Source organism: Hymenobacter sp. 102, from assembly GCF_049949205.1.
In the GTDB taxonomy this organism is placed as follows: domain Bacteria; phylum Bacteroidota; class Bacteroidia; order Cytophagales; family Hymenobacteraceae; genus Hymenobacter.
The window spans coordinates 2,494,272-2,607,090 of sequence record NZ_CP188172.1; the positions used below are offsets into that span (position 1 = coordinate 2,494,272).

Here is a 112,819-nt window from a genome sequence, read left to right on the forward strand (position 1 = left end):
GGCGCACAATGGCCACGTCGGTGCGGCCCGACTGCTGCTGCTCGTCCAGGAGGTCGAAATACACTTTGCCCGAGCACAGCAGCACGCGCTTCACCTTCTTGGCGTCGGCGTACACGTCGCCGAGTACCTCGCGGAAGTGGCCGGAGGTGAACTCCTCCACCGGCGACACGCATAGCGGGTGGCGCAGCATCGACTTGGGCGACATCACCACCAGCGGCTTGCGGAACTCCCAGGTCAGCTGCCGGCGCAGCGCGTGGAAGAAGTTGGCCGGCGTGGTCATGTTGGCCACAATGATGTTGTTTTCGGCGGCCAGCTGCAGGAACCGCTCGGGGCGGGCGTTGGAGTGCTCGGGGCCCTGTCCTTCGTAGCCGTGGGGCAGCTGCAGCACCACGCCGTTCATGCGCTGCCACTTGCTTTCACTGCTCACAATGAACTGGTCAATCATGGTCTGGGCACCGTTGGCAAAGTCGCCGAACTGCGCTTCCCAAATCACCAGGGCCGTGGGGTTAGCCATGGCATAGCCGAATTCAAAGCCCAGCACCGCGTACTCGCTCAGCAGCGAGTTGTAGATGCTCAGCTTCTCCTGGCCTTCACCGATGTAGTTGAGCGAGTTGTACGGGGCCGAGGTTTCAGCGTCGTGCAGCACGGCGTGGCGGTGCGAGAACGTGCCGCGCTGCACATCCTGGCCGCTCACGCGCACAATGTGCTTCTCGTCGAGCAGGGAGCCGTAGGCCAGCAGCTCACCGGCGGCCCAGTTCAGCATACGCGTCTCGAAGAACATCTTTTTGCGCTCCTCCATCAGCTTTTCAATCTGCTTCAGGGGGCGGAAGCCTTCGGGCAGCGTGGTCAGGGCCTTGCCTACTTTGGCTACTACTTCCTCGCTGATACCGGTTTCCGGCGACTTCTCGAAGTCCTCGGGCTTGCTGCGGCGCAGGGTGCGCCACTCGTTTTCGAGGGGCTGGTAGTTGTAGGGCAGCGGCTTCTGCTTCACCATGTCCAGGCGGGCCTGCAGGGTGTCGCGGAACTCCTTGTCCATCTGCTGGGCCAGCTGCGCGTCCACGTCGCCGCGCTGCACCAGCATAGCGTTGTACACCTCGCGGGGGTTCTGGTGCTTGCTGATGAGGTTGTAAAGCGTGGGCTGGGTGAACTTGGGCTCGTCCGACTCGTTGTGGCCGTGGCGGCGGTAGCACACCATATCAATGAAGATATCGGCATGGAACTGCTGGCGGTACTCGGTGGCGAGGCGCACGGCAAACACCACAGCCTCGGGGTCGTCGCCGTTCACGTGCAGCACCGGCGCGTCGATAATCTTCGCCAGGTCAGTGCTGTAAATCGAAGAACGGGCGTCCTCGAAATCGGTGGTGAAGCCCACCTGGTTGTTAATCACGAAGTGGATGGTGCCGCCCGTCTTATAGCCTTCCAGCTGCGACATCTGCGTTACTTCGTAGCCGATGCCCTGGCCGGCCAGCGCCGCGTCGCCGTGGATGAGGATGGGCAGAATCTGGTGGTAGTCGCCGCCGTACTGGTGCTCAATTTTGGCGCGCACGAAGCCTTCTACCACCGGGTTCACCGCCTCCAGGTGGGAGGGGTTGGGGGCCAGCTTCAGGTTCACCTTCTGGCCGCTTTCCGTTTCCACTTCCGACGAGTAGCCCATGTGGTACTTCACGTCGCCGTCGCCCATGGTCAGGTCCGGTACGGCCGTTCCCTCGAATTCCGAGAAGATCTGCTCGTAGGTCTTGCCCATGATGTTGGCCAGCACGTTCAGACGGCCGCGGTGGGCCATACCAATCATCACTTCCTTCACCCCCAGCTCGGCCGACTTATTAATAATGGCGTCGAGGGCCGGGATGGTGGTTTCGCCGCCTTCCAATGAGAAGCGCTTCTGGCCCAGGAACTTCGTGTGCAGGAAGTTCTCGAATACTACGGCCTCGTTCAGCTTGCTGAGGATGCGCTTTTTGTAGTCGATGCTGGGGTTGAAGCTCAGCGAGTCCTTCTCCACTTTCTCGCGGAACCAGTCGAGCACCTGCGGGTCGCGGATGTACATGTACTCGAAGCCGATAGTGCGGGTGTACACCTTCTGCAAAGCGGCCACAATCTCGCGCAACGTGGCATCCGAGCCCAGGCCCAGCACTTCGCCGTTCTTGAATTTGGTATCAAGGTCGGCGTCGCTCAGGCCGAAATCGGCAATGTTGAGGCGGGCCTTCCGGTCCTTCCGCTCGCGCACCGGGTTGGTTTTGGCTACCAGGTGGCCGCGGCTGCGGTAGGCGTGAATGAGGTTGCGCACCTGCGTTTCCTTGTCGGCCGCTACCGTGTCCACGGCCCGAACGGCGCCGGCCTGGTTGGTGCTGGCCGAGGTGGTCAGCACACCTTCGCCATCAGCCTGCGGAATACCACCTTCGGGATACTGCTGGGCGAAATCGAAGCCTTCAAAGAATTTCTGCCAGCTCGCATCCACCGACTGCGGGTCGGCCTTGTAAGACTGGTACAGGTTGTCAAGGTAGTCGCCGTGGGCGTTGGCGATATAAGAGTTGGCGTCCATGCGGTGGGAGCTGGTAGTGTCAGGGGGTAAAGGTAAATAGCCTGATCAGGAAGTAAAAACTGATATGCGCATGTACAAATAAACCTGTTATTCAGGCATATAATTCCGTCCGTGTTTCCTTTACGGGTACCGACGGTCAATCTATTAAATAAATACAAAAGCCGCTCCCATTATACAGGAACGGCTTTTGGAAAAACAGTAACGCACCCTGTGTTACTGCAATGCCATCTTAAAGATATAGTAGGGCTGATCCTGCTTGCCGATGCCCTTGTTCCAGGTCGGCGTTTTGTGGATGGCTGAGGTGGTTACGTACAGCGTTTTGCCGTCGCCGGAAAAGGCAAACGTATCGGGCCACTCCAGGCGCGGGTCCTGCACCACCGTTTCGATGTTGCCGGCCGGCGTGCGGCGCTTGATGGAGTGGTCCTCGAAGGCCGTCAGGTACAGGTTGTTCTGGGCGTCGATTTCCATCCCGTCGCAGGCGGGCACTTTGCCCAAATCCTCAATCTGGGAAGCGAGCTGGGCATCGGTGAGGGCAGGATTGCGCAGGGCCTCGGTTTTGATGCGGTACAGGTTGTAGCTGGTTAGGGGCTTCCAGTAGAGATACTGCCGGTCCTGGCTCAGGGCAATGCCATCGGCGTTGATGCGGGCTTTGTTGCCGCTGGGGTCAATCAGCTCCTTGCCGTCGGCCTTGATGTTAAGAGTGGTATCGGCCAGCATGGAGGCGTGGCCGCTGAGCACCCGCCGGCCGCGGCCCGTGCGCAGGTCCACCACCACTAGGCTACCCAGGCCCGAGTCGGTGAGGTAGGCGTACTGGTTCTGGGTATCCACGCGCACATCGTTAAGGTAGGATTTGCGCGGGGCCACGCTCTCGGGGAAGCTGATGGTCTGCGTCACCTTATCGGTTTTGGGGTCAATCTTCACCAGCTTGGGGCCGCCGGACACCGTGGCCCGCAGGCCGGGCGAGGCCGGGTCCACTACCCACAGCATACCGGTGTTATCGGCGTATACACTCTGGGGGCAGATCCAGTGCTTCTGGGGCTCGTTGCGCAGGGTTTCGTTCCAGGTGCACCAGTTGGCATCGGGATAGGGCTTGATGGAGCCATCGGGCGCTACTTCCGCAATGGGCATCACGGGGTTGTTGTCCCAGCGCGGGAAGTCGGCAAACACGCGGCCATCGGGCAGCACGGCCACGCCCACCATCTGCGGCTCCCGAAACTGCGCTACTATTTGTAACGGCGAGTTGGCGGGTGCTACCGGACCAGCCGTTTGAGTAGAATCAGGTGCAGCGGTAGTGCCGTTGGCATCGGTAGCGGGCGTAGAGGGCGAGGAGCAGGCCTGCGTGAGTAGCATGGCGGCCAGCAGGCCGGTAGTGCGCCACGGGCGGGGCTGGAACGGCCAGAAAACAATAGCCATAGGAATGTTGGTTGGAGAAAGAATGGGCAGCAATTGCCCGGCCATCCCAGCCGGACCACCGTGCTTACGGCAGCCGGGAGGCCGGGTTTCCGGGGTGGCGGATCGTGTCCCCAACCTTCGGCTGCCTGCCTGCGTAAGCGGCCAGACTATAGCCCAAACAGGCCGTTTGCCTGCTAATTAATTTAGCAAACAGGCAAACAGCCGATTTAAAAAAAAGCTGTACCTTTGACCCCACTAAAATGACATCATTTTATTAATGCAATTAATTATATAATTTATCTATATTTACCTATCATTTCCTGCTTCACGCGTCTGTTTACGGTCTTTTGAGCCGTTAACTATACCTTAAAGGAGCCTCAACATTCTGCTAACGCAGATGGCGCTCCGACCCACTAGCCGAGTCGGGCCGGCTGTCCATTCTCTCCGGACAATCAGTGAGAGTCCACGAACCCAAACGTCATGTCCATTGCGTTATTCCTACTGACCTTCCTCTTTCCCCCCCGCACTATCTCTGTTCCGGCACTGGCTCTGCCCTCCACCGTAGCCAGCCTGAGCCCCCGCCCGGTATCCGTGGCCATACCGGTAATTCCTTTAAAAAAGGAACCCCAGACACTATCGTATCGCGTGACGGCGACTACGTATTGGCCCGAAGTGGGCCAGACTGATGATAACCCGATGGAAACGGCCGACGGCTCCATCATCCCAACCCGGCACTCCAGCAAAACCCGCTGGCTAGCCGTATCCCGCGACATGCTGGCCAAATGGGGCGGTCCGTTCCGCTTCGGTGACAAAGTCCGGGTAAGCGGTATTTCTGACGCATTGGATGGCGTGTATATCATCCACGATACCATGAACCGCCGCCACCGCCACTGCGTGGATGTGCTGGTAAATAAACGGGAATGTCAGAATGGCCTTGAGGGCCGTTGGACCGGCATCCGGCTCAGCAAGCTGGCTCCCGAACCCGTCTGGGAGGCCAGCTAATCAGCTGACTCACTGCCCTATACCACTCTGTTGCTTTTTGGCTTTTCACGCCTGCGGATACTGTTGCAAGTGCCGGGGCTGCCCGTCCGCGTCATACAGGAAAGTGAGCGGCTCAGCCGGATTACGCATGATTTCCGTGAGCGGAATCTGCCACCGTTTCCACATTTCCAATAGGGACTGAGCGTAGGCACTATTCTCCCAAGGGTTGAATATGTCGCCGGTTACATCGTCAATCAGCGTATCCATCACCACTTCCTTGTCGCCGGGCTTTACCGGGCGGGGGTAGTAGTCGGGCACCACATTGAGCAGGTAAGCCGCATAGTACACCCGGGCCTTGAACTCCGCAATCTGTACCGGGTGCAAAGGCCGGTAGGCATCCTGGTACACCCGTCCCATTGCCTGGCGAATAATGCCGTTGTCCACCAGACAGGCTACCAATACGGTTTCATCGAGCTTGATACTGAATGCTATGGTGCTCAGATCATCATCGTACTCGAAGGGCATATCATCCTGGGCTGGGTCGGCTTCCAGAATAAACAGGGAGCCGGGCACAAAATCTTCGTACTCCATGGGTACCCGCAAGGCCTGCAGCGGCTGATAAAATGCCTGAAACCGGCGCAGCAGCTGGGCATTTTCGGCTAGCGGGTATTGGGGCTTGGCCAGCGGGTCCATTTCCGTGAGCAGCTCGGTCACCAGTACCCCGTAGAACATCTTGCCCAGCCACAGAAACAGCGTCTGCTCATCTAGCTGCCGGAAGCCCCGGATACCCTGCCGGGCCGCCGTTTCTACCCGGGCCTCTAGTGGCTCTACATGTTGGGTACGGCAGGTAGGGCAGCAGGCAATACGCAACCCATCGTACTGCACAATGCTCATATCCAATAGTTTAATCTGTCGCTCCCGCAGGTTATAGCGCGTCATCAGCCAATCGGCAAAAACGGGCACGGTATCCTGGGAAGGTGCAGTAGGATTGCCGCACAGGAAGCACCGATGCATACTGAACTGCATGCCCTCGAAAGGGTCGTAGAGTGTGAGGGCGGACAGGGGCTGTATTTCGGACATATGTTGCGGAAGCTAGACGGCAAAGGTACAAGACCGACGGCGCGGCTCCACACCGGCCTCAATGGCGCGGCTGGCAGGGAGCTACTGAATACCCTGTCTCCGGACAATTGTTTGGGAAGCACGGCGGCCCCCGGCTCAACCACAAATAGTGATTGGGCCGGGGGCCGCTGTGTGAAAGAAGCACTACTCCGTGCCCTAGCGCGACAATGTAGAGCCAAGCTTGATAAGCAGCTTGCCCAGCTGAGCCAGCGGGGCCCCGTAGTCGCCGATGGTTTCTTCGGCTACTTTTGAGGTTTCATTGCCCAGAGAGGCCAGGGTTTCAGCCAAGTCGTGAGCCTGCGTATCGGAAGCTGTCAGCTGGCTCTGCAGAGTTTTCAGCTCTTGAATAATTTTGGCCAGGCCCGGGCGCTCAGACGCCCGCAGCACTTCAATCCAGCGGTCAATTTCGGCCAGACCGTGCTGCCCGGCTTTATCGGGGGCGCCGGTATTGAGCAGGTTGAGAGTATCTTCGAGCAGGGCCGAATTTTGCTGGTCGGTGACATCAAGCGGCACAGTGGGCGTGGGCATCGACTGGGGGGTGGAGGCGATAGAATCCATGGGAAAGAAAGACAAAACGAGTTACGGATACGCGTAAACGGCTATACTTGTCCAGTCTCGGAAAAGTTGGCATATCCTGTGCAGGCGCCACCCGTACAACCTCCGACAATTCAGTACCGAAGGCCACCGGCCGGGCCTTTCGCCGCTTACCTATGCTGCATACCGCTCTACTAGCCCCTTTCTCCTCTCCCGTCCGCGGGCAGCAATTTCAGGCCATTGCCGCCGCCCTGCGGGCCGAAACCGATGCCCCCGCCACGCTGCTGCTGGGCAATGTATCCGTATCCCAGACCGAGGCCCTGGATGCCGTGGTGGTGCGCCCACACAGCATAACAGTGCTGCAGCTACTGCCCACCGGGGGGTTGCTGGCCATGCCCGACCTGCGCTGCGGGCCGTGGTACCTGGATGGCGCGCCCCTGGAGTTGCCCGGCGAGCACAGCACGCCTTTTACCCGGTTTGAGGAGCAGCGCGCCTACCTAGCCGACTGGCTGGCTGCTTATCTGCCTCCCGAGGCGGCCAACCTACAGTTTATCAGTGGGCTGGTGGTGTTTGGGGCGGCGGTACAGTTTGGGGCGGAAGTTGAGGCGCACATGGCCGCCTTACCAGCTGCTTCCCAGTTTCACCTGCTGCCGGAGCCCGCCCAGTTTACCCGCCGGCTGGCCCGGATGGCTACCCCGGAAATTGACCTCACTGCGCAGGATCTGGAGGAGCTGGCCCACACCCTGACTCCGCCCCCGGCCGACGATGAAGCCACCGGGCCTTTGAGCCCAAGCGGCATACTGCGCCAGAAAGCCGGGCAGCTGTGGCGGTGGCTGGGCGCAGAAGATCTGGACCAGTTGGATAGTGCTTCTTCGGGCTATGATATCGACCTGAACACCCGCAGCCAGGAAAAGCAGGCGCTGGAGCAGTTGCGGACTCAACTGCAGCAGGAGTTGCAGCAGCAGCTTCAGGGCTTGGCAACCCGGGAAGCGGCGCGCGAGCAGCGTATTGCGCAGCTGCAGCAGCAACTATCGGCTGCTCCCGTTGCTCCCGAGGCCCCTGATCTGCAGGCGCAACTGGCGGCGGAGAAGCGTGAAAAAGCAGCGCTGGAAGCTTCTATGCTTACTTATCGTCAGGAATTATCTACCCGCAACGATGAGCTAGGCCGGAAGATCCAGCAACTGGAAAGCTTGATTAACCGCTTGGCTACTAGCCCGCCTGCCCCGGCTCCAGTGGTACCTACCCCAGCCCAGCCCAGCGCTCCTCCCGCGGTTCCTACGCCCCAACCGCCGGCCCCGGCCCCAACCTCAGCCCCAACCTCAGTTCCAGCACCAAAGCCAGCGGCTTCAACCTCAGTTCCGAACCCGGCCCCAACCTCAGCCCCACACACAGCGGCCCAGCAACGGGGCCGCCCCGGTAGCGCAGTAAACAGCGTAGGTAGTTGGCATCGGTGGGGTCCGGTTGTTGCCCGGCGTCTGCGCCGCTACGCGCAGCGGCTACCCGCGCTGCCAGCCAAACTGGCGCGGCCGGGGCTGCTGGCGGGCGTTGGGGCTACGTTACTGCTGGGAGTGATAGTACTGCGCTGCACCCGCGAAGAAGCTCCCACTCCGTTCACGCAAGGCCAGCAGATGGGGCTGCTCACCGCCTCCGGCGATACGCTGGTTCCGGCCCGCTATGCCAGCATCGGGGAATTTCAGGCAGGACGGGCAGTGGTGGAGCGGGACGGGGCGGCGGGGTTTCTGCGGTCCGATGGTACTGAGTTGGTGCCGCCCGCCTACGATGCCCTATACCCCTATACCGATGGGTTTGCCCGGGTCCGGGTGGGCGGGCTCTATACTTTCCTGACGGAGGACGGCCAGGAATTCAGCGCTTACTATTACGCGGCCCGGGACTTTGCCGAGGGCTACGCCGCCGTACTCGACCATCGGGGCTGGCACTACATCAGCGGCCCCGAGGAGCCAGCCAACCCCGTTATTTTCCAGGAGGCATATTCTTTCAACCAGAAGCTGGCCCGAATCAAAACCGGCGGGCAATTCACCTTCATCCGTCCTGATTACCTAACGGATACCACCGAGGGCACAGCTCCCTTCGGCCGCTACTCCAGTGCTACCGATTTCAATGCCCAGGGCCGGGCGCGGGTAGTGCAGCAGGGGCGCACTTTCTGGCTGAACCGCCAAGGCGAAGAAGTGCAGGAGTAAGGATCAGCGGGTGGTGCAGCAGACCAGGGGAAAGACATGCTCATCCCCTCTCTCAGGCCCGCTCTTAGTGCTTCCGGCCTTTGTGCTTTTTGTGCCCTTTGCCCCGGCCCCTTAGCCAGCCCGACCAGTAGCGGGCCGGGCTAATGGTTACTCTGTTGCTGCCGGGGACTACCGCCGCTGGGTTAGCCAGCTGCAGCCGCCCGTTGGCGGCACGGCTCACGGTAGCAGCCTCGCCCAGCAGCGTGCAGCCCTGCCCATCCATCAGTTCCGTCCGTTGCCCGTTTCGCTGCACTATAAACCCGTCGCGGGTGATGAGGCGGCCGTTGGGTAGGTGTATATCCTGGGGCATGGGCCGGATTTCCCCGTTGCGAATCAGGAACATCGCCCCATCCCGACGCTGAAAGCCATCATTGGCCTGCGCCCAGCCAGCCAGCGGCAGGGTCATCGTCAACAGAAAAAATAGGCAGCGAAGTAGCGAAAACATAGTGGGGCTGAAGGTCGTGTGGTCGGCGGCCTGCATACGCGAAGTTGCCGGATGGGTTGGGGTGGGCCTAAAGGACAAAATTCTATAAATCGGCGCGGGTTACCTTCCGGCCAGCCCGTCCATTAAGCTCCGAACCACTTGCTAGCGTGGAGTTTTCCTTCCTGTTTACCTTACGTTGTGTTCCTCTCATGAAAACCATCTTCCAATCCCTGTTTGTTGCTTCTGCCCTTGTGTTTGCAGCCTCCTGCACGGAACAAGGCAAAGAAAATGCCGATGCGGCCGCCGCCCAAACTGAGGCCGCCGCTGAAAACGCCGGTGATGCGGCCGCTGCTGAAGCCCGCAACGCTGCTGCCGCTACCGATGACGCCCTGGAAGGTGCCGGGCAGAAAATGGAGGCAGCGGGCAATGAAGCCGCCGCCAAAACCGAAGCGGCTGCCGACAAAGCCGCCGCTGAAACCAAGCAGGCGGCTGCTAAAACTGAAGCCGCCGCTGAGGAAGCCACTGGCGACGCAAAGGCCGAAATTAACGCCGCCCGTCAGTAGTCGGTTTATCTATTACCTCATCTGACTCTGCTACAAAAAAGCCCCGCCTCTCAACCGGCGGGGCTTTTTTGCAGCAGCAATGCGCCCGAAAATTCTAGCACGGTATGCTTCTGCAGGCTCGGCATACTGTGCTGCTGCGGACCAACGCTCCTCAACTCTGAGGACGCCGCCTGCCTATACGGATGCGGCTGGCTCCGTAGCTCCGGCCAGCTCCAGTAGCACCTGGTAGTAGGGCCGCCCCTCGATACGGGCCCGCAACCAGCTATAAAAGCTTAGCGCCTGCAAATCTTCCTGTTGCAGCGGTACGAAAGCGGGTAGTTGAGTGGCCCGGGTAGCCAGCTCCGGCGTACGGGCTGCATCAGGGTCTTCAATGATGTCGCGCACCAGCTGCAGATACCCCAGCACTGCGGCGTATCCGCCCCCATCGGGGCCGAAACGCTCCTTGATAAGTCGCTCAATAGCCCGCAAACGGTTGAGGGACAGGTCATGGTTACCCAATTCCAACTGAATCAGCATCTCGCCCATGTTGCGGTTCAGCACCCACTCTACCCCCATTTCCTGCTCGCACCAATGGTCGGTGCGGCCAATGGCCAGCAGCGCCTGGTTGGCCCGCTGAAACTGGCCTTCGGCGAAATAATGAAAGCCCAGTCCCAGCCGCGCGGTGAGCTGCTCACGAGGCGGCAGAGCCGTTTTCAGCACGTCTTCCAGCAGCCGGATACTCTCGGCGTTACGGCGCATGAAAGCGTAGTTAGCCGCCAGCAGAAAGGTGTAGCGGGGCCAGAAAGCGGCTCCGCGCAGGCGAGGACTTTCCTCCAGCAGCTGCCGTAGCCGCCCCAGGTACTCCACCGACTCCGGGAAGCGGCGCGTGCGGTACAGGGCGTGCGCAATCATGTAGAGCAGGCCCAGCTGCGCCTCCCGGTGAGCTGGCTGAAACCCGTGCCGCTTCTCCATGAGGTGGTAGCAGCGCATCACAAAAGGGGCGAACGTGAGATAGTCGCGGCGCACGAGCATGGCCGCCCGGGCAATAGACATGAGCCGATACAGCAGGGCCGGCCGCCGGGCAAAGGCCTCCTGCAAATCGTATTCCCGCAGCACCTCCTGCAAAATGGCATCGAATGACTCGGCAGCCCGGCCCTTCACGCGGGCCTCGCGCAGCCGTTGCCGGATCAGGCTGTCGGCAATGCCGGCCCGCTCCTCCTCATCGGCGGCTTTCTTGTTAAGGTTGCGGCGGCGAATGATGTCCGGCAGTTCATCGGCGTACTTGCTGCCAGCCTGGGCTATTTGCAGGTTGTACACGGTGTTCAGCAACTCATACTGCTCGTTCTGCAGGGCCAGCTTTTCGGCTTTGCGTAGTGTGTTCCAGGCCAGGCGGCCCACGCCTACCTCAAACAGGTATTGAGCCAGGGTGAGCAGCCCGCGCACGGAAGAAGCCGCCGTGGGGTCCTGCTGGCGCTGGCGCAGCAGCAGAAAATCGGTGAGGTGGCGCATGAGTCGCTTGCGCAGGGCGTAGTAGGCCACCGCATTGGGCTCCTCGGGATACAGGCGGCTCAGCAGCTCCTCAGTGGAGTATTCCTTCTGGTGCAGCAGCAGGTCGCAAAGGCGCACGTCCATTCTACCTTTCTGCTTACGGCGTTGCCGCTGAATAAACTGCCGAAAGTCCTTGCGGTCATCAACCGAAAACGTGCTGAGCGTAGTGCGCAAATCATCCATAGCGGGAATATAAAGGGTCGGCCGACTGAACCCGGCACCGCGTGCTGATAAGTCTGATTATTTAATTTCAATTACCTTTTAATCAGTAGTTTACATATAAATTATATCTTCTATATAGTCAGCAGACGAGAGAAGTTGGTTGGGGTTGCGCCGCGCAAATATGTCACTTTCGGGTCATCCTTATCACCTCACTCTTAATGTGTATGACCCGGCTACTTTTTTCCCTGTCTCTGCTGCTGCTCAGCGTTGGGGCACGGGCCCAGGATTTGCTTACCAAGACCACTGGCGAGGAGGTGCAAGTGAAGGTGCTTGAAATTACCCCGGCGGAGGTACGGTACAAGCGCACCGACAACCCCGAGGGTCCGCTTTTTATTCTGCGCCGTACTGATGTGTTCATGATTCGGTACGCCAACGGCACCAAGGAACTGCTGAACGGAAGTACCGCTCCTGCCCAGCCAGTTCCCCCGGCTCCGGCTGCCGCTGTCGCCCCGGCTACCGGCTTGGTAGTGCCGGGTGATGAGCCACCTGCATACGAGGAAATTCACCTGAATGGTCCCCGCCTGGGCGTTACGGTACTGACGGGCGGCGTAGTAGACCGGGCCGACCGGGAGCTGGGCCTCAACCCTTTTCTGACGCAGTTTGGCTGGCAGTTTGAAACCCGCATCTTCCGCATGCCCAATGGAACTTCAGGACTGCTGGAAATTGTGCCGCTTATCGGGGGGCTGGAGCAAGGTCAGTTCTTGCCCAGCCTGAACGCCCTCATCGGCATCCGGGGCCCCAAGGGGTTTGAGTTCGGCCTGGGCCCGAACGTGTCGCCGGACGGAGCCCACATTGCGTTGGCGGTAGGCACCTCCTTCCGCAGCAATGGCATCAACTTCCCGGTAAACTTCGCGGTGGTTCCCGGTAATGGGGGGGCCCGGTTCAGTCTGCTGTTTGGCTTCAACTCCCGCACCCGCTAACCGTTATGCCACACGCTACCTTTACCCTGCGCCCCCTATTGCTGCTTTGCGGACTGCTGCTGACGCTGCGTGCTACCGCCCAGGACGTTATTTTGCTGACTAACGGGGAAGAACGCGTCGGCAAAGTACTCACCATCAGCCCCGAATTGGTCACCTACGTGGCTCCGCCCACCGATACGCTGCGTATAGCCGCCATTCAGGTTTTCCTGATCCGGTACGCCAACGGGACCAAGGACGTATTCCGGCCTCAGCCGGCGCAGGCTCCCCCCGCTCCGGGGCTTACCCGGGAGGCCGCGTATGCGCAGGGCCGCCAGGATGCCCGAGCCAATTTTAAGGCTCCGGGAGTGTTCTGGGGCACTTACGCCGCTACCGTCACAACGGGCTACGGTGGCGTGGTAGCCGGAGCAGTCACCAGTCTGGTTCCCCCCGCGGAGCGCAACTTTCGGGTGCCCGACGCCAGCCTGCTGCGTAACCCCGATTATGCGGCCGGTTATCGGCGGCAGGCATACAACAAAAAAATTGGCAGCGCGGCGGGCGGCCTTGGTGCAGGCTTAGGTACAATAGTGGTGTTGGCGGCAATACTTATCAGCACGGTTGGCATTCACCACATCTAGCGCTCATCAACCGCTGGTAACCTGCCTATAAGCTCCACCGTATAGCCTGTACATTCCAACCAACACCTACCCATCATGGACGCTAATAACAACGGCATCAACGACACCACTGAGCTGCGCGCTCGGGGCAACTGGAACGAGATTAAAGGCCAGGCTAAACAGAAGTGGGGCAACCTCACCGACGACGACATGGATTACGAAGAAGGCAAGCAGGATGAGTGGTTCGGCCGCCTCCAGCAGAAAACCGGCGAAACCATCGACGATATTAAAAACTGGTTCCACCGCACCTTCTAAGGCATAGCAAGCAACCATTGCTTACGTAAACGGTCTGGTACTGTGCAGTGCCAGACCGTTTTACGTACTAATATTTCTGTAATAAACTCACAGTAAGCTAGTTGCATAGCTTGCTTGTACCGCTTCAGCAGGCGAATACCCGACCAGGCGTAGCACGCCAAGTATATTCGCCAAATCTTTAGTAAACGTCCGTCATTGCAATTTATATTACTATTAAAATATTTATTATAAACACTTTCTCATGATCACCACGCTGGAGGACGTACGCACGTTGGGCAACACGGCCCTGCTCCGGCTTCCGAAGACAGCCTTTTTCTGCTCCCGGGAGTATCCGCTCAAAATTGAAAAGCTGGCGTATTTATGGGCCATGGAACAGCGCCAGTTGGGATACTGCGTACTGTCGGGGTTTCATTCCCGGTTGGAACAGAGCATTTTTCGGTTTCTGCGCCGGGCCGAGCAGCAGCCCATCGTGTATGTGCTGGGGCGGGGCATTCAGCCATTCATGGCAATTGATTATGAGCGGGAAATTCAGCTGGGCCGGCTTTTGTTCGTTACACCTTTCGAGCAGGAGGTGGTTACGGTTACCCAGGAAACGGCCAACATCCGGAACCAGCTGATTGCCGATTTAGCCGACCGTTTATTTGTGCCCTACGTGCGGCCAGGCGGCAACCTGGAGAAGCTGCTGCAAAGCGAAGGAGTGCGCAATAAGCCCTTACTAACGCTGAATCTGCCCGAAAATCAGCCGCTGCTGCGGCGGGGGGCACGTTTGTACCATCCGCCGGGGCTGCTGGGTGGCACCAGACTCAGCCTTTAGTGCCCGAACCTCGTAAGGGAAACTTCTCTCTGTTTTTAACCTTCCCGCTCATGTCTGTTTCTTCCTCTGTTCAGGCGGCTCTGCCCACTTCTCCTTCCTCCGGCATCCGGGCGCTGGCGCGCTTTGGCTTTGCCGCCAAAGGCACGGTGTATCTGCTGATGGGCCTGCTGGCCCTGTTGGCCGCCACCGGCCAGCAAGGTGGTCAAACCGCCGACAAAAAGCAGGCGGTGCAGACGCTACAAGGCTTACCAGGTGGTCCTGTACTGCTCGGGCTGGTAGCGTTTGGCTTGCTGGGTTATATTGTATGGCGGTTTACTCAAGCCCTGCGTGACACGGAAAACAATGGATCCGGAGCCAAAGGCATTGGTCGGCGCCTCGGTTACGCGGGCAGCGGCCTGCTCTACGCCAGCGTGGCATGGTACGCCGCTAACCTGGCCCTGAAAGGCTCTGCCAGCCAGGGCGGCAACACCCAGCAGAGCCTAGTAGCCCGGGTACTGGACTGGCCGGCCGGTGAGTGGATTGTTATGTTGGTGGGGGTAATTACCATCGGCGTGGGCATCTACCAAATCGTCAAGGCCTACTCGGGTTCCTTCCATAAGCACGTCAACAGCGCCGATATTCCGGCCGGGCAACAACATACGGTGTACCGCATTGGGCAGCTTGGCTATACAGCCCGAGGTATTGTGATGAGTATTCTGGGCTACTTTCTCGTGCAGGCCGGGCGTCAGCACCGCGCTGCCGCCGTGGGCACTACCGATGAAGCATTCGACTTATTGGCCACCATGGGCCCAGCGGTGCTGGGAGTAGTAGCGGTTGGCCTGATGTGCTACGGACTTTATATGCTGGTACAGGCAAAATATCCCGTCCTGCCTCGGGTGTAAAGTGGTTGCTCGTTGTTGGTTGGCTGTTTTTTGGCGACAGGCAGCAGGGTAGCATATCTAACGGCACTGCCCCGTACGCAAACAACCAACCAACTACGAGAATTAACTACTACGCCACGTAATCCTGCAGGTACCGGTACCGCTCGGTGAGCTGGCCGTTGCGGGCAATGGTGGCCCGTTCAACTACGGCGTCGCCGCCCTCGTGCAAGAGGTGAGGCAGCACATTGTCGATGAGCTGACGGCCGAAGTCCCGACTGGCGTTGCGAGGCAGCTCGCAGGGCAGGTTGTCCACGGCCATGATGGTGATGTTGTCGGGACGGGAGTAGGCAGGCTCCAGCTCGCTGGTAGTGGGGTTATAGTCGAAGGCCGGTTCCTGAATGGTACTGCTGCGCTTGGTAGTCGGGATGGAGCCGTCCACGTCGCAGGTCACGTCGGCAATGGTATCGAGGCGAAAGTGGGAGCGGCGGGTATCGTGCTCCGAAAACAGCCGGGGGCCCTGCGGATGCCAGTAGGCGCAGGCAATGAGCAGGTTGGTGACGGGCAGAAAGTTCTGGAACGTGCTTTCGTACTCGTGGGGGTTGCGGTGGAAATCAGGCGTATCCCACACCCGGCCGTCGCGGCGGCGGTTGTAGTCGGCGCTGCGCAGCTGGCAGTACACAGGCTCGGTGAAGTCGTGGTAGAGGTAGTCGTACACGCTCACCCGCCGGATGCCCATCATGTCCAGCACTTCCACCGCGCCCTGCCCTACGCGGCCGGTACCGGTTACGGCTATTTTGATAGGGGGCAGACGCTTCACTTTGAAAAACTCCTCCTGCATGTCCTCCATATCCACGCACTCGTAGGCGGGCTTCAGCTCGTAGAGGCCGTGCTTGCGGCCGTAGGTGAGCAGGCCATTGTAGGCCCCCACAATACCGGCCCAGCGCCCGAAGGCCACAATTCGCTCCCCGTTTTCATTGGTGAGCAGTTCATAGTCGATGAGGGTAATGTTCTTAGCCAGCACCTGGCGCAGCAGCTCCCGGTTGGCGGGCTGCTTTTTCACGGTGTGCGAGAAGAACAGGTAGGTTTTGTTGGGAATGAGCTGCGCCACGGGCACCTCTTTCACCCCCATCAGAATGTCGCAATCCGACACATCGGGGCGCACTTCCAGACCCAGGTTGCGGTATTCCTGGTCAGAGAAGCAGCGGATGGGGCTTTCCTGAACTACTATTTTCAGGCCGGGGAAACGGGCTTCGGCCTCGGTGCATTTTTTGGGGGTGAGCGGAACGCGTTTATCGGGCGGGGTTTTGCCTTCTCGGATCAGGCCAATGGTAACAGGACGCATGCGGTGGGAACGGGTGGGTTTCGGGGGCTAAATCTGCGGAAAATTGTTGAGTCCCACTTTGCAGCCGCCGGGCTAAACATTTGCCCACTTATCGGTTTAAGGGTGAAGCCTTTTCGCGCTACCTTTGTAGGGGCTCCGTTGGGGCCGCTTGCATTGCCACCCTCACCCTTCTCTTTATGTTGCTGAAGACCAAGCCCGCCGATGTGTTTGTGGACCGTCACAACGGCCCCGACGAAGCTGCCGTAGCGGAAATGCTGCGCGTTATCGGCGTGGAGTCGATTGACCAGCTCATCGACGAAACCGTGCCGGCCGCCATCCGCCTGAAAAAGCCGCTGAACCTGCCCGCTGCCCTCACGGAGCGGGCTTTTTTGGCGAAGTTCAAAGGCATTGCCGGCCAGAATAAGCTGTTCAAGAACTACATCGGCCTGGGCTACCACGATACCCAGCTGCCGGCCGTCATTCAGCGCAACATCCTGGAAAATCCGGGCTGGTATACGGCCTACACGCCCTACCAGGCTGAAATTGCCCAGGGCCGCCTCGAAGCCCTGATCAACTACCAGACGATGGTAATTGACCTCACGGGCCTGGAAATTGCCAACGCCTCCCTGCTCGACGAAGGAACCGCCGCCGCCGAGACGCTGCACATGTTCCACTCGCTCAGCAAAAAGAAAAACGCCAACCGCTACTTCATTTCCGAGCAGGTACTGCCCCAGACTATCGACGTGGTACGCACCCGCGCCGAGCCCTTGGGCATTGAGGTAGTTATCGGGGACCACCGCACCTTCGACCTCACCGACGAGACGCTGTTTGGGGCCCTGCTGCAGTACCCCGCCGCCGACGGCGCCGTGTACGACTACACCGACTTTATCAGCAAGGCTCACGACAACAACCTGTTTGTGACCGTAGCCGCCGATTTGCTGTCCCTCACCCTGCTCACGCCTCCCGGCGAAATGGGGGCCGACGCCGTGGTGGGCAACTCCCAGCGCTTCGGCGTGCCCATGGGCTACGGTGGCCCCCACGCCGGCTTCCTGGCTACCAAGGACGCCTTTAAGCGCGTGATTCCCGGCCGTATCATCGGGCAGAGCATCGACGCGGCCGGCAACAAGGCCTACCGCATGGCCCTGCAAACCCGGGAGCAGCACATCCGCCGCGAAAAAGCTACCAGCAACATCTGCACCGCGCAGGTACTGCTGAGCGTGCTGGCCGGCATGTATGCCGTGTACCACGGCCCCCAGCGCCTCCGGCAGATTGCCAGCAACATTCACGCCCTGGCCCGCACCCTGGAAATGGAGCTGCACGCCCTGGGCCTCGACCAGCGCAACGAGTTCTACTTCGATACGCTGGACATTAAGCTGGAAAGCCAGGAGCTGCAGCAGGCCATCCGCAAGGAGGCCGAAGCGGCCGGCATCAACTTCCGCTACTTCGAGGAGCATGGCTCGGCCCGGGTGGGCATCAGCCTGCACCAGAATACCGAGGCCGAAGATGTGCAGGACATTGTGGCCGTGTTCAGCAAAGTGCTGGGCCGCGACGTGCGCCAGGTAGCCCAGCCCACTGAGGTAGAGGTAACCTGGCCCGAAGCCCTCATCCGCAAGAGCGAGTACCTCACGCACCCCATCTTCAACTCCCACCACTCGGAGCACGAGATGCTGCGCTACATGAAGCAGCTCGAAAACAAGGACCTGAGCCTGGCGCACTCCATGATTTCCTTGGGTTCGTGCACCATGAAGCTCAACGCTACCGCCGAGATGATTCCGGTGACCTGGCCGGAAATTGGCGGTCTGCACCCCTTTGCCCCGCGGGAGCAGGCCCAGGGCTATGCCGAAATCTTCAAGAACCTGGAAGCCTGGCTGTGCGAGGTAACCGGCTTCGATGCCGTATCCCTGCAACCCAACTCGGGTGCTCAGGGCGAATACGCCGGCCTGCTGGCCATCAAAGGCTACCACGATGCCCGCGGCGACCAACACCGCAACGTGGCCCTGATTCCGGCCTCGGCCCACGGCACCAACCCCGCCTCGGCCGTAATGGCTGGCATGCAGGTAGTGGTGGTGAAAAGCACCGAGGAAGGCAACATCGACGTGGAGGACCTGAAGGCCAAAGCCGCCCAGTATGCCGATAAGCTGAGCTGCCTGATGGTGACCTACCCCAGCACCCACGGTGTGTACGAGGAAACCATTATTGACATCTGCGCCACCATTCACCAGCACGGAGGCCGCGTGTACATGGACGGGGCCAACATGAACGCCCAGGTGGGCCTCACCTCCCCCGCCACCATCGGGGCCGACGTGTGCCACCTGAACCTGCACAAAACCTTCTGCATCCCCCACGGCGGCGGCGGACCCGGCGTGGGCCCCATCGGCGTGGTGAAAGACCTGGCTCCTTACCTGCCCGGCCACGTGGTGGTAGATGCCGACGGCCGCACCAGCGGCGCGGTTTCGGCGGCTCCCTGGGGCTCAGCCAGCATTCTGCCCATCAGCTACGCTTACATCAGCATGATGGGTGGCGAGGGCCTGACCCAGGCTACGCGCATTGCCATCCTGAACGCCAACTACCTCAAGGCCAAGCTGGAGGAGCACTACCCCGTGCTGTACACCGGCTCCAACGGCCGCTGCGCCCACGAGATGATTCTGGAATGCCGCCATTTCAAAAAGGCCGGCATTGAGGTAGAGGACATTGCCAAGCGCCTGATGGACTACGGCTTCCACGCGCCCACTGTCTCGTTCCCGGTAGCCGGCACGCTCATGATTGAGCCCACCGAGTCGGAGAGCAAGGAGGAGCTGGACCGCTTCATTGAGGCCATGGTGAGCATCCGCAAGGAAATTGCCGAGGTAGAAGCCGGCCGCGCCGATGCCAAGGACAACGTGCTCAAGCACGCTCCCCACACCGCCGCCACGGTGCTTACCCACGAGTGGACCCGCCCCTACTCCCGCGAGCAGGCCGTGTACCCCACCGAGTACGCCCGCGCCTACAAGTTCTGGCCTACCGTGTCGCGCATTGACTCGGCCTACGGCGACCGGAACCTCATCTGCGCCTGCACGCCCATTGAGCAGTACGTGGACGCCGAGGAGCAGCTGGTTCCCACCGATAAAGGTCCGTCGTATTAGTGCTTAGTGCTTAGCACATGTAAAAAAGCCTCACCGTGGTTACGGTGAGGCTTTTCTTTTTGACTTGTTTTCGCGCTACCAAGCACTATCACCTAAGCACTACTAACTAATCCGCTACTTGCCAAAGCAGGTGCGGTACATATATCCGTTCTGGGTTTTGCCGTTGGCCGTTACGCGTACTTTCAGGAAATGGGCATCTACCGTATCCATCACCTGAACCTCAGAGCCGGAACTGATGGTAGAGAGTTGCTGAGACGTTTTGGTCATACCATCATACAGGATGCATTCCACTACCGAGTTATGCGGCACGGGCGCGGTGGAGGTACGGTTGGAGCGGGATTCATCTTTGGTAGCACTGCAGGAAGCCAGCGCCGCTAAGCAGGACAGATAGAGTACAGTTCTTTTCATGAACAGGAATGCAAGAGGTTTATTCTCCAAAAGATAGAGATATTTTAAGACGACCCGGATTTTTTTAAGCTGGGTAGCTTTAATAAATCTTCGGTTGGGCATGTTCTTTCGGGGAACGGGCAGGCGACCAGATACGTTAAAACAGCACAGGTTCTTCCGCTGCTTTTGCAGGCTGACGCAGGCCCTGTTTTTCACTCCCGAATTCTACCTATATGAACCGCATTTCCCGTTTTTTGACCCGCCCGCTGGCTTTTTCGATGCTGGGGTTGGGTCTGCTGCTGGGCCTCAGCGGCTGCGCTACCACGGCTCGCGTGGGCGTTACCTCCGATTTTGATCATTCCGTGAATTTCCGGGCTTACAAAACCTGGTCTTGGTATCCCACTCAGCCCGTTGATACGGAGGGCGGCCCGGCCAAGGGCTACGAGTCGTTTCTGGATAAGCGCATCCGCACGGCTGTGGAGCAGCAGCTGACTCAGAAAGGGATGGTATACGCTGAGCGGAACCCCGATGTGTACGTAGCCTACAGCGCCCGCGTGGAGGATAAGCAGCGGGCCACTGGCTCGCCTTATGGTCCTTTCGGCTACCCCTATGGGTATGGTTACTACGGCTACGGCGGCCTCTACAACCGGGGCGGCTACGTAACTGACTACAAAGCCGGCACCGTTATTCTGGACTTTGTGGACGTGAAGCGTAAAGAACTGGCCTGGCGCGGTCAGGGCCAGGCCCAGGTAGATCAGCAGACGATTTCCGAAGCGGAGGTTCAGCGCATTGTAACCAGCATTCTGGGCAACTACCCGCCCGGCGCGGAGCAGGCCAGCCGGTAAGCCTCTGGCTTGCTTTCTGTTTCAGTTTCTTCAGCCCTTGCCTGCTTGCAGGTGAGGGCTTTTTGTTTTCCCTCATCTCAACCAAATCCGTCCGCTATATTCAGGTTTTTATTCGTTCCAGCCTGATGGTATATCGTTTACTCCTGTGTGTAGCCTGGCTGCTCACGCTACCGGCTTATGCGCAAACCAGCGTATTTGAAGAAACCTTTGAAAGCGGCACCTTCGGCAGCTTTACGGCGGTAAACGGAACCCAAACCTCGGGGTGGCACGTGGGCACAGCCCCCGGCAATGGTCCGCGGCTGGTTGGGCAGCAGGCCGTATTTGTTTCGGTCAATAGCAACTCGTACGCCCCGGTAGTAGGTACCGCCAGTGTGGTGCACTTATATCGCGATGTGACGTTTCCAGCTAGCGAAACGCTGTTCCACTTACGCTTCGACGGCCGCAGTGGGGGCTTGTTGCAGCTTTACCTAGTACCGGTTTCGTATCAGCCCGTGCCGGGCAGCGTACCACCTTCTTCGGTAGCCCTGCCGCTTGCCAATATTCAATACTGGCCCCTCGACTATGCCACCCACACGTACCAGCTGCCGGCCAGTGCCGCCGGTACCACTCAGCGCCTGCTTTTCACTTGGAGCAATCCGGCCAGCGGTACTGTTCAGCCCCCGGCACTTGATAATATCCGGCTGGTAGCGGGACTGCCGGTTGCGCTGGGTGGCACCTACACCATTAACCGGCAACAACCCAAAGGAGGCCGCAACTACCAGAGCCTAGTAGATGCCAACTGGGACCTGCACATGGCCGGCACCGTGGCCCCGGTTACCCTGGAAGTGGCCGCCGGGCAGCTGTTTGTCGGCCCGTTGATTTTCCAAGGCACCAATTCGCACCCGCTCACCATTCGGCGCAGTGGTGCCGGACCCAACCCGCAGGTCAGGGGTTTCAATGTGGCCATTGCGCTGTATGGGGCCAGCCATGTAACCTTCGATGGCATTGATGTAGTACCGAGTCCCGCCGGTACCTACACCGGCTATGGCATTTATAACCGGAACCAAAGAACCGGTTGCCGGTACGTTACTGTTCGCAACGCGACCATCACGCTCCACCAGCTAGCCAATTTTACTACCAAAGGCGTCCATCAGGAAAGTACCTTATCACTATACACCGTAGAGCAGGACACGCTGGCGGCAAATGGTCATATCCGCTACGAGAACCTGTTTATCCGGAAAGCCAACGCGGGCGTGTGGGTAGAATCGGGGCGGCAGGGGTGCCCGGACTACGACGTGGAAGTGGCGCACGTAACCGTGGGCGACACGGTGGCCGGCGACATTGGCTACCCCACGGGCGGCTACGAAGCCTACGGTATGTACTTCAACCGTCTGAATGGGGTGCGGGTACACGACAATCTGATTCGTAACGTAATTACCCGCAACTCCTGGGTAGATGGACTATGCGCGTTGAACGTAACCGGTCCTCGGCCAGCAGTATTTGCGAACAACCGGATTCAAAAACTGGAATTTCTGACCGGGCAGCCTAGCGTATATGGAGCCACGGTGCGCGGTATCCGGGTAGAATCCATTACGGCTTTCAACGCGGCGGCTTTGTTATCAGTCCCGGGCCGGATCAGCATCTATAACAATGAAGTGCAGCAATTGCGGGTGCGGGAGTCATCTGCCACCACTGCCCGCCCGGCACCCGCCATTATTGGCCTGTCATTGCGGTCAGGGGCTTTTCCTGACTGCGTGCTGCAAACGGCCCACAACACGATAGTGCTGGAAGGCACCGGCTGGGCTGCTTCCACCACCATTCCGTTGCAGGTAAGCTTGTATACCTCCACGCACGGCTTGGTGGATGTGCGCAATAACCTGCTGGTAAACACTACCCGCAACGCTGACCCCAGCAGTAAGCAAACGGTTATGCAGGTGGCCCTGGTGGAAACAGAAGCGGAAACGCCTTCCTCAATGGTGCGCTTTCAATCCAACTACAACAACCTGGTACCGAGCCCCGATGCACACGCCTCCATCAGCCGCATCGTAAAACCGTCCGCTGCGTGGGAGTATCCTACCCTGTCCGCCTGGCGCAGCACCACCCAGCTGGATGGCCAGTCTCAAACCCTGCAACCCGGTTTCGCACCAGGAGCCGCCTTGGTGCCAACCAATATGCTGTTGAACAACCTGGGCCAGCCACTGGACTATGTGACAACTGACCTAGCCGGCGCCCCACGTAGCTCTACCCCGGATGTGGGCGCCTACGAGTTTGGCGGCCCAACCACCGGAACAAAAACTCCAACGGCTGTACTGGGTTTGCATGCCTGGCCGGTGCCCTTTGGTCAGGAGCTCCGGATAACCACCAGCCTGAACCGGGGAGCGGGCCAGCTAACCCTGCACAATGCCCTCGGGCGTTGCGTGCGCACGCTGGACCTGCCAGCGTCGGCCAGCCAACCTATACACATCACAAATCTGCACACGCTGCCCTCAGGCCCTTACTGGCTGCGGTTGGTGCGGGAGGATGGCTACCAGCAAACCATCCGCCTGATGCATTAACTTCGGGCGAATAACAGCGGAGCCTGCCCCGGTACATGGTACTGAGGCAGGCTCCGCTGTTAGTGGCTTGGCTATACGACCAAATAGGTCATTTATAGATTAGATAGGCACGTTCACGTGCCGCTCGGCGTGGTAGCTGGAACGCACCAGTGGGCCGCTTTCCACGTATTTCAGGCCCCGGCGCAAACCTTCTTCCTTGTAGTGGGCGAAGAGGTCGGGGTGAATGAACTCGGCCACCTCAATGTGGCGCTTGGTAGGTTGCAGGTACTGGCCCAGCGTCAGGATATCGAGGCCGTTGGCCACGAGGTCATCCATGGCCTGGTACATTTCATCCTTTTTCTCACCCAGACCCAACATAATACCCGATTTGGTGCGCTTGCCCGCCTCCTTGGTACGGCGAATCTGCTCCAGGCTCCGGTCATACTTGGCCTGGGGCCGCACCAAACGGTACAAGCTGCCTACGGTTTCCATGTTGTGCGACACCACTTCCTGGCCGCCGGCAATCATGGTATCTAGGGCGGCCCAGTTGGCTTTCACGTCCGGAATCAGCGTTTCGATGGTGGTGCTGGGGCTGAGTTGCTTGGTTTGCACCACGGTTTCGTACCAGATGCTGGCCCCACGGTCCTTCAACTCGTCGCGGTTTACACTGGTAATCACGGCGTGCTTCACCCCCATCAGCTGAATGGCTTCGGCCACGCGACGGGGCTCATCTACGTCGTACTCATTGGGACGGCCGGTAGCCACCGCGCAGAACGAGCAGGAGCGGGTGCACACGTTGCCCAGAATCATGAAGGTAGCCGTGCCGGCTCCCCAGCACTCCCCCATGTTGGGACAGTTGCCGGATTCGCAAATGGTATGCAGCTTGTGTTCGTCCACCAAACGGCGGACGTTGGCGTAGGCCGGGCCCACGGGCAGCTTCACGCGTAGCCAGTCGGGCTTGCGCGGTTTGGCGGGGGCCGCCGGGGCCACCGCTTCGGGCTGAATGATGGGCAGAGTCAGCAACAGGTCATCCATGCTGCAAAGGTAAGGGGAATGTGTGGCGGAATAGTCCACGGCTAAGACAATTCCGGCCGCCAAGAGGTTTCCGCCACCGGCCCGCGCACAAAAAAGCCGCCAGCCCGGGGGGTAGCCCAGACTGGCAGCCAGCCCCAAACCCGGAAGCTAGTTGCGGGTACCCAGGTACACGGTCAGGTACACAGATGGCATAAACCGGTCATTGATGGTTTCATCGGACAGGGTGAGGGTACGGATAATGGGCGGGGCCTTCGTGTAAGCTTCCACCATTGCCCCTACCTCTACCCCAGCCACTGCATCCCGGTAGCGGCCATACTCAAAGCTAAGGGCCCCGCGGATGTGCGCACCCATCTGCACTTTGGTATTCCCGATGCCTGAGAACAGCGGGGCTCTGTCGATGATGCGCAGCTCATCATTGTGAATCAGTGGGTCGTACTGCTCGTTGCGGTAATCCGTAGGGTTTACCCGTGGGTCGCTGGTGTAGTTGTAAGTGATGTAGTAGGGCAACAGCAGGCCAATGGTGGGGCCGCCGCTCAGCAGGCCGTTCACCTGCACGCCCGAATCGGGCGCTTTCCGGAAGATAACCCGCTGTACGCCCGCGGAGGGGCGAACGGCAAACAGATAATTACTCTTACCCGGTACAATAACCCCCCCGAACTGGGTGCCGCCCTTCTGCTCCTTAGGATGCTTGATTTCTACCGCTTCCAGACTCCAGAACCGCGCCCAATCCTGGCTGAGCAGCCGCGTGGAGCGCACCATCACGCCCCCAATCAACCCACCCCGGGTGTTGAAATTGACGCCGTAGATCAATTCTTTACGGTACGAGGGCTCATCACTGCGGGACGCCAGGGGGGCAGGCGTTTGCTGCGCCTGGGCCTGCCGCCCCATACCCAAACTGGCGGCTAACAGGCCGGCCCCGAAAACAAGGTGGATACGCACAAGGTTGGACGGAATAGAAAGGCGAGAAAGAAAATGCCGGCTCAGCAGCTCCCGGCCACCAACCCTGTCGAAAGTACGTAAATTTACACGCATACCCTGCTTTACTTATTTCCCGTTCCTATGAGCACAGCCACTGCCCGCTACGCCGGTAATTTACGCACGGAGGCTACCCACGTAGCTTCCGGCACTACCATTCTCACCGACGCTCCCGTCGACAACCACGGCCGGGGCGAAGCTTTTTCGCCCACTGACCTGGTAGCCGCTTCTCTGGGCTCGTGCATGATGACCATTATGGGCATTGTGGCCGCGCGGCACAGCATAGACCTGACGGGCGTTAGCTGGGACGTAACCAAGCACATGCTGGCCGAGCCCCGCCGCATCGGGCAAATTGACGTGACGTTCCGGCTACCGGCCTCCCTCACGGAAAAGGACCAGACCATCCTGGAAAACGCCGCCCGCACTTGCCCGGTGGCCCTCAGCCTGAACCCGGAAATCCGCCAGGAAGTTCGGTTCCTGTATAGTGCTTAATAAGCAGGGCCTAGTTGCCAGTATTCAGTTGAGCACTGGCAACTAGGCCCTGCTTATTAAGCGCCAATAACCTCTTTCACCTCGCTGAGCTTGATAGCCATGTGGGAGGAATCGAGGGTGCACTCTCCGTTCTGGATGAGCAGTAGCTGCGGCGACTCGTGGTGGACGTTGAACTTCTGGGCAATTTCCTGGGAGATGGGCCGGAAGCGCAGCAGGTCCAGGTAGTAGATTTTGGCGTTTTCGAGGCCGGCATCGGCCCACTGCCGCTCTACCTTGCCCTTCGCCATGGCGCTGATGGAACAGGTAGTGCTGTGCTTGAAGATGAGGACCGGCTGCTCAAACGATTCGCGCACGATATCATTGAGCTGCTCAGCCTGAGTAAGGGGTTGCCAGGGGGTCATATACTAAAACAAAGAAGAGAAATCAGTGAAACCTACTGCGCGGCGGCAGCGTCGCGCTTCTTCCGCAGACGCAAATTGAGGCGGGATGGTTCGCTTACCCGGGGCGTACCGGCCCGGTCGAAGCGGTAGCTGGCCTGCCCGGGCGGGGGTGCCAGCACTTCCTGCTTGCCCGCGCCCTGGTGCTTCAGCTCGGCTTTGGTCACGGTCAGGTGCGAGTCTTTGTACTTGGCATCGAATTTCTCCGCATCCCGCAGTGCCTTGCGGTTGGCCGTCCGCTGCTGGGCCGGACTGGTAGACTCCAGCTGCGCCCAGGCCGGGGCAGCAGCGCATGATAAGAACAGACTCAGAAGCAAGTAGCGCATACGAAATACGGCGGTAACGGTGGAACGGCAGAGGACTGACAGATAACGGACTGCATAACGGGCAAACAGCTTAAAAAGGCAGTACGAACCCCAGAAATTTGCGCTGCCCGACTTTGTGCTTCACCCGGCGGCGCGCCATTTTAGGCTTTTTCAGCAGGCCGTTCTTGTCGTAGCTGTTTTTCTCGGTTTTCACGGCCTCCTTTTCCACGTCCAGCACCCGACCATCAGCCGAGGCGTTGTCGGCATTCTGGGCCTTTTTCACCTTGGGCTGCGGCGGCCCCTTGGGGTTCGGAATCCGGTAGCTGTGGCAGGCCGGTGCGCTCAGCAGCAGCGCGGCCGCTACCAGCAGCAGCGGCAGACGACGAAAAAGACCGGATAGTTTCATGCAGTCAGGAGTTGACGAGGCAGCGGGTTGGATTGGCAAATTACGCAACAGATGCCAGTAGCGCGCAGCTCTGCTGCGCGCACGAGCGGAGCAAGTATCGGGCGTGGAATGCGGTACCGGAATACTCGTCGGCGGCTTGTGCGCGCAGCAGAGCTGCACGCTGCGCTAGTAGCTGCGGAGCTTCTCAATGGCTTCGCGCAGGCGCTGCTGGGGCAGGAACTGCTTTTCCAGCGGGGGCGCAAAGGGCACGGCCGTATCCAGGGAGGCTACGCGCAGAATGGGCGCATCGAGGCTGCGGAAGCAGTGCTCGGCAATCCAGGCCCCGATTTCGCCGGCCAGGCCACCGGTGAGGGTGTCTTCGTGCAGCAAAATTACGCGGCCGTTTTTCTCCACGGTTTGGCGCACGGCGTCCTCATCCCAGGGGAGCAGGGTGCGCAGGTCCAGAATATCGGCATCTACGCCCAGCTCCTGCACGGCGGCCAACGCCCAGTGTACGCCCGCGCCGTAGGTGATGATGCTCATTTCCTGCCCTTCCCGCACCAGCGCGGCCTTGCCAATGGGCGTGGTGTAGTAGGCATCAGGCACGGGGGCGGAGATGCTGCGGTAAAGCAGCTTGTGCTCAAAGTACATCACCGGGTTGGGGTCCTCGAAGGCGGCGCAGAGCAGGCCCTTGGCATCGACGGGGTTGCTGGGAAATACTACTTTCAGGCCGGGCGTGTGCGTGAACCAGGCCTCGTTGCTTTGGGAGTGGAACGGGCCGGCGGCGGTGCCGGCTCCGGTGGGCATGCGCACCACCACGTCGGCGTTCTGGCCCCAGCGGTAGTGGCTTTTGGCCAGGTTGTTCACAATCTGGTTGAAGCCGCAGGTTACGAAATCGGCGAACTGCATTTCCACCATGGCCTTTTTGCCCTTGATGCTCAGGCCCAGGCCCGCGCCTACAATAGCCGACTCGCAGAGCGGCGTGTTGCGCACCCGGCCCTTGCCAAACTGCGCCACGAAGCCGTCGGTAATCTTGAATACGCCGCCGTATTCGGCAATATCCTGGCCCATGAGCACCAGCTCGGGGTAACGCTCCATGCTCTGGCGCAGCCCGTCGGAAATGGCATCCACGTAGCGTTTGTCGGTAGTGCTTAGTGCTTGGTGCTTAGTGCTTAGTTCGTTTGGACTAAGCACTAAGCACTCATCACTAGGCACAAAACTGCGGTACATGTCGCCGACTTCCTGCTCCAGGCTGGCGGTGGGCATGGGTTCGGCGTCGGCCAGGCGCAGACCTTCTTCGATTTCGCGCTTGATGGTTTCGCGGAAGCGCATGCGGGCTTCTTCGTCGAGGATGCCTTCCTGGAGCAGCCACTTTTCGTAGTTCTCCACCGGGTCCTTTTGGGCCCACTGCTCGAACAGCTCCTGGGGCACGTACTTGGTGCCGCTGGCTTCCTCGTGGCCGCGCATGCGGAAGGTAAGGGCCTCCAGCAGCACGGGGCGGGGGTTCTGGCGCAGGTCTTCGGCCAGGCGGCGCACCGTGTCATACACTTCCAGCACGTTGTTGCCGTCTACCTGCACGGCTTCCATGCCGTAGGCGGGGCCTTTGTCCACGAAGTAGCGGAAGCGGAACTGCTCGTTGCTGGGGGTGCTGAGGCCGTAGCCGTTGTTCTCAATGATAAAGATGACCGGCAGCTGCCACACGGCCGCCACGTTCAGGGCCTCGTGGAAGTCGCCTTCCGAAGCTCCCCCGTCGCCCGAGTACGTGACGGTTACTTTGGGGCGGTTTTCCAGCGTATCGGCCAAAGCAATGCCGCCGGCCACGGCCAGCTGCGGCCCCAGGTGCGAAATCATGCCCACAATGTGGTGCTCGTTGGTACCGAAGTGGAACGACCTATCCCGGCCCTTGGTGAAGCCGTGGGTTTTGCCCTGCCACTGGGCAAACAGCTTATCCAGCGGCACGTTGCGGCCCGTGAACACGCCCAGGTTGCGGTGCAGGGGCAGAATGTACTCGTCCGAGTCCAGGGCCAGGGTGCTGCCCACCGAAATGGCCTCCTGCCCGATGCCCGAAAACCACTTGCTCACTTTGCCCTGGCGGAGCAGAATGAGCATTTTCTCCTCAATCATGCGGGGCTTGAGCAGGTGCTGGTAGAGGTGGAGCAGGGTGTCGTTCGAGTAGTCCTTGCGGTCGAAGTGCATCGGGAATCGGCTGAGTTTGGTGGGTGGGGCCAAAAGTACGGGTTTGGGCCGGATGGGAAATTATAGCCGCCAGTTTGTGGAATGGGCCGGCACACGGCATCTATCTTCGGGACCCTATTCCCTGCCTTATCCTCTCATATGAATCGATTCCTACCCTTCGGATTTCTCTTCTCGCTCCCGCTGGCCGCCCAGGCCCAACAGTCGGATACGCTCAACCCGCGCCGCGCGGCGGTGGTATTACCGCCGGTGGATTCTATAAGGGAGAGTATTTCAATGTCTTTATCAGGCCGAATAGTATGCTTAGTTGCGGGATTCGCAGATGGACAACCTAATGCTCAAATTACGTATTCAGCCAATCTACACCCCCTCCTCCCAATCCAGGAGCAGCTCCGTCAGGTAGCCGGAGTGCAGGCCACGCCGTACTCGGGGGCACCGGGGGCGCAGGTGGCGGTCCGGCTTCGGGGGGCGGCCAGCCTGGCCGGCAACGCCCAGCCGCTGTACGTGGTGGATGGGGTGCCGGTGTTTCAGCACACGTTTCGCGGGGAAGTCCGGGGTAACAGCCAATCGATAAATGTGGTACCGGCCGAGGTGCAGGAGCTGGACAACAACCCGCTGCTGAGTATTCCGAGCGAGGATATTGCCAGTGTGGAAGTGCTGAAAGGGGCCTACGAAACCGCCCTCTACGGCTCCCAGGGCCTCAACGGTGTTATCCGCATCACCACCAAGCGGGGCCAGGCCGGCAAGCCGCGTCTGCGCTACGCCGGCTACGGCGGTGTACAGCAGGCCCGCAACCGCTACGAGCTGCTGGACGCCCGCGAGTATGCCCTGCTGCGCAACGAAGCCGCCGACCGCAACGGCCAGCCCGCCCCCTACTCGGCGGCGCAGCTGGATGCCTTCGGCCAAGGCACTGACTGGCAGGACGAGCTGTTGCGCACGGCTGCCGTGCAGGAGCACCATGTGGGCCTCGCGGGTGGCACGGCCGCCACCCGCTACTACGCCGCCGCCGACTACCTGGGCCAGCAGGGCGTGGTGCTGAACTCCCGCCTGCGCCGCTACGCCGCCCGCGCCGCCCTCAACCAGCGCATCGGTCAGCGCCTGCAGCTGGATGGTACCGGCAGCTTCGCCCGGATGGAGCAGCGGGTACCGGCGTATTATGCTTTACAGGATGCTTTGCTCACGCCACCCACCCAATCCACGACGGACAATCCGCGCCCCGGCTACTACGTGAATCCCGTGGAGCAGGCCCGCCAAAGCTACCAAGCCCCGGAGCAGCACCGGCTGCTGGCGCAACTGGGGGCGCGCTACGAGCTAACGACCGGCCTGACGCTGGACGTGCGCGGCAGTCTGGAGCAGGCTACGCTGCGCAGCCGCTCGTATCAGCCGGCGTTTTCCTCTTTCCCGGCGGGCGAGAATGGCAACCTGCGCTTCACCTACAAGCAATGGGTGCTGAACCCGGCCCTGCGCTACGCCCACAGCTTCGGGGGCGAGCGGCACGCCGTCACGGCCAGTCTGGAAGCCATGCGCCAGGACCGGGAAACGACAACCGAGCAGTACAGCTACGTGCCTGGCTCTGCGGGGGCGAGTGGCAGCAGCGGCAGTCTGGAACAGGCGCGGTTGAACTTCTACCAGCTCACGGCGGGCTACACGTTTGCGGAGAAATATCAGGTGAAAGGCACCTTGCGCCGCGACGCCAACAGCACGTTTGCCTTGGATGACCGGTGGAGCTGGCTGCCGGGGGCGCAGGTGCGCTGGCACGCCGCCAGGGAGAACTTCTGGACCACAGCTCCCGGCCAGCTGGATGTGTGGGTGGGGTGGGGCCGGACTTCGGGAGCAGGTAATTACGGCCGCAACTCTTTTCTGGTACTAATACCGAATCTGGGTAACCTCACGCAACGACAATCAGTATTCCTGCCCGAGCAAACCCGGCAATTGGATGCGGGCCTCGAAGCCGGTCTTTTCAACGGCCGCCTCACCGCCACGGCCCAGGCCTACGCCCGCCGCACCAGCAGCACCACGTACGCATCGGGCCGGCTGACCTTGCCGGGTATTGCGCAGGATACTTACGTGCGCAACACCGGCCTGGAGCTGACGCTACGGAGCAGCTGGCGGGCGGGTCGGGTGGAAGGTACGAGCCGGCTGGCCGCCGCCGCCAACCGCAACCGCTTTGAGGCGGCCAGCCCAACCGCTTATTTCCAACCCTACCAGCGCACCCTCGACGGGCAACCCCTCGGCCCCTTCTACGGCCTCCGCACCCAGGGCCTCGATGCTACCGGCAACCTGCGCTACCAGGATGTGAACGGCGACGGGCAGGTTGATTTCCAGGACCGGCAGCCCCTGGGCAGCGGCCTGCCCCAGCAGCTACTCAGCTTCAGTCAGCAGCTCACGCTGGGCCGGTTTGAGGCGCAGCTCCAGGCCGATGGCATGTTTGGCTACCAGATGAATAATACCAACCTGCTGTACCTGGATGCCACCAGTGGCCTGACCAACGCCTCCCGCCGGGTACTCGACCGGTGGACGCCCGTCAACCCCGATACCGAAGTGCCGGTGGTGGGCACCAATCTGCCGGCGTTCAGCGACTACACCCTGCAATCCGGCAACCACGTGCGGCTGTCTGCCATTACGCTCAGCTGTAAGGTGTGGGAGAAGGACGCCCGCAGCGTGCAGTTCTGGACCAGCTGCCTGAACCTGCTGGTGCTTACCCGCTACCGGGGCTTCGACCCCAACGTCAGCTCCGCCGGCTCCGACAACCAGCAGGTGGGGCTGGATGTGGGGGCGTACCCGGTAGCGCGCACGTTCCTGGTAGGCGTGCGGGCTACTTTGTAAGGTAGCCGCGTATAGTGGTGGCCGGCCGTCGGAAACTTCTGTTTTGGACGGCCGGTTGTGTACCTTGCCGACCTGTCCGGCCGTTTTTCTCCCTGCTTACCCCGCATGATTCATTTCGAAGAATTCACCCTCGCCAACGGCCTGCGCTGCATCGTTCATGAAGACCACAGCACGCCTATGGCCGTGCTCAACGTGCTCTACAACGTGGGCTCCCGCGACGAAGACCCGGCGCACACCGGCTTTGCCCACCTGTTCGAGCACCTGATGTTTTCGGGCTCCGTGAACATCCCAAGCTACGACGAGCCGCTGCAGCTGGTAGGTGGCGAGAACAACGCCTTCACCTCGCCCGACATCACCAACTACTACCTCACCCTACCGGCCGCCAACCTGGAAACCGGCTTCTGGCTGGAATCGGACCGGATGCTGAACCTGGCTTTCTCCGAAAACGGGCTGGAAGTGCAGCGCAAAGTAGTGGTGGAGGAGTTCAAGCAGAACTACCTGAACCAGCCCTACGGCGACGTGTGGCTGAAATTGCGCCCCCTGGCCTACCAGCACCACCCCTACCAGTGGGCCACCATCGGCAAAGAGGTAGCCCACATCGAAGACGCCACCATGCAGCAGGTGCGCGACTTCTTCGCCAAGCACTACTCTCCCGCCAACGCTATTCTGGTAGTGGCCGGCGACGTGACCGTGGCCGAGGCCCAGCGGCTGGCGGAGAAGTGGTTCGGCCCCATCCCCGGCGGCACCCGCTACGACCGGAACCTTACCCCCGAACCCCGGCAGGAGGAAGCCCGTTTTCTGGAAGTATCGGCCGAGGTGCCGCTGTCGGCCCTCTATAAGGTGTACCACATGCCCGGGCGCAGTGAGGCCGGCTACCACGCCGCCGATTTGCTGTCGGACGTGCTGGGGCGGGGCAAATCGAGCCGCCTTTACCAGCAGCTAGTGAAGGAACAGTCCTTATTCAACTCCATTTCGGCCTCCGTGATGGGTTCTCTGGAGCCGGGCCTGCTGGTTATCAGCGGCAAGCTGAATGCCGACGTCACGCTGGAAGAAGCTGACGCCGCCGTGGAAGCTGTACTGGCAGAACTCTGCTCTGCCGAAATTTCGGCTCAGGAACTGGAAAAGGTGAAAAACCAGGCTGAAGTCAGCATCGTCTTCAGCGAGATTGAGTTGCTGAACCGGGCCATGAACTTGGCCTTCAGCAAGCTGCTGGGCAACGCAAATCTGGTAAACGAAGAAAGCACCAAGGTGCAGGCCGTTACGCCCGCCCAGGTGCTGGCCGCCGCCCGCGAGGTACTGCGCCCTACCAATTGCAGTACACTCTACTACCGGGCCCAGCCCGTCACCGAGCCCGTAGCAACGGAGGAAGCAGTAGAAGCCTGATAAACCTACGCTACCCCAGCAACACAAACCCCCACCCGATTAGTCGGGTGGGGGTTTGTGTTGCTAACGATGTTACTAACCGGGTAACGAGGGCTTACCAGCCGCTGCCGCCGCTGCCCCAGCCGTCATCGACCTTTTTCTTGGGCGCGGCTTTTTTCACGGGAGCAGCCGCTTTCTTGGTGGCGGTGCTGCCACCAGCTTTCGTGCCGGCCGAAGCTCCGGCCGCGCTGGCCGATGCCTTGGGAGCTGCTACTGGCTCAGCCGCTACCGAAGCCGGTTCGGGCTCGGGAGCTACGATGGGAGCCGGGGCCGGCGTGGGCGGCACGGGGTCGGAGGCGCGCACCGAGCGGCGGATATACGGTGCCAACGGGCGGCCCCGGTAATCGGTAGTGACGCGGCGCGAGGGAGCCGCCGAGAATCCGGGAGCCAGGCTGGCTCCGATGGGTTGCTGCTCAGATACCGAAGAAGCGGCAGCAGCCCCACCACCGGCGGCGCTACCCGCCGCGCCCCACTCGCCACCCGCGGGGGCGGCGGCCGGAGCCGGAGTAGCCGGGGCCATAGCGGCTGGGGCTACTGTTTCCTTGGGAGCAACTGCTTTGGTGGCAGTAGTTTTTTTGGCGGCGGGCTTGGCAGCCGGCGCGCCCCAACCATCAGAAGAACCCCAGCCATCATCGGCCTTTTTCTTCTGCGCTGCCGCCGGAGCGGCTATCAATACGCCGCCTAACAGCAGCAGCGGGAGGAATTGTCGAGTCATTGGAACAGAATAATAAGCAGCTTCTTACCGCAAAGGTACGGCACCCCGTGCGGGTCCGAAACCCCCGCCACACATTTTGCCCAAACGTAGGCGCAAGCAGGAAGTTCCCACCAGCGGCCAATTCGGCCAACTTTCACGCTGTTTGAGGGTTACCGCCTGCGTAGTACCCTAACGCCGGGCTCAGGTATTTTGGTACGCGGCAGCCCCTCAAAACCAGATAACACACTATCCCAGTCAGGGTCGACGCGCCGGCGTGGCCCCACCCTCAGCCGATATAGTGGTGGCCCGGGGTTTGGCGGGCTTCTTTTTCAACGGCCGACCCATATAATCCGTGGTAGGAGGACTGGGCATATTCAGCCGAAATCCGGGTGCCAGCTTCAGGTTTTCCTCGTCGCGGCGGTTGCTCCGGTCGTAGCGGGCGTAGGCTCCGGCCCGCGCTTTGGTACGGGTGCTGGCGGTACGATGATACGCCGCCTTAGAGCGGGCGGCAGGCCGGGCGTGCTGGGCCCAGGCCGCTTCAGCTGTGCTAAACCAGATCAGGCTTATCAAACCTACGCAATACAGTCTCGTCTTCATAGCTTGCCAGCTAAACAACGCTTGCCCAGATGCTTAGCTTGGAACGCATACGCAAACTGCCCGCCGGGGGCTATGCCAGGCGGGCAGTTTTTCCGGCTAGCTCAACCGTGTAATTACCAGCCGGCGGCCATCGTCGAGTTGTCGGCGGCCGGAGCTGCGGCAGCCGTGGTAGCGGCCACAGGCTTGCGTAGAGGGCGGCCGTGGTAGTCAGTGCTTACCCCCCGGTACGGGGCCGTGTTCATACCCGGGGCCAGCATCACGCCGGAGGACTGCATCATGGGGTCATCCTGGGCAACTTCCACGGAACGGGGCCGCTTGGATTTAGGCTTGGCAATGGGGCGGCCGTGGTAGTCGGTACTGGTGCCCCGGTACGGGGCCGTGTTCATGCCCGGTGCCAGCATCACGCCCGACGACTCCATCATGGGGTCTTTGGCTGGCGCGGTGGCTGTTTCGGCGCCGGGTACCTCCCAGCCCGAAGCAGCGGCCGACGCGGAAATGGGCGCATCGTTCCAGCCCCAGTCATCTGGGGCGGTGCTGGCGGCGGGGGCCACGCTGGTGTTGGCGGGCTTGGTCGCTTTTTTGGTAGACTGGGCCTGAGCCTGGGGCGCACTAAGGAAGGCGGCAGCAACCGCTGCGGCGAAGAGAAACCGTTTCATCGAAAGGCAAATCAAAAAGTGAATACGCTACCTGCCCACAGCAGGCTACTCGCAACGGCTACTGACGGGTGGCGCCCCACGTACAGTGTACTCAGCCGGGTGTGGTAGCTGGCTTTGCAGCAACCGTACCAATTTTTCATCAACGCCCCTAAAACAGCTCGTAACGGGGAGTAATCCGGTTTTTTTTGTTCCCCCGAAATTCCCAGCCAGACTTGGGTGGTGAATATGCGCCGGCCAAGGCGGGCACTTTAGAACAACCCATAATCAGGTTACCTTTGCACAATGATGCAGGATGCCATTGCCCGCGTACGGGCCGAAATTTCCGCCTACGACCTCACCACGGCCGAGCAGCTCGACCAGTTCCGGATTGCCTATACCGGCCGTAAAGGCCAGCTGGCCGATCTTTTCGACCAACTGAAAACGGTGCCCCAGGAGGACCGTCGCGCCGTGGGTCAGGAGCTGAACCAGCTGAAGCAGCTGGCTCAGTCCCGCTTCGAGGAGCGCCAGCAGGAGCTGGAAGCGGCCAGCGCCAACGCCCCCGCCGACCCGACTTTCGACTATACGCTGCCCACCGTGCCCCAGGCCCTGGGCACCCGCCACCCGCTGAGCCTGGTGCGCGAGGAGATTGTGCGCATTTTGGCCCGTATTGGCTTCAACGTGGCCGAAGGGCCCGAAATTGAGGACGACTGGCACAACTTCACCGCCCTTAACTTCCCCGAAAATCATCCCGCCCGCGACATGCAGGACACGTTCTTCGTGCGCCGGGAGCCGGGCGAAGCCGAGTGGGTACTCCGCACGCACACCAGCCCCGTGCAGGTACGCGTGATGAAGTCGCAGCAGCCACCCATCCGCAGCATCATGCCCGGCCGGGTGTACCGTAACGAGGCCATATCGGCCCGGGCCCACATGATGTTCCATCAGGTGGAAGCCCTGTTCGTGGATGAAAACGTGAGCTTCGCCGACCTGAAGCAGACGGTGTATTACTTCGTGCAGGAGCTGTTTGGGCAGGATATGCAGGTGCGGTTTCGTCCTTCCTTTTTCCCCTTCACTGAACCCAGCGCCGAAATTGACATTACCTGCCTGATTTGCAAGGGCAAGGGCTGCAACATCTGTAAAGGCACCGGTTGGGTTGAGATTGGCGGGTGCGGCATGGTGGACCCCGCCGTGCTGGCACAGTCCGGCATCGACCCGGAGCGGTACTCGGGCTACGCCTGGGGCATGGGTATTGAGCGCATCACCATGCTTAAATACCAGATTAAGGACCTGCGCCTGTTCACCGAAAACGACGCCCGCTTCCTGCGCCAGTTTGAAGGCGTGCAGTAAGCTCACCTTACCTGCCTCAACTTACGCAAGCCGCTTTCCGGATACATCCAGAGAGCGGCTTGATTGTTACCACTGCCGTCGGCTCGTACTCCTGTACTATCCAGCGGGAACCAGCGTTACTACTCACACTTTTGCACGTTTGCATATATGGCATCTCGCATTTCACACTTAGGAGTAGCTCTCGGCCTGCTGGCAGTAGGGGGCGGGGCCGTATCGGCTTGCTCATCCTCGGGTGATGCCCAGCCGCAAATTCCGCTGGCGGCTGTGAATGAGGTCCTTTTCCTCACGGATCAGCAGAACAGCAACCTGCGTTTTGACAACGGTGCCGTGTACGTGAAGGGAGGGGTGCGCGGCATTGTTGTGGTGCGCCAGAACGCCAGCACCTACCTGGCCTTTGAGCGCAACTGCCCCTACCAACCCCTCGATACCTGTGCCAGGGTAAAAATTGAGCCCTTTCTGCGGCTTTTCGACCCCTGCTGCAACTCCCAGTTCAGCTTGCAGGGGCAGCCCCAGGGCGGCCCGGCTGCTCGCCCGTTACGACAATACCGCACGGCACTTTCCGGCAACACTTTGACAATCACGAACTAGAGAAATTGTCAAAAAAATTTCAAAACACATGTTTGCAGCTTCCGAAAGTTTGCCCTAATATTGCACCAGCAACGGCAAAACACCGCCGCCATAACCGCTTCCTTAGCTCAGCCGGTTAGAGCATCTGACTGTTAATCAGAGGGTCCCTGGTTCGAGCCCAGGAGGGAGCGCCACAATCTAGAAAGTCCGCCCTACCCGGCGGACTTTTTTTGTTTTCAGCTCATCCCACGGAATTCGGTATTGTCCGTTGTATGGGTAACCGGCCTTGGGTGATGGATAAGAATTATGCCGGACATGCAGCGGTAGGTGGCGTGCACTGCTAGTTGGCTGGGGTGAGGCACAACATCCTTTGAAAATCAGTTTATTTGAGGAAGTCCCACTGACTCTCCTCCTGCATGCCTACTCGCCGTACGTTTCTCACTTCCTCCGCGGCTGGCCTGGCCACGCTGGTAGCCGGTCCATCCATGAAAGCCCTTAGCCTGCCTCCGGTTGCAGTAAGGAGTAAACCCTTGGTTATTTCTACCTGGGACACCGGGTTGGCGGCTAATCTGGGGGCTTGGAAAGTGCTCAGCGCAGGTGGCCGGGCCCTGGATGCGGTGGAAGCCGGTGTAATGGTAACAGAAGCCTCGCAGAACTGCTGCGTGGGCTTGGGTGGCAACCCCGACCGGGAAGGCATTGTCACCCTGGATGCCTGTATTATGGACGACCAGTTCAACTGCGGCAGCGTGGCGGCATTGGAGCGCATCAAGCACCCCGTTAGCGTGGCCCGGCGCGTGATGGAGCGCACGCCGCACGTGATGCTGGTGGGCGAAGGGGCCCAGCAGTTTGCCCTGGCTCAGGGTTTCCCGCTGGAACCTCAGAAACTTAGCTCTGACGCAGAAAAAGCATACCGGGAATGGCTGAAAACCAGTCAGTACAAGCCCGTCATCAACATTGAAAACTCCGGCACCCGCAAAACCGGCCCGGTGGGCGGAGCCAACAACCACGATACCATTGCCATGCTGGCCCAGGATGCGCGGGGCCGCCTCAGTGGCAGCTGCACTACCAGCGGCATGGGCTTCAAAATGCGCGGCCGCCTCGGCGACTCCCCACTTATCGGCTCAGGGCTGTTTGTGGATAATGCCGTGGGTGCGGCGGCGGCTACCGGTCAGGGCGAGGACGTGATTCGCATTGCCGGAGCGCACACGGTGGTGGAAATGATGCGCCAGGGTATGTCGCCGAAAGCAGCCTGCCGGGCGGCCGTGGAGCGCGTGGCCCAGATTAAAGGGGATAAAGCCCGGGACATTCAAGTGTGCTTTATTGCCATCAGCGCCCAGGGTCAGCACGGGGCTTTTGCGCTGCAGAAAGGGTTCAGCTACGCCGTGTGCGATGCACAGAATCAGCAGCAGCTCATTGAGGCAGCGTATCTGCTGCAATGAGGTTTCCCGGCCCCTTCTGGTTACGATGGAGGCAAAAGGGGCCGCGGCTTTCTGCCGCTACAGGCAGCTGGTATCCGTTCACCGTATTTACCGCATTATTCCAGTGAATAAGAAAATATGGCTGCTACTGGCAGTATCGTTGCTGCTGGGTGGGGGGCCCGCTCAAGCCCAGTTGCCAGCCACTAACCCGGCTACCGTCGCTATTATTCCGCAGCCCATGCGCCTCTCGGCCGGGACCGGAGGCTTTGCCGTTACGGCGGCCACTTGTATCTACATCGACCCCAAACATGAGGAGCTCCGCCGCATCGGTGCAGCACTGAGTCAGGATATTCAGCAAGTTGCGGGCATACGGCCCCGGATACTGGCCGCTACGCCGGGCAAACCGCAGACTGGCGGCATCCGGCTAACACTACGGTCTGCTCTCGATAGTTTGGGCCCGGAAGGTTACCAACTCAGCGTGCAGCCCATGCAGGTGTTATTGGAGGCCGGCCATGCTCAGGGAGTATTCCGGGGCTTGCAGACCATCCGGCAGCTGCTGCCTGCCCAGCGAGCAACGGCCGTGAGCTTGCCCGCCGTGGAAATAACGGATAAGCCCCGCTACCAGTGGCGCGGCATGCACCTGGATGTCAGCCGTCATTTCTTCGGGGTGGAGTTCGTCAAGAAGTACATCGACTACCTGGCCCGGCACAAGCTCAATACCTTCCATTGGCACCTCACCGATGACCAGGGCTGGCGTATTGAAATTAAGAAGTATCCCAAGCTCACCTCCGTGGGCGGCTGGCGCGACGGCACGCTCATCGGCCACTACACCGACCAGCCCCACCAGTTCGACAACCTCCGCTACGGCGGTTTCTATACTCAGGAGCAGATTAAGGAGGTGGTGCGCTATGCTCAGGAACGCTACATCACGGTGGTGCCGGAAATTGAGATGCCCGGTCACGCCGTGGCGGCGCTGGCCGCTTACCCGGAGCTGTCGTGCACGGGCGGGCCGTTCAGGGTGGAGCGGCTCTGGGGCGTGTTCGATGATATTTTCTGCGCCGGCAACGAGCAGACGTTCACTTTTCTGCAGGATGTACTGGCGGAGGTAATGCCCCTGTTTCCGGGCAAAATTGTGCACATCGGCGGCGACGAAGCACCTAAAACCCGCTGGCACAGCTGCCCCAAGTGCCAGGCCCGCATGCAGGCCGAAGGGTTGAAGGATGAGCACGAGTTGCAGAGCTATTTCGTGCAGCGTATGGAGAAATTCGTCAACTCCCGGGGCAAAAGTATCATCGGCTGGGATGAGATTCTGGAAGGCGGCCTGGCCCCTAACGCGGCCGTAATGTCGTGGCGGGGGCAGGAAGGCGGTATTACGGCGGCCCGGCAGCAGCACAACGTGGTAATGGCCCCCGGCTCCCACGCCTATTTCGACCACTACCAGGGCCCGCCCGAACTGGAGCCACTGGCCTTCGGTGGCTACTTGCCGCTCTCGAAGGTGTACACCTTCGAGCCCACCCCGAAAGAGCTGACGACCACTGAGCAGCAGTATATTCTGGGCGGGCAGGCCAACCTCTGGACGGAGTACATTCCTACGGAGCAACAGGTGGAGTACATGGCGTTTCCCCGCATGTCGGCGCTGGCAGAGGTGCTCTGGACGCCCGCCCGCCGGCGCAACTGGCCCGATTTCCAGCAGCGGATGCAGCGGCAGTACCGCCGTTACGCGGCCTGGGGCATCAATTACGCCCCCAGCGCCTTCAACGTACGCCCGCAGCTCACCCTCGACCCTGCCCGGCGCACGACGCTGGTTACGCTGCACATAGATGCCGCCGGCCCGCAAATCAGGTACACGCTGGATGGCTCCGCGCCCACGGCTTCGTCAAAGCGCTACACCCAGCCGTTCCCGGTATCCAGCTCGGCCGTTATCAAGGCGGCTTCCTTTGAAGATGGTAAGCTGATGGGCAAAGTCACGACCCGGGAGCTGCGCCTGCACAAAGCCTTTGCTACGCCCGTAATGCTAGCCAACGAGCCCCACAAGAACTACCGGGGTAGCGGCACTTTCACGTTAGTTGACGGGCAGGAAGGCTCCACCAACCACGCCGACGGGCAGTGGCTGGGCTTCTACGGCTCCGACCTGGTGGCCACGCTGGACCTGCAAACGCCTACTGAAATCAGCACTGTTACGAGCACCTTTTTGCGGGCCGCCGGCTCCGGCATTCTGCTGCCAACCCACCTGGAAGTGGCCGTATCGGAGGATGGTAAAACCTACAGACCGGCGTACTCGACACCCGTTCCGGCCCTGGCAGACAAGGCCAAGCCCACGGTTAGCGAGGTGCGGGCCGACCTGAAAAAAACCACGGCCCGGTTTGTCCGCATTACCGCCAAAAACGCCCAGGCTCCCGGCGCAGCCAAGCCCGATACCTGGCTGTTCGTGGATGAAATTGCAGTGCAGTAGTGGGGCGTTCTGGTCGGGTTTGTTTCTCAAATACCAACGTATGCATCTTCTTTTCAATCGGTTTTTTCTCTCAGCTACGGCACTCAGCTGCGCGCTGGCCGCCTGCACCCGCACCCAGCCGGCCAGTACGTCAGCGGTAACAGCCAAGGCCCCGGAATCCAGCCTCACGCGCTACGTGAATCCCCACATTGGCACGGGCGGGCACGGACACGTGTTTCTGGGGGCGAATGTGCCGTTCGGGGCCGTGCAGCTGGGGCCGGTGAATGTAACCGAGGGCTGGGACTGGTGCTCCGGCTACCATTACTCCGATTCCACCATTGTAGGGTTTGCCCACACTCACCTGAGCGGCACCGGCATCGGCGACCTGGGCGACGTGACGGTGATGCCCACTACCGGTCCAGTGCGCGTGCTGGAGGGCCGGGCAAACAATCCGGCGCGGGGCCTGCTGTCGTTTTTCTCGCATAAGGAAGAAGAGGCCCGCCCCGGCTATTACGCCGTGCGCCTGAAACGCTACGATATCCGGGCGGAGCTGACGGCCACCGAGCGGGTGGGATTTCACCAGTACACGTTTCCCCAATCCGAGGCCGCCCACGTGGTATTTGATCTGCAGCAGGGCATCGGCTGGGATTTGGCCACCGATACGCACATCGAGCAGTTCAACGACAGCACCCTCATCGGCTACCGCAACTCCAAAGGCTGGGCCGAGGATCAGCGCCTGTATTTCGCGGCCATCGTGTCCCGGCCCATTCGCAGCTTCAGCAGCGTGCAGGTGCTCGATACGCTGGGCAACACCCGGCCCGCTGCCACTGGCAACCGCCTCAAGGGCGTGCTCACTTTCAGTACCCAGGCCGGCGACAAAGTAAAGCTGAAGGTGGGCATTTCGCCCGTCAGCACCGAAGGTGCGCTGGCGAATATCCGGGCTGAAATTCCGCACTGGAACTTCGCGAAAGTAGTGGCGCAGGCCGATGCCGCCTGGAACCGGGAGCTGCAGAAGGTGCAGATTGAGGCCGATGAGACGCGCCGCAAAATCTTCTACACGGCTTTCTACCACACCCTGATGGCGCCTTCCGTATTCAACGACCACAACGGCGACTACCGGGGCACTGACAAGCGGGTGCACCGCCCCCCCGGCTTCACCAACCTAACCACCTTCTCGCTCTGGGACACCTACCGGGCCGCCCACCCGCTGTTTACCCTGCTGCAGCCCGAGCGGGTGAATGACATGGTGAACTCTATGCTGGCCATATACCAGCAGCAGGGCAAGCTGCCCGTGTGGCACCTGATGGGCAACGAGACCAACTGCATGGTGGGCTACAGCGCCGTACCCGTGGTGGTGGATGCGTACCTGAAAGGCTTCAAAGGCTTTGATGCCAACCTGGCCTACGAGGCCGTAAAAGCCACCGCTATGCGCGACGAGTTCGGGCTGAAAGCCGTGAAGGCCCGGGGCTTCATTCCGGCCAATGAGGAAGTGGAAAGTGTGTCGAAAGGCCTGGAGTATGCGTTGGCCGACTGGTGCATTGCCCAGATGGCCCTCCAACTGGGCAAGCAGGCCGATTACGCCTACTTCAGCCAGCGCGCCCGCAACTACCAGAACTACTTCGACAAGAAAGCCGGCTTCATGCGCGGCCGGATTTCCCAGACCGAGTGGCGTACGCCCTTCGACCCGTTCAAATCGGTGCACATGAAAAGCGACTTCACCGAGGGCAACGCCTGGCAGTACACCTGGCTGGTGCCCCAGGATGTGGAGGGCCTGATGACGCTACTGGGCGGAGAGCAGCGCTTCACGCAGAAGCTGGATTCCCTGTTTCGGGTGCAGGGCAGCCTGGGTGCGGAAGCCTCGCCGGATATTTCGGGGCTGATGGGCATGTACGCCCACGGCAACGAGCCGGGCCACCACATTCCCTACCTCTACAGCTACGTGGGCCAGCCTTGGAAAACGGCCGAGAAGGTGCGCTTTATTACTGAGAACTTCTACACGACCCGACCCGACGGCATCATCGGCAACGAGGACATGGGGCAGATGTCGGCCTGGTACGTGCTGTCTGCGCTGGGCTTCTACCCGCTAAATCCGGCTAACGGAGCCTATGTGTTTGGCAGCCCGGCCGTGGAGCGGGCTATCATCCGGCTGGGCGCTGGTAAAACGCTTACCATTGAAGCCCGAAACAACAGCCCGGCCAATAAGTACATTCAGGCCGTGAAGCGTAACGGGCAAGCCTACCCGAAATCCTACATTACGCACCAGGACCTGCTGCAGGGCGGCACGCTAACGTTCGAAATGGGCCCGGGCCCCAGCCCCACCTGGGGCGTACCGCCCGCCGACCGGCCCCGGTCGGTGCTATAGGCACAGCCCCGCGCGCCCAGCTTGCTGAAGGCTTCAGCGGACCTGTTATACTCACATCAGCCCCCACGCTGCTTTGGCTCTGCCGGGCAGCTCCCACTTCCACTTCCCAACTCCCACCAGCCCTATGAACCGCCGCCACTTTCTCCAGGGACTTACGCTGCTTTCCGGTGGCGCGCTGCTGCACCCAACTGCCGTGCTGGCCGGGGCACCCGGTTTCCCGGTGGTGCGGCCGGCGGAGGCGGGGCGGCGCTTCCGGAGCCGGGCAGTGGAGGCGGCTATCCGGGAGTTTCAGCAAAACGTGCCCAACCCGGAGCTGGGCTGGCTGTTCGGCAACTGCTTCCCCAGTACCCTGGACACTACCGTAACCCACACCCGGCGCGAAGGCCGGCCCGATACTTACGTCATCACCGGCGACATTGACGCCATGTGGCTGCGCGACTCCTCCGCCCAGGTGTGGCCTTACCTGCAGTTTGTGCAAAAGGATGCGGAGTTGCGGCAGCTGGTGGCCGGCGTCATCAACCGCCAGACGCGCTGCATCCTCAAAGACCCCTACGCCAATGCATTTTACGGCGACGATACGCGGGTGGGGGAGTGGAAATCGGACCTGACGGCTATGCAGCCGGGCGTGCACGAGCGAAAGTGGGAAATCGACTCGCTCTGCTACCCCATCCGGCTGGCGTATCACTACTGGAAAACTACCACTGATGCTGCCCCATTTGACGCGGCCTGGCAGCGGGCCATGCGGCTGGTGCTGCAAACCTTCCGGGAGCAGCAGCGCAAGGAACATCTGGGGCCCTACAAGTTTCAGCGCGAAACGGCCACGGCCACCGACACGCAACCCATGAGTGGCTACGGCTACCCGGTGCGCCCGGTGGGCCTGATCTGCTCGGCCTTCCGCCCCAGCGACGACGCTACGCTCTATTCGTTTCTGGTACCCAGCAACTTCTTCGCCGTAGCCAGCCTGCGCCAGGCCGCCGAAATGCTGACCCAGCTAGCGCAGGATACCGCCACGGCCCGGCAGCTCACGGCCCTGGCCGCCGAAGTGGAAACCGCCCTGCACCAGTACGCCGTTGTCGACCACCCCCGGCACGGGAAAATCTACGCCTACGAAATAGATGGTTTCGGAAGCCAGGTACTGATGGACGACGCCAACGTGCCCAGCCTACTGGCCCTGCCCTACCTGGGGGCCGTACCCGCCTCCGACCCTGTTTACCAGAACACCCGCCGGTTTGTGCTGTCCGAAAGCAACCCCTTCTTCTTCCAAGGAAAAGCCGCTGAAGGCATTGGCGGCCCCCACGTAGGACAGGATATGATCTGGCCCATTGCCCTGACCATGCGCGGGCTCACCAGCCAGCACGACGACGAAATCCGGGCCTGCGTGCAAAGCCTACGCGCCACTCACGCCGGCACCGGCTACATGCACGAATCTTTTCACAAGGACGACCCCGGCAAGTTTACCCGGGCCTGGTTTGCCTGGGCCAACACGTTGTTTGGGGAGTTTCTGTGGAAAGTGTACCAGGAGAAGCCCCGGCTGCTGGCGTAGCTGGCCGCCCCCCAAAACGCCCGGCTCCTGTCCGGTTCATGGGCGGGCTTTCGTTAACCTTTTCTGAAAAAGCGTAGTACATCCGTATAGCTGCGGACAAGCCGTGGTCATCAGACGTACTCTCTCTCTCTCTCTTTTCAGCCATGAACTCCCTACGTTTCCCCTCCATTCTGGCCCTACTGGTGCTGCTTACCTTTTCTCTGAGCAGCTGCGATGCCATTGCTACTATTTTCAAAGCCGGTGCCTGGACGGGCATTATCGGGGTATTCGTGGTAGTGCTGCTCGTTTGGCTGGTCATTAGCCGCTTCCGTCGCCGGCCCTAACTCGGGCAATGGCCTTTACGCAACGAGCGGCTTACCTCCCGGGAGATAAGCCGCTCGTTGCGTATCGGACCAAACCAGGCGCAACTGCTACTCCTTCAGCAGCCGAATTACCTGCGTGCCAGCCGCAGAACGCAGATGCACCAGGTAAACGCCGGCAGGCTGATTTTCCAGCGTAATCTGCCCATCGGCCCCTACTACCTGCACCCGCTGGCCCAGCACATTCAGTACCTCCGCGCGCGTGTAGCCAGCGGTGGAGGGCAGCATCAGCCGGAAACGGCCGGTGCCCGGGTTCGGGCTCACCCATGCCAGCCCGACCTGAGTATCGGGGGCTACTACGGCAAGCTGCGACAGGGTTTCGGTACCATCCGTATCTACCTGCCGCAGGCGGTAGTACCCGATGGCCGTTAAAGGCCGGGTATCCTGGAATGCGTAGGTATGGGCAGTGGCCGAGGTGCCCTGCCCCGCCACGTTACCCAGTGGCTCGAAATACTGCCCATCGGCGCTGCGTTCCACCACGAAGTGGTCATTATTGAACTCTTGAGCCGTTTGCCAGGAGCACTCTACTGCGCTGCCCTTGCGGCGTGCGCCAAAGCTTACCAGCGTAACCGGCAGCGGACCAACTGCTCGTGAAGACACAGAGAACGGGGAAAAACTGGTAATACCGCCGCGGCTAATGGAGTACGTACTGCCACCATCAGCAGTAGTGGCCCCCGTCACGGCCGTGCCGTAGTCCCATTGGTTGTTGGCTGTATTATAGTGCTCCAGGCGGGCCTGAGCGGGCGTAAAGTTGCTGGTATGCTCCGTACCAGGCCACTGCAGCCGCAGCGTTACGCTGGAGTTGCCCTCTACTTCCTCCTCCAGAAACCAGGTGCGTGTCACGTTGCGGTTAGCTAGGGCCGTACCATTACCGGCCCGGCCCGTGTAGGTGGCATACATACCGTTTTTCACCTGCACGCTGAACACGTCTTCAGAACGATCCATTGTCTGGGTCAGAAATGCCGGCGTATAGACAGTTCCCGTGCCTACCGGAAACTTCACCGCTACCCCATCTGCCTGCACGGTCTGTTTCAATGCCCCTTTTCCATCCGTTCGGATAAAGGCATTGTTGTCGCCGCCGATTATTTTTCCACCTCGGATAATGGTCAGGTCATTGTCGCTTAGAGCCAGGTAGGAAGTACCGCTGATGGTCAGGTCGCCATTGATGATGGTGTTGCCCGTTAACAGCTTCTGACTGGTGCCGTCAAGCAGCAGGTTGCCGTAATTCAGGCTGGTGAGGGACGTGTTGCCACCATCACGTACGTATTTCACGGTACTTTTATTGGCAATGCGGCCCAACGTAGGCAGCTGCCCCCCACCGCGCTGAATATCCAGCGTGGCATTATCCAGCACGTCAACGGTGCCGCTGATGCCATTGCCGCCGCCATTCAAAATCAGCAGGTAGGCAGGCGTGGTACCATCGCCCACCACAATTTTAGAGTTGGTGCCGCTTACCGTCCAGTTGGACGATACCCGGTCGTCGGTTACGTTCGACAGGATGTAATAGGTGCGGCCCGCGGCGGTAAAATTGGCTGGACTGCTGCCCGAGCCATCCTTATTGGGAGCCCAGTTATTTACGCTGTTCAGGTTACCGGTGCCTTTATAATAGAACACGTCGGTTTCCGGTGTCACCGTTACATCATCCACCGATAGCCCGTTGCCGTTGGTGTTGTTATTCAGCTCGTAACGCCACCGCAGCATAATTTCACTGCCAGCAGCCAGGTTCACGTTCTGAATGGTATAGGTGCGGGTGCGCCGGTTGGCCGAGGAATTACCGTTCTTATTAGCAATTACAGTAGCTGTGGAAGGAGCATCCACGTTCAGCGCGGGCACATTGGTCCAGACACCACTTGCGGCCGAGGTAATAGCAGTAGCACTCGTACGGTAATCAAATGTTACCTGCGCCGCATCCTGCCGCCCGGAGTTGTACCACTGCTCAATAGCAAACGACACACCCAGGTTTTTGATGGTGGTACCGGTAGTATTCTGGAAGCGCATGGCTACGTAGCCGGTGCCAGTAATGGCGAACGAGGCTACCCCGCCCAAAGCCCGGTCGGTGGCACCAGCATCCCCGAAATGGTAGAAGTTGGCAGTGGTATTGGAGCCGTCGTTGGCTGTGCAGGGCAGGTTCTGGAAGTTTCCGTACTCAATGTACACTCCCTTGATAGTGGAGTTGCTGGCGAATGTCGTTTTATCGCTCAGGGAATTAAAATCCTGCGTGTAGGGAGCCACCGATGGCAGCAGAATCTGCGCCGCTACAGGTTGGGCGTACAACGCCCCGGCCAGTCCGGCCAACAAGAGATAGAGTTGTTTCATGGAAAACAGGAAAGGAAGGCGGTTTACCGGCGAAATACTATTTTTACTTTGCCGCAAACATACCGGTTTATCCCAGAACTCTTCATTCCACGCTTAACAATAATATCCTACGGTTCAGGTATATCACAAAAAAACAGGCTCCGAAGCGGAGCCTGTTTCAGGTAGTTATCGTTACTGCTATTCTTACTTTTTGCCGGGCATGGTACCAATAATGTGGTCCCAGATAGTGGTGCTTACCCCGAAGGCAACTTCATCCTGCCGGTAGTGGTGCTGGGCGTGATGGTGCCACCAGAATTTCAGGAAGTTTTTTGGCGGAGCATATACGTGAATGGCGTAATGCACAAACAGATACAGCGCGTAGCCAAACACGAAGCCGGCCAGCACCCCGAAGCCCGCGTTGCCGAGCGTGAACCGGAAAATGAAGAACAGCAGTGAGGCCACAAACACCGTCAGAATAGGCGGCATGGCCAGGCGGGTTTTATCCTTCGGGAATTCGTGGTGCACCCCGTGCATGGTGTACTGAAACTTAGCCTTGCCGGGCGTGTCCGTCTTCATATGGTACAGGAAGCGGTGCATCAGGTATTCGGCCAGCGTAAACAGGAACCAGCCTCCCAGAAATAGCCCAAACGCCGATAATCCGGTGAGCAGGCCCCGGCTCAGGCTGTAGTACAGACTCACGGCCGCTACGGCAAAGAAAATAGTAAGCGGGCCGGCAATGTGCGTATGGGTCAGGCGCTCCAGCACCGGATTCTCAAACAGGCGAGCTGAGCCTTTGTGCTTAGGCTTGATGGCCTCGGCGGGTTTGGCCGGGGTTACTGCAGTACGGGTTTCCGGAGCTTCGGAAGTGAAATTCATACCAATACAGGAAGGATGAAGATGCAAAAATACACACGCTCACGCAAATACCCGGCCGGACAGCCTGTTTATGCGGAGGCACGGTAGCGGGCCAGCATCTGCTGCACAGCTTCTACGGAACAGGTAGGGGCCGTGCAGCGCAGCGGCGCACGGTCGTAGAACTGCTGTCGGGCGGCCAAGGTTTCGTGCAGGCGTTTTTCCAGGGCCGCCGCATCGGGCAAAGCGGCCAGCAACGGCCGGGAGGCCGCCGCTGAAAGCAGCCGGCGCAGCAGTTCCGGCATGGGTACGGCCAGGTACAGCGTCAGGCCGGTTTCCAGCAGCACCTCCAGGTTGTGGTGGTAGCAGGGCGTGCCGCCGCCGGTAGCCAATACCAGCTGCGGGTGCTCTGCCACAATACTGCGCAGCACATCAGCCTCCCGCTGCCGGAAATACTCCTCCCCATCCTGGGCAAAGATTTCGGATACGCTCCGCTGCTCCCGGCGCACAATTTCCTCGTCCAGGTCCAGAAACGGCAGCTGGTAGGCCACGGCCAGCGCCCGGCCCAGGGTAGTTTTGCCCGCGCCGGGCATGCCAATCAGGTAAAGGCGCATGGGAAGAATGTGAGAAATGGGGGTGGATGTGATGAATGTGAGAAATGGAAAAAATTCGAGGACTGAGCATTCGTGTTGCTCAGAAACAAGGGGCGCGTGTACTGCTTACGTTCCTCACATTCTTCGCATTTCTCATATTCCCTCGCACATTATTCACTACCCCAGCTTCACGCGGGGGTCCAGCACGGCGTAGAGCACATCTACCACGATATTCACCACCACAAACAAGGCGGCAATGAAGATGGTAGCGCCCATTACTACCGGAAAATCCAGATTTTCCACGGCGCGGAGCGTTACGGTGCCCAGGCCTTTCCAGTTGAAGATGTACTCAATAAAGAACGCCCCCGCCATCAGGGAAGCCAGCCAGCCCGATACGGCCGTAAGTACCGGGTTCAGGGCATTTTTGAGGGCGTGGCCCGCTACCGTCCGGTAACTTGACAGCCCCTTGGCCCGGGCCGTGCGGATATAGTCTTGGCTCATCACATCCAGCATGGAGGAGCGGGTAAGCTGCACGATAACCGCCAGCGGCCGCACACCCAGCGCGATGGCGGGCAGCAGCAGGTTTTTCAGCACCAGATGGCGGCCGGTGAAGGGGTCCGTTTCGAAGAGCTGCCCGGTAAGGTTCAGGCCCGTCCAGCGGCTCCAGTAGAACCCGAACGTAATGGCAATGAGAATGGCCGCCACAAACGACGGCACCGAAATACCCAGCACCGAGGTAGACACCAGCACCCGGTCCAGCCAGGAATGGGGCCGCAGCGCCGCCACCACGCCCAGCCCAATGCCCACCACCGCCGCCAGCAGCATAGCCGCCAACGCCAGCCACAAGGTGCCGGTGAAGTGGTCGAGCAGGATGTTCAGAACTTCCTTGTTGCTCTGAAAAGAACGGCGCAGATAGGGCGTTTTCAGCACCAGCGCCTTCTCCGCACCCAGCGGCACCAACTGCACGCCACCGTACTTGGCCACACCCGCCGAGTCGCGCGGGTGTACACCCACCGGCGACACGTCATTGAGGTAGCCCAGCAGCTGCACGGGCAGGGGCTGATCGAGGCCCAGGTCCTGGGCAATGGCGGCGCGGGTGGCCGCATCGGAGCGTTGGCCGGCCAGCAGGGCCACCGGGTCACCGGGCAGCACCTGGAACAGGAAAAACACCGTGAGGGCCACCCCCAGCAGCACCAGTACGCCCTGCCACAACCGCGTCAGAATAAAACCAATCATTTTTTAGTGCTTGGTGCTTAGTTATTAGTGCTTAGTGTTCGGATTCTGATTGACCAGCCTAAGCACTAGGCACTAATAACTAAGCACTATAGAAGGTCTTCCAGCTTGCTGGCGTCGGGAATGTCGTGGTAGTGGTACTTGCCCTTCACCACGCCATCCTGGAGCAGAATAAAGCCGGGGTTGGAGCGAATCATGGATTTGAGCACCGTGGCATCGGCGAAGTAGTAGGTACCGGGCAGGTTCATGTCGTGGCGGAAGGCATCGAACTCCTGAGGGCTGCTGCTGGTGATGATGAGCGGCCGGATCTGCTTGCGCGACTTGGCCGTGGCTTCCATCAGCTTGTTGATGTCCTTGAACCGGTCCCGGTCGGCGTCCTGCACGTTCTGAATGATGAGCAGGAGCTTGTTGCCTTTCAGTACATCGTCGGTGTGGTTTTGCTGCTCGGCGTCGAAGATGGAGAAGTCGGTGATGATGGGCTTGCTGGCCTCGGGGTTCAGCACCTCCATGCTCTTGTACTTCCAGGTCGAGTCGGTGGGGTACTCCGTGAAGGTTTTGGTTTCGCCGTTGCGCTCCATCACGTACTGGTACTTGGCCTGCTCCCGGGGCTTCATCAGCTGCGGAATGTTGTTCCCGATTTTATAGGGCAGAAAATCGAAGTAGGGCAAATGGCCCAGCGCCCGCACGCCCACGCCCACCGCCACGGCCGTAGCCAGGGTAATGTACATCACGCCCAGCGTGCCCTTGGCAAACACCCGGCGCAGGTAGCGCTGGTTCAGGAACACCACCACCCACAGCAGCAACAGGAACATATCCTTGGCAAACGAAGTCCAGGGCGTGAGCTTGAGGAAGTCGCCGAAGCAGCCACAGTCGGTTACTTTGTTAAAGGCGGCCGAGTAGAACGTGAGAAACCCGAAGAACACCAGCAGCCCCAGCAGTACCCACAGCGTCTGGCGCAGCATCCAGCGCAGCAGTAAGGCCACCCCCAGCACTACTTCCAGGGAACTCAGGAGGATGCTCAGGGTGCGGGAATAGGGGACGAAGAAGGAAAAGAACGAGCCGAAATCCTTGGCAAATACTTCAAAGTATTCTTCCAGCTTCAGGGCCGTGCCAATGGGGTCGTTCAGCTTCACGAGGCCCGAGAAGATAAACACAGTGCCCAGCAGCAGCCAGCAGATGCGGGTCAGTTGTTTCATAAAGGGGGACTTGGGAACAGGGGCGCTTGGTGCTTGAGGGCTAAAGGTACTGGTCATTGGGAGCTTGTGCAGGACTTTATCACGTGGAGATAATACTCACCATTGCCGAAACAGTTGCCTCCCGGTAATAAGGTCCTAGACAGGCGCAGAACAGCGCGTTACGGTTGCTCCCCGTAGCCCATTTTGATGAGTACAAACACGGCGTAGTTGAGCATGTCGCGGTAGTTGGCATCCACGCCTTCTGATACGCGGGTGAGGCCGCCCAAGTCCTCAATCTGCTTGGTGCGGTGCAGCTTCATCAGAATAATATCCGTGATGCTCTCGATGCGCATCTGCCGCCAGGCCTCGCCGTAGTCGTGGTTTTTGGCGAAGAGCAGCTGGCGGTTGGCCTCAGTTTCCTCGTCGTAGGAGCGGGCCACGGCGGCGGGGTCCAGGTCCAGGGGCGCATCGGCGGGCAGGCGCAGCTGCATTAGGGCAATGAGGCAGTAGTTGATGATGGCCACAAACTCCTCCTCTACCCCATCGGCCACCAGCTGCGTGCCCTTCTCCTGAATGCTGCGGATGCGCTGGGCTTTGATGTAAATCTGGTCGGTGACGCTGGGCAGCCGCAAAATCCGCCAGGCCGTGCCATAGTCGTGGGTCTTAGCCAGAAACAGCGTCCGGCACCGGGCCAGCACCCGGTCATATTCAAGCTGAGTTTGATTCTCCAAGTTTTTGCGGCTATTTTGAGGAGTCGACGTCCTGTCGGTTCTGCAAAGCCTAGCGCGGCATCTTACTCGCAGAAAGCTCTGGCTGACGAAAAACATCAGCCCGCGAGATGCTGCGCCGCGCTTCGCACGACGACTTATGTATTCCCGAAAATCCATGTTCCAGGCCCCGCAAGATACGTGCTTTTCCCCGAGGCTGACGCTGCGCTGCCCCGGCGGCCGCCTGCTGGATTTGCGGCGCCCGCAGGTGATGGGCATCCTCAACCTGACGCCCGATTCCTTCTACCAGGGCAGCCGCGTAGCCGCCGAGGACGACCTGCTGCGCCGCGCCGAGCAGATGCTGCGCGACGGGGCCGCCGTGCTCGATTTGGGCGGCTACTCCACCCGTCCCGGCGCCGAGGACATCAGCCCCGACGAAGAAAAGCGCCGCCTGCTGCCCGCCGTGGCCGCCGTGCGCCGGGCGTTTCCGGAGGCCTTCATTTCCGTGGACACGTTCCGGGCTGAAGTGGCGGCCGAGGCCGTAGCCGCCGGGGCCGACATCCTGAACGACGTGAGCGGGGGCCAGTTGGATGCCGACATGCTGCCCACGGCCGGCCGCCTAGGCGTGCCCTACATCCTGATGCACATGCGCGGCACGCCCGCCACCATGACCCAGCTCACGCACTACGAGGGCGACCTGGTGCTAGAGCTGGTGCGCTATTTTTGGGATAAGCTAGCGGAGCTGCGCCAGCACGGCGTAACGGATGTAGTGCTGGACCCCGGTTTCGGGTTTGCCAAAACGCCCGCCCAGGGCCACGAGCTGCTGCGCCGGCTGCGGGAGCTGCACGTGCTGGGGCTGCCCATTCTGGCGGGCCTCTCGCGCAAAAGCATGGTGTATAAGCCCCTCGGCCTCACCCCCGATGCAGCCCTGGCAGGTACGGTTAGCGTCAATACCCTGGCCGTGCTCAACGGCGCCCGGCTGCTGCGCGTACACGATGTAGCAGAGGCAACCCAAACCATTCAACTGGTAATCAACACATTCCCAACTCCTTCCCCGTGATAGGCTCCTTCGGCATCGGCTTCCTGCGCATTGGCTGGGTAGACGTCGTGGACGTGCTGCTGGTCACGGTATTGTTCTATCAGCTCTACAAGCTGCTGACGGGAAGCGTGGCGCTGAAGGTATTCCTGGGCTTCATGTCCCTGTACCTGTTTTACCTGGTGGTGAAGGCGGCGGGTATGGAGCTGCTCACCAGCATTCTGGGGCAGTTTATGAGCGTGGGCGTGCTGGCGGGCATCATCCTGTTTCAGCAGGAAATCCGGCGGTTTTTGCTGAACGTGGGCAAGGCTACCAGCTTCAGCAACCGGCTGCGCATGTTCTCGTGGCGGCGCGATACCCAGCAGGAGCGCATGAACATCACCCCGTTCATTGAGGCCGCCAAAAGCCTGGCTAGCAAGCAAACCGGGGCCCTCATTGCCTTCAGCATGGCCTCCGACCTGAAGTTTTTCGCCGATTCCGGCGACCTGCTCGACGCTACCGTGAGCAAGCGCCTGCTCATGAGTATCTTCAACAAAACCAGTCCTTTGCACGATGGGGCCGTCATCATCAGCAACGGCCGCATTAAGGCCGCACGCTGCATTCTGCCCGTCAGTGAAAACCCGGATGTGCCGGCGTCCATGGGCCTACGCCACCGTGCCGCCATCGGCCTCACCGAGGTGACGGATGCCGTGGTACTGGTAGTGAGCGAAGAAACCAGCCAGATTTCCCTGGTGCGTGGTGGGGAGGTATTCCGCAACCTGTCGGCTGCCGACCTGCGCGCCCGCCTCAACGAGTTCCTGTTCGACGCTGCTCCCAAGCCCACGGCTTCGGCCAGCTCTACGGCTGAAGTAGCGGCCTGATTGTTTTTTGCGGGCTCGCAAATATGCCCGCCCTCTTCTACCGCCCACACGTCACCGCCCGCTTCCCGGCTTCTACAGCCCGGAAGCGGGCGGTGGTCGTCAGGACCTGTCAGGTTTTCGGGAGGAGTATGCGCATAGGGCTTCGCCTTGTCGCCAGACCGGTTCAATCTTTAGTTAATTATATAGTTTCAATACTATGTATTGCAACAAATTAACTACCACCTATATACAGTTTCAGCAAATTATATTTATCTAATAACAAATAAATATATTTATATTTTATTTTGGAATACCTGTATGTTTGCAGCCAGTGTGAAAATCCATGATTTTCACCGATAAACCTCATTTACTTCTTTTTCCCATCTCTCCACTTCTCTTCCCACAACCATTGCGTATGCAACACAACCTTTACTCATTGGCCGGCCAAACTACCTCCCGCTGGGGCAGTCAGGCACTACGGCTACTTCTGTTAACGTGTGCGCTGGTGCTGAGTGTAGCCACCGCTCAGGCCACTCACTTCCGCTATGGCAGCCTTACCTGGCGCACCGCTCAGAGCGACCCTACCGGCCGCACCATTGTATTTAAAGTAAGCCAGGCCTGGCGCAGCAGCGCCTACGGCAATCCTACCGTGGGTGCCAGCATTCCTACCGACGCACTGATATTCGGCGACGGTCAGTCGGCTGGTATTACCCTGCAGGTCACCTCGGTTGATCCGCTGGCTGACAATTTCTATGGCGAGGCCACCATTACGCATACCTACCCGGCCGCCACAGCCTATACAGCCTACTACTCCAGCTGCTGCCGTATCTCATCGTTGTTCAACAACCGTGATGCCAGCTGGTATGTGAGTACGCGGGTGCAGGCCGGCTCGGGCAACAACTCGCCCGTATCCACCATGCCGCCGGTGGTAAACCTGGCCACGGGCCAGACGGCCGCCACCTTCCAGCTGGCCGCCACCGACCCCGACGGGCAGTCCCTGCAGTATTCGCTGGCTACCTCGGCCGACCTGGGCGGGGTAGGCTTTACCAACGCCCCCGGCCTGGCCGTAAACCCCACTACCGGGGTGGTTACCTTTAATACGGTGGGCGCTCCGCTGAACCGCCTGTACAATGCGGCCATTAAGGTGAGCGACGGACAAACCAGCGTTATCGTTGATTTCATCATCAACATCACGCGGGTATCGGCCCCGCCGGTATTCGACTACAGCCTCACGCCCAGCAACGGCTACGTGTATCAGCTCTCCCCCGGCCAGACCCTGACCTTTGGGGTACGCGCCACCGACAGCGACGCCGGCGACCAGGTGCGCCTGCAGGCCATTGGTCTGCCTCCCGGAGCAGGTATGTCGCCGGGCCTGCCCGCAACGGGCAACCCCGTGCAGAGCACGTTCACCTGGACGCCCACCATCAGCAACCTGGGCAGCAGCGTCATCAGCTTTGTAGCGCAGGACCAGGCTGGGGTGCAAACCACCTCCTCGGTTACGATAGTAGTGAGCACCCGTCCCGTGTTTGATGTGCCCCCCACCGCCGCCAGCGGCAGTGTGCTACACGTGACGCCGGGCACGGTCATCAACCAGACCATTCAGGCCTCCAACGCCGGCACCGGCAGCCTGGTGCGTATTACAGGCGCTACGGGCCTGCCCGCCGCCGCCACGTTCTCGCCGGCCCTGCCCACGCTGGCTGCCAACCCCACCAGCACGCAGCTGAGCTGGACGCCCGCCGTGGCCGACTGGGGCCTGCACACGGCTACCTTCACGGCTACCAACAACTACAACGATCAGGCCACGCACCAACTGCAGTTCATCGTTAACTCGGCCCCGTCGTTTGTGTCGACCCCAACTTCGCTGAACGTAGTGGCCGGTCAGCCCTTCGTATACAACGTGGTGCTGGCCGATGCCGACCTGCCCTACGGCGACGAGCTGGAGATTGAGCATCCCACCCTGCCTGCCTGGCTGACCCTCACCGACAACGGCGACGGGACCGGCACCCTGAGCGGCACGCCCGCCGTGGCCGATGCCGGCCTGAACCCCGTAACGCTGGTGGCCGCCGACATCTACCACCACGGTATGAGCTACGGCCTCATTACGCAGTCGTTCGACATCAACGTGATTCCGTGCACGGTGCAGGCCCTGGCCCAGGACGTGACGGTGCAACTGGACGCCAACGGCCAGGCCCAGGTGCTGGCCTCGCAGGTGGATGCCGGTTCCACGGCTTCCTGCGGCGTTGCCTCTATCAGCGTAGCGCCGGCCTCGTTCGACTGCTCGGCCCGCGGTACCAACCAGGTTACGCTCACCGTAACCGACAGCAACGGCTACACCGCCACCGCCACGGCTACCGTAACGGTAGTGGATGGTATAGCCCCGAGCCTCACGGCCCCGGCCGCGGTAACGGTTTCGGCTGATGCCGGCCAGTGCTCGGCCAGCAACGTAGCCCTGGGTGCGCCCACGGCTACCGACAACTGCTCGGGCGTGACGGTAACCAACAACGCTCCGGCCATATTCGGCCAAGGCACCACCACCGTAACCTGGACGGCCACCGACGCAGCTGGCACCACCACCACCGCCACCCAGCTGGTAACGGTGAATGACACCGAGAAGCCGGCCCTGACCGTGCCGGCCAACCTGACCGTAACGGCCCCCGCCAGCACCTGCGGCGCGGTAGTGAGCTTCCAGCCCACGGCCACCGATAACTGCGGTACCGTGAGCATCAGCACCAGCGTGGCTTCGGGCAGCCTGTTTGCGGTGGGTACCACGCCCGTCACCGTAACGGCCACCGACGCGGCCGGCAACACCAGCACCGGCAGCTTTACGGTAACCGTGCTCGACGTAACGGCTCCGACCGTGGCTACTCGCAACGTGACGGTAACGTTGGTAAACGGCGCGGCTCAGATAACGGCCGCCGACGTGAACAACGGCAGCACCGACGCCTGCGGCCTCGCCGGCCTGACGCTGAGCCGCCAGCAGTTCAGCTGCGCCAACCTGGGGGCCAACCCGGTTACCCTCACGGCAACTGACGTGCACGGCAACGTGGCCAGCGCCCCGGCGGTGGTAACGGTAGTAGGCAGCATTCCGGCACCCGTTATTACGGTTACGCCCGGCACCAACGTGTATACGGGCGGTGTGGCCACCACGCTGTACTTAGGCTACGGCCCGCAAACGGCTACCCTCACTGCCACCGGCGGCGTCCAGTATGCCTGGAGCCCGGCCGCTGGCCTGAGCAGCAGCAGCGTGGCAAACCCTACGTTCACGGCTCGCACTCCCGGCACCTATACCTACATCGTAACGGTTATCAACCAGTATGGCTGTTCGGCTACGGCCACCGTTACTCTTACGGTAGTAGATGTGCGTTGCGGCAATAAGAACGAGAAGGTGGTAGTGTGCCACAATGGTCACGAAATCTGCATCTCCCCGAATGCCGTGCCGACACACCTCACCCAACACCCCGACGACCGGTTGGGAACCTGCTCTGCTGCTGCCCAGGAAGCTCGCCCAGCGGCAGCAGCCGAAACCGCCGCGGCCGCCGTTACGGCGTCGGACCGCCTGGTATTCGACGCTTATCCCAATCCCTTCAGTGCCAGCACTACAGTACACATACGCCCTACTTCGGCAACTGCGGCCAAGGTGCGCGTGTACGACAGCATGGGCCGCGTAGTGGCTGTTCTGTTTGACGGTATGACGGAAGCCGGCCGTGACTATGAACTCACGCTGGATGCCCGTACGCTGGCCACCGGCCTGTACCTGTGCCGCTATGAGGCGCAGGGCCAGGTAATCACCCAGCGTCTGGCTGTAAGCAAATAATACCCGGCTTGTTCCGCATACAAAAGAGCCCCCCGGCCGCGTGGCCGGGGGGCTCTTTTGTACCGGGGTGGTCCGTGACTGACGGCCACGAACCGCACCAACTTATTTCTTCAGCACTTCCAGCTCCCGACCTACCTCAATAAAGGCAGCAATGGCCTTGTCGATGTGCGCGCGGGTGTGGGCGGCGGAGAGCTGCACCCGGATGCGGGCCTGGCCTTTGGGCACCACAGGGAAGTAGAATCCCACTACGTAAATGCCCTTATCTAGCATTTTGGCGGCGAATTCCTGGGCCAGCTTGGCATCGTAGAGCATGACGGGCACGATGGGGTGCTCCCCGGGCTTGATGTCGAAGCCGGCTTCCGTCATTTTCTCGCGGAAGTATTTCGTGTTTTCCTCCAGCTGGTCGCGGAGCCGGGTGCTTTCGGTGAGCAGCTCCAGCACCCGCAAGCTGGCCCCTACAATGGCGGGCGCGAGGGTGTTGCTGAACAGGTAAGGGCGGCTGCGCTGGCGCAGCATGTCAATGATTTCCTTGCGGCCCGAGGTGAAGCCGCCCATGGCCCCGCCCAGCGCCTTGCCCAGCGTGCCGGTGATGATGTCCACGCGGCCCAGCACGTTGCGGTACTCGTGGGTGCCCCGGCCGGTTTTGCCCAGGAAGCCCATCGAGTGGCACTCGTCAATCATCACCAGGGCTTCGTACTTATCGGCCAGGTCGCAGATTTTGTCGAGCTGGGCGATGGTGCCGTCCATCGAGAACGAGCCGTCCGTGACGATGATACGGTGGCGGGTGCCTTTGGCCTGAGCATCCTGGAGCTGCTTTTCCAGGTCCTCCATGTCGTTGTGGGCGTAGCGGTAGCGCTGAGCCTTACACAGGCGCACCCCGTCGATGATGCTGGCGTGGTTCAGCGCATCCGAAATAATGGCGTCCTGCTCATTGAACAGGGGCTCGAACACGCCGCCATTGGCATCAAAAGCCGCCGCGTACAGGATGGTATCCTCGGTGCCCAAGAACTCGGCCAGCTTGGCTTCCAGCTCCTTATGAATATCCTGGGTGCCGCAAATGAAGCGCACCGACGACATGCCGTAGCCGTGGGAGTCAATGGCCTCTTTAGCCGCCTTCACCACCTCGGGGTGCGACGACAGGCCCAAGTAGTTGTTGGCGCAGAAGTTCAGCACTTCCCCGGCCTCATTGGTTTCAATTTCGGCGCCCTGGGGCGAGGTAATTACCCGCTCCTTTTTGTAAAGGCCGGCATCTTTGATTTCCTGGAGCTGCTGCTGCAGATCGGGCTGGAGGGTGGAGTACATGCGGTGAGGTGGTGAGTTAGTGACTTGGTGAGTGGGAGATTGGGCAAAGATACTACGCTGGGCTTCTGAGCAGAGTAAGGAACTGGCTTACGTGAAATTGTTCAGGATGCTGGCAGCCAGCAAATCCGGTGCTCCTGGCGGGTAACCGGCACGCCGGGAAACAGCGGTTCCAACGCTCCTCCGTTGTCCAGCAGGCAGGTAATCAGTATCTGCTCTTCACTGCGCAGGTATAGCACCTGATAGTCGTAATCACTCCAAAGGCTGCTGCTGTAGCGACTGGTGTGCCAGGTGATGCCCGTTATATCATCAAACTTAAAGACCAGGGGTATGCCGTGGTTGTAATACACCGCCGTCCTCTCCGTGGGCCTCACATGCAGAGCCGCTCGTTGGTCGTGGTGCCAGTAGCTGCGGTGCAGCTGCCAGGTTATCCCGAACATCACCCCAAAAGGCAACCCCGTCAGTATTAGAACCAAGATGGCATCGGAAGCCGAGGCCAGAGTGGCCGCGCTTTTCAGCAGCAGCAGTGCCATTACCAGAAATACTCCGTTCATCAGCCAGGTTTGCCAGCCAATCTGCCACCAGCGCGCCACATATACGGCTTCCAATGCTTGGCGCTTTTGGGCTCCCTGATACAGCCAGAACGGGCGTAACACCGCGTAGAATCCGCCACCGATGATTACTACCAGAGCAAGGGCTGTCCACGCATCCATAGTCAGCTACCGGGTGCTCCCCGTTACCGGCCGTCCGAAAAACGCCTGCACGCCGCGCCGGCCGCTGGCCATCAGGCGCTGCTTGTCGGCGTCGGGCATGCGCTTGATTTTGGGGGCGAAGCCTTCGGTGTTGATGCTGATGGTGCGGGGCCAGTCCTGGGCGCGGGTGGGGTTGAGGGTTTCCTCGGTCAGGTTGTACAGCGCCCCGATGTAGCTGCCGAAGCCGTTGATATCGTAGGGGGCCAGCTGCTGGCGGCCGGTGGGCAGCGTGTCGCAGGCAATCTGCTCGGCCCGGTCCAGGCGCAGGCCCAGGGTTTCGGGGTTGTACACGCGGCCTTCGGCGTCGGGCTTGGTGGAGGCGGAGAGCTGGCCCAGCAGGTAGCGCGGGTGGTCGAACAGCTCCACGGGGTAGTTGGCCAGCAGGCCCCCATCTACCAGCACCTGCACGGGCTGGCCTTTCTGGGGCTTACCCTGGATGACGTTGCCCCGCGCATCGAGCAGCACCGCCCGGAAGTAGAGTGGAATGCTCATGCTGATGCGCACGGCATCGGCCACGCGCATGGTGGGGTTGGTTTCGTAGCTGAATACCTGGATGCGCTGCTGGGTGAGGTTGGTACCGGTGGTGTACAGGTCCAAGAAGCGGCCGGGCTGCTGCTGAGCCAGCTGGTGCAATTCCAGCAGGGTGAGGTCGGGGCGGTTGGTTTTGCGGGCCACCAGCTGCCGCATGTGCTCGGTGAGGGCGTCGCCGCGGTACCAGCCAAACTGCTTGGTGAAGCGGTGGCTCCCCCCGATGAATAGAAACCGCCCATCGTTGAAACGCTGAATGGGCGTGTTATTCACCACATCGATAATTTCCCGGGGAGAAAACCCCACGGCCAGCAGCGCCGCCTGAATGGCCCCGGCCGAGGTGCCGCCTACCCGCTGCAGGCCCGCCAGCACGCCTTGTTTTTCTAGTTCCTCCAGCGCCCCGCCGTAGGCCACTCCCCGGATACCGCCGCCTTCCATCACCAGGTTGCGGTACGGGGGCCGGGCGGTAATGGACTGGGCATTGGCCGCGCCGTGCAGCAATGGTAGTACACTCAATAACAAGAGAAACCAGTAGCGCATAGCCTCACGAGGTAGATGACAGAGAGTAGAGCCCAAAGATACTGCCGCCGTTGCGTTTGTGCTCCATCACATCCAGCTACCGAAAGCCCGTCGGCCCCGTATCTTTGCATTCCTTTACCACCCTTTTTTCTTCACCACCCTCCCGAATGGCTACATCCAGCACTTCCGCCGCTACCACCCCCGGCGACACTATCCTCGTTATCGGCGCCGGCGGACAGCTGGGCCTGGAGCTTACCCACGAGCTGCGTCAGATCTACGGGGCATCCAACGTAGTGGCTGCCGATGTGCGCGCCCCCAAAGACGCGGAAACGGCCCAGGCCGGCCCTTTCGAGCAGCTGGACGTGCTGGATAAAAACCGCCTGGAAGAAGTAATTCGGCAGTACAAGCCCAAGCAAGTGTACCACCTGGCGGCGCTGCTGTCCGCCACGGCCGAGAAGAACCCCAAGTTTGGCTGGCAGCTGAACATGGATGGGCTGTTTCACGTGCTGGATGCCTCGGTGGACCTGGGCGTGCAGCAGGTGTACTGGCCCAGCAGCATTGCCGTGTTCGGGCCCGATACCCCGCGCCACAACACGCCCCAGCTCACCGTCATGAACCCCAACACGGTGTACGGTATCAGCAAGCTGGCCGGGGAGCAGTGGTGCGAGTGGTACTTCCGCAAGCACGGCCTGGATGTGCGCAGCCTCCGCTACCCCGGCCTCATCGGCTACAAGAGCCTGCCCGGCGGCGGCACCACCGACTACGCCGTGGACATCTACCACAAAGCCGTGGCCGGCGAGAACTTCGAGTGCTTCCTGCAAGAGGACACCTATCTGCCCATGATGTACATGCCCGACGCGCTGAAGGCCACCCTGGACCTGATGCACGCCCCGGCCGACAACATCAAGGTGCGCAGCAGCTACAACCTGGGCGCCATGAGCTTCAGCCCGCAGGAAATTACGGCCAGCATCCAGCGCCACTACCCCGATTTCCAGGTAACCTACCAGCCCGACCAGCGCCAGCAGATTGCCGACTCCTGGCCCGCCAGCATCGACGACAGCCAGGCCCGTCAGGACTGGAACTGGCAGCCGGAGTTTACCCTCGATAAGATGACCGACGACATGCTGCTGCACCTGAAGGAAGCCGTAGTGCTGAAGTAGTATGGGCGTTATTGGCTTCCTGCTTGGGCTGGTTGTCAATGCCGGCGCTGTTTACCTGATCTATTGGTTTTTTCGCACCATCATCCGGCGCTACTACGGCAACGTGCGTTCTGCCAATCCATTTCAGGCCGGCTGGGCACAGTTGCTGGACCAGTATGAAAGCTCGCATGGCATATTGCGCATGGCCCCATTCTACGCCCTAATTGGGGGAATATGGTACAACGATGTGCTGCAGATTGGCTTTGATTCGCAGGATGTCGTCATCCGCAACACTATGGGCTTTTCTTCCCTGGTCAGAATCCCATACAGCCATATCGAACTGCTGCGGCAACCAGAGCCATTTAAGGCAACTTCCCTGAGCGAAACAGAATACACACCCGGCTTATTCCAGGTTGGTATGGTTGAAGTTGGGTTAGATGCGTACTGGACCGCGCAATTCCTGCAACGCATGGCCGCTGCTTCTCCCTCTACGTCCTGATTAGCTGACTTTCTGAATTTTCGCACGCCCCGCCTCATCCGGTGGGGCGTTTTGGTTTCTAGCTCCTGCTGAAAACCTGCGTGGCGCTGGTGCGTTCCTCTTGGCAAACATTACCGCACCCTGCCATGATTGTCAACTACGTACCCACCGGCTGGCAGATTATCTACCAGCAGGCCCACGCCCTGCTGGCGGCCCAGCTACTGCACCAGTGGCCCCCGTTTCTGCCCCTCGACCAGTGGGTGGGCCTGCTGGCCGCCGCCGCCCAGCACGACGATGAGCAGGCCGACTGGACTGGCCACTATGGCCTAACGCCCGCCGGAGCACCGGCCAACTTCACCATGAAGGAATTTTCCCTGGAACAGGCCACCCGCCTGATGCACGCGGCGCGGTTTCAGGGCCGGTGGCGCAGTCTGCTCACCAGCCTGCACCTGAGCACGCTCTACGAGAGCCTCCGGGGTCAGCAGGCGGAAATTGATGCGTTTCTGGATGAGCAGCAAACCAGCCAGCAGCGGTGGCGGCGGGAGCTGAAAATCAAAAAAGCCGACGCCGACCAAGCGTATACACTCCTGCACTGGTGCGACCGGCTCAGCCTCATCCTCTGCCGCCGGGAGCTGCCGGAAATGGGCCGGGCCCTGGAAATCTACCACGGCCCCGACGGCCGCCGCTACGAGGTGCTGCGCCCCCGTGAGGACGGCCCGGTACAGGTGCAGCCCTGGCCGTTTGCGGAGGCGCAGTTTACGGTGAGCGTAGAGGCCACCATGCTGCACCAGCTGCAGTTCCGGGACGATGCGGAGCTGGCCCGGGCCCTGCGGGAAGCCCCCATCGAAACGCTGCGCTGGGAGCTGCACAAATAAGCCCACGGGCCGGCCACTCATCGGTATTGACCAGCTCAACCGGAACGCCTGCGGGCCTCGGGCCGTAGTACGGGCACCTTCCTTTCCTCCGAACCACTGCCGTATGGCCACGCACTACAAGCTTTCCGACGTTCTCAACATCCTCAAAACCACGGCCAGCGAGTTCATGGTCAATAACTCGCTGCGGCACGCGGCGGCGCTGTCGTACTACACCATTTTCTCGTTGCCGCCGCTGCTGATTATCGTCATTACCACGGCCAGCACCGTGTTTGGCACCGAAGCCATTACCGGCCAGGTGTACGCCCAGATGAAGGGGTTGGTAGGCACCGATGCGGCCAAGTTTATGCAGGACAGCATCAATGAGTTTAATAAGCAGGAGCGCAGCGGTTTCGCGGCCGTTATTGGCATCGGCACGCTCATTTTTGCGGCCACCACATTCTTCGTCACCCTGCAGGAAAGCATCAACGACATCTGGAACCTGAAGGTGAAGCCCCACAACAGCCTCTGGCAGTTTGTGCGCGACCGGCTGCTGTCCTTCGGGCTCATTCTGAGCGTGGCCCTGCTGCTGCTCATTTCCTTCGTCATCAGCGCCACACTTAGCTTTTTTACTGATTATCTGCAGCGCATCATGCCGGAAATAACCGTTTTCCTGCTTAAGCTCATTGATTTCAGCCTCTCACTGTTCATTACCTCCCTGCTGTTTGCCCTCATCTACCGCTTCCTGCCCGATGCCATCATCCGGTGGCGCGACGTAGGCGTGGGCGCGTTTATCACGGCCCTGCTGTTTATGCTGGGCAAGTACCTCATTGCCTTCTACATTGCCCAGGCTAACCCTGGCTCCACATTTGGGGCGGCGGGCTCGGCCATTATTCTGCTGGTGTGGGTAAACTATTCGGCCCTCATCATCTTCTTCGGGGCCGAGTTTACCCAGGAGTTTGCCGATGCCTTCGGGCAGCGCGTGCAACCCAAAGCCCACGCCGTGCGCATCGAAACCCGGGAAGTGCCCGAAGGCCAGACCGCGGAGGAAATTGCCACCGGCCGCCCCCGCCCCCAGGGCCGCTGGCGTGGTTAAGGAAATGGATTGCGTCAGCTGCAGTAGGCATTGGCGCGTCTGTTGCCAGCAGAATGCTCTCTTTAAAAGTCTATACCACCGAGCTTTCTTTTATTCACATCCTTCACATATTCAATTCATTAATACCACAGCACATACCCTGCATAATGGTAATCACAAGCCGTCATGAAGTCTGATGCGGGCGAATTATGTTGGCGCGGTATAGCAACCTGCGTGCGGGAAACTGCTAGGTTTGGCAAAACGCATTAGCCATCCTTTATGCAACGTTTCCTGTTTCTGTGTTTCACGATTATTTGCTTGCTAGCAAGCCCCGCCCGAGCCCAAACGCCCGGCACTCGTACACTTATTCTCAGCCCGCTGGTGGGCGAGGTGATTGACGGCCGCGAGAAATCCCGCTACGGGCTATTCCCAGCTATTTCGGCCAATGATTTTCAGGAGGCCCGCTTTGAGCAGAGCCTCAGCGCCGACAGCGCCGTAACCTTATACCTGCAACTGCGCGACGGGCGCATGCTCCTGCAGGCGTACCGGCCGGCCGACTTGGCTAGCCTGCGCCAGCAAATCAGTCAGCGGGAGCAGGAGCTGGCCGCCCCCGCCAGCGGTACGGTGCCTGCCGACTCAGCCGGGTGGCAGTACCGCGTTACGCTCCGCTCGGGCTCCACCTTCGACGGGGAACTGTTGCGCCGGCTGCCGGGGCACCTGGAGTTTAAAACCAAGGACTTGGGTACCGTGCAGGTAGAGCGCACCAACGTAGCGCGGCTGGAGGTACTCACGCAGCAACTGGCCGGCCGCCCCGCCGGTTGGCACGACATCGGCAGCGGCAACCGGCTGTTCTTCGCCCCTACCGCCCGCAACCTGCGCAAAGGCGAAGGGACACTGCAGGTTATCAGCCTCTACGCGCTGGGCGTCAACTACGGCTTCACCGATTATTTCTCGATGGGGGCGCTGGTATCGGTAGTACCCGGCATTCCCCTCGGCGACCAGCTGCTGGCACTTACACCCAAGCTCTCGGCCCGGCTGTCGGACCAGTGGCACGTGGGAGCCGGGGCCATGTACCTGCGCGTGCCCAGCGACTACTCCAATAAGCCGGGCTACGGCGTGGGGATTCTGTACGGAGTAGCTACCTACGGCTCGGCCGAAAACAACTTCACCATGGGCCTGGGCTACGGCTTTGCCGGCCGGGAAATGGGCCGCACGCCCCTGCTGCAGATTGGGGGCCAGACGCGCATCAGCCGCCGCGTTTCGCTGATAAGCGAAAACTACTTCACCACCGATGCCGACGCCGGCGTATTCGGCTTGTACGGCGCTAAAATCAACTGGCGACGCACCAGCCTGGGCCTGGCGGGTATCTATGCCTTGCCCTACGAGGGCCAGGGTTTCAGCTCCTACATCATCCCGCTCTACATCGACTTTACGTACCGCTTCGGCCGCGCCAGCCGGTAGGTTTCTACGCTTGCGTATACCACAACGGCCCGCTGTACAGCTTGTACAGCGGGCCGTTGTGATGTAGCACCTGCCGGTTTAGGCCGGTTGGGGCTGGTTTTCCTTGGTGGCCAGCTGCCCGCAGGCGGCGTCGATGTCCTTACCGCGCGAGCGGCGCACGTTTACCTGAACGCCGCGGTCGGCGAGGTACTTCATGAAGGGCACGAGGCGGTCTTCCTGGGCATTGAGGAAGGCGGCCGGGGCAATGGGGTTGTACTCGATGAGGTTCACCTTGCAGGGAATCCACTTGGTGATTTCCAGCAGGGCCTTGGCATCGTCGATGGAGTCGTTGAAGTTGTCGAACACGATGTACTCGTAGGTTACCATGCGGCCCGTTACCTGGTGGTAGTGCTGCAGCGCCTCCTTCAGTACCGGCAGCGAGTTCGACTCGTTGATGGGCATGATAGTGTCGCGCTTCTCGTCGGTGGGCGCGTGCAGGCTCAGGGCCAAATTGGCCTTGAAGCCGTCGTCGGCCAGCTTCTTGATCATCTTGGAGATGCCGGCGGTGCTCACCGTGAGGCGGCGGGCGGCCATGCCCAGCCCTTCGCGGTTGTCGGTGATGCGCTCCACGCTCTTAAACACGTTGGCGTAGTTGAGCAGCGGCTCACCCATGCCCATGTACACGATGTTGGTGAGCGGGGTGCCGAAGTGCTCCTGGGCCTGCTGGGCAATGATGGCTACCTGATCGAAGATTTCGGCCGTATCGAGGTTGCGCTTGCGCTCCATATAACCGGTGGCGCAGAACTTACACGTCAGCGAGCAGCCCACCTGCGAGGAGATACAGGCCGTCATGCGCTCATCCTTCGGGATGAGCACGCCCTCTACCAGGTGTCCGTCGTGCAGGCGAAAGGCGTACTTGATGGTGCCGTCGGAGCTTTGCTGCTGGGTGTGAATCTGCACGCTGTTGATGACGAAGTGCCGCGTGAGCAGCTCGCGCGTGGCCAGGCTCAGGTTGTTCATGTCATCGAACGAGCCGGCTTTGTTTTTCCACAGCCATTCCATCACCTGTTTGGCGCGGAACGGCTTTTCGCCTTGCTCCACGAAAAAGGCTTTCAACTCATCGAGCGAGAGTTTACGGATGTCGCGCTTGGAAACTACGGGCAAATCAATCATCATGGGGCAAAGATACAACACCACACGCCGAAGCCCTACGCTCCGGGCCGGGAACGTGCTTTAACTCGCTGAAAGTGAAAAAAGTGCCGGGCGGTGAAGTTGTGAAATGATGAAGTTGTGAGTTTATTGTTCGGCAGCATGTAACCCCGGCAGCTCCAGACAGGCTAAACACTCGCTAAATCACCGCCTCACCGCTCCGGAGGCGGGCGGCGGCTTCCGGTGGCAGGGCCCGGAGTTTGCGGGTAGTGTAATCGAAGCAGAGCATGCCGGTTTTGGCCCGGGCAATTTCCCGGCCCTGAGTAGTGTGGATGTGGTACACCACATCGAAGCCGTACTTGTGCAGGTCGGCGGCGGCCATGCGCAGGTGCAGCACGTCGCCGTAAAACCCTTCGCCCTTGTACTCCACGGCCAGATCGGCCATAATCAGGCCCTGCTGCGTGGCAGGGTCAAACTCCGTCAGGCGCATCTGGCCCAGAAACTGTACCCGCGCCTCGTGTAGCAGGCTTACCAGCGCATCGTTGCCGAGGTGGTTGCCATAGTTGAGGTCGGTGATGCGGACGAGAAGTGCCACCGTAACCGGAAAAGTGGCGGGCAGGTCAATTTTAATTCGGGCCATAACGCGGAGCAAGAGGAAAACGGGCGGTAAAATACAACAACCAAGCTCGGCCGGATTCCGCCGAATCCGCCGTATATTGGGCTACGGTGCCTGCCGGGCCATCAGCCGCCGCCCGCACTACTATTTCGTTTTCCGTATTCCTGCCTTTATGATGACGACGCCCCACGTCGAGGTGCGCGCTACCGCCGATGGCTCTAGCACGCTTTACGTTCCGGCCCTGAATGAGCATTACCACAGCACGCACGGGGCCTTGCAGGAAGCTCGCCACGTGTACTTGGCCGCCGGCCTGGAACCGGCCCTGCAGGATGCTACCGAGCCGGTGTGGGTGCTCGAAATCGGCTTCGGTACGGGCCTGAATGCGTTGCTGACGCTGGAGCGCGCCCTCTCGGCCCCGCAGCCGGTATTCTACGATACCATTGAAAAGCACCCGCTACCCTGGGAAATTGTGGGGCAGCTGGGCACCGAAAACTACCTGCACGAGCCGGAGCTGCTCGACTACCAGCAGCAGCTGCATGCCTCCAGCTGGGGCCGGCCGGTGGCCCTCACCCCGCACTTTGTACTGCTGAAGCGGGCCGGGGAGCTGCAAACCACGCCCCTGCCCAACGATACCTACCACGTTATCTACTTCGATGCCTTCGCGCCGGAAAAGCAGCCGGATATGTGGACGGATGAAGTTTTCCAGCAGCTGTACGCCGCCGCCGCGCCGGGTGGCTGCCTGGTAAGCTACTGCGCCAAGGGCTCTTTCAAGCGCAGCCTGCTGGCGGCGGGCTGGCTGGTGGAGAAGATTCCGGGCCCGCCCGGCAAGCGGGAAATGACCCGGGCCTGGAAGCGGGGGTAGCCTAGCACAATACACCATGAAACTGAGTTGTCGCCTGAATCAGCTGACGGAGCCAGAATATCTGCACCTGCTCGCCAATTATCGGCGCTACACCAATTTCAATTCCCTAGGGCTGTTTCGCAGCTTACTGGAAAACGAGAAGCTGAGCCAGGTGCAGCGGCAATACCTGCGGGATGCTGCCATAGCCGCGTTTCCGAAGTTCTACGAGTTTCTGCAGCTGAAAGACCCCGTCACCTACGCACAGCTCAGCATGCTGGGACAGGAACTGACCGTGGCCGATGAGCGCGCGGTATGGGAGGAAATTAAGCGGCAGCAGCAACGCCTCCTTACTCAAAAGCGGCTTGGACACCGCAACTTTGGCACCTATTCCCGCCATAATTGCCCATATACTACTTGCCCATATAACGGACTGATGGTTCGGCAGAACTCCCGATTGGCAGAAAGCGTGCTGCGTTTTCATTCCGAGCGGCGGATTGGTTGGGGTTATCACAACCATCAGGCCGCCCGCCGCCGCCAGGAGCGGAAAGCCTGGGCGCAGGGCCGGCAACCACGCACTGAGTAGGCTGGTCAGCTTAATTCCGCGGAGCCTGCGTAAGTTGCCAGTGCTATGAGTCGAAAATTACTGGAAACCGACGGGCGGGAGTGGGTGCAGAAAGGCCTCATTTCGGAGGCGCAGCGGGAGCAGCTGCTGACGCTCTACCCCACCGAAGCTACTGCCGTAGGGCTATTGCCTTTGCTGGGCAGCCTGCTGGTGGGCTTAAGCGCATTGAGCGTAGTGGCCGCTAACTGGCAGGCTTTGCCGGAGCTGGTGCGGCTGGCGCTGCTGCTGGGCTCTTTGTGCGGGGCCTACGCCGGGGGCGAGTATTTCCGGCGGCGCGGCAACCAGGATTTGGCAATGGGCCTGGTGGCGCTGGGCCTGCTTCTGTTTGGGGCCAGCATTGTACTTACCAGCCAGCTGTATCAGTTGATTGGCTACGACCTGACCGGCCTGCTGGCCTGGGCGGTAGCCGGCATGGGCCTCACGTGGCTGTACCGCAGCCGCTTGTTGTTTCTGATGACGGCCGTTATCAGCGGTATTGTGCAAGGTTACAATACCGGGCAGTTGGGTGCATTCAGCTACCTCACGGCCGTTGGCACCGCTTTGGGGCTGGGCTACTACTGGTGGCGGCGGCCCGATGCGCTGCTGGGCGGGGTACTGGCTACGGGCCTGCTGTGGCAGGCGGCACTGCTCATCAACTTTCTGCACGTTAAAATCACCTGGTTTTTTATTCCGGCCACGCTGGTATATGCCCTCGGCGACTGGCAGCCCGACCGACCATCGGGCCGGGCCGTGCAGGGGCCGCCGCTGGTAGCGGCATTTCTGTTTACGCTGGGGCTGGCTCTGTTTGGCGAGTCTGATCTATACGCCGGGCAGCTGCGGGCCCCGCTCGTGCCGTATCTGGCGGCGCTGCTGGGCGTGGCGGCTTTATCGGCGGCAGGCAAACAGCGCCGGGGGCGGCTGGGTAGCTTTACGGATTGGTTACTGCTGCTGCCGGGTTTCTACTTCACCGGCGGGCTGCCGCTGGCCGTGGCTACCCTGGTGGTGCTGTACGCATATTCCGGGGCGGTGCTGTGGCGGGCTCACCAGGAGCAGAACCCCGACCGGGTAACGTTGGGTACGGTGCTGTTTATTCTGACCACGGCCGTAGCCTATTTCAAACTCACCTGGGGCTTCATGGATAAGTCGTTGTTTTTCCTGCTGGGCGGCTTGTTGCTATTGGGTATCTGGTGGGTGCTGCGGCGGCGGGCGGCCCGCACGTTTTCCGGCCCTTCTTCCACTCCCTCATGACTCCGGATACCTTTCCCACACCCTTGCCCGATTTACCCGACCCAGCCCGTCGTCGGTGGCTGCGGTGGCTGGTGGCCGCCCAGGTGTTATTCGTGCTGGGCGTAGCCGCCGCTGGTTACGCTACGGCGGCCCTGGGCCGCACCTTCTGGCTTAGTACCCAACCCGTTGATCCGCGCGACCTGCTCTACGGCGACTATCTGAACCTGCGCTACCAGATCAATGAGCTACCGGGCAGCCTGTGGCGGGACTCTGCAACGCCGCGGCGGCAACAGGCGGCCTACGTGCTGCTGGCACCCACTCCGGCGGGCACGTACCAAGCCACTGCTGTTTTTCCAGAGCGTCCGGCGGCTACCGGCCAGCAGGTGGTGTTGCGGGGCTCGGTACAGGCCGTGTGGCGGCGGGGCCTACGCCTGCGCTACGGTCTGGAGCGGTATTACGTACCCGAAACCATGAGCCGTCGGCTTTCCCGGCGGCGCCCCATGCGCGTGCAAATCAGCGTGGCGCCCTGGGGACAGGCCCGCATTGTTCGTTTGGATACGCTGGCCCAACCGTAACCAGTGGCCGGCGCTTATCAGTGGTTGCACAATTGCCGGTTCTTGTTGTATCTTGGCTGCCCTGCCTCTATCTACCTATTGCATGTTGTTGTATCCATTTACCCGTTTCCCGTATGAAAGTCACCCTATCCACCCTGGCCGAGGTGCTGGCGGCCCAGCGTCGTGCCGCAAAACCGGCTAAATCGCCTAAAAAACCAACCGTTTCGGCTGAATCCACGACGGCCCTGCCGCTCCAGACAGCCGAATCCCTGGTATCTTCCTGAATGCACAAACGCCCGCCCTGCCAGTAGCAGCGCGGGCGTTTGTGTTACGCAGGCCGGCTGAGCGGACCGCTAGCAGCTTATTTCGCCTGGGCCAGTAGTTGTTTATCGGCCGGGGCCAGGTCTACCAGTGCGTATTTCGGCGTATCCGTGATGTTCATTTCGTCCAATGCATCTACCATGCTGCGGTACTCCGCTTTATCGGACGCTTTGATGAGCACCATACCTTTTTTCTGCCGGAACTGCAGCAGCACTTTCCGTAATCCATCGGTACCGAAGGAGGTGGTGTGCAACTGGGCGGGCTCGGTTGTAGAGTTGAGGCCGTAGAAGTAGTGCACCGTGTGGTTTTTATCCAGCAGCACCGTCAGAGCCCCGGAAGCCGGCACGTCCGTTTCGCCTTTCGGGTCGGGCATGGCCACTTCCATGATGGTGGGCTTGCTGAAGGTAGTGGTGAGCATAAAGAACGTGAGCAGCAGAAATGCCAGGTCCACCATCGGGGTCATATCGAGGCGGAAGGCATGTTTCTTGGCGCGGGGCTTGGTGCCCTTGGCGGCGGGGGCGGCGGTCTGGAGGTCGGCCATAATGATATTGGGGTTAGGTGAATATGGATTGTCTGCAGGCAACGCTATAGCCGGGCCAGGTATTGTATCTACCAGACCGCCGGGTAATCTTGCATTCGTTTTTACTTTATCCTAGACCGCCGCGCCATCTTCCGGTTTTTATGCGCAGACTTCTTCCGCTTCTCGGCATCAGCCTGCTGATATGGGGCCTGTTGCTCTGGCTGCTGCTGGGTAAGATGGCCTTACACGCTACCCTCGACATTCAGCTGCACAATACTTACGTGGTGCTAGGGAGCTATGCCGGGCAACTGGGGCTGCTGGCCCTCGTGCTGTTGCTGGTGCTGGCCGCCGACAGCCTGAAACGGCGGGCCAGGGAAAGCAAGCTGCTGCTCGGGCTGCTGGCCGGGGGCGGATTGCTACTGGAAATACTGCTGACTAGCTTATTCCGCAATACTGCCTTCTCCATTTATCCGCCTCTTTCTGCTGACTCAACCATAGCCGCCGACCCTTTTTTAGCTGTGCGGTGGATATCGTTGGGCCTGCAGGGCTTTGTGCTGCTGGTTATCCTGTGGGCTGGTATCCGGCTGCTACGCTTAGTGCGTCAGCCGGCCTCCACCTAAAACCGCCATACCCGCTCGGGGGTGAGGCAGGCGTGCAGCGGCACGTCGCCGGCCCATACATCGGCAATGGGCGGCACCGGCGACTCCAGGCTCACTCCGATGCGCAGCGTATCGGCCCGGCATTCGGTTAAGAACCGGTCGTAGAAGCCTTTGCCGTAGCCTACGCGGTGGCCGGCTTCATCCACGGCCAGCAGCGGAATCAGTACGGCATCCAACTGTTGCGGCGCTACTTCGGCCGCGCCCACCGGTTCCGGAATCCCCCACTTGTTGTTCCTGAGTTGGGTGTTGGGCGTGAGGTGGAAGTGACGGAGCGTGTGGCCGTCGGGCTGCACCACGGGCACGGCCAGCTGCGGGTGCGGCTGCGCCCAGAGCTGCCGGATCAGCGGCCAGGTATCAGGCTCGTGCTGCTGCGGAATGGGCAGAAACAGGTGCAGCCACTGCCACTGCGCTACCGGAAAACCGGCCCGCAGCTGCTGCCACAGCGCCGCGCTGCGCTGGGCTACTTCGGCTTCGGGCAGGGCGCGGCGGCGGGCCAGGGCTTCGCGGCGGAGAGTGGCTTTGGTCATAGATTTTCGCGGATTGGACTGATTATGCTGATTTTTTATCCGCTGAGACAAACAGCAGAACACTTTTTTCGACTGGTTTCTTTTGGCTGAGCCAATCAATCCAGCGCCGTCACGTAGAAGCCCACCTTCAGCTGCATGCCGGCCAGGGCCATACCCAGCGACGGACGCTCCCAGGAATCCTGGCTGGTTTTGCGAAAGTACAGGTCGCCCTTGCCGTACCCCAGCGCGCTGGAGAAATGCATGTTCTTGCTCACGTCCTGCGCCGCGCCCCCACTTACCCATTCCAGCGTCAGCAGAAAATCCTCTTCCAGCACCAAGTGGTCGGCCGTCAAATCAACCGTGAGCGGTTCGTCGGGGTTGGTGCGGCTGGCCGTGCTCACCAGCAGGTTGCGCGCGAGCAGCTTCTCCGTGGAGGGTTTGCCGTTGGGCAGCAGCCGGTACGCATTCACCCGAAACAGCAGGGTATCGGGTTGCCGGTACAGCACGTTGAAGCGAGCCGAAAGCAGCTTCGTGGGCTTATGCTTCAGCGAAATGACCATGCCTACCTCCGCGCCCAGGTGCTCGGCTTTAAGCCCAGACAGAATGGTTTTGGAGTCGGTGGTGCAGCCCAGCGTGCGGCGGCGCTTGTAGAGGCCCGCGGCCTGCACCCGTACATCGGCCAGCGGCACGGCCACGGGCACCAGCGTGCGGTTGGGCTGCGCCACCAGCTCGCGCAGCACCACCCGCTGGGGCCGGTAGCCCAGGCTGGATAGGTACACGGTATCGGCGAGGTTGGCCGGCGTGTAGGCCAGCTGGTAGCGGCCGTGCTCATCCGTCACGGTACCCACCGTCTTGCCCGGAATACCCAGGTTAGCATACGGCACCGGGCCGGCCGCGGGGCTGGCGGTGATAGTGCCGGTTAGTATCTGACCGATGGCCGTCAGAGGCAGCAGGCCCGCCAGCAGCCCACCGGCCACCTTCCGCAGCCAGGAAACAGAGAAACAGGAACGTCGAATAGCCGCCATCAGCAATAAGGAGTGGGTGAAGTGTACCATACCTCTCCCCCAGAGCCCCGCCGGTGGCCGATGGTTGCCTTCCCGGCTTAGTTGAAACAGTTATGCTGAGCTTGCCGAAGCAGCTCTACCGCGGCTACTCAACAAGTTAGCATTGCGGTAGAGCTACTTCGGCAAGCTCAGCATGACGTTCTTTGGTGACTTTCCGACAAGCTGAAGCTGTTGCTGTTTACTCCTCTTCCAGCACCGTAAACTCCAGGGCCAGCGGGTCGAAGGCGTCCAGCAGCTGGTTGATGAAACCTGGGTTGTTGATGAGGATGCTCAGCACGTTATCCTCCCGCTCCTGCAGGTGGCCGTTGGGCATCAGCTTGTCTTTGAGGGCCGTGAGCTGGGTGTAAGCCGTTTCGTGCTTGGCTTCGGCGGCTTTGCTCAGGCGCTTTTCCAGGCCCTGCACAATGCCGGCTACCTTCTGTTGCTCCGCAGCCACCGTTTTTACCAGCGTAGGGTCGAGGCGCTGAGCCAGCTCGGCCATCTGCTGGAAGGCGGTAGCCAGTTGCTGCTGCTGCTCCCGCAGGCTCACTTCCTCCTGCCCCAGCGTAGCGCCCACCTGCTTTTTCAGCTCGGGCAGCGGCCGGAAGATATCCAGCGAGGTGAGGCCCAGCTTGCGCAGCTTGCCGGCGTTGGCTTTGCCCACGTACTGGGCCGAGTTGCGGGGCAGCAGAATGGGGAACGGCACCTGGTTCTGCTCAAACACGCCCTTCAGCTGGAACCAGTAGGCCACCTCCGCCCCGCCCCCGATGTAGCACAGGTTGGGCAGCAGCAGCTCCTGGTACAACGGCCGAAGCACCACGTTGGGGCTGAACTGCTCCGGGTGCTCCTGGGCCAGCGCCAGCAGCTCCTGCTGGCTGTGGCAGCGGCCAGTGTTGCGCACCGTAATCTGCACGCAGTCCTGGGCCGCGTCGTACTCCAGCCGCTCCCGCTTGCCGCCATCGGTCAGGAAAAACAGGTTGAGGGGGCGCGAGTACACCTGGGGCTTGTAGCCGGCGGCTTCGAGGCGGGCGTTGGCCGCCTGCACGGCCTGGTTGGAGGCCTGGGCCTGAATTTCCTGCTCCAGTACCGGTACCAGCGCCTGCTTCAGGGCCGGCGCGTCGGCATCCAGGCTTACCAACCCGTACTCGCCAAACAGCGCGTGCGTGAGGCGGCGGGTGGCTTCGGCTAACGTGCCCGACTGCTCGTAGGCCTCGCGGAACAGCGCCGGTACATCGGCGGGCAGCTGGTCGAGCAGCTCCTCTTTCAGACCCGCCAGCGGCAGCCGGCCCACGGGCCCGCCCTGGTCGGCGGCGTTCCACTCGTACTTTTTGCCGAACAGGTTCAGGTGGTTGATTTCGGCAAAGTCGTGGTCCTCGGAGGCCATCCAGTACACCGGCACGAAATCGTACTGCGGGTACTGCGCCTTCAGCTGCCGGGCCAGCTTCACGGCCGTTACAATCTTATAGATGAAGTACAGCGGCCCGGTAAGCAGGTTGAGCTGGTGGCCGGTGGTGATGGTGAACGTCGTGTCCTTTGCCAGCAGCGCCAGATTGGCCTGCACCGCCGGGTGCACCCCGGGCAGCGCGGCGTACTGCCGCTGCAGCTCGGCCGTGAGCCGCTGCCGGGCCGCGGGCGGGTACTGGGCCTGCTTCTCTTGTATCTGCTCGGCAAAGGCAGCCAGCGTGGGGAAGCGGTGGTAAAAGGGCTGCAGCGCTTCCGCCTGGCCCAGATAATCAGTGAGCAACGAGGAAAACGCGCCGGTTGCGGCGTACGAAAGAGTCGTGACGGACATACGAGAAGAGGATAATCGGGCTATAACCGGCCAGCGGCCACAAAGTAACTGAGCTTTTTTTCAGCGGTTGGTTTTTAGCTGTGTTTGCTAGTATGAGAGCAGGCAGTTTTTAGCCCGCAGAGGACGCGGAGGTAGCGCAGAGGGCGCAGAGGCAGATAAGATTCGTCTGCCTCTGCGCCCTCTGCGCTACCTCCGCGTCCTCTGCGGGCTAAAACACTTGGCTTACACCAGCTTGCCGTACAGGTCGAAGTCGGAGGCCTCGGTAATCTGCACCTGGGCGAAGTCGCCGAGGCGCACGTAGGTGTCTTTGGTGGCGGGCACCAGCACTTCGTTGTCTACTTCGGGCGAGTCGTACTGGGTGCGGCCCACGAAGTAGCCGCTTTCCTTACGGTCAAACAGCACCTTGTGGGTCTGGCCCACCTTCTCCTCGTTCAGCTCCATCGAAATGCCTTGCTGCAGCTCCATAATCTGGTCGGCGCGGTCCTGCTTTACGTCGGCGGGCACGTCGTCGGGCAGGGTGAAGGAGTGCGTGTTGTCCTCGTGCGAGTAGGTAAAGATGCCCAGGCGGTCGAAGCGGGTGTCTTCCACGAAGCGGTACAGCTCCTCAAAATCCTGCTGGGTTTCGCCGGGGTGGCCGGCAATGAGGGTGGTGCGCAGGGCAATGTTGGGCACCCGCTGGCGGATGGTGTCCACCAGCTCCACCGTGCGGCGCTTGCTGATGCCGCGGCGCATGGTTTTCAGCATGTTATCCGAAATATGCTGCAGGGGCATATCCAAGTACTTGCAGATGTTGTCCCGCTCGTTCATCACGTCCAGGGCATCCATCGGGAACTGCGAGGGGTAAGCGTACTGCAGCCGGATCCAGTCGATGCCGTTCACGTCGGAGAGGTGGCGCATCAGGTCGGCCAGCTTCCGCTCGCCGTAGTGCTGCAGGCCGTAGTAGGTCAGGTCCTGGGCAATGAGAATCAGTTCCTTGGTACCCATCGAGGCCAGGCGCTTGGCTTCCTTCACCAGGTCTTCTATAGGGCGGTCCTGGTGCTTGCCCCGCATCAGCGGGATGGCGCAGAACGAGCAGGGCCGGTTGCAGCCCTCGGCAATCTTGAAGTAGGCGTAGTGTTTGGGCGTGGTCAGCAGCCGCTCGCCCACCAGCTCGTGCTTGTAGTCGGCCTCCAGCGTTTTCATGAGCTGGGGCAGTTCCAGGGTGCCAAAGAAGGCATCTACCTGCGGGATTTCCACCTCCAGGTCGTCCTTGTAGCGCTGCGAGAGGCAGCCCGTCACGTACAGCTTCTCCAGCTTGCCCGCCTCCTTTTCGTCGGCGTAGCGCAGAATGGTGTCGATGCTTTCCTGCTTGGCGTTGTCGATAAAGCCGCAGGTGTTGATGATGACGATGTTGGCGTCGCTCTTGTCGGCTTCGTGCGTTACCTCAAACTGGTTGGCGCGGAGCTGGCCCATGAGCACTTCCGAGTCCACGAGGTTCTTGGAGCACCCGAGGGTGATGACGTTGACTTTATTGGCCTGCTGGCTTCTTACTTTCATGCTGGATTGAGTAGGCGGGCGGCCGGACAATTTCTTAGCACTGAGAAACTTGCCCGCTACGGCCCGCGACGAAAAATCGGACCGCAAAGGTACGAACCCCGCAACGCCTTTTCCTACTGAGGAAGTTTCTTTGTGCGGCAGTATAGCCAGAGTGGGCACTAATGCAGAACGTCATGCTGAGCGAAGCCGAAGCACCTCTACCGCTTCGTTGTAACGAATGAGTTACTTACGGTAGAGATGCTTCGGCAAGCTCAGCATGACGTTCTTTCTTCGTCTATTCTAATTCTGTACCTACTTCTTAAACAGCGAATTCACGAACGTCGTCCGGTCGAACAGCTGCAGATCGGTCATCTTCTCGCCCACGCCGATGTAGCGCACGGGCACCTGCAGCTGGTCGCTGATGCCAATGACCACGCCGCCCTTGGCCGTGCCGTCGAGCTTGGTAATGGCCAGGGCCGATACCTCGGTGGCTTTGGTGAACTCCTTGGCCTGCAGGAAGGCATTCTGGCCGGTGCTGCCATCCAGCACCAGCAGCACCTCGTGGGGCGCGTCGGGAATCACCTTCTGCATCACGCGCTTGATTTTGCTCAGCTCGTTCATCAGGTTCACCTTGTTGTGCAGGCGGCCGGCCGTGTCGATAATCACCACATCGGCCTGCATATCCACGGCTTTCTGCACGGCATCGAAGGCTACGGCGGCGGGGTCGGTGTTCATGCCATGCGAAATGACGGGCACGCCCACCCGCTGCCCCCAAATGATGAGCTGATCCACGGCAGCGGCCCGGAAGGTATCGGCCGCGCCCAGCACCACTTTCTTACCGGCCGAGTGGAAACGGTGGGCCAGCTTACCAATGGTGGTGGTTTTGCCCACGCCGTTCACGCCCACCACCATAATCACGAAGGGTGAGCCGGTATTGTCGGGCCGGTCGAGGATGGCGCGGGAGCCGGTGGCCCCGCTGTTGCGGTCCAGCAGCTCCACAATTTCCTCGCGCAGGATGCGGTCCAGCTCCGAGGTGCTCACGTACTTGTCGCGGGCCACGCGCTTCTCGATACGGTCAATCACCTTCACCGTGGTGTCGATGCCCACATCGGCGTGCACCAGCATGGTTTCCAGGTCGTCGAGCACGGCCTCGTCCACGGTGGCTTTGCCCACCACGGCCTTGCTCAACTGGTCGAAGAAGCTGGTTTTGGTTTTCTGCAAGCCTTCATCCAGAGCCTGCTGCTGCTCCTTGCTTTCCTTATCCTTCTTGAAAAAATCGAAAAGTCCCATGCGGAGAGTAGCGCGAAGCTCCAGCTTCGCGCATCGTTGCTGACGATGAACGATGACGTGGGCACCACCCGCCGGGCGGCCCCTTCAACGGCACGCGAAGCTGGAGCTTCGCGCTACAAACGCAAAAAAGTCCCACGCTGGCGGGACTTCTTCACTTATTCAGAATTGCCACAAAGGCCAGGGCTTATTTAACGCCGGTGGCGATATAGTCCTGCACTTTGTCAACGGGCACCATTTCTTCGCGGAAGGTGTAAGCGCCGGTTTTGTCCGATTTCACAGCACGGATGACTTTTGCCCAGTCCTTGCCGGTAGCGGTTTTCAGGGTTGCTACTACTTTCTTAGCCATTGCTCAATTACTTGATTTCCTTGTGAACGGTCATCTTCTTGAGCACGTTGTTGAACTTCTTCAACTCAATGCGCTCAGGCGTGTTCTTGCGGTTCTTGGTGGTGATGTAGCGCGAGGTGCCCGGCTGCCCCGAGTTCTTATGCTCAGTGCATTCAAGGATTACCTGCACCCGGTTGCCTTTCTTAGCCATCTCGACGGGGGTTTTGGGATTAAGGACTGCAAAGGTACAAGGACTTTCGGAAAAGTCAAATGCCCAACAGCTAAATAGTTGATGGAATGTACGAAGAGTATCCGTCAGGGCCCGCCAGCGTTGGGTTTTGAGGCAGCAGCCCGGCGGTACCTACCGCAGCACCGGCAGCTTGAAATTATCCAGGGCACTGGGCTGGGTCATCATGCCCTCAATTTCCGCCACGGTACGCGGGGCTTCGCGGGAAAGGTTTTCGGAGCCGGTGCTGGTGATGAGCACGTCGTCTTCAATGCGGACGCCGATGTTCCACCACTTCTTATCGCAGGGGCTCCCCTCCGGAATATAAATACCTGGCTCCACGGTAATTACGTTGCCTGCTTGCAGGGGCTCGTAGTTGCCCCGGTCGTGTACATCCAGGCCCAGGTAGTGGCTGGTGCCGTGCGGGAAATAGGTGCGCACCTCCTCGGGCTTGCTGATAATGCCCAGCTTCAGCAGGCCGTCGGTAATCACCTTCTGGGCTGCTTTATGCGGGGCCTGAAACTCAGCTCCGGGCCTGCAGGCCGCAAAGCCGGCATCCTGGGCGGCTAGTACTATCTCGTAAATCTGGCGCTGGGCCGGGCTGAACTTGCCGCCGGGCGGAATGGTGCGCGTCACGTCGGCGGTGTAGCCGTGGTACTCGGCGCCGCAGTCCATTAGCAGCAGGTCGTTTTTTACCTGGGGCTTGTCGTTGGTGATGTAGTGCAGCACGCAGGCGTTGTTGCCGGCCCCTACAATGCTGGGGTAGCCCTCAAACTCGGCCCCGTATTTCTTGTACACGTACTCGTGCAGGCCCTGGAGCTCCATTTCGCCCATGCTGGGGGTGGTAGCCTTCATCACCTCCTGCTGCCCCACGGCACTGATGCGCACGGCCCGGCGCAATAGGGCTAGCTCCTCGGGCGTTTTCACAGCCCGCAAATTGCTGAGGATGTCGTTCAGGGTCCCTGTATCGAAGTGGGACGAGGGGCGGTTGGCCACGGCCTGCTGGCGCTCCGCGTCGGTAGTAGCTTTCAGGTAGCGCTGCACGTAGGCATCCTGGGCTACGCCGGGGTTCTGCTTGGTGAGGTTTTCGAGGTAGGGCCGCAGGTTGGCCGCGTTGCTGAGGCCGTACCGCTGAATAGTTTTGTGCAGGTCCGACTGCTCGGGATTGAAATCGGCGGGCACGGCCGCTTGCTCCCGAAATGAAGCTACCAGATTGAACAGGTCGGCCGGGTCGCGGGTATCGTCGCGCACATCGGCGGGCAGCTCCACGAACAGCACGTTGCTGAAACCGGCCCACTTGATGCCGCTGGTGGCAAAGGCTTTGTTATCGGCGGCAGCCTGCAGCCCCAGCTGCTTTTTGGCTCCTTCAGAGCCGAGCCGGTGGCCCGTCCATTGCTCCCGCTGCGGGTCGCGGGGGTCCACAAACAGTATTTCCGTTATGCCGGACTGCCCACCCACGGTTTGCGGCTCCTTGAACAAGACCAGCATACTGTTCGGCTCCTGATAACCCGTGAGGTAATACAGGTCGGGGTTCTGATGGTACACGAAGTCCACATCGTTGGCCCGGTTGCGCACCGGCGCGGCAAACACCACGGCCACCGAGCCGGCCGGCATGGCCTGCCGGACCAGCTCGCGCCGCTGCTTGTGGAAAGCCGGAGTCAGCAGGTCGGCCGGGTGGTCGGTGCTAACGGGGTTTTGGGCCTGAGCGGCGGGCACGGCCGTAACCAGCGTGGCGGCCAGCAGCAGCGGCCGGAAAGTGCGGGCGAAGAAGGGAGTAGGCATAGCGGAGCAAAGACTGCCGCGCGGCGCATGCGTTGCGCGCAAACCGGCAGCCCGGCGAAGGTACCAGCCCGGCCCGACAGTTGACCAGCTCCGAAAACATAAAAAACGCGAAGCTTCCGCGGCTACATTCAGGATAACCCGAATGCTAAGCCGCGGAAGCTTCGCGAAAAAAATCGACTGAATTTCTCGGCGCGAGAAACTAGTACACGATGAAGCCCTGCTCCTTCGCCTTCTTCAGGACCGACATGATGCCGTTCTTGTTGATGGTGCGGATGGTGCTGGTAGCCACTTTCAACGTAACCCAGGCGTCCTGCTCAGGGATGTAGAAACGCTTCTTCTGCAGGTTCGGGTAGAACTTGCGCTTGGTTTTGTTGTTGGCGTGCGAAACGTTGTTGCCTACGCGGGTACGCTTGCCAGTAAGGTCACAAACACGGGCCATGATATCAGAAAGTTGAGTGTTACAAAGCAGAAAAACGGGGCCGCAAATATCGGAATTAATATTTCGAAATCAAACCGCCTCGCTGGAAAATAGCGGGTTAGGTAAAAAAGATGTCGAAAGCACGAGGCCGAAAGCGAAATCAGGTTGCTCTCCCCGGGCCGGCGTGGCAGCTGTTGGCAACGGCAAAGGCCGCGTACATCCGGCGCCTAGGGGCACGGGTTGGTTTTTCGGCAGACGTGAACCCACGGGCCTGCCGTGGTTGCTATTTTTCACTTTTCGCTTCCTTTTTCCGCCAGGGGCAGTGCCGGCAGCCGCTGCCGCAGCAGTAGCCCCGCCGCCGATGATACTGCTCCGTAAACACCAGATAGCCTTCGGGAGTATAGTAAAAGTCGCCGGGCTGAAGGGGCTGAGGAGCGGGCTGGGGCACGGGCTGCAGGTTGGGTGAGGCAGCAAGTTACGTATTGGGGACAAGGTGAGGTGGCAACCCCTATCTTGCTCTTCCATTTCAGCTACTGGTATGCGTGTGCTGCGGCCTATTTTGTTTTTTCTGTGCACCAGCCCGCTGGTAGTAGCAGCCCAGCCAGAACCGGCAGGGCCCTGGCAGCTCGTGCGACAGGTAACGCAGGCTCCGGCTACCCTTCCTGCCCTGCCCCTGAAAGAAGCACACCGTACCTTGGGGGGGGCCCGGCAGCAGTTTCGGCAGGGCTTGCCGGCCGGGGCGCAGCTGTACGTGGTGGCCCGGGGACTAAACGAAGCGGCTACCCCGGAGCTGCTGGTAGTGCGGGTGCAGAGCTGGCAGGGCCCGCAGCTGAAAGGCCTCATCATGCGAGCCGAAACAACCGCACCGCCTGCCCCCATTGAGCTGCCGGAAAGTGCCGTGCAGGACTGGCTGCTGCTGTTTGGCACCGGCCGGGAAGAAGGCAATTATTTGGGCAAATACTGGGACCTGGAGGAGCGTCTGGCAGAGCAGGAGTAGTCACTTCCGGTGCGCTTATCCCCCGTTGCCTTGACCGACCAGCCTGGTTTGCGTAGTTTTGAGAACACCCATCCATTCCCGTTTCGCTTATGTTGATGTCCGCCCACCTCCCTGCTACTGATACTGCCACCCGTAGCCGCAGCCAGGAGCTGATGGCTCTGGAAGACCACTACGGAGCCCACAACTACCATCCGCTGCCCGTGGTGCTGAGCCGGGGCGAGGGCGTACACCTCTGGGACGTGGAGGGCAAACGGTACTACGATTTTCTATCAGCCTACTCAGCCGTGAACCAGGGCCACTGCCACCCCCGCATCATTGGGGCGCTGACGGAGCAGGCGCAAAAACTTACGCTCACTTCGCGGGCGTTCTTCAACGACCAGCTGGGCCCGGCCGAGAAGCAGCTCTGCGAGCTGTTCAACTACGACAAGGCGCTGCTGATGAACTCCGGAGCCGAGGCCGTGGAAACCGCCCTTAAGCTGGCCCGCAAGTGGGGCTATCAGGAGAAGGGCATTGCGCCCAACCAGGCCCGCATTCTGGTGGCCGAGCACAACTTCCACGGCCGCACCACCGGCATTATTTCCTTCAGCACCGACGGCGACTCTACCGGCGGCTTCGGGCCGTACATGCCCGGCTACCAGGTAGTGCCCTATGATGATCTGGTGGCGCTGGAAGAGGCACTGCAAGACCCGCATGTGTGCGGCTTTCTGGTAGAGCCCATCCAAGGGGAAGCGGGTGTAATGGTACCTTCGGAAGGCTACCTGGCCAAGGCTGCGGCCCTGTGCAAGGCCCGTAACGTGCTGTTTATTGCCGATGAAATTCAGACGGGTCTGGGCCGCACCGGCGAGCTGCTGGCCGTGTGCTACGAGGGCGTGCACGCCGATATTCTGATTCTGGGCAAGGCCCTGAGTGGAGGCGTGCTGCCGGTGTCGGCGGTGCTGGCCCGCAACGAAATCATGCTCACCATTCAGCCCGGGCAGCATGGCTCCACCTTCGGCGGCAACCCGCTGGCGTGCGTAGTGCTGCGGGCGGCCCTGGATGTGCTGGTGGAGGAGCGCCTGACGGCCAATGCCAAGGCCTTGGGTGAAGTATTCCGGGAGCGGATGCGCCGGGTGCAGCAGCAGCGCCCCGAGGTGGTGGAACTGGTGCGCGGCAAAGGCCTGCTTAACGCCGTCGTCATCAAGCCCTCGGCCGATGGCCGCACGGCCTGGGACGTGTGCGTGACCCTGATGGAGCGGGGCCTGCTGGCCAAACCCACCCACGGCGACATTATCCGGTTTGCCCCGCCGCTGGTAATCAACGAAGAGCAACTGCACGAAGCCTGCGACATCATTGAGCAGGTAATCCGGGAGTTTTAAGGCGGCCACCTGCTGGCTGATTAAGCACGATGAACGGCTGGCGTCCTGCGGGAAGCCAGCCGTTCATCGTGGTGGAGGCGCCGTTCACCGGCCCCCGCTTTTGCCCGCCGACAATTTTATTTCGCTGGCAGTCTGGGGTGGGCGGTTGACCGAAGAAGTCGGTTTGGCGGCAGTGGGAGGCCGTACCTTTGGTACACTTCTCCCTTAAAGCCTACTTGTTATGCGTGCTCTTCGGATAGTTTTATTCTGCGGTATTCTCGCTCTGCTGGCCAGCTGCCAGACCACCCGGGCCACGTTTATCTCCCGCACGCTGGGCACCGTAGCATCTTTCCCCGCCGACTCGGCCAGCACCGTGCTGCTGCTGCACGATTCGCAGGGCCCGCAGGCCACCCGCGCCATCATGACGGCGGCCGAAGCTGCCTCGTACCGGCAGCAGTAAACCAGCCGCCCTTTCCCCGATACAGCCGCTCCCCTCAGATACCTAGTTTGCCGTGCTTCTGCCTGCTCAGGCCGAAGCACGGCGTTTTTTTTAGCCCGTGCAGACGCCACCAGGTCAGTTAACAGTCAACCTCGGGCAGTTTGTCGCTACTTTGGGGCATGCAAGTAACCACCCGCCTGTGCTGCGGCCTGCTCCTGACGGTGCTCAGCAGCTGCCGTAGTGAGCAGACTGCCTTTTCCTTTCGCGCTGCAACTTCTGTAGCTGTACTGCCGGCAGCACCCTCCCCCCCAGCCCCGGCCCCAGCCCACAATCCGGAAGTACCGGTAGCTCAGCAAAGGGTGGAAGTAGCCGCTCATCGAGCGGCCCGGCCTCAGGCTACGGGCCCGCAACGGCACGTCGCGGTTACTTCCAATCCCCAGATCCAACTCATCCGGCCCTTCGCAGCGCAACACCTGCACCCCGAAACCGCCGCCCGGCCCCAGCAACCAACCCGCCACGATACCCTGCACATTCTTCTGGGTGGGCTGCTGATTCTAGGCGGCATCGTAGGCGGTATTGCCCTGGGCGGCTGGTTGGGCCTGGGGGTGGGCGCGGTGGTGGTGCTGCTGGGCTATTACTTTCTGGTGCTGGGCATTGGCGGCAAGCACGCCTGGCTGGAGATATTTCAGGAATTCTTCAATATGTAGCGCGGCAGACGGCGCCGCGGGAAGCGGCTCGGCACCCGGTTGAATCCGGTTCGGCTGCAACCTTACCTTTGCTCCCGCTGTTCTATCCCGTCTTACCAATTGACCTCAACGATGCCCAACGTACCCACGCACCGCCCGCGCCGCAACCGCAAATCTCAGGTTATCCGCGACATGGTGCAGGAAACGCACCTCGCCACCCACGATTTCATCTACCCGATTTTTATTACCGAAGGACAGAACCAGCAGATTGCCATTAAGTCGATGCCGGGGATTCACCGGTTCTCGGCCGACCGGGTTATCGACGAAATTGGCCGCTGCGTGGAGCTGGGCATTAAAAGCTTCGCCCCGTTTCCGCAGGTGAACGAGGCGTTGAAGGACCGGCTGGCCCGGGAATCGGCCAACATGGACGGCCTGTACCTGAAAACGGTGGCCGACATCAAGCGGCAGTTTCCCGACGTGGTGCTGATGACTGACGTGGCCATGGACCCTTACTCCTCCGATGGGCACGACGGCGTGGTGGACGCTGAATCGGGCGAAATCCTGAACGATGCTTCCCTGGAAGTGCTGGGCCAGATGGCGCTGGCACAGGCCCGGGCCGGAGCCGACATCATTGGCCCTTCGGATATGATGGATGGGCGCGTGGCCTGGATCCGGGAGGTGCTGGACAGCAACGGCTTTTCGGGCGTGAGCATCATGAGCTACACGGCCAAGTACGCTTCCGCCTTCTACGGTCCCTTCCGCGACGCGCTGGACTCGGCCCCGAAAAAAGGCGACAAGAAAAGCTACCAGATGAACCCCGCCAACCGCCGCGAGGCCCTGCGCGAACTGGCCCTCGATGAGCAGGAAGGCGCCGACATAGTGATGATTAAGCCCGCCCTAAGCTACCTGGACGTGATTCGGGAAGTGCGCGACAACACCCAACTGCCCGTGACGGCCTACAACGTATCGGGCGAGTACGCCATGGTGAAGGCCGCCGCCCAGCAGGGCTGGCTGGATGGGGAAAAGACGATGATGGAAGTGCTCACCAGCATCAAGCGGGCCGGGGCCGATGCCATTCTGACCTACTTCGCCAAAGAAGCCGCCGAGGTGCTGCGGCGCGGGTAACGGCCCTCTTTTCGTCTGTCATCCTGAGTCCAGCGAAGGAACTCACCAGTAAAGAACGCCCCCGTATTCAACGACTTGCTCTTGCTCGGTAAGGTCCTTCGCGGGGCTCAGGGTGACACGCTTTTCTCCCCATCATCCTCTTACCCCTCAGCCAGATGCTCCGCCTTGCTACCGCAACCGATATTCCGGCTGTTCTGCACCTGATCCGCCAGGTGGTGCCATTGATGCAGGCCAGCGGCAATTTTCAGTGGACTGCTGACTACCCGAACGAAGAAGTGTTTCAACGGGACATTCAGCAGGGCCATTTGTGGGTGGCGGAGCTGGCTGGGCAGATTGCCGCCGTGGCCGCCCTCACCCACAACGACCAGGACCCCGAGTATGCCCAGGCCGACTGGGACGTGGCCGAGCCTGCCCTGGTTACGCACCGCCTGGCAGTGTCACCGGCGGCCCAGGGCCACGGGCTGGCGGCGGCTTTATTGGCCCAGGCAGAGAGGCTGGCGCAGCAGCAGGGTTTGCGGGTGCTGCGCGTGGATACCAACTCCGAGAACCGGGCCACGCAGCAGCTGTTTCCGAAGCTGGGTTACCGGTTTGCGGGCGAGATTACGCTGGCGTTCCGGCCAGGCCTGCGGTTTTTCTGCTACGAGAAGCGGCTGGCGTAGCCGGCCACCACCCGCATCAACTCTGGTCGGGCAGCGGGTCAGTGGGGGCAGGATTTACATGGCTCGGTGTACCAGCAAACGGCCAGCGGCCCAGGCGGCGGCTCCAGAGCAGGAATACCACCGTACCCAGCACCATCATCAGTAAAGCCCCTGCCTGGAAGGGCAGAAACACCGTTGTGCCGAGCACCGCCACCTGAATACCTTCCCGGATACTGGCAAATACCCACAGCCACACGGCTACGGCCACCACCACGGGCAGCGGGTACAGGGGCATCCGGAAGGGCAGCCCCGCCACCCCGCGCCGACGGCGCAGCAGCACCACGCCAATTGCCTGCCCCACAAACTGCACCAGGATGCGCATGGCCAGAATGGCGCTGATAACCTCGCCCAGCTTAAACAGCAGGCTAAATACGAAACCCACGCCCCCCAGTAGCAGCAACGACACGTGCGGAAAGTGCTTGGTAGGGTGCGTGCGGGCAAATACCGGCAGGAACTCTCCGTCGGCCGCCGCCGCGTAGGGGATGCGCGAGTAGCCCAGCAGCACCGCAAACAGGGAGGCAAACGCCACCCACAGCACCAGGGCCGTAGCCGCTTTAGCCGCTGTGGCCCCGTACAGGCGCTCCACAAAGGTGCTCACGATAAACTCGGACTGCCCGGCTTCCTGCCACGGAATAACCGAGCCCACGCTCCAGTTCAGCAGCAGATACAGGGCCATAATACCCAGGATACTCAGGAAGATACTGCGCGGAATCAGCTTGTGGGGTTCCTGCACCTCCCCGCCCAGGTGGCACACGTTATAGTAGCCCAGGTAGCTATAGATGGTTTTGACGGTGGCCTGCCCCATAGCCGCTGACAGCAGCACGCCGGGCAGCGCCCCCGCCCCCCCGGCCGGCAGCCACTGCACTGGCTGGGTGGCGTGCGTGAGCCCCCCGAAAATCAGCCAGCCCATGAGGCCCAGCACGCCCACGCACAGCAGCACGCCCAGCCGGCCCACTTCCTCAATGCGGCGGTAAAGCAGCGCAATGAGCAGCAGCACCACCACTCCCGATACCAGCTTGGGCTGCCACCACTCAGTGAGGGGCACCAGGTAGCCGAAGTACTGCGCAAATCCAATGGCCCCCGAGGCTACCACCAGCGGAGCCTGCACCAGCGTCTGCCACACGTACAGAAACGACATCAGCCGGCCCCAGGTATGCTCGCCGTAGGCCAGCTTCAGGAAACGGTAGGAGCCGCCGGCTTCGGGGTAGGCGGCCCCCAGCTCACTCCAGATCAGCCCGTCCACCAGGCTCAGGCCCGCGCCCACTACCCAGGCCAGCAGAAAGTGGGGGCCCATAAACCCCATCACCAGCGGCAGCGTCACGAAGGGCCCGATACCCACCATGTCAATCATGTTGAGGGCCGTGGCCTGCACCAGCCCCAGACGGCGGCGCAGGGGCGGGGGGCTGGACGAAGTATCGGGAGCGGAGGAGAGGTTGGGCATGCAGAGAGGAGCTTGGAGTTGCTAAAGCTGCAGCCGCCCCAAATGTTCTGGGAGGAAGCAGGTCCGGCCGGAGTGCCTGGTTAACCCCAGCCCGCCGCCCCCCGTACCATGCCCGCACCTTACCCTACGCTATGGCCGGTACTTCTTCCTCTAAAATTGCCATTTACGGGGCCATCGGGGCCAACGTCGCCATTGCCATCAGCAAGTTTGTGGCGGCATTTTTCACCGGCAGCTCGGCTATGCTTTCCGAGGGTATTCATTCCCTGGTAGATAGTGGCAACGGGCTGCTTATCCTGTACGGGGTGAGGCAGTCGGAAAAGCCAGCCGATGCCCGGCATCCCTTCGGGCGCAGCAAGGAGCTGTATTTCTGGTCCTTGATTGTAGCCATTCTGGTATTCTCGGTGGGCGGGGGCATGTCGTTTTACGAAGGTGTGGAACACCTCAAGCACCCGGCCCCCATCACCGACCCTACCTGGAACTATGTGGTGCTGGGCCTGTCCTTGCTGTTCGAGGGCACTTCTTTTTTTCTGGCATTGCGGGAGTTCAACAAAACCCGGGGCACCGATGGCTTCTGGACGACGCTGGGCCGCAGCAAAGACCCGTCAATATTTGCCATTCTGATGGAGGACCTGGCTGCTTTGGTGGGGCTGGTGCTGGCCCTGGCCGGGGTGTACTTCGGGCACGCCTTCAATAATCCGTACTTTGATGGCGGGGCGTCCATCTGCATCGGGGTGCTGCTGGTATCAGTGGCCATTTTCCTGATTTATAAGACCAAAGGACTGCTGGTAGGGGAAGGCGTGGACGATGCTACCCTCGACAGCCTGGAGGCTCTGGCTCACGCCCAGACGGGCGTGGAGCAGGTGCGCCGCCCCCTCACCATGTACATGGGCCCCCACGATGTGGTGCTGGCCCTGGACGTGGAGTTTCACGACCACCTTTCGGCCAACGAGGTGGAGCAGGCCGTAGACCGGCTGCAGGATGCCATCCGGGCCAGGCACCCCGAGTTCAAGCGCATTTTTGTGGAAGCCAAAGGCCTGACCGGTAAACACCGCTACCCTTCCGTTACTGATTCACCCTCCCCCCAGATTTAGCCACCCCGGCGCTGCGGGTTCTGCCTTTCCTTTCTGCTATGCAATATGACTTTCTCTCAGATTCTCCCTTCCGCTCCTTCTGGATGGCCGGTTTTGAGTGTACCGACCAGCAGAACGCCTTCGGACACCGGGTGGACTTTCTGACCCTTACCGGCCACTTGCAGCTCTTGAATGAGGACTACCAGGCCATTCAGGAGGTGGGGCTGCACACCGTGCGCGAAGGCATCCGTTGGAGCCAGGTGGAAAAAACGCCTTACCACTACGACTGGAGCACCGTGCTAACCCTGCTACAGGCCGGCCGCCGCCACGGCGTGCAACAGGTATGGGACTTGTGCCACTTCGGCTACCCCGACGACCTGACGCCTTTGCACCCGATGTTTGCCCGCCGGTTTGCCCACTTGTGTCGGGCCTTTGTGGCATTCTACCGGGAGCATTGCCCCGCGGAAACACTCATTATCACGCCCATCAATGAGGTGAGCTTCATGAGCTGGCTGGGCGGTGATGTGCGCGGCACCTCGCCCTACTGCGTGGGCCAGGGCTGGGAGGTAAAACGGGGGCTGATGCGCGCCTACATCGAGGGGGTGGCCGCCCTGCGTGAGGCCGACCCCACCGTCCGGATTCTGACCACTGAGCCGCTCATCAGCATCGTGCCGCGCCCCGGAGCTGGCCCCGCCGAAGTGCGCCGGGCCCGGGAGTTCGACCTTAACCAGTTTCAGAGCGTGGACATGCTGGCGGGCCGGCTGTGTCCGGAGCTGGGCGGCCGCCCTGAGTACCTGGATCTGCTGGGCTTCAACTACTACTACGACAACCAGTGGCAGCTGGAGCCGCGCATCACCTTGGGCTGGGCCAACGAGTACCACGACCCCCGGTTCCGGCCTCTGAGCCAGCTGCTGGAGCGGGCGTACCGCCGCTACAACCGCCCGGTGGTGCTCACCGAAACCAGCCACCCCGGCGAGGACCGGGCCCCCTGGCTGCGCATGATTGCCCGGGAGGCCGCCTCCGCACTGCGCGCCGGGGTGCCGCTGCTGGGCGTCTGCCTCTATCCCATCATCGACCGGCCCGACTGGGACCACCTCACGCCCTGGCACCGGGCCGGCCTCTGGGATGCGGACGTGGCCCAGCCCGTTCCCGGCCTCACCCGCGTATTGCACGCGCCCTCCGCTGAAGCCCTGCTGTGGGCCCAGCACTACGTGGCGGAGGCCCTGCCCCAGCCAGTTGACGTACCCTTGCTTACCCTTTAACACCCTCCCATGCCTGCTTCCTCCGAGGCGGACCTGCTCCGGCAGTTTCGCCAGGCTTTCGCCGATGTCAACCTCTCCCCCACCGAAGCCCGCCAGCTCCGCGAACAGCTTACTGAGTTTCAGCAACAGCACGGCAACGTGGACCAGCTGCGCCACCAGCTGTTCGAGCTGGCCAGGGAGCGGTTCAACACGTTCAAGGACAAGGCGGTGATTGAGTGGCTGGAAGCGGCCAGTGCCCTGCTGCCGGCTCCCGCGCCTTCAGGAGCATCTGCGAATTCCCGGGCCGGCAGCGCCCAGGTATATTTCAGCCCCAATGATGAGTGTGTGGCTGCCATCCGCCAGTTTCTTATCGGGGCGCAGCACACCCTGGATCTGTGCGTATTCACCGTGGCCGATGACCGCCTGACGGATGCCATTCTGATTGCCCACCAGCGCGGAGTACGGGTGCGCCTGCTCACCGACGATGAAAAGCTGTTCGACCGGGGCTCGGATGTGCGCCAGCTACGGGATGCTGGGGTACCCGTGCGCACCGATCAGTCGGCAAACCATATGCACCACAAGTTTGCCCTGGCCGATAATCGGGCCGTGCTAACCGGTAGCTATAACTGGACCCGCTCGGCCGCCGAGTTCAACCTCGAAAACTTTCTGATATCCGCCGACCCGTTCATCGTGGATCAGTACGCGGCCGAGTTTTCCCGGCTCTGGGACCACCTGCCGGAGTTTGTCGGCTAACGGCATACGTGGCTAACTAACCGGCCGGGCGGGCGCAGCAGTTGCTGCGCCCGCCCGGCCGGTTGACTTTTATGCCCTTACAAAGGCTATTTGCCGGTGGCAGCACCCACTTCCGGAGCATCGGCTGCGGGCCGACGAATAGAAATCAACTGCCGGGTGTTGGTGATACCCACCGTGAGACTCAGGTAATAGTCGCCGGCGGGCAGGCCCGTGAAATCCAGGGTCTGGTGGTGAGCCCCGGCCGCTTGTTTACGGTAATCGGAAACGCGGACGGCCGTTCCGTTCTGGTTGTAGAGCACCCAACCCATGGGCCGGGCCTCACCCAGCGTGTACGACATCTGCATAACGCCGTTGGAAGGGTTGGGATACACACTCATGTTGTTGGCCCCTACGCCGGGCACGCTGGGTGCCCCGGCCAGCATGGGTTCTTCTACCGGCTTTACGGGTATCAGCTTCCACTGCTGGTTGGTGGCTCCGGTGTATTTGAGCTGTTGCAGACCGCCCTGCAGTGTGTCGCCGTAGGTAATTACCTTTTTGCGGACGTGATGGGGCGTAAGCTTGTAGTAGCCCTCCCCGGTTTCCTCAATTTTCCAGCGTTGGTTGTAGCCGCTATAGTACGTCCACACGCTCAGCGGTGCCCCATTAGAGGTAGAGCTGCCCAGTACTTCCAGCACTTTATTGCTGCCTGGCAGCACCAACCGGTATAAGCCTTCACCGGCGGGCTCAATGCGCCACTGGGCTTCCTCTTTCGCCCCGGCCACTTGGGCAGCCAGTTGCTCAGCCCGGGTAGCCGGGCGGTCCTGGCCTACCTTCAGCGGCCGGCCCGTAGAGCGCACCGTGAGCGTGTACAGGCCCGAAAGGTCGGCGGGGGGCTTCACCTCGGCCACTTCCTTCGCCGGTTTAGGCGGTTTCACGGGCTTGGGAGCCTTTTCGGCCGGGGCAGGTTTGGCGGCTTTGGCCGGAGCCTGCGCCACGGGTTTGGGGGCGGGCTTGGCCGCCGGGGCCGTTTTGGCGGCTACGGCCGGTTTCGCCGGGGCAGGTTTGGCAGCGGCCGGCTTGGGGGCGGCGTTGGGGTTGGGTGTCGGAACGGCTTTGGCTTTGGCTACCGGCGGCGGACCGGCGGGGTCGGGCGTGGTGGGTGAGCCCAGCGGATACAGGTTGCCCGAAGGAATGACCTGCGCTATCTGCCCGGGTGGCACCCATTGCAACTGAATGCCCGCGGTGCCGTCGGCATCGTTATACTCCAGCTTGATGGTAGTTTTCTCCCCGGCCGCCAGCGTTACCGTGGCGTCATCGGTACTGCTGGGCTTGCGGCCATTCCAGGTATCCAGCACTTTCTTGCCATTCACCCACAGCCGCACCTCATCGGAGGTAACGGCCACGAAGCGGTAGCGGCCCGTGGTGGGTGCGGCCAGCAGCCCTTCCCAGCGCACCGAGAAGTTATCGGTGGGAAGCTCGGGCGCCGGGGCACCCGCTCCCCACTTAAAGTCAATTACCGCATCCTGCCGCTTCAGCACGGGGGCTCCGGCCAAGGAGCCGTTGTTGTAGTAAAAAGCCGTGAGCCCGGTACCCCACCCTTGCACCGGCAAGGGGCTGATTTTCGACTCAACCGTTTTCCCGGGCAGTTCCGTAGCCGAAACAGCTGGTAGCAAACCGGTTAGGCTTACTCCCAAAACAGAGCAAAAAAGTAGATACCGCACAGGCTGAAAAGCGTTGAATGGAGACAGGCGAAGGTAAAACCAGGCATCTGAAAAGGGCCCAAAAAAGTAGGCGCAGATTTATATTTTTCCGATTTCTGGCATACTAATATACGTCTTTTTCCAGCGCCCCCGACATTATACGGCGTTCCGGGTAGTTCCATTGACTCAGCAAAACCAGCAGTATTTGGCCACAATATGGGTTTTGGGGCAAAATCGGTAATTTTGGATTTCTCCACGTAGCTCTGTTCCCCATGTCCGTTGCCAGCGCCATTGTAGGTACACCATTGGGCCCGCTTCGGCTGGAGAGTACGGGGGCCGGACTTTGCAGCGCGCAGTTTGTGCAGCCACTTTCCTCAGCAACTCCCTTACCAGCCGTTACTCCCGCGCTGCAGGTACCAGACTGCCTGCGCGAAGCCTACCGGCAGTTGCAGGCTTATTTTGGGCGGGAGCTACGGCATTTTACGCTGACTACGGACGTGAGCGTGGGCACCGTGTTTCAGCAGCGGGTGTGGGCCACCCTGCCAGGAGTGCGGTTTGGCTGCACCGCATCTTACCTGGATATAGCCCGCCAGCTGAACAGCCCCGGAGCCGTGCGGGCCGTGGGGGCCGCCAACGGGCGGAATCCGTTGGCCATTGTGTGGCCCTGTCACCGCATTATTGGAGCAGGCGGGCAGCTGACCGGCTACGCGGGCGGCTTGTCGCGCAAGCAGTGGCTGCTGGCGTTTGAGCAGCCACTGCTGCAAACCAGCTTGTTCTGAGAAGCCCCCCGGTGTGGGCCGTATTGTTGGTTTCTGTCTAATTGGCGAGAAGTCAGCCAACTGGCTTCAACACCTTGGAGCAGCGAACCGACGTGCCGGGTGCGGTCCGTCAGGAGCCTATCAGCTCCCGCAGCTGCTGGTACACCACGTTACGCACCCAGTACAGTTGGAGCACCATCGGAATGTGCTTTTTACCCGGCAGCACCGTGTAGCGGGGCGCGTGGCCCAGAGCTTCCAGATTTGCCCGGAACCGTTGGCTGCTGCTGCTGATGGACGGATAGGTGCGCCCGCCAATCAGCAGGACCATGGGCGGAGTGTGCGGGGTGAGGTGGTAAAGGGCCGAGGTCTGCCGCCACACGGCCGGATTGCGCCCGAAGGGTACCAGGTACTGCTCATCGCCGGGGTATTCCATCTTCTGGAGGTAGTCGTACATATCCAGGCCGGCGGGGTCATCGAGCAGCACGCCCCGGACTGGGTTGTGGGGCATTCCCCAGCGGCGGAGCAGGTCATCATCGGTAGCCAGCAGCGCCGCCAGCCCACCGCCAGCCGAGTGCCCCATCAGAAATACCCGCCGGGCGTCGCCGCCGTACTCCCCAATGTGGGCTACCGTCCAGGCCAGAGCCCGGGCGCAGTCATCCGCCATCTGGGGTACCCGCACCTGCGGGGCCAGCCGGTAATTAAGAATAACAGCCACTATTCCCTGCCGGGCCAGTCGCCGGCCAATGAACGTGTACAGGTTTTTGCTGCCGCTGTTCCAGCTGCCTCCGTGCATAAAAATGACCACTGGCAGCGGGCCGGACGCTTTTTTCCGGGGCGTGTACACATCCAGCCGGTGGCGGGTGGCACTGTAGGCGGTATCGGTGGCTGGTACGTAGGCCACATCCGCTACGCGGCGGCTGGGGCGGGCCACGGCCAACTCAGCCAGACCGGCAGCGCTTATCGACAGAATACACAGGAGCGGCAATACCCGCCCCAGCCAGAAACGCACCATACACAGCAGAGAAAGAAGAATGCACAAGTACGCGCCCGGTCCCGGCCCGGTTTGGCCGACTGAGTACTGGCGGCCGGGTTTGGCAGTCTTTCTATCTTTGGTAACTGGCCGACAGCCAATTTTTCATCTGCTTTATTCGTTTCGTGTTCATGAAATCATTTTTTCTGCTGGCTACCGCGGGCCTGCTGTGGATGGCCACCCCCGCCCAGGCGCAGCGTAAAGGCAAAACCGACGCTGCCTCGACGGCCACTTTTCAGCGGCTGCAACCTAGGTTCGGGGGCCTTACTCCCGCCCAGGCCGAGCAGGTTTTGGGGCCGGCCTTCGTTACCAAGCTGGCGGGCAGCTTCAGCTCACGGGCTGAGGCCAGCCGGTTTTTCAGTGCCAAGGGCTACGAGTACCTGAGCGAGAACCAGCCCGATACGGCGGCCTACCGCTTCAACCTGGCCTGGGTGCTGGACCCCGCCAACGCCGACGCCTACCACGGCCTGGGCATCATCAGCAGCACCACGGCGCCGGAACAGTCGCTGAGTCTGCTCAACCAGGGCTTGGCCCTGGCGCCCACCAACTCCTATCTGCTCAGCGACCTGGGGGCCAGCTACCTGCTCCGGTACCAGCAGACAAAGAAGCAAAAGGACCTGACTACTGCCACCGAGTTTTTGCAGAAAGCCACTACGCAGGATGCCGGCAATGCCGCCGGCTGGCAGCAGCTGGCCCGCGCCTATTTCTACCAGGAGCAGTACCCGCAGGCCTGGGAGGCCATTCACAAAGGCCAGAGCATCAATTTTGCTTCTATGGACTTTGATCTGGTGGCCGAACTGAAAGAAAAGCTTCCCGACCCGCAGGGTACCATCAAATAGCCGACGCCTCCGCCGGACAACCCGCTGCCGATGACCGCGTATTTCCGGGCTTCATCCTCATTGCTCTTACCCACACCGCGTGACTTCTCGTTCTCTATTGTCTGCTGCGCTGCTCTGTATGGTGGCAGCCCACTCAGCCACTGCACAGGATACCGGCCCCGAACGCCGCCGCCGGCACTACGATGGCAAGGCGCGGGCCTACTACAAAGGCCCCGTGCGATTCACCCTGGGCGGGGGAATTGGCTACTACAATGGTGACCTGACCAGCAGTCCCGGCGACCAGTTTTTTGGGCCCAGCGTTACCGGCGGTGTGCAGTATCAGGTGCACCCGCACTGGCAGGTGGGCGGCGAGGGCTCGTACATCCGGCTGGGAGCCAAAGACTATTTGCCGGAGCGCGGGCTGGCTTTTCAGAGCCACAATTTTGCCGGTATTGCCTTTGTGCGCTGGGAGCCGCTGCACGATGAGGGAGCCTACGCCGCCCCCCGCCGGCCGGCGTCCATTGTCAAGCCTTATCTGAAAGTGGGCGGAGGCTGGGTATTGTATAACCCTAAGGCCTTCCGCGGCACAGAGCGCCCTGGCGGCAATACCTCCCCCACTTACCTGTCGCCGGAACGTAATGATTATTCGGCGCTGGCCCTCACGCTGCCCGTGGGCGTGGGCTTCACGGTGCGCCTCACACCCAAGCTGGGTGCTTCGCTGGAAGGCTCTTACTCCTTCACTTCCACTGACCAGCTGGACGATATCAGCCCTGCCTCGGGCCGGTCGGCCTCTTCGCTGAATGATGGCTTTGGGCAGCTGGAGTTGAAGCTGGAATACGCTCCCTGGGGCCGGTAATACTGAAAATGCGCGGTTGAGTGCCGGACTTTTCAACGCATCTTCCTTCAACAACAAAGGGTTGCCAGCTGGCAACCCTTTGTTGTTGAAGGAAGATGCGTTGGAGTTATTCCTTCACGAATTTCTCGTGGAAGGATTTCTGGCCGTCGCTAACCGTGAGCAGGTAGATGCCTTTAGCCAGGCCGGCTACGTGCAGCTGGCCGCCCTCGAAGCGGGCTCCCGCTACGCGGGCACCGCGCAGGTCGGTTACCGTGGCCGATACCACGGCTGCCTTGCTGCCCAGCGAGATGCTCAGCACCTCGGAAGCCGGGTTCGGGAACAGGGTTACGGACTTCTCAACCGAGTTGCTCAGCGAGCTGCCATTGATGGTAGCCACGCCCTGCGGAGCGAAGGCGCCGCCCGTAATGTTCACCGTGTAATCTTCGGTTTCGCCGTAGCTGTAGCTGTTGCAGCTGGTAGTAGCCGAGGCGTCGCTCATCACCACCCGCAGGCGGGTAGCCCCCGATTTGGCCGTGGTGGGAACCGTGAAGGTGCCCGTCAGTGTGCCGGTGCTGGCCGAGGAGCCCGATACCACCGTTTCGCCGGAATCAGCGAAGTCGCCATCCTGGTTGTAGTCGATATAGACTTTCCAGTACTCGGTGTACGCGGTGGAGGCGTATCCAGCCGAGAAGCTGATGGTTTGCGAAGAGCCGGCGGCAATGGAGGTAGAAGTGGCCGTGCCGTTGTAGTAACCGGCATCGGCTCCGGAGGTCCGGGCAATGGTGCCCAGCTTCACGTAGTCAATCCACTCGTAGGCCACACTGTTGCCTTTGCTGGCGCAGTACGACGCGGCAGGCGGGGGCGTGGTAGTACCACCGTAGGCAGCACCTACCCCCACAGCGTACCAGGCATTGGTAACGGCCTGCTCCTGCGAGGAGCCAGCCCCGAACAAATCCTTGGCTGCGCTGATGGTAGCCGTGCGGGCCGAGGCGTAGGTGGACGAAGAAGTCAGGTACACGCTCTCGGCGCGGTAGGCAATTTTAGCCGCATTCGTGATGCCCAGACCAGCAACCGAGAAGCTCAGGCCTTTTTCATTGGTTCCGGTTTTGCCCACTGAAATGAGGTAAAACCAGTAGTTAAGCACGCCCGAGTTGGTGTGCACTCCGCCATTGTCGCCGGTGCCGCTGTACCAGTAGCTGCCTTTGTAGTACGCGGGCTGGCCCTGCGAATTGGGGTTGCTCATGGAGCGCAGCGCAGCCTGTTGCTTGTCAATCTCCTCGCCAATCAGCCAGGTGTCTTTGGCTTTCGCCCCACCCGACGTAGCTCCCAGCGTGGACACGGCGTAGCTTTCGATGGCGGCTCCCCAGATATCGGAGAAGCCTTCGTTCATGGCCCCCGACTCGTTGGAATACACCAGGTTAGCCGTTTTTTCGCACACGGCGTGGCCTATTTCGTGCCCGCACACATCCAGCGAGGTCAGCGGGCGGAAGCGCGAGGCCCCGTCGCCGTAGGTCATTACCGAACCGTTCCAGTAGGCGTTTTCGTAGCCCACACCGTCGCCGGGGGTGTCGTCGAAGTGCACGTAGCTCTTGATTTTGGCGCCGGCGTTATCAAAAGAGTTACGGCCATGCACATTTTTCCAGTAGTCGTAGGTGGCCTGGGCACCAAAGTGCGCGTCGCCGGCCACGTTATCGAAGTTGGCGTTGTTATACTCCGTCCAGCTGTTATCGGCGTCGGTGAAATCAACGGCCGAGGTATATGAGTTGCCTTTTTTGCAGTTGTAGGTCTCGATGCCCAGCCCGCGGGTAGCTTCGCGCAGGCGGTAGGTGCTGCCCGTGTAGTCATTGGCTACGTTGCGGGTACCGCTGTAGGCAGTGGCGAACGAACCGGTAGCGGCCGTGTGCTTGATGATGTCGTTTTTGAATATTACCTCGCCGGTGTGGGCATCCACGTAAATGTAGGCCCGGCTTACCGGAGCCTGAGCATACACGTCAAACTTCCAGGCCAGAGCGGGCTTGCTGGCTTTCAGCGGATTCTGGCTGCGCTGGTTGCGCACAATTACCAGTTCACCCTGGGGTTTGTAAGTGGCCGCAGCGTTGTTTTCCTGCTGCTTCAGGCCGGCTTCAGCCTGGGCATCCTGCCACATGTAGCGCTTGGCACCCACAAACGAGAGGGCCCGCTCCAGGGCGGCCGAGGCGGTTAAGGAAGGGGCGATGTTGAGGCCGCGCACGGTTTCAAACTGCCCACTGATGCTTTCCACGCGGCCCTGACGGGCGTGCACGGAATAGGTAGCGTAGTCTACCTTGATGCCCTTATAGTACTGCTGATATTTCTCGTGCACGAAACCCAGTTGATCGGCTTCCGTTTTGGCTTGCACCAGCTGGTCATCCTGCGTTAGCTGCAACTGCTCGCGCAGCACAGCCTGGGCGTTGCTGAGCTGGGCTTCAGCACCCGTACGGAACTGCACCATGTATGGCGTGCCATTGTCATTCAGCTCTTTGGCCTGCACGCGGGAGTAGTCCTGCGCCAGGGCCGACGACGTTACGCCACCGAGCAGCAATAAGGTTGCCGCGGAGTATTTGTTGATCATACCGTGTGGTTGGTTGTGGGGGAGTGAAATTGAACTGGGCTGATACCGGGCTTCATTCCGAAATCAGCATCCTTCTGGCGTCTAAATTAAGAATATTTTAATCTTATAGATCATATCATGAAAAATTTATCAAAACCAGTACATGTTTCTATAAAATTTACTTAAAAAAAGCTATTCATATAGAAAGTTGTCAAAGCATGTATCAGACAGCTATTAAGAAGATTAGGGGTTTATTGTATCCTACCAGGTTCAATATTCAGCCGACACAGGAGTCAAAATTTTAAACATTTCAAGAAACAGCTTCATGAATTCTTCATCTTTCTCACTGATCAACGCGCGCTGGAGCCTACAAGGCCAGACGGCAGTTGTTACCGGAGCTTCCAAAGGCATAGGGGCCGCCGTGGCCGCGGAGCTACTGCAGTTTGGGGCTAGTGTACTAGCCGTAGCGCGCACCGCCGCTGAGCTGGAGCAACAGGTAGCCCAGTGGCGGCAGCAGGGTCTGGATGCCCACGCTTTGGCCGCCGACGTCAGCACGCCGGAGGGCCGGGCGCAGGTGCTGGAAGCCGCGCAGCAGCGGGGGGCACAGCTGCACATTCTGGTAAATAACGTGGGCACAAACATCCGCAAGCCAACGGCCAGCTACGCGCCGGACGAATATCAGCGGCTGCTGGCCACTAACCTGGAATCGGCGTGGGAGCTGAGCCGGGGCCTACAGCCGCTGCTGGCGGCGTCGGGGGCAGCCAGTATTGTCAATATCTCGTCGGTAGCGGGGCTTACACACGTGCGCACCGGCTCCATCTACGGCATGACGAAAGCGGCCCTGGTACAGCTCACCCGCAACCTGGCCGTGGAATGGGCCGGGCAGGGCATCCGGGTAAACTGCGTAGCCCCGTGGTATATCCACACGCCGCTGGCCGCCGGCGTACTGCAGAACGAGGCGTATCTGCAGGAGGTAGTGAGCCGTACCCCGGCCGGGCGCATCGGGGAGCCGGAGGAAGTGGCCGCCGCCGTAGCCTTCCTGTGCCTGCCTGCTGCCGCCTACATCACCGGCCAAACCCTGGCCGTGGATGGCGGCTTCACGGTGAATGGGTTTTAGATGGTGAAATGGTGAGATAGTGAAATGGCGAGATGGTGAGTTTGCCGTTCTACCTGCACCATGAGGTCCGAGAGAACGGCAAACTCACCATCTCGCCATTTCACAACTTCGCCATTGCCCGCAAAGCGGCTTCGTAGCGGGGCAGGGCCTGCGCATCGGAGGCCAAGTAGAGAAAGGGCTCAATGAGCTCCAGCTCCATCAGCAACAGCTCGCCGTTTTGGTCCACGCCATCCACGCGGGCGTAGAGGCAGCCCGGGGCGAAGCGCTGCACGATGTCGTCGGCGGCGCGGCGCAGGTGAGCGGGGGCTTCCCGGGTTTCGATGCCCCCGCCCAGATAGTGCTGCACCCGAAAGTCGCCGGCTTTGGGCGTTTTGAGCACGCAGTGGCTGAACTGCCCGCCATAGTAGAGCAACGACCACTCACCTTCTTCCTGAATGCGAGGCAGGAAGGGCTGGGCCAGAAAATCTTCGTGCTGCAGCAACTCCGTGAGTTGGGGCTGGCGCACGGCGGTTTCCTGCCGGGTGAGCACGAAGGTGTTCTTGGCTCCACCGCTCACGGCCGGCTTGATAACCAGCTTTTCCTGGTTCATTTCCTGCAGCAGCTGGGCGGCATCCACGGCCTGGCCGCGGGGCAGCAGGCGGGTGGGCACGATGCGCACCCCGGCCTGCTCCATTTCCAGCAGGTACTTTTTATCGGCGTTCCAGCGGATGGTAGCGGCGGAGTTAAGCATCGGCACGCCCAGCTGCTGCATGCGGTCCAGCCACGCGTAGAACTCCCCCACCCGATCGAAATAATCCCAGGGCGACTTCACCACCACCACGTCGTAGCGTTGCCAGCCCACGGCCGGGTTGCTCCAGATGCGGGGCTCCACGGTATGGCCCTGCGCGCGCAGGTAGCGGGTTAGCAGGCTGTCCTCATCATCAACGTTGGGGGCGGCGTACTGGGCCAGGCTTTCGCAGGTAACAAGGGCAATATTCATCAGAATTTGGGCGGAGCTAAGGAGTGGTACGGCTTCGGGCGGGTCTTTCTGCTACGCCCGAACGGGCTACTAGACGGCAAAGGCCCACGCAGGTTGCGCTTGGCGGCCGTTGGGGGGCGTGAAGTGGAACATCCCAAATCCGTGCACACCGCTGAATACGCATAATCCGCGCGTTACTTTTTGGCGGTGGCCAGGTAATCGGTAGCCAGCGTTACCAAGGTGCGTACGCCCAGGGTCAGGCCGCTTTCATCCACGAAGAAGCCGGCGGTGTGGTGTGGGGCGGTATCGGCGGGGTTCTTGCCCTTGGGCATGCCGCCCACAAACACGAACACGCCGGGCACTTTTTCCTGGTAGAAGGCGAAGTCCTCGGCCCCGGTCACGGCTTTTTGCACGCTTACGTTGGCGGCCCCGGCGGCCCGGTTCAGGCTGGGCACCACTTGGGCGGTCAGGCGCGGGTCGTTGTAGGTAATGGGGGCGTAGTTGACGATGTCCACCTCGGCGGTGGCCCCGGCGCTTTCCGCAATGTTGGTGGCGGTGCGGCGCACGGCGGCCCACACGTTCTGCTGCATTTCCTTGTTGAGGCAGCGAATAGTGCCCGTCAGCTCTACCTGCTCCGGAATGATGTTGTTGCGCACGCCGCCGTGCACCATGCCCACCGTCAGTACCACCGCGTCCTCCGTCAGCTCCGACTGTCGGCTGACGATGGTTTGCAGGCCCAGAATAATCTGGGCGGCGGTTACCACGGGGTCCACGGCCAGCCAGGGGTAGGCCCCGTGCGCCGATTTCCCTTTCACCTTGATGTTGAACACATCCGAGGACGCCATTTCGCCCCCGGGCCGGTAGCTGAGTTTGCCTACTTCCGTCTGAGCCTGAATGTGCAGCCCGAAGATGGCGTCCACCTTCGGGTTTTGCAGCACGCCTTCCTTCACCATGAGCCGGGCCCCGCCTTCCTGGCCGGGCAACGAGCCTTCCTCGGCGGGCTGGAAGATGAACTTCACGGTACCGGCCAGCTCCTGGCGCATCTGCACCAGCACTTCGGCCGCGCCCAGTAGCATGGCCACGTGGGTGTCGTGGCCGCAGGCGTGCATCACGCCCACTTCCTGGCCGTTGTACTGGGCACGGGCCTTGGAGGCGAAGGGCAGGTTGTTGCTTTCCGTCACGGGCAGGCCATCCATATCAGCGCGCAGGGCCACTACGGGGCCGGGCTTGCCGCCTTTCAGCAGGGCCACCACGCCGGTACGGGCCACGCCGGTTTGTACCTCCAGACCCAGCTTGCGCAGGTGCTCGGCCACTAAGGCGGCGGTGCGGGTTTCCTGGTTGCCCAGCTCCGGGTGCTCGTGCAGGTCGCGCCGCCAGGCTATTACCTTGGCTTCCTGCTGCTGCGAGAGTTTGGCAATGCGCTCCGTGAGGGCCGTATTCTGGGCAAAGGCGGAGGTAGTGGTAACGGCAGCAACCGTCAGGGCAGTCAGGTAACGAAGGGTCATAGCAGCAGAAAAATGCGGGTAGAAAGCCAGCCGACAATGGGTCGGCGCAGCTCGTTGCCCAAGGTAAGCCCCCGCTGGCTGGAACAAAAACGACGGCTCCCGTTTTCCGGTGCTTCTTTGCGCTGCTATTTCCCCTCCGGCTCATGACCCTCCCTGACCTTACCTGGCCCGCGGCCTGGCGCCACCCCGTTTTTCGGGGGCAACTGGGCGCGGTGGTAGCATTGCTGCTGCTGCTGGCCAGCCAGCTGCCGCGCTACTTTGCCTGGGTGCAGGCCCGCCCCGGCCGCATCCTCCCCGACCCAGTCCTGACTGCCCTGCCCGCCCACGATGTTTCGGGGCCGACGTTTGCGGTAATTTACCTGGGTATCGGGCTGGGCGTGGTTACGCTGCTGCCCCGGCCGCTACGGCTGCTACGGGCGTTGTGGGCGTACCTGGGGCTGCACCTGCTGCGCTGCCTCACGCTGTATCTACTGCCCCTGGAGCCACCGCCGGGCCTGGTACTCCTGCGCGACCCGCTGGTGGACCGACTGATTTACGCCGCCCCCGCCCCCATCACCAAAGACCTGTTTTTCTCGGGCCACACCGCCACGCTGCTGCTGCTGGCCCTGGCCGTGCCGGCCGGCTGGCGGCGGCAGGTACTGCTGGCGGGCACCGTGGCTATTGGCACGCTGGTACTCGTGCAGCACGCCCACTATACCTACGACGTGCTGGCCGCGCCGCTGTTTGTGGGGTTGGCGTGGTGGCTGAGCGGGCACGTGGGAAGGATGAAATAGTGAAGGGTGAAGCTGTACCGGGTCATTGCGAGCAGCGCGAAGCAATCCTTCCTGTTCAAGGAGGTAAGCTCTGCAGAAAGGAAAAGCCCTTACTGCTACACTAGCCGTAAGGGCTTTTGCATAGGTCAGCGTTGCGTGCTAGGTGAAGGAAGGACTACTTCGTCGTGCCTCCTCGCAACGACGCGGCACAGCTTCACCTTACAGCTCTACTCACTTCAAATGCTTCTCGTAGATGCCGGCGGCAATACGCTCCGTCAGACTTTTGGGCACGAAGCTGGTGAGCGTGGCGGAAACTTTGTTGAGGGCTCCGGGAATCAGCTCGGCCTCCCCGGCCAGCAAAGCGGCAATGCCGGCCTGGGCTACTTGGGTGGGCGTCATGGATACTTTATTGGCGGTGGCCTGCAGCTCGGCGTTCATGCCGGCCCGGCCGGCAAAATCGGTGGTGGTAGCGCCGGGGCTCAGGCAGGTTACCGAAACGGCGGTGTCGCGCAGCTCGTAGCGCAGGCCCCGGCTGAAGCTGAGCAGAAACGCCTTGCTGGCCGCGTAGAGCGTGAGCGTGGGCACGGCCTGGTAGGCGGCCGTGCTGGCTACATTCAGAATGTAGGCTTTGGGCTGGCGGCGCAATACGGGCAGCAGGGCGTGGGTGAGGGCCACCGGCAGGTGCAGGTTCAGCTGCAGCATGTTCTGCTGCTCGGCCAGGCTCAGCTCCTCAAACCGCCCCCAGAGGCCGTAGCCCGCGTTATTTACCAGCACGGCCAGCTCAGTGGTCTGGGCCGTGGCCCAGCTAGCCAGTTGCTCCGCCGCACCCGGCGCGGCCAGATCCAGGGGCAACGCCTGGGCCGCGCGGCCCAGCTTGCGCGCCTCCGCCGTCACCTCATGCAGCTGGTTTTCGGAGCGGGCTGTAAGCAGTACATCGTAGCCAAGCCGGGCCAGCTCTAGGGCCATAGCCCGCCCAATGCCGCGTGACGCGCCCGTAATCAGTGCTGTTTTCATAGAGTAACGGAGTAGCTGAGTAACGGAGTAACTGAGCAGCCGGCCTGACAATCCAACCGGCGCAGATTGCTGACAACAGAACGATTTACTCCGTTACTCAGCTACTCCGCTACGCTATTTAACCAAGTGTAAAAACCGCAGGTAGAACGGCGTGGGGCTGTTTTCGTGCTTGGGCTCGTATTTACCGGCAATGATGGGCACGTACATCACGCGGCGGCGCGAGGCCTCCCCCACCAGTGGCGACTGGGCCACGCGGTGCCACATGCGGCCGTCGTGCACGGTCAGGTCGCCGGACTCCGTTTCCACGGCTATTTCGTGCTCGTCGGGGCCTACGTCTTTGTAGTATTTCTTGCGGAACAGGATGTCGCGCAGGCCCTGGCGGTGCGTGCCGGGTATCAGGCGCAGGCCGCCATTGGTGGCGGGCGTGCCATCGAGGTGGACGCCCACGTTCAGCATCGGCCCTATTTTCTTGCCGTAGAACACGTCCCGCAAGGAGTCGGTGTGCCAGCCCATCTGCGAAAACTCCGAGCCCGGCACGTTCACGTAGTGGTTGATGACGAGGCCGTCCTTCTCATTTTCGCCCACCCGGCCGCCGGGCGCTTCCAGCAGCGGAAACAAGGCCCGGAAACGCGGGTCCTGCAGAAACTCGTGCAGCACCGGGCTGTGGTGGGAGGCAAAGGCGAAGCGCTGCACGATGGGTGAGCCATCTACGTCTTTGCCGTATTTAATAGGTACACCGTTCACCTTTTTTACGTCGTCGGTGAGCCACTGCTGTTGCACGGCTTCGGTAGCCCGCAACAGGCTCTGAACGGTATCGGGGGAGATGAACCCTCGGAAATGCAGGAAGCCATGCTGGCGGAAAAAATCCAGCTGTTCCGGCGTGAGGCTTTCGCCCAGGGTAAAGCGCGGATAGTGTGGTTGTGATGACATAAGCAGAGGCGGTCAGAAAACACGCCCATTCAGGCAGCGGCAAAGATACGCAGGTCCGGCCGCCAACCCGCTGTTAGGGGCGGCAGCCTACCAGATGACGTACCGGCCGCAAGTTGAAGGCCGGCTGGTGAAGAACGAGTGAATCAACCGGACGGGCGGCGTTTGGTTTGCGCCGTTGTCCGTATCTTGGCAGGTATAGCCGCCGCTTCCCAACCACCGTTCCGCATGAAACGACTTCTGCTTCAGTTGCTGCTGCTGCTGGCCGGCGCGGCTTCCGTGGCACAAGCCCAAACCGCGCCTACCCGCCTGGTACCGTTCCGCCAGGGCACCCGCTGGGGCTACGCCGACCGTAGCCGCCGCCTGGTGCTGCCCGCCCGGTTTGATGAGGCCGGCCCGTTTCAGGAGGAAATTGCCTGGGTGCGGCAGGGCCAGCTCTACGGCTACATTGACGGGGGCGGCAACCCCGTAACGCCCGTGCAGTACACCCGCGCCGGCAATTTCCGCCTGGGCCGGGCCACCGTGGAGCTGAGCGGCGAAACCTTCGACATCGGAGTCAGCGGCCACCGCCTCACCGAGCCCGCCCCCGCCGAGCCCGAAGAAGAGCCTTTGGAACAGGGCGACGTGGTGCGCAAAGACGGCAAAGTGGGCTTCCGCTTCACGGTGGGCACGGCCTCCGTCCCGGCCATCTACGACGAAATTCGGGACAACTACAACGGGCTGCTGTTTGTGCGCCAAGCCGGTAAATGGGGCGTGCTCAACGCCAAAGGCAAGCTGGTGCAGCCCCTGCAGTACGATGCCATCCGCCTCACCGGCAACCTGGTGTACCCCGTGGTGCAGCAAAACGGCCTGTTCGGCTACCTCGATGCTGAAGGCAACCGCCTCACCGAAGTGCGCTACCTCCAGGCGGAGCCTTTCCTGCAGGACGTGGCCCGGGTGCACACCCCCGACGGCCGCGTCGGCTACCTCGACAGCACCGGCCGCGAGTTCTGGACCGACGAACAGTAAGGGGCGCAGCCCAACAGCGGTATATTTCAGGTAGTAGAGGCGCGAATACGAGCGGCTACATCGTTTGCTGAAGTATCCGTTACTCTATTCGTCGTTATGCTACCACTCCCTATTCTAAATGTGCGCCTGCAAGCCTGCTCCGAAAGCTGGCAGCACATGACGCCCACCGCCCAGGGCCGCCACTGCCGCAGCTGTAGCCGCACCGTAATCGACTTCACCGAAGCCACCCAACCGGAGCTGGAAGCCGCTTTCCAAGCCTCCCCCGACGGCCGGGTATGCGGCCGGTTCCGGGCGGAGCAGCTGGCCCCGGACCAGCCAGCTCCCCTGCCGCGCCGCGTGGCGCTGCGCCCCCGGCTGCGGAAGTTTCTGGTGGCGCTGCTGCTGGTGTGCGGGTTGGGGCTGTCGGCGCGGGAGGCCGTGGGACAACTACTCTCCTGCACTAAACCGAACTCAACCGAGTTTTCGTCCATTGCGGACATATCAGCCGAAGCTTTACACTTACCCTACCCGCCAAGCTATTTTTCTACCCCTCCACCTCCACTTTTAGGCATCGTAGTAGAACAAATGCCGGAATTCAAAGGCGGGCGAAAAGGCGTACTATCCTTTCTGGAGAAAAATCTACATTACCCCAAAGGTGCCACCTCAGAAGGAAGAGTTTTCGTCATGTTTACTGTAGCGGCTGATGGCCGGGTAAAAGACGCCAGCATTGTGAAAGGTCTGGAGCCACTACTGGACCAAGAGGTACTACGAGTCATTAAGTTGATGCCGGCCTGGCAACCAGGAAGCCAACAAGGTCGGGCGGTGGACGTGCGTTACACTCTGCCTGTAACATTTAGCCTAACAGAAAATGAATAGGCTAGTGTTATTACCGCTGACTTCATTCCTCTGGCTTCTCAGCCTCCACACCGTCGCAGCCCAAGCTATTCCAGCAAAGCCTAATCCGACCTTCCCAATGGGCTATATCCCCGGTGATGTGCTGTTTCACTGCTCCGGCTGCAAATATCCGGTCTATAAGAATGGTGATGTTGAAGGCATGATTCGCGCAATTGGAGAAAACGTGCGCTTTCCGCAGCACCTGCAACGAGACGGCAAAGTCTTCGTGCAGTTCACAATTGATGAACGCGGCCACGTACGCAACGCCGTGGTAAAAAAGGGCCTGCAGCCCGGTGCTGATTCAGCGGCCGTGCAGGCCGTGCGGCTGCTGGGCGAGTTCGTTCCCGCTCTGGACGCGCAGGGCCGGCCTATTGCCGTAAAGCAGACGGTGCCAGTTACTTTCCAACTTAAGTAGCAGTATGAACCGGCTCGTTTTTTTCGCTTGTGTGCTCCTTACACTCAGCCGCACCGCTGCCGCACAGACAACGCCAGCAGCATTTGATACCATTGATTTCCATCAACTGGCACCACTATTAACAACGACCCTTACGCACTACCAGATACCCTACCGGGGTCCGGGAGTGCATATCGAGCAGATGCCCATATTTGAAGGTGGCACGGAAGGATTGCTCTGTTTCCTTTACCAAAACAACCAATTAAGCCAACCAGGAGGTGAATACCCATCCGGTAAGGTGTTTGTTAAATTCATCGTTGATACTGCGGGCCATGTACAAGGTGCTCAGATTTTGAAAAGCCTACATCCGGCCCTGGACGCCGAAGCACTGCGGCTGGTAAACCTACTGAGCGGACGTTTTACGCCAGGACGACAAAACAAACGGCCGGTTGCCGTTCCCTATACTCTACCTATTCAATTTCCGGCCGTTGTGCCCACTGGCCGTAGGCAGCTGAAACGCTGTGCTTCATCTTTTAAGACCAATACCCGTTGATCTATCCAAAACCTTTCTATTTTCCCCGACCCGATTCCTAACCCAACTGCGCCTGCTCTATGATTTTCACGCCCAGCCCCATGCTGCTTAAGCTGCTCTATACCCGCGGCAGCCTCCACAATACGCCCGAGGGCGTGGCTTTCAGCATCAAAAACCGCCTCGATACCGTGCGCATTACCCGCGTGGAGGCCGTGGTGCTGGATGGCAAGCGCATTGGGGTGGAAGAAATTGCCCTGGACCTGGGCTCAGGCGACGTGCGGCCGGCCACTACGTTTAATGCCGATGCCGCCGGGTTCACGCTGCCGGTGGGGCAGTCGGCTACCTTCCACTTGCACACCGCGCCGCTCAAAGAAGGTCTGCACACGGTACAGGTACAGTTCTCGGCCGACCCATTCGGAGATTTGACGGTGGAGGTGGAAGATTCCATTGCCAATCTGCCGGCGCAGGGCCACAAGATTCCGCGCTCCGAGAAAGATGATTATTCCGACGAGGCCATTCGGGCGCGGCAGCAGTTTGCCGAGGAGTTTTCGGGCCAGCAGTTCCAGCACCTCAAGCAGTATTCCTTTGATGCTCACGAACTGCAAGGCAACTGCGAGCATTTTACCGGCGTGGCCCAGATTCCGGTGGGGCTGGCCGGGCCGCTGCACGTGAACGGGGAGCACGCCCAGGGCGACTTCCTGATTCCGCTGGCCACCACCGAAGGCACCCTGGTAGCCAGCTACAACCGCGGCATTCAGCTGCTGAACCTGTGCGGGGGCGTGAAATGCACCGTCATCGGCGACGCCATGCAGCGGGCCCCGGTGTTTGTGTTCGACGATGCCCGCGGGGCCCGGGATTTTGGCAAGTGGGTGGAGGAGGAAATCGAGCGGATCCGGCCCGAGGCCGAAAGCACCTCCCGGGTAGCCAAGCTGCAGTACATTGATACCTACCTGGCCAACAAGTTTGCCTACCTGCGCTTCAACTTCAGCACCGGCGACGCGGCCGGCCAGAACATGGTGGGCCGGGCCACCTTCGCGGCCTGCTCCTGGATTCTGGAAAACTACAAGGGCGCGCCCGTCCGCCACTTCTACCTCGAAAGCAACTTCGCCACCGACAAAAAGGCCTCGCAAATCAACGTGATGCGCACCCGCGGCAAGCGCGTGGTGGCCGAGGCCGTTATCAAGCGCGATATTCTGCAGCAGCGGATGCGCGTGACGCCCGAGCAGCTGGCCTACCACGGGCAGGTCAGCAACGTGGGTGCGTTTATCTCGGGGGCCAACAACAACGGCGCGCACTCGGCCAACGGTATCACGGCCATGTTCATTGCCACCGGCCAGGATGTAGCCAACGTCTCAGAATCATCGGCCGGGGTGCTCTACTCCGAAATCACGCCCGAGGGCGACCTGTACATCAGCATCACCATTCCGTCGCTGATTGTGGCTACCCACGGCGGCGGCACCGGCCTGGCCACCCAAAACGAGTTTCTGCGGCTGCTGGGCTGCGTAGGCCGCGGCACCGTCAACAAGTTCGCCGAAATAGTAGCCGGCGTAGTGCTGGCCGGCGAGCTGAGCCTGGGTGCCGCTATCAGCAGCTCCGACTGGGTAAGCTCGCACGAGCAATACGGCCGGAATAGGTGAGATGGTGAGCTGGTGAAATGGTGAGTGGCCGTTCTGAAAGCGCATTTCGCGCCAACAGAACGGCCACTCACCATTTCACCATCTTACCACTTACAACGGGTCGGCAGTTACTTTAAAGCGGGAGTCCGTGCGGATAGTGATGTCGCGGCTGATGGGCTTGCGGATGCGGGCTTCCGTGGACAGCGTGTAGCTGCTCGCCTTTACGTATTTATCCAGCTTCTCCTTCGTTGGCGTGAGCTGCAGGGTGTTTACGCCGGTGGGAATATTGTCCTGCGAAGCCAGCAGAATCCGGTCGTTGTTGTCGGTGCTGATGTAGATGCTGATGCTCTGCAGGAAGTCGAAATTTTCGGTGCTGGGGTCCGTTACGGTAAGGGTGAGGCGGTCCAGCTTCACATCTTTGACCAGATTGGCGCTGGTGTTTTCGTTTTTGAACTTCTCATCGGAGCGGGTAGGTACCGAAATAGGAGTCAGTGGCACCACCTGCCCCACCGGAAACGCACTGGCAATTTTCACCGACTGCGAATCTTCAATGTAAAACGTCAACAGTTTGTCCAGCTTGTCGCAGCTGCTCAGAAAAGCCAGCACTACCAGCACAGGGGCCAGAAACAGGATTTTTTTCATAGGGGTTGCAATTTGCCCGAAGGTACGAAGTCCGATTATTTTCGGTTTGTCAGATCAGCCGGAACAAGACTCGTGCCACGTAAATCCAGTCAATATCTCGACAAAACCGGCACCGGGACGTTAGCTACCTAACGCCCCGGTGCCGGTTTTCGTGTGTTAGCACCAGAATGTCGTTCCGAGCGAGGTGAGGAATCTGGGTAAATCGTTTCAGGACTAATTCAGATTCCTCACCTTGCTCGGAGGAGTAACAGCTCTACCAAGCTAATCCATCATATCCGCCGCGCGGGGTGGGTCGGGCACGAAGTCGGGCTGCCAGCTCATGGGGTAGCGCGGGTCCACGTAGGGTAGGGCGGCCTCGGTGAGGTAGAGGGGACGGAACGTGTCGAGCATTACGGCCAGCTCGTGAGTTTCCTTTTTGCCGATGCTGGCCTCCACGGTGCCGGGGTGCGGGCCGTGCGGAATGCCGCTGGGGTGCCAGGTGAACGAAGCCAGATCCACGCCCTTGCGCGACATGAAGTTGCCCGCCACGTAGTACAGCACCTCGTCCGAATCGACGTTGGAGTGGTTGTAGGGAGCCGGAATGGCCAGTGGGTGGTAATCGAACAGACGCGGCACGAAGGAGCAGATGACGAAGTTGTTGCCCTCGAACTGCTGGTGCACGGGTGGCGGCTGGTGGATGCGGCCGGTAATGGGCTCGAAGTCGTGGATGCTGGTGGCGTAGGGGTAGAAGTAGCCGTCCCAGCCCACCACATCGAAGGGCGAGTGGCCGTACACCAGCGTGTGCAGCAGCCCGTCCTTTTTCACCCGCACCTCGTACTCACCCGATTCGCGCACGTCGCCCTCAATCAGCTCCGACGGCCCCCGGAAGTCCCGCTCGCAGTAGGGCGCGTGCTCCAGCAGCTGCCCGAAGTGGTTGCGGTAGCGGCGGCAGGTTTCCACGGGGCTGAACGACTCGATGATGAGCAGGCGCACGGGGCCTTCCTCAAAGTGCAGTTGGTGAATGATAGTGCGCGGAATCACCACGTAGTCGCCGGGCTCGAAGGCCAGCTTGCCCAGCTGGCTCCACAATTCCCCCCGGCCCTCGTGCACGAAAATCACCTCATCGGCCAGCGCATTCTTGTAGTAGTAGTCCATGCGCGGCTCCGTGGGGTTGCAGATGCTCATGGTCACGTCGGCGTTGCCCAGCAGCGTCTGGCGGGCCTGCAGGTAGTCGCCGCCGGTCCTGGTCTGGGCCAGGGTGCGCAGGTGGGCGGGTTCCAGCGGCCGGTCTTTCAGCAACTTGGGGGCGAAGGGCCGGGGCTCCCCTACCTTCTTGATTTCGGTGGGCGCATGCCGGTGGTAGAGCAGCGACGAGACGCCGTGGAAGCCCAGTGTGCCCACCAGTTGCTCGTGGTAGAGGGAGCCATCGGGCTGGCGGAACTGGGTATGACGCTTGCGCGGAATCTGGCCTAGGCGTTGGTAGAAGGTCATACGGGTGGAGAATTGCGGGTGGGAAACAAGCAAAGAATGCCGGGCAGTGAAGGTACAGGATTTGCCGCTGACCTGATGGCCTAGCCGGCCACCGGCCCGTTCAGGCAGGCCGATTATATTTCCCCCCGGCAGCATCATTGTTCAGCTGTCCTGCTTAGTATTGCGCCCAGTATCCGCCCCCGTATTGCCTATCTATTGCACGTGAGTACCTGGCTTCAACTGGTTGCGCCGGGCGTATTTTTCCCTCCTTATTTTTTAAGTATGCTTACCACATTACGCGTACCGAGAGCCACCCTGTTGGCTCTCGGTACGCTTGGCTATCTGTCAAGCTGCTCCAAGGAACAAGCGGAACCTGTTACTGCACAAAGTGCGCAGGACGCCAAAAAAGTACCGGCTACCCAACAGGAATTAAAAGCCGCCTGGGAAAACTTTGTGCAGAAGGTGGAGAAGGGCGAATGGAAAGACGCCTTCGGTCAGTACGTGAGCAAAGACACGTACGTGGCAAGCAACGGCCAGGAACGACCCACGCGCCCGAAAAAAGACGCTGAAAAGCGGGAGTTTAAACGGATTACGCGCCGGTCAAGCAACGGGGATATTACATCGTTGATGATTCCTATCGATGAGCCCTGCCCCTACGATGCTATTGACTGCGGCGGCAGCGGCGGCGGTGGTGGCTACACTCCCCCGAATTACACGTTTGTGACGACGGAAGATGTGCAACCTTACGGGGCCAGTCCTTTCACCAGTAACCCTACTGGTACTTCAAGCCGGCCTGCTGGTTTCTACACTACGGAAAACCCTAATGGCTACCTTTTTGATTTAAAAATTGTCAAAGGTCGCGGCTCCTATCAGCCTACATTCAATGGCAGCAATTACTATACATAACATTGGTCTGGATTTAAATAAAGGGGCCGGTGGCGAATACATCTATCTGTCTTTTACTCGCGACCCATTTGCTGTAGCATACCAACGTAACGGCTCTTGCGGAGATGAACAACCTAAAGATGCAAGTGGTCAATACCTAAATTATCCCATCACCTCAGTGGATACGCGTGTCGTAGGGAATACTGGTACACTGATTAAGTGTTTTAATGGTTATACGCCTATGTGGGCGGTGAACCCACTGGGCAACTTTGAAGGCAACTATATGAAGTTTCCAGACTTAAACGATGGTGCTGGCGGTAGTTATGTGTATGGTTACCAATCAAGAAGTCAATCGTATGGCACACCTATAGAATTAGGAATTCTTGCCGGCAACAACGTAAATATTCAACCCCCGG

105 protein-coding genes and 1 tRNA gene (2 of these 106 only partly in view) are annotated in these 112,819 nt (G+C 60.7%); 57 read left to right on the forward strand and 49 right to left on the reverse strand.

What is annotated here, in order from left to right:
- Positions 1-2,539: the 5' portion of a 2-oxoglutarate dehydrogenase E1 component gene (locus ACN19L_RS10690; RefSeq protein WP_426493470.1), read on the reverse strand. It extends 311 nt beyond the left edge of the window; 2,539 of the gene's 2,850 nt are visible here — the first part of the coding sequence; the start codon lies at positions 2,537-2,539; the stop codon falls past the left edge of the window.
- Between the two features lie 213 nt (positions 2,540-2,752).
- Positions 2,753-3,952, reverse strand: a complete 1,200-nt coding sequence (locus tag ACN19L_RS10695; RefSeq protein WP_426493471.1) for an SMP-30/gluconolactonase/LRE family protein — start codon at positions 3,950-3,952, stop codon at positions 2,753-2,755.
- A 459-nt stretch (positions 3,953-4,411) separates the two neighbouring features.
- Between ACN19L_RS10695 and ACN19L_RS10700 the strand changes: the two genes are divergently transcribed.
- Positions 4,412-4,933: a hypothetical protein gene (locus ACN19L_RS10700; protein WP_426493472.1), complete on the forward strand. Its 522-nt coding sequence runs from the start codon at positions 4,412-4,414 to the stop codon at positions 4,931-4,933.
- A gap of 45 nt (positions 4,934-4,978) precedes the next feature.
- Here ACN19L_RS10700 and ACN19L_RS10705 read toward each other — a convergent pair whose 3' ends face one another.
- Both ACN19L_RS10705 and ACN19L_RS10710 read right to left on the reverse strand, forming a co-directional pair.
- A complete protein-coding gene (locus tag ACN19L_RS10705; protein ID WP_426493473.1) occupies positions 4,979-5,992 on the reverse strand; it encodes a hypothetical protein in 1,014 nt (337 codons plus the stop codon).
- Positions 5,993-6,187: 195 nt separating this feature from the next.
- Complete coding sequence (locus tag ACN19L_RS10710; RefSeq protein WP_426493474.1) at positions 6,188-6,589, reverse strand: hypothetical protein; 402 nt, start codon at positions 6,587-6,589, stop codon at positions 6,188-6,190.
- Between the two features lie 152 nt (positions 6,590-6,741).
- Here ACN19L_RS10710 and ACN19L_RS10715 point away from each other — a divergent pair, with 152 nt between their 5' ends.
- Positions 6,742-8,763: a WG repeat-containing protein gene (locus ACN19L_RS10715; protein WP_426493475.1), complete on the forward strand. Its 2,022-nt coding sequence runs from the start codon at positions 6,742-6,744 to the stop codon at positions 8,761-8,763.
- Positions 8,764-8,827: 64 nt separating this feature from the next.
- Here ACN19L_RS10715 and ACN19L_RS10720 read toward each other — a convergent pair whose 3' ends face one another.
- Positions 8,828-9,247, reverse strand: a complete 420-nt coding sequence (locus ACN19L_RS10720) for a DUF6799 domain-containing protein (RefSeq protein WP_426493476.1) — start codon at positions 9,245-9,247, stop codon at positions 8,828-8,830.
- A gap of 188 nt (positions 9,248-9,435) precedes the next feature.
- Here ACN19L_RS10720 and ACN19L_RS10725 point away from each other — a divergent pair, with 188 nt between their 5' ends.
- The gene (locus tag ACN19L_RS10725) at positions 9,436-9,789 is read left to right on the forward strand and encodes a hypothetical protein (RefSeq protein WP_426493477.1); all 354 of its coding nucleotides are present in this window, start codon (positions 9,436-9,438) and stop codon (positions 9,787-9,789) included.
- A 174-nt stretch (positions 9,790-9,963) separates the two neighbouring features.
- On the opposite strand, the gene ACN19L_RS10730 is transcribed toward ACN19L_RS10725, so the two are convergent.
- Positions 9,964-11,499, reverse strand: coding sequence for a hypothetical protein (locus tag ACN19L_RS10730; RefSeq protein ID WP_426493478.1), 1,536 nt, complete (start codon positions 11,497-11,499; stop codon positions 9,964-9,966).
- Between the two features lie 203 nt (positions 11,500-11,702).
- Between ACN19L_RS10730 and ACN19L_RS10735 the strand changes: the two genes are divergently transcribed.
- The 5 genes from ACN19L_RS10735 to ACN19L_RS10755 all read left to right on the forward strand — a co-directional run bounded on the left by ACN19L_RS10735 (position 11,703) and on the right by ACN19L_RS10755 (position 15,061).
- The gene (locus ACN19L_RS10735; protein WP_426493479.1) at positions 11,703-12,458 is read left to right on the forward strand and encodes a hypothetical protein; all 756 of its coding nucleotides are present in this window, start codon (positions 11,703-11,705) and stop codon (positions 12,456-12,458) included.
- Between the two features lie 5 nt (positions 12,459-12,463).
- Positions 12,464-13,072, forward strand: a complete 609-nt coding sequence (locus tag ACN19L_RS10740) for a hypothetical protein (protein WP_426493480.1) — start codon at positions 12,464-12,466, stop codon at positions 13,070-13,072.
- Positions 13,073-13,147: 75 nt separating this feature from the next.
- A complete protein-coding gene (locus tag ACN19L_RS10745; RefSeq protein WP_426493481.1) occupies positions 13,148-13,366 on the forward strand; it encodes a CsbD family protein in 219 nt (72 codons plus the stop codon).
- A gap of 241 nt (positions 13,367-13,607) precedes the next feature.
- Positions 13,608-14,180 (forward strand): hypothetical protein, encoded by a 573-nt coding sequence (locus ACN19L_RS10750; protein ID WP_426493482.1) that lies wholly within the window; start codon positions 13,608-13,610, stop codon positions 14,178-14,180.
- A gap of 50 nt (positions 14,181-14,230) precedes the next feature.
- Entirely contained in the window at positions 14,231-15,061 is an 831-nt protein-coding gene (locus tag ACN19L_RS10755; protein ID WP_426493483.1) for a DUF1206 domain-containing protein, read from the forward strand.
- A 109-nt stretch (positions 15,062-15,170) separates the two neighbouring features.
- Here the strand turns inward: ACN19L_RS10755 and ACN19L_RS10760 are convergent, their stop codons facing one another.
- Positions 15,171-16,382, reverse strand: a complete 1,212-nt coding sequence (locus ACN19L_RS10760) for an NAD(P)-dependent oxidoreductase (RefSeq protein WP_426493484.1) — start codon at positions 16,380-16,382, stop codon at positions 15,171-15,173.
- A 176-nt stretch (positions 16,383-16,558) separates the two neighbouring features.
- Between ACN19L_RS10760 and gcvP the strand changes: the two genes are divergently transcribed.
- A complete protein-coding gene (gene gcvP / locus ACN19L_RS10765) occupies positions 16,559-19,483 on the forward strand; it encodes an aminomethyl-transferring glycine dehydrogenase (protein WP_426493485.1) in 2,925 nt (974 codons plus the stop codon).
- Positions 19,484-19,597: 114 nt separating this feature from the next.
- Here the strand turns inward: gcvP and ACN19L_RS10770 are convergent, their stop codons facing one another.
- A complete protein-coding gene (locus ACN19L_RS10770) occupies positions 19,598-19,891 on the reverse strand; it encodes a hypothetical protein (RefSeq protein ID WP_426493486.1) in 294 nt (97 codons plus the stop codon).
- Between the two features lie 212 nt (positions 19,892-20,103).
- Here ACN19L_RS10770 and ACN19L_RS10775 point away from each other — a divergent pair, with 212 nt between their 5' ends.
- Together ACN19L_RS10775 and ACN19L_RS10780 are read left to right on the forward strand one after the other, a co-directional pair.
- Positions 20,104-20,715, forward strand: coding sequence for a DUF4136 domain-containing protein (locus ACN19L_RS10775; protein ID WP_426493487.1), 612 nt, complete (start codon positions 20,104-20,106; stop codon positions 20,713-20,715).
- Between the two features lie 125 nt (positions 20,716-20,840).
- Positions 20,841-23,249 carry a T9SS type A sorting domain-containing protein gene (locus ACN19L_RS10780; RefSeq protein ID WP_426493488.1) on the forward strand — a complete coding sequence of 803 codons (2,409 nt, stop codon included), beginning with the start codon at positions 20,841-20,843 and terminating at the stop codon, positions 23,247-23,249.
- Positions 23,250-23,348: 99 nt separating this feature from the next.
- Here the strand turns inward: ACN19L_RS10780 and lipA are convergent, their stop codons facing one another.
- Both lipA and ACN19L_RS10790 read right to left on the reverse strand, forming a co-directional pair.
- Complete coding sequence (lipA, locus tag ACN19L_RS10785; RefSeq protein ID WP_426493577.1) at positions 23,349-24,251, reverse strand: lipoyl synthase; 903 nt, start codon at positions 24,249-24,251, stop codon at positions 23,349-23,351.
- Between the two features lie 159 nt (positions 24,252-24,410).
- The gene (locus tag ACN19L_RS10790) at positions 24,411-25,202 is read right to left on the reverse strand and encodes a hypothetical protein (RefSeq protein WP_426493489.1); all 792 of its coding nucleotides are present in this window, start codon (positions 25,200-25,202) and stop codon (positions 24,411-24,413) included.
- 120 nt (positions 25,203-25,322) lie between these two features.
- Between ACN19L_RS10790 and ACN19L_RS10795 the strand changes: the two genes are divergently transcribed.
- A complete protein-coding gene (locus ACN19L_RS10795) occupies positions 25,323-25,730 on the forward strand; it encodes an OsmC family protein (RefSeq protein ID WP_426493490.1) in 408 nt (135 codons plus the stop codon).
- Positions 25,731-25,786: 56 nt separating this feature from the next.
- Here ACN19L_RS10795 and ytxJ read toward each other — a convergent pair whose 3' ends face one another.
- The 4 genes from ytxJ to ACN19L_RS10815 form a co-directional block, all read right to left on the reverse strand.
- The gene (gene ytxJ, locus ACN19L_RS10800) at positions 25,787-26,131 is read right to left on the reverse strand and encodes a bacillithiol system redox-active protein YtxJ (protein WP_426493491.1); all 345 of its coding nucleotides are present in this window, start codon (positions 26,129-26,131) and stop codon (positions 25,787-25,789) included.
- A 32-nt stretch (positions 26,132-26,163) separates the two neighbouring features.
- Positions 26,164-26,493, reverse strand: coding sequence for a hypothetical protein (locus tag ACN19L_RS10805; RefSeq protein WP_426493492.1), 330 nt, complete (start codon positions 26,491-26,493; stop codon positions 26,164-26,166).
- Between the two features lie 70 nt (positions 26,494-26,563).
- Entirely contained in the window at positions 26,564-26,878 is a 315-nt protein-coding gene (locus tag ACN19L_RS10810; RefSeq protein WP_426493493.1) for a hypothetical protein, read from the reverse strand.
- Between the two features lie 165 nt (positions 26,879-27,043).
- Positions 27,044-29,053 carry an alpha-ketoacid dehydrogenase subunit alpha/beta gene (locus ACN19L_RS10815; RefSeq protein WP_426493494.1) on the reverse strand — a complete coding sequence of 670 codons (2,010 nt, stop codon included), beginning with the start codon at positions 29,051-29,053 and terminating at the stop codon, positions 27,044-27,046.
- Positions 29,054-29,326: 273 nt separating this feature from the next.
- Between ACN19L_RS10815 and ACN19L_RS10820 the strand changes: the two genes are divergently transcribed.
- Positions 29,327-31,876, forward strand: coding sequence for a SusC/RagA family TonB-linked outer membrane protein (locus tag ACN19L_RS10820; RefSeq protein ID WP_426493578.1), 2,550 nt, complete (start codon positions 29,327-29,329; stop codon positions 31,874-31,876).
- Between the two features lie 105 nt (positions 31,877-31,981).
- Positions 31,982-33,259: a M16 family metallopeptidase gene (locus ACN19L_RS10825; RefSeq protein WP_426493495.1), complete on the forward strand. Its 1,278-nt coding sequence runs from the start codon at positions 31,982-31,984 to the stop codon at positions 33,257-33,259.
- A 94-nt stretch (positions 33,260-33,353) separates the two neighbouring features.
- Here the strand turns inward: ACN19L_RS10825 and ACN19L_RS10830 are convergent, their stop codons facing one another.
- The 3 genes from ACN19L_RS10830 to ACN19L_RS10840 form a co-directional block, all read right to left on the reverse strand.
- Complete coding sequence (locus ACN19L_RS10830) at positions 33,354-34,013, reverse strand: hypothetical protein (protein WP_426493496.1); 660 nt, start codon at positions 34,011-34,013, stop codon at positions 33,354-33,356.
- 234 nt (positions 34,014-34,247) lie between these two features.
- Positions 34,248-34,589, reverse strand: coding sequence for a hypothetical protein (locus ACN19L_RS10835; RefSeq protein WP_426493497.1), 342 nt, complete (start codon positions 34,587-34,589; stop codon positions 34,248-34,250).
- Positions 34,590-34,702: 113 nt separating this feature from the next.
- Complete coding sequence (locus ACN19L_RS10840; protein WP_426493498.1) at positions 34,703-35,245, reverse strand: hypothetical protein; 543 nt, start codon at positions 35,243-35,245, stop codon at positions 34,703-34,705.
- Between the two features lie 285 nt (positions 35,246-35,530).
- Between ACN19L_RS10840 and pheS the strand changes: the two genes are divergently transcribed.
- The 8 genes from pheS to ACN19L_RS10880 all read left to right on the forward strand — a co-directional run bounded on the left by pheS (position 35,531) and on the right by ACN19L_RS10880 (position 45,212).
- Positions 35,531-36,568, forward strand: a complete 1,038-nt coding sequence (gene pheS, locus ACN19L_RS10845) for a phenylalanine--tRNA ligase subunit alpha (protein WP_426493579.1) — start codon at positions 35,531-35,533, stop codon at positions 36,566-36,568.
- A gap of 147 nt (positions 36,569-36,715) precedes the next feature.
- Positions 36,716-37,156: a Rieske (2Fe-2S) protein gene (locus ACN19L_RS10850; RefSeq protein ID WP_426493499.1), complete on the forward strand. Its 441-nt coding sequence runs from the start codon at positions 36,716-36,718 to the stop codon at positions 37,154-37,156.
- A gap of 96 nt (positions 37,157-37,252) precedes the next feature.
- Positions 37,253-37,329 (forward strand) — tRNA-Asn (locus tag ACN19L_RS10855).
- Between the two features lie 222 nt (positions 37,330-37,551).
- The gene (locus tag ACN19L_RS10860; protein ID WP_426493500.1) at positions 37,552-38,574 is read left to right on the forward strand and encodes a N(4)-(beta-N-acetylglucosaminyl)-L-asparaginase; all 1,023 of its coding nucleotides are present in this window, start codon (positions 37,552-37,554) and stop codon (positions 38,572-38,574) included.
- A gap of 103 nt (positions 38,575-38,677) precedes the next feature.
- The gene (locus ACN19L_RS10865) at positions 38,678-41,005 is read left to right on the forward strand and encodes a glycoside hydrolase family 20 protein (protein WP_426493501.1); all 2,328 of its coding nucleotides are present in this window, start codon (positions 38,678-38,680) and stop codon (positions 41,003-41,005) included.
- A gap of 40 nt (positions 41,006-41,045) precedes the next feature.
- A complete protein-coding gene (locus tag ACN19L_RS10870; RefSeq protein ID WP_426493502.1) occupies positions 41,046-43,346 on the forward strand; it encodes a GH92 family glycosyl hydrolase in 2,301 nt (766 codons plus the stop codon).
- Positions 43,347-43,470: 124 nt separating this feature from the next.
- Positions 43,471-44,889 (forward strand): glycoside hydrolase family 125 protein, encoded by a 1,419-nt coding sequence (locus tag ACN19L_RS10875; RefSeq protein ID WP_426493503.1) that lies wholly within the window; start codon positions 43,471-43,473, stop codon positions 44,887-44,889.
- Between the two features lie 143 nt (positions 44,890-45,032).
- Entirely contained in the window at positions 45,033-45,212 is a 180-nt protein-coding gene (locus ACN19L_RS10880; protein WP_426493504.1) for a hypothetical protein, read from the forward strand.
- 87 nt (positions 45,213-45,299) lie between these two features.
- Here the strand turns inward: ACN19L_RS10880 and ACN19L_RS10885 are convergent, their stop codons facing one another.
- The 6 genes from ACN19L_RS10885 to ACN19L_RS10910 all read right to left on the reverse strand — a co-directional run bounded on the left by ACN19L_RS10885 (position 45,300) and on the right by ACN19L_RS10910 (position 52,127).
- A complete protein-coding gene (locus ACN19L_RS10885) occupies positions 45,300-47,564 on the reverse strand; it encodes a T9SS type A sorting domain-containing protein (RefSeq protein WP_426493505.1) in 2,265 nt (754 codons plus the stop codon).
- Positions 47,565-47,747: 183 nt separating this feature from the next.
- Complete coding sequence (locus tag ACN19L_RS10890) at positions 47,748-48,419, reverse strand: sterol desaturase family protein (protein ID WP_426493506.1); 672 nt, start codon at positions 48,417-48,419, stop codon at positions 47,748-47,750.
- 68 nt (positions 48,420-48,487) lie between these two features.
- Positions 48,488-49,009, reverse strand: coding sequence for a shikimate kinase (locus ACN19L_RS10895; RefSeq protein WP_426493507.1), 522 nt, complete (start codon positions 49,007-49,009; stop codon positions 48,488-48,490).
- A gap of 156 nt (positions 49,010-49,165) precedes the next feature.
- A complete protein-coding gene (locus ACN19L_RS10900; protein WP_426493508.1) occupies positions 49,166-50,224 on the reverse strand; it encodes an ABC transporter permease in 1,059 nt (352 codons plus the stop codon).
- Between the two features lie 86 nt (positions 50,225-50,310).
- Positions 50,311-51,417 carry a BT_3928 family protein gene (locus tag ACN19L_RS10905; RefSeq protein WP_426493509.1) on the reverse strand — a complete coding sequence of 369 codons (1,107 nt, stop codon included), beginning with the start codon at positions 51,415-51,417 and terminating at the stop codon, positions 50,311-50,313.
- 158 nt (positions 51,418-51,575) lie between these two features.
- Positions 51,576-52,127: a DUF1599 domain-containing protein gene (locus tag ACN19L_RS10910; protein WP_426493510.1), complete on the reverse strand. Its 552-nt coding sequence runs from the start codon at positions 52,125-52,127 to the stop codon at positions 51,576-51,578.
- Positions 52,128-52,263: 136 nt separating this feature from the next.
- Here ACN19L_RS10910 and folP point away from each other — a divergent pair, with 136 nt between their 5' ends.
- From folP to ACN19L_RS10925, 3 genes are all read left to right on the forward strand, one after another.
- On the forward strand, positions 52,264-53,163 hold the full coding sequence (folP, locus tag ACN19L_RS10915; protein ID WP_426493511.1) for a dihydropteroate synthase: 900 nt from the start codon (positions 52,264-52,266) through the stop codon (positions 53,161-53,163).
- A complete protein-coding gene (cdaA, locus tag ACN19L_RS10920) occupies positions 53,160-53,999 on the forward strand; it encodes a diadenylate cyclase CdaA (protein WP_426493512.1) in 840 nt (279 codons plus the stop codon). The genes folP and cdaA overlap by 4 nt, the downstream gene beginning before the upstream one ends.
- 394 nt (positions 54,000-54,393) lie before the next feature.
- Complete coding sequence (locus tag ACN19L_RS10925) at positions 54,394-57,792, forward strand: HYR domain-containing protein (RefSeq protein ID WP_426493513.1); 3,399 nt, start codon at positions 54,394-54,396, stop codon at positions 57,790-57,792.
- Between the two features lie 102 nt (positions 57,793-57,894).
- Here ACN19L_RS10925 and kbl read toward each other — a convergent pair whose 3' ends face one another.
- The 3 genes from kbl to ACN19L_RS10940 all read right to left on the reverse strand — a co-directional run bounded on the left by kbl (position 57,895) and on the right by ACN19L_RS10940 (position 60,911).
- On the reverse strand, positions 57,895-59,094 hold the full coding sequence (gene kbl, locus ACN19L_RS10930) for a glycine C-acetyltransferase (RefSeq protein WP_426493514.1): 1,200 nt from the start codon (positions 59,092-59,094) through the stop codon (positions 57,895-57,897).
- Between the two features lie 101 nt (positions 59,095-59,195).
- Positions 59,196-59,804 carry a hypothetical protein gene (locus tag ACN19L_RS10935; protein WP_426493515.1) on the reverse strand — a complete coding sequence of 203 codons (609 nt, stop codon included), beginning with the start codon at positions 59,802-59,804 and terminating at the stop codon, positions 59,196-59,198.
- A 6-nt stretch (positions 59,805-59,810) separates the two neighbouring features.
- Positions 59,811-60,911, reverse strand: a complete 1,101-nt coding sequence (locus tag ACN19L_RS10940) for a patatin-like phospholipase family protein (RefSeq protein ID WP_426493516.1) — start codon at positions 60,909-60,911, stop codon at positions 59,811-59,813.
- Between the two features lie 146 nt (positions 60,912-61,057).
- Here ACN19L_RS10940 and ACN19L_RS10945 point away from each other — a divergent pair, with 146 nt between their 5' ends.
- From ACN19L_RS10945 to ACN19L_RS10965, 5 genes are all read left to right on the forward strand, one after another.
- Positions 61,058-62,050, forward strand: coding sequence for an NAD-dependent epimerase/dehydratase family protein (locus ACN19L_RS10945; RefSeq protein WP_426493517.1), 993 nt, complete (start codon positions 61,058-61,060; stop codon positions 62,048-62,050).
- A gap of 1 nt (position 62,051) precedes the next feature.
- Entirely contained in the window at positions 62,052-62,528 is a 477-nt protein-coding gene (locus ACN19L_RS10950; protein WP_426493518.1) for a hypothetical protein, read from the forward strand.
- A 125-nt stretch (positions 62,529-62,653) separates the two neighbouring features.
- Positions 62,654-63,382, forward strand: coding sequence for a DUF3891 family protein (locus ACN19L_RS10955; RefSeq protein WP_426493519.1), 729 nt, complete (start codon positions 62,654-62,656; stop codon positions 63,380-63,382).
- A gap of 103 nt (positions 63,383-63,485) precedes the next feature.
- Positions 63,486-64,454 carry a YihY/virulence factor BrkB family protein gene (locus tag ACN19L_RS10960; protein ID WP_426493520.1) on the forward strand — a complete coding sequence of 323 codons (969 nt, stop codon included), beginning with the start codon at positions 63,486-63,488 and terminating at the stop codon, positions 64,452-64,454.
- 297 nt (positions 64,455-64,751) lie between these two features.
- Positions 64,752-65,894 (forward strand): hypothetical protein, encoded by a 1,143-nt coding sequence (locus tag ACN19L_RS10965; RefSeq protein WP_426493521.1) that lies wholly within the window; start codon positions 64,752-64,754, stop codon positions 65,892-65,894.
- Between the two features lie 78 nt (positions 65,895-65,972).
- Here the strand turns inward: ACN19L_RS10965 and rlmN are convergent, their stop codons facing one another.
- Together rlmN and ACN19L_RS10975 are read right to left on the reverse strand one after the other, a co-directional pair.
- Positions 65,973-67,046, reverse strand: coding sequence for a 23S rRNA (adenine(2503)-C(2))-methyltransferase RlmN (gene rlmN / locus ACN19L_RS10970; RefSeq protein WP_426493580.1), 1,074 nt, complete (start codon positions 67,044-67,046; stop codon positions 65,973-65,975).
- Between the two features lie 175 nt (positions 67,047-67,221).
- Positions 67,222-67,662, reverse strand: coding sequence for a thioesterase family protein (locus ACN19L_RS10975; RefSeq protein ID WP_426493522.1), 441 nt, complete (start codon positions 67,660-67,662; stop codon positions 67,222-67,224).
- Between the two features lie 148 nt (positions 67,663-67,810).
- On the opposite strand from ACN19L_RS10975, the gene mnmD reads away from it, so the two are divergent.
- From mnmD to ACN19L_RS11000, 5 genes are all read left to right on the forward strand, one after another.
- Positions 67,811-68,500, forward strand: coding sequence for a tRNA (5-methylaminomethyl-2-thiouridine)(34)-methyltransferase MnmD (gene mnmD / locus ACN19L_RS10980; protein WP_426493523.1), 690 nt, complete (start codon positions 67,811-67,813; stop codon positions 68,498-68,500).
- Positions 68,501-68,516: 16 nt separating this feature from the next.
- Positions 68,517-69,062, forward strand: a complete 546-nt coding sequence (locus ACN19L_RS10985; RefSeq protein WP_426493524.1) for a hypothetical protein — start codon at positions 68,517-68,519, stop codon at positions 69,060-69,062.
- Positions 69,063-69,107: 45 nt separating this feature from the next.
- On the forward strand, positions 69,108-70,328 hold the full coding sequence (locus tag ACN19L_RS10990; RefSeq protein ID WP_426493525.1) for a DUF2157 domain-containing protein: 1,221 nt from the start codon (positions 69,108-69,110) through the stop codon (positions 70,326-70,328).
- Positions 70,325-70,882 (forward strand): GDYXXLXY domain-containing protein, encoded by a 558-nt coding sequence (locus ACN19L_RS10995; RefSeq protein WP_426493526.1) that lies wholly within the window; start codon positions 70,325-70,327, stop codon positions 70,880-70,882. The genes ACN19L_RS10990 and ACN19L_RS10995 overlap by 4 nt, the downstream gene beginning before the upstream one ends.
- 113 nt (positions 70,883-70,995) lie before the next feature.
- On the forward strand, positions 70,996-71,145 hold the full coding sequence (locus ACN19L_RS11000; RefSeq protein WP_426493527.1) for a hypothetical protein: 150 nt from the start codon (positions 70,996-70,998) through the stop codon (positions 71,143-71,145).
- 77 nt (positions 71,146-71,222) lie between these two features.
- Here ACN19L_RS11000 and ACN19L_RS11005 read toward each other — a convergent pair whose 3' ends face one another.
- A complete protein-coding gene (locus tag ACN19L_RS11005; RefSeq protein ID WP_426493528.1) occupies positions 71,223-71,723 on the reverse strand; it encodes an ExbD/TolR family protein in 501 nt (166 codons plus the stop codon).
- A gap of 140 nt (positions 71,724-71,863) precedes the next feature.
- Between ACN19L_RS11005 and ACN19L_RS11010 the strand changes: the two genes are divergently transcribed.
- Entirely contained in the window at positions 71,864-72,322 is a 459-nt protein-coding gene (locus tag ACN19L_RS11010) for a hypothetical protein (RefSeq protein WP_426493529.1), read from the forward strand.
- On the opposite strand, the gene ACN19L_RS11015 is transcribed toward ACN19L_RS11010, so the two are convergent.
- From ACN19L_RS11015 to ACN19L_RS11060, 10 genes are all read right to left on the reverse strand, one after another.
- Positions 72,319-72,888: a 5-formyltetrahydrofolate cyclo-ligase gene (locus tag ACN19L_RS11015; RefSeq protein WP_426493530.1), complete on the reverse strand. Its 570-nt coding sequence runs from the start codon at positions 72,886-72,888 to the stop codon at positions 72,319-72,321. The two genes, ACN19L_RS11010 and ACN19L_RS11015, sit on opposite strands and share 4 nt — an antisense overlap.
- Before the next feature lie 95 nt (positions 72,889-72,983).
- Complete coding sequence (locus tag ACN19L_RS11020) at positions 72,984-73,892, reverse strand: carboxypeptidase-like regulatory domain-containing protein (protein ID WP_426493531.1); 909 nt, start codon at positions 73,890-73,892, stop codon at positions 72,984-72,986.
- Positions 73,893-74,109: 217 nt separating this feature from the next.
- Positions 74,110-75,702, reverse strand: a complete 1,593-nt coding sequence (gene bshC / locus ACN19L_RS11025; protein WP_426493532.1) for a bacillithiol biosynthesis cysteine-adding enzyme BshC — start codon at positions 75,700-75,702, stop codon at positions 74,110-74,112.
- Positions 75,703-75,924: 222 nt separating this feature from the next.
- On the reverse strand, positions 75,925-77,238 hold the full coding sequence (gene rimO, locus ACN19L_RS11030; protein WP_426493533.1) for a 30S ribosomal protein S12 methylthiotransferase RimO: 1,314 nt from the start codon (positions 77,236-77,238) through the stop codon (positions 75,925-75,927).
- A gap of 291 nt (positions 77,239-77,529) precedes the next feature.
- The gene (gene ftsY, locus ACN19L_RS11035) at positions 77,530-78,507 is read right to left on the reverse strand and encodes a signal recognition particle-docking protein FtsY (RefSeq protein WP_125417326.1); all 978 of its coding nucleotides are present in this window, start codon (positions 78,505-78,507) and stop codon (positions 77,530-77,532) included.
- Between the two features lie 184 nt (positions 78,508-78,691).
- The gene (locus ACN19L_RS11040; RefSeq protein WP_125417325.1) at positions 78,692-78,853 is read right to left on the reverse strand and encodes a DUF4295 domain-containing protein; all 162 of its coding nucleotides are present in this window, start codon (positions 78,851-78,853) and stop codon (positions 78,692-78,694) included.
- A 7-nt stretch (positions 78,854-78,860) separates the two neighbouring features.
- Positions 78,861-79,043, reverse strand: a complete 183-nt coding sequence (gene rpmG, locus ACN19L_RS11045; protein WP_022825071.1) for a 50S ribosomal protein L33 — start codon at positions 79,041-79,043, stop codon at positions 78,861-78,863.
- Positions 79,044-79,193: 150 nt separating this feature from the next.
- A complete protein-coding gene (locus tag ACN19L_RS11050; protein ID WP_426493534.1) occupies positions 79,194-80,840 on the reverse strand; it encodes an aminopeptidase P N-terminal domain-containing protein in 1,647 nt (548 codons plus the stop codon).
- A gap of 199 nt (positions 80,841-81,039) precedes the next feature.
- Positions 81,040-81,279, reverse strand: coding sequence for a 50S ribosomal protein L28 (gene rpmB / locus ACN19L_RS11055; RefSeq protein WP_044003635.1), 240 nt, complete (start codon positions 81,277-81,279; stop codon positions 81,040-81,042).
- 262 nt (positions 81,280-81,541) lie between these two features.
- Positions 81,542-81,706 (reverse strand): DUF5522 domain-containing protein, encoded by a 165-nt coding sequence (locus tag ACN19L_RS11060; protein ID WP_426493535.1) that lies wholly within the window; start codon positions 81,704-81,706, stop codon positions 81,542-81,544.
- A 90-nt stretch (positions 81,707-81,796) separates the two neighbouring features.
- Here ACN19L_RS11060 and ACN19L_RS11065 point away from each other — a divergent pair, with 90 nt between their 5' ends.
- The 6 genes from ACN19L_RS11065 to ACN19L_RS11090 all read left to right on the forward strand — a co-directional run bounded on the left by ACN19L_RS11065 (position 81,797) and on the right by ACN19L_RS11090 (position 86,498).
- Complete coding sequence (locus tag ACN19L_RS11065; RefSeq protein ID WP_426493536.1) at positions 81,797-82,255, forward strand: hypothetical protein; 459 nt, start codon at positions 81,797-81,799, stop codon at positions 82,253-82,255.
- Between the two features lie 95 nt (positions 82,256-82,350).
- Positions 82,351-83,610, forward strand: a complete 1,260-nt coding sequence (rocD, locus tag ACN19L_RS11070; protein ID WP_426493537.1) for an ornithine--oxo-acid transaminase — start codon at positions 82,351-82,353, stop codon at positions 83,608-83,610.
- Positions 83,611-83,830: 220 nt separating this feature from the next.
- On the forward strand, positions 83,831-84,049 hold the full coding sequence (locus ACN19L_RS11075) for a hypothetical protein (RefSeq protein ID WP_426493538.1): 219 nt from the start codon (positions 83,831-83,833) through the stop codon (positions 84,047-84,049).
- 158 nt (positions 84,050-84,207) lie between these two features.
- Positions 84,208-84,735: a hypothetical protein gene (locus tag ACN19L_RS11080; RefSeq protein WP_426493539.1), complete on the forward strand. Its 528-nt coding sequence runs from the start codon at positions 84,208-84,210 to the stop codon at positions 84,733-84,735.
- A gap of 111 nt (positions 84,736-84,846) precedes the next feature.
- On the forward strand, positions 84,847-85,839 hold the full coding sequence (gene hemB, locus ACN19L_RS11085) for a porphobilinogen synthase (RefSeq protein ID WP_426493540.1): 993 nt from the start codon (positions 84,847-84,849) through the stop codon (positions 85,837-85,839).
- 155 nt (positions 85,840-85,994) lie between these two features.
- Positions 85,995-86,498 (forward strand): N-acetyltransferase family protein, encoded by a 504-nt coding sequence (locus ACN19L_RS11090; RefSeq protein ID WP_426493541.1) that lies wholly within the window; start codon positions 85,995-85,997, stop codon positions 86,496-86,498.
- 16 nt (positions 86,499-86,514) lie between these two features.
- Here ACN19L_RS11090 and ACN19L_RS11095 read toward each other — a convergent pair whose 3' ends face one another.
- Complete coding sequence (locus ACN19L_RS11095; RefSeq protein ID WP_426493542.1) at positions 86,515-87,978, reverse strand: APC family permease; 1,464 nt, start codon at positions 87,976-87,978, stop codon at positions 86,515-86,517.
- Positions 87,979-88,109: 131 nt separating this feature from the next.
- Between ACN19L_RS11095 and ACN19L_RS11100 the strand changes: the two genes are divergently transcribed.
- The 3 genes from ACN19L_RS11100 to ACN19L_RS11110 are packed head-to-tail and all read left to right on the forward strand — an operon-like array spanning position 88,110 to position 91,042.
- The gene (locus ACN19L_RS11100) at positions 88,110-89,069 is read left to right on the forward strand and encodes a cation diffusion facilitator family transporter (protein ID WP_426493543.1); all 960 of its coding nucleotides are present in this window, start codon (positions 88,110-88,112) and stop codon (positions 89,067-89,069) included.
- Positions 89,070-89,107: 38 nt separating this feature from the next.
- A complete protein-coding gene (locus ACN19L_RS11105; protein WP_426493544.1) occupies positions 89,108-90,310 on the forward strand; it encodes an amine oxidase in 1,203 nt (400 codons plus the stop codon).
- 9 nt (positions 90,311-90,319) lie between these two features.
- Positions 90,320-91,042: a phospholipase D-like domain-containing protein gene (locus ACN19L_RS11110; RefSeq protein WP_426493545.1), complete on the forward strand. Its 723-nt coding sequence runs from the start codon at positions 90,320-90,322 to the stop codon at positions 91,040-91,042.
- An 86-nt stretch (positions 91,043-91,128) separates the two neighbouring features.
- Here the strand turns inward: ACN19L_RS11110 and ACN19L_RS11115 are convergent, their stop codons facing one another.
- The gene (locus tag ACN19L_RS11115; protein WP_426493546.1) at positions 91,129-92,694 is read right to left on the reverse strand and encodes a PA14 domain-containing protein; all 1,566 of its coding nucleotides are present in this window, start codon (positions 92,692-92,694) and stop codon (positions 91,129-91,131) included.
- Positions 92,695-92,993: 299 nt separating this feature from the next.
- On the opposite strand from ACN19L_RS11115, the gene ACN19L_RS11120 reads away from it, so the two are divergent.
- Complete coding sequence (locus ACN19L_RS11120; protein WP_426493547.1) at positions 92,994-93,500, forward strand: methylated-DNA--[protein]-cysteine S-methyltransferase; 507 nt, start codon at positions 92,994-92,996, stop codon at positions 93,498-93,500.
- A 109-nt stretch (positions 93,501-93,609) separates the two neighbouring features.
- On the opposite strand, the gene ACN19L_RS11125 is transcribed toward ACN19L_RS11120, so the two are convergent.
- Positions 93,610-94,491 (reverse strand): alpha/beta hydrolase, encoded by an 882-nt coding sequence (locus tag ACN19L_RS11125; protein ID WP_426493548.1) that lies wholly within the window; start codon positions 94,489-94,491, stop codon positions 93,610-93,612.
- Between the two features lie 149 nt (positions 94,492-94,640).
- Between ACN19L_RS11125 and ACN19L_RS11130 the strand changes: the two genes are divergently transcribed.
- Positions 94,641-95,348 carry a tetratricopeptide repeat protein gene (locus ACN19L_RS11130; RefSeq protein ID WP_426493549.1) on the forward strand — a complete coding sequence of 236 codons (708 nt, stop codon included), beginning with the start codon at positions 94,641-94,643 and terminating at the stop codon, positions 95,346-95,348.
- Between the two features lie 79 nt (positions 95,349-95,427).
- The gene (locus ACN19L_RS11135) at positions 95,428-96,183 is read left to right on the forward strand and encodes an outer membrane protein (RefSeq protein WP_426493550.1); all 756 of its coding nucleotides are present in this window, start codon (positions 95,428-95,430) and stop codon (positions 96,181-96,183) included.
- A gap of 106 nt (positions 96,184-96,289) precedes the next feature.
- Here ACN19L_RS11135 and ACN19L_RS11140 read toward each other — a convergent pair whose 3' ends face one another.
- Positions 96,290-98,752: a M4 family metallopeptidase gene (locus ACN19L_RS11140; protein WP_426493551.1), complete on the reverse strand. Its 2,463-nt coding sequence runs from the start codon at positions 98,750-98,752 to the stop codon at positions 96,290-96,292.
- A gap of 304 nt (positions 98,753-99,056) precedes the next feature.
- Between ACN19L_RS11140 and ACN19L_RS11145 the strand changes: the two genes are divergently transcribed.
- Positions 99,057-99,848, forward strand: a complete 792-nt coding sequence (locus ACN19L_RS11145; protein ID WP_426493552.1) for an SDR family oxidoreductase — start codon at positions 99,057-99,059, stop codon at positions 99,846-99,848.
- Positions 99,849-99,948: 100 nt separating this feature from the next.
- On the opposite strand, the gene ACN19L_RS11150 is transcribed toward ACN19L_RS11145, so the two are convergent.
- Positions 99,949-100,827 (reverse strand): ATP-grasp domain-containing protein, encoded by an 879-nt coding sequence (locus tag ACN19L_RS11150; protein ID WP_426493553.1) that lies wholly within the window; start codon positions 100,825-100,827, stop codon positions 99,949-99,951.
- A gap of 173 nt (positions 100,828-101,000) precedes the next feature.
- The gene (locus ACN19L_RS11155) at positions 101,001-102,311 is read right to left on the reverse strand and encodes an amidohydrolase (protein WP_426493554.1); all 1,311 of its coding nucleotides are present in this window, start codon (positions 102,309-102,311) and stop codon (positions 101,001-101,003) included.
- Between the two features lie 143 nt (positions 102,312-102,454).
- On the opposite strand from ACN19L_RS11155, the gene ACN19L_RS11160 reads away from it, so the two are divergent.
- A complete protein-coding gene (locus tag ACN19L_RS11160; protein WP_426489589.1) occupies positions 102,455-103,084 on the forward strand; it encodes a phosphatase PAP2-related protein in 630 nt (209 codons plus the stop codon).
- Between the two features lie 210 nt (positions 103,085-103,294).
- Here ACN19L_RS11160 and ACN19L_RS11165 read toward each other — a convergent pair whose 3' ends face one another.
- The gene (locus ACN19L_RS11165) at positions 103,295-104,077 is read right to left on the reverse strand and encodes an SDR family NAD(P)-dependent oxidoreductase (protein ID WP_426489590.1); all 783 of its coding nucleotides are present in this window, start codon (positions 104,075-104,077) and stop codon (positions 103,295-103,297) included.
- Positions 104,078-104,191: 114 nt separating this feature from the next.
- A complete protein-coding gene (locus tag ACN19L_RS11170; protein ID WP_426489591.1) occupies positions 104,192-105,007 on the reverse strand; it encodes a phytanoyl-CoA dioxygenase family protein in 816 nt (271 codons plus the stop codon).
- Positions 105,008-105,232: 225 nt separating this feature from the next.
- Between ACN19L_RS11170 and ACN19L_RS11175 the strand changes: the two genes are divergently transcribed.
- From ACN19L_RS11175 to ACN19L_RS11195, 5 genes are all read left to right on the forward strand, one after another.
- Positions 105,233-106,012, forward strand: a complete 780-nt coding sequence (locus ACN19L_RS11175; RefSeq protein WP_426489592.1) for a WG repeat-containing protein — start codon at positions 105,233-105,235, stop codon at positions 106,010-106,012.
- A 96-nt stretch (positions 106,013-106,108) separates the two neighbouring features.
- Positions 106,109-106,867, forward strand: a complete 759-nt coding sequence (locus ACN19L_RS11180) for an energy transducer TonB (RefSeq protein WP_426489593.1) — start codon at positions 106,109-106,111, stop codon at positions 106,865-106,867.
- The gene (locus ACN19L_RS11185) at positions 106,860-107,300 is read left to right on the forward strand and encodes a TonB family protein (RefSeq protein ID WP_426489594.1); all 441 of its coding nucleotides are present in this window, start codon (positions 106,860-106,862) and stop codon (positions 107,298-107,300) included. Before ACN19L_RS11180 ends, ACN19L_RS11185 begins: the two co-directional genes overlap by 8 nt.
- Before the next feature lie 4 nt (positions 107,301-107,304).
- Positions 107,305-107,832, forward strand: a complete 528-nt coding sequence (locus tag ACN19L_RS11190) for an energy transducer TonB (protein ID WP_426489595.1) — start codon at positions 107,305-107,307, stop codon at positions 107,830-107,832.
- Positions 107,833-107,891: 59 nt separating this feature from the next.
- Positions 107,892-109,448 carry a hydroxymethylglutaryl-CoA reductase gene (locus ACN19L_RS11195; protein WP_426489596.1) on the forward strand — a complete coding sequence of 519 codons (1,557 nt, stop codon included), beginning with the start codon at positions 107,892-107,894 and terminating at the stop codon, positions 109,446-109,448.
- Between the two features lie 90 nt (positions 109,449-109,538).
- Here the strand turns inward: ACN19L_RS11195 and ACN19L_RS11200 are convergent, their stop codons facing one another.
- Entirely contained in the window at positions 109,539-110,069 is a 531-nt protein-coding gene (locus tag ACN19L_RS11200) for a hypothetical protein (RefSeq protein ID WP_426489597.1), read from the reverse strand.
- A 261-nt stretch (positions 110,070-110,330) separates the two neighbouring features.
- Complete coding sequence (locus ACN19L_RS11205) at positions 110,331-111,539, reverse strand: homogentisate 1,2-dioxygenase (protein WP_426489598.1); 1,209 nt, start codon at positions 111,537-111,539, stop codon at positions 110,331-110,333.
- 201 nt (positions 111,540-111,740) lie between these two features.
- Between ACN19L_RS11205 and ACN19L_RS11210 the strand changes: the two genes are divergently transcribed.
- Both ACN19L_RS11210 and ACN19L_RS11215 read left to right on the forward strand, forming a co-directional pair.
- Positions 111,741-112,424 (forward strand): hypothetical protein, encoded by a 684-nt coding sequence (locus tag ACN19L_RS11210; protein ID WP_426489599.1) that lies wholly within the window; start codon positions 111,741-111,743, stop codon positions 112,422-112,424.
- Positions 112,402-112,819 carry the 5' portion of a hypothetical protein gene (locus ACN19L_RS11215; RefSeq protein WP_426489600.1) on the forward strand. The gene runs 86 nt beyond the window's last position, so only the first 418 of its 504 coding nucleotides appear in the window; its start codon is at positions 112,402-112,404; its stop codon lies beyond the right edge, outside the window. The genes ACN19L_RS11210 and ACN19L_RS11215 overlap by 23 nt, the downstream gene beginning before the upstream one ends.

Excerpts from the sequence above, each read along its gene's own strand:
- ACN19L_RS10730 (WP_426493478.1), bottom strand. The coding sequence starts at position 11,499 with ATGGATGATTTGCGCACTACGCTCAGCACGTTTTCGGTTGATGACCGC.
- ACN19L_RS10775 (WP_426493487.1), top strand. The coding sequence starts at position 20,104 with ATGAACCGCATTTCCCGTTTTTTGACCCGCCCGCTGGCTTTTTCGATG.
- hemB (WP_426493540.1), top strand. The coding sequence starts at position 84,847 with ATGCCCAACGTACCCACGCACCGCCCGCGCCGCAACCGCAAATCTCAG.
- mnmD (WP_426493523.1), top strand. The coding sequence starts at position 67,811 with ATGATGACGACGCCCCACGTCGAGGTGCGCGCTACCGCCGATGGCTCT.
- ACN19L_RS10950 (WP_426493518.1), top strand. The coding sequence starts at position 62,052 with ATGGGCGTTATTGGCTTCCTGCTTGGGCTGGTTGTCAATGCCGGCGCT.
- ACN19L_RS11185 (WP_426489594.1), top strand. The coding sequence starts at position 106,860 with ATGAATAGGCTAGTGTTATTACCGCTGACTTCATTCCTCTGGCTTCTC.
- ACN19L_RS10770 (WP_426493486.1), bottom strand. The coding sequence starts at position 19,891 with ATGAAAAGAACTGTACTCTATCTGTCCTGCTTAGCGGCGCTGGCTTCC.
- ACN19L_RS10885 (WP_426493505.1), bottom strand. The coding sequence starts at position 47,564 with ATGAAACAACTCTATCTCTTGTTGGCCGGACTGGCCGGGGCGTTGTAC.
- ACN19L_RS10720 (WP_426493476.1), bottom strand. The coding sequence starts at position 9,247 with ATGTTTTCGCTACTTCGCTGCCTATTTTTTCTGTTGACGATGACCCTG.
- rpmB (WP_044003635.1), bottom strand. The coding sequence starts at position 81,279 with ATGGCCCGTGTTTGTGACCTTACTGGCAAGCGTACCCGCGTAGGCAAC.
- ACN19L_RS11015 (WP_426493530.1), bottom strand. The coding sequence starts at position 72,888 with ATGACCAAAGCCACTCTCCGCCGCGAAGCCCTGGCCCGCCGCCGCGCC.
- ACN19L_RS11000 (WP_426493527.1), top strand. The coding sequence starts at position 70,996 with ATGAAAGTCACCCTATCCACCCTGGCCGAGGTGCTGGCGGCCCAGCGT.
- ACN19L_RS10870 (WP_426493502.1), top strand. The coding sequence starts at position 41,046 with ATGCATCTTCTTTTCAATCGGTTTTTTCTCTCAGCTACGGCACTCAGC.
- ACN19L_RS11110 (WP_426493545.1), top strand. The coding sequence starts at position 90,320 with ATGCCTGCTTCCTCCGAGGCGGACCTGCTCCGGCAGTTTCGCCAGGCT.
- folP (WP_426493511.1), top strand. The coding sequence starts at position 52,264 with ATGTATTCCCGAAAATCCATGTTCCAGGCCCCGCAAGATACGTGCTTT.
- rlmN (WP_426493580.1), bottom strand. The coding sequence starts at position 67,046 with ATGATTGATTTGCCCGTAGTTTCCAAGCGCGACATCCGTAAACTCTCG.
- ACN19L_RS11180 (WP_426489593.1), top strand. The coding sequence starts at position 106,109 with ATGCTACCACTCCCTATTCTAAATGTGCGCCTGCAAGCCTGCTCCGAA.
- ACN19L_RS10900 (WP_426493508.1), bottom strand. The coding sequence starts at position 50,224 with ATGATTGGTTTTATTCTGACGCGGTTGTGGCAGGGCGTACTGGTGCTG.
- ACN19L_RS11200 (WP_426489597.1), bottom strand. The coding sequence starts at position 110,069 with ATGAAAAAAATCCTGTTTCTGGCCCCTGTGCTGGTAGTGCTGGCTTTT.
- ACN19L_RS10945 (WP_426493517.1), top strand. The coding sequence starts at position 61,058 with ATGGCTACATCCAGCACTTCCGCCGCTACCACCCCCGGCGACACTATC.
- ACN19L_RS10795 (WP_426493490.1), top strand. The coding sequence starts at position 25,323 with ATGAGCACAGCCACTGCCCGCTACGCCGGTAATTTACGCACGGAGGCT.
- ACN19L_RS10705 (WP_426493473.1), bottom strand. The coding sequence starts at position 5,992 with ATGTCCGAAATACAGCCCCTGTCCGCCCTCACACTCTACGACCCTTTC.
- ACN19L_RS10840 (WP_426493498.1), bottom strand. The coding sequence starts at position 35,245 with ATGAAACGGTTTCTCTTCGCCGCAGCGGTTGCTGCCGCCTTCCTTAGT.
- ACN19L_RS11100 (WP_426493543.1), top strand. The coding sequence starts at position 88,110 with ATGGCCGGTACTTCTTCCTCTAAAATTGCCATTTACGGGGCCATCGGG.
- ACN19L_RS11075 (WP_426493538.1), top strand. The coding sequence starts at position 83,831 with ATGCGTGCTCTTCGGATAGTTTTATTCTGCGGTATTCTCGCTCTGCTG.
- ACN19L_RS10960 (WP_426493520.1), top strand. The coding sequence starts at position 63,486 with ATGGCCACGCACTACAAGCTTTCCGACGTTCTCAACATCCTCAAAACC.
- ytxJ (WP_426493491.1), bottom strand. The coding sequence starts at position 26,131 with ATGACCCCCTGGCAACCCCTTACTCAGGCTGAGCAGCTCAATGATATC.
- ACN19L_RS10710 (WP_426493474.1), bottom strand. The coding sequence starts at position 6,589 with ATGGATTCTATCGCCTCCACCCCCCAGTCGATGCCCACGCCCACTGTG.
- ACN19L_RS10905 (WP_426493509.1), bottom strand. The coding sequence starts at position 51,417 with ATGAAACAACTGACCCGCATCTGCTGGCTGCTGCTGGGCACTGTGTTT.
- ACN19L_RS10875 (WP_426493503.1), top strand. The coding sequence starts at position 43,471 with ATGAACCGCCGCCACTTTCTCCAGGGACTTACGCTGCTTTCCGGTGGC.
- ACN19L_RS10850 (WP_426493499.1), top strand. The coding sequence starts at position 36,716 with ATGGCATCTCGCATTTCACACTTAGGAGTAGCTCTCGGCCTGCTGGCA.
- ACN19L_RS10755 (WP_426493483.1), top strand. The coding sequence starts at position 14,231 with ATGTCTGTTTCTTCCTCTGTTCAGGCGGCTCTGCCCACTTCTCCTTCC.
- ACN19L_RS10925 (WP_426493513.1), top strand. The coding sequence starts at position 54,394 with ATGCAACACAACCTTTACTCATTGGCCGGCCAAACTACCTCCCGCTGG.
- ACN19L_RS11190 (WP_426489595.1), top strand. The coding sequence starts at position 107,305 with ATGAACCGGCTCGTTTTTTTCGCTTGTGTGCTCCTTACACTCAGCCGC.
- ACN19L_RS11040 (WP_125417325.1), bottom strand. The coding sequence starts at position 78,853 with ATGGCTAAGAAAGTAGTAGCAACCCTGAAAACCGCTACCGGCAAGGAC.
- ACN19L_RS11005 (WP_426493528.1), bottom strand. The coding sequence starts at position 71,723 with ATGGCCGACCTCCAGACCGCCGCCCCCGCCGCCAAGGGCACCAAGCCC.
- pheS (WP_426493579.1), top strand. The coding sequence starts at position 35,531 with ATGCAGGATGCCATTGCCCGCGTACGGGCCGAAATTTCCGCCTACGAC.
- ACN19L_RS11125 (WP_426493548.1), bottom strand. The coding sequence starts at position 94,491 with ATGGTGCGTTTCTGGCTGGGGCGGGTATTGCCGCTCCTGTGTATTCTG.
- ACN19L_RS11175 (WP_426489592.1), top strand. The coding sequence starts at position 105,233 with ATGAAACGACTTCTGCTTCAGTTGCTGCTGCTGCTGGCCGGCGCGGCT.
- ACN19L_RS10935 (WP_426493515.1), bottom strand. The coding sequence starts at position 59,804 with ATGGATGCGTGGACAGCCCTTGCTCTGGTAGTAATCATCGGTGGCGGA.
- gcvP (WP_426493485.1), top strand. The coding sequence starts at position 16,559 with ATGTTGCTGAAGACCAAGCCCGCCGATGTGTTTGTGGACCGTCACAAC.
- ACN19L_RS10820 (WP_426493578.1), top strand. The coding sequence starts at position 29,327 with ATGTCTTTATCAGGCCGAATAGTATGCTTAGTTGCGGGATTCGCAGAT.
- ACN19L_RS11165 (WP_426489590.1), bottom strand. The coding sequence starts at position 104,077 with ATGAAAACAGCACTGATTACGGGCGCGTCACGCGGCATTGGGCGGGCT.
- rocD (WP_426493537.1), top strand. The coding sequence starts at position 82,351 with ATGTCCGCCCACCTCCCTGCTACTGATACTGCCACCCGTAGCCGCAGC.
- ACN19L_RS11140 (WP_426493551.1), bottom strand. The coding sequence starts at position 98,752 with ATGATCAACAAATACTCCGCGGCAACCTTATTGCTGCTCGGTGGCGTA.
- ACN19L_RS10725 (WP_426493477.1), top strand. The coding sequence starts at position 9,436 with ATGAAAACCATCTTCCAATCCCTGTTTGTTGCTTCTGCCCTTGTGTTT.
- ACN19L_RS11020 (WP_426493531.1), bottom strand. The coding sequence starts at position 73,892 with ATGGCGGCTATTCGACGTTCCTGTTTCTCTGTTTCCTGGCTGCGGAAG.
- ACN19L_RS10880 (WP_426493504.1), top strand. The coding sequence starts at position 45,033 with ATGAACTCCCTACGTTTCCCCTCCATTCTGGCCCTACTGGTGCTGCTT.
- ACN19L_RS11155 (WP_426493554.1), bottom strand. The coding sequence starts at position 102,311 with ATGACCCTTCGTTACCTGACTGCCCTGACGGTTGCTGCCGTTACCACT.
- ACN19L_RS10990 (WP_426493525.1), top strand. The coding sequence starts at position 69,108 with ATGAGTCGAAAATTACTGGAAACCGACGGGCGGGAGTGGGTGCAGAAA.
- ACN19L_RS10760 (WP_426493484.1), bottom strand. The coding sequence starts at position 16,382 with ATGCGTCCTGTTACCATTGGCCTGATCCGAGAAGGCAAAACCCCGCCC.
- ACN19L_RS11195 (WP_426489596.1), top strand. The coding sequence starts at position 107,892 with ATGATTTTCACGCCCAGCCCCATGCTGCTTAAGCTGCTCTATACCCGC.
- ACN19L_RS10750 (WP_426493482.1), top strand. The coding sequence starts at position 13,608 with ATGATCACCACGCTGGAGGACGTACGCACGTTGGGCAACACGGCCCTG.
- ACN19L_RS10805 (WP_426493492.1), bottom strand. The coding sequence starts at position 26,493 with ATGCGCTACTTGCTTCTGAGTCTGTTCTTATCATGCGCTGCTGCCCCG.
- ACN19L_RS10825 (WP_426493495.1), top strand. The coding sequence starts at position 31,982 with ATGATTCATTTCGAAGAATTCACCCTCGCCAACGGCCTGCGCTGCATC.
- ACN19L_RS11120 (WP_426493547.1), top strand. The coding sequence starts at position 92,994 with ATGTCCGTTGCCAGCGCCATTGTAGGTACACCATTGGGCCCGCTTCGG.
- ACN19L_RS10860 (WP_426493500.1), top strand. The coding sequence starts at position 37,552 with ATGCCTACTCGCCGTACGTTTCTCACTTCCTCCGCGGCTGGCCTGGCC.
- rpmG (WP_022825071.1), bottom strand. The coding sequence starts at position 79,043 with ATGGCTAAGAAAGGCAACCGGGTGCAGGTAATCCTTGAATGCACTGAG.
- ACN19L_RS10955 (WP_426493519.1), top strand. The coding sequence starts at position 62,654 with ATGATTGTCAACTACGTACCCACCGGCTGGCAGATTATCTACCAGCAG.
- ACN19L_RS11130 (WP_426493549.1), top strand. The coding sequence starts at position 94,641 with ATGAAATCATTTTTTCTGCTGGCTACCGCGGGCCTGCTGTGGATGGCC.
- ACN19L_RS10715 (WP_426493475.1), top strand. The coding sequence starts at position 6,742 with ATGCTGCATACCGCTCTACTAGCCCCTTTCTCCTCTCCCGTCCGCGGG.
- ACN19L_RS11105 (WP_426493544.1), top strand. The coding sequence starts at position 89,108 with ATGCAATATGACTTTCTCTCAGATTCTCCCTTCCGCTCCTTCTGGATG.
- ACN19L_RS10895 (WP_426493507.1), bottom strand. The coding sequence starts at position 49,009 with ATGCGCCTTTACCTGATTGGCATGCCCGGCGCGGGCAAAACTACCCTG.
- ACN19L_RS11090 (WP_426493541.1), top strand. The coding sequence starts at position 85,995 with ATGCTCCGCCTTGCTACCGCAACCGATATTCCGGCTGTTCTGCACCTG.
- bshC (WP_426493532.1), bottom strand. The coding sequence starts at position 75,702 with ATGTCCGTCACGACTCTTTCGTACGCCGCAACCGGCGCGTTTTCCTCG.
- ACN19L_RS10700 (WP_426493472.1), top strand. The coding sequence starts at position 4,412 with ATGTCCATTGCGTTATTCCTACTGACCTTCCTCTTTCCCCCCCGCACT.
- ACN19L_RS11010 (WP_426493529.1), top strand. The coding sequence starts at position 71,864 with ATGCGCAGACTTCTTCCGCTTCTCGGCATCAGCCTGCTGATATGGGGC.
- ACN19L_RS10695 (WP_426493471.1), bottom strand. The coding sequence starts at position 3,952 with ATGGCTATTGTTTTCTGGCCGTTCCAGCCCCGCCCGTGGCGCACTACC.
- ACN19L_RS11150 (WP_426493553.1), bottom strand. The coding sequence starts at position 100,827 with ATGAATATTGCCCTTGTTACCTGCGAAAGCCTGGCCCAGTACGCCGCC.
- ACN19L_RS11065 (WP_426493536.1), top strand. The coding sequence starts at position 81,797 with ATGCGTGTGCTGCGGCCTATTTTGTTTTTTCTGTGCACCAGCCCGCTG.
- kbl (WP_426493514.1), bottom strand. The coding sequence starts at position 59,094 with ATGTACTCCACCCTCCAGCCCGATCTGCAGCAGCAGCTCCAGGAAATC.
- rimO (WP_426493533.1), bottom strand. The coding sequence starts at position 77,238 with ATGAAAGTAAGAAGCCAGCAGGCCAATAAAGTCAACGTCATCACCCTC.
- ACN19L_RS10995 (WP_426493526.1), top strand. The coding sequence starts at position 70,325 with ATGACTCCGGATACCTTTCCCACACCCTTGCCCGATTTACCCGACCCA.
- ACN19L_RS11050 (WP_426493534.1), bottom strand. The coding sequence starts at position 80,840 with ATGCCTACTCCCTTCTTCGCCCGCACTTTCCGGCCGCTGCTGCTGGCC.
- ACN19L_RS10975 (WP_426493522.1), bottom strand. The coding sequence starts at position 67,662 with ATGGCCCGAATTAAAATTGACCTGCCCGCCACTTTTCCGGTTACGGTG.
- ftsY (WP_125417326.1), bottom strand. The coding sequence starts at position 78,507 with ATGGGACTTTTCGATTTTTTCAAGAAGGATAAGGAAAGCAAGGAGCAG.
- ACN19L_RS10890 (WP_426493506.1), bottom strand. The coding sequence starts at position 48,419 with ATGAATTTCACTTCCGAAGCTCCGGAAACCCGTACTGCAGTAACCCCG.
- ACN19L_RS11170 (WP_426489591.1), bottom strand. The coding sequence starts at position 105,007 with ATGTCATCACAACCACACTATCCGCGCTTTACCCTGGGCGAAAGCCTC.
- ACN19L_RS10830 (WP_426493496.1), bottom strand. The coding sequence starts at position 34,013 with ATGACTCGACAATTCCTCCCGCTGCTGCTGTTAGGCGGCGTATTGATA.
- ACN19L_RS11160 (WP_426489589.1), top strand. The coding sequence starts at position 102,455 with ATGACCCTCCCTGACCTTACCTGGCCCGCGGCCTGGCGCCACCCCGTT.
- ACN19L_RS10815 (WP_426493494.1), bottom strand. The coding sequence starts at position 29,053 with ATGCACTTCGACCGCAAGGACTACTCGAACGACACCCTGCTCCACCTC.
- ACN19L_RS11145 (WP_426493552.1), top strand. The coding sequence starts at position 99,057 with ATGAATTCTTCATCTTTCTCACTGATCAACGCGCGCTGGAGCCTACAA.
- ACN19L_RS10940 (WP_426493516.1), bottom strand. The coding sequence starts at position 60,911 with ATGCGCTACTGGTTTCTCTTGTTATTGAGTGTACTACCATTGCTGCAC.
- ACN19L_RS11205 (WP_426489598.1), bottom strand. The coding sequence starts at position 111,539 with ATGACCTTCTACCAACGCCTAGGCCAGATTCCGCGCAAGCGTCATACC.
- ACN19L_RS10835 (WP_426493497.1), bottom strand. The coding sequence starts at position 34,589 with ATGAAGACGAGACTGTATTGCGTAGGTTTGATAAGCCTGATCTGGTTT.
- ACN19L_RS10985 (WP_426493524.1), top strand. The coding sequence starts at position 68,517 with ATGAAACTGAGTTGTCGCCTGAATCAGCTGACGGAGCCAGAATATCTG.
- ACN19L_RS10810 (WP_426493493.1), bottom strand. The coding sequence starts at position 26,878 with ATGAAACTATCCGGTCTTTTTCGTCGTCTGCCGCTGCTGCTGGTAGCG.
- ACN19L_RS10780 (WP_426493488.1), top strand. The coding sequence starts at position 20,841 with ATGGTATATCGTTTACTCCTGTGTGTAGCCTGGCTGCTCACGCTACCG.
- ACN19L_RS11080 (WP_426493539.1), top strand. The coding sequence starts at position 84,208 with ATGCAAGTAACCACCCGCCTGTGCTGCGGCCTGCTCCTGACGGTGCTC.
- ACN19L_RS10745 (WP_426493481.1), top strand. The coding sequence starts at position 13,148 with ATGGACGCTAATAACAACGGCATCAACGACACCACTGAGCTGCGCGCT.
- ACN19L_RS11095 (WP_426493542.1), bottom strand. The coding sequence starts at position 87,978 with ATGCCCAACCTCTCCTCCGCTCCCGATACTTCGTCCAGCCCCCCGCCC.
- ACN19L_RS10735 (WP_426493479.1), top strand. The coding sequence starts at position 11,703 with ATGACCCGGCTACTTTTTTCCCTGTCTCTGCTGCTGCTCAGCGTTGGG.
- ACN19L_RS10740 (WP_426493480.1), top strand. The coding sequence starts at position 12,464 with ATGCCACACGCTACCTTTACCCTGCGCCCCCTATTGCTGCTTTGCGGA.